We start from the raw sequence: 104,188 nt of genomic DNA on the forward strand, positions 1-104,188 counted from the left end.
CCGATTTCAACGCGGTGCGCGTGGAGCAGTTGCTGCTCGATACCGAGAACCGCTACCAGGCGCTCAAGGAGGCGCTGCTGCTGCAGGGCGCGCACGCGCGGCTGGACATCAACACCATGCAGGAGTGGCTGCGGCTGGCGAGCCTGCAGCGCCGGGCAGCGGAACAGGTCGCCAAGGGGGCACGCATGCTCGCAGTGCTCGATGGCGACCTGCTGCCGCACCAGGTCGAAGACGGTCCGGACACCGACAACGACGGTAACGGCGAGCCGGCACGCGTCCCCGCATAACGGCCGGCACCAGGGGAGCGGCTGCGCGCGCCTTCAGCTGTGCTGCGCGCGCCACTGCTGCAGCGCGGCCAGCGTACCGTCGAGATCGCCGACGACGCGGACGCCCGGCAGGCGCTTCTGTTTGTCGCGCACTGCGGCCCCGCCGGCCCAGATATCCACCGTCGTCGGCAGCATTTCGCGCAGCGCCAGCAAGCCCTCGATGGCCTGGCGCGCCGGGTAGGCAATGCTGAAGGACAGGCCGACGATGTCGAAGCCGCCCGCCACCGCCGCACTGCGGATGTCGGCAAGCGGCGTGCGCGTGCCGAGCGAGACACAGCAGGCGCCCTCGGGTACGAGCATGGCTTCGGCCATCAGCAGGCCGAGCACATGCTCCTCCTCGGGGAAGGTGGTGAGCAGCACACGCGGCCGGCCACCGCTTGCCGCCTGGGCACCAATCGCGCCGCGCAGCACGTTCTGCACCTGCTCGGTAAACAGGTGCTCCTCGGGGACGTCGACCTCGCCGCGCATCCAGGCCTCGCCCACTGCGGCCGCGAGCGGCGCGACCGTGTCGGCCACGAAACGCTGCAGGCCTTGCTTCATCAGCGCATGGCGCAAGGCCTGCGCAAGTTCGACGCTGCGATGCAGGCGCACGAGCTCGAGCAGGCTGCCGTCGCAGCCGGGCGCTGCCGCACTCGTGGCAAGGCACTCGTCGAGCATGCGCGAGAGTTCGTCCACGCTCGCCCCCACGATGCGCGCAGGCCGTCGTCCGTGGTCTAGCAAACGACGGATCAGGCGCAGCTTGTCGACCTGCTCGGGCGCGTACAGACGCTCGCCGTTGGCGTCACGCGCCGGCGTCGGAAAGCCGTAGCGTCGCTCCCACACCCGCAAGGTATCCTTCGCAATGCCGGTGTCGCGCTCGACGGCAGCGATGTTATGGACGGGTTCGAAACGGGCGATGTCGTTCATGGGCGGGCCGGACGTCCAGACTGGAACCTCGGGACGGGCTCCATCAGTGATGCGAATGTTAGGCAGCCCCCTCCGCTTTGTCCAGGACAAACTTAGATTTCGTCCACCCAACTCCCCTTCTCCCACCCCCCGTAGGAGCGACGCCAGTCGCGAGGGGTTGAAGGCGACAGGGCTCATCGCAAGCCCCGCAAAGCTCGCGGCTGGCACCGCTCCTACGGCGGACTGACGTGCGCGGCGCTTCTCCTGTGGGAGCGACGCCAGTCGCGAGGGGTTGAAAGTGACAGGGCTCGTCGCAAGCCCCGCAAAGCTCGCGGCTGGCGCCGCTCCTACGGCGGACTGACGTGCGCGGCGCTTCTCCTGTAGGAGCGACGCCAGTCGCAAGGGGTTGAAGGCGACAGGCCTCATCGCAAGCCCCGCAAAGCTCGCGGCTGGCACCGCTCCTACGGCGGACTGATGTGCGCGGCGCTTCTCCTGTAGGAGCGACGCCAGTCGCGAGGGGTTGAAGGCGACAGGGCTCATCGCAAGCCCCGCAAAGCTCGCGGCTGGCACCGCTCCTACGGCGGACTGATGTGCGCGGCGCTTCTCCTGTAGGAGCGACGCCAGTCGCGAGGGGTTGAAGGCAATCGCGCCCAACCGTCTGCCCGGTCAGCGGCGCGGAGGCTAAAATGGCAGGATGCTCGAAGACCTCCCCTCCCAGCCGGCACGGACGCAGGCCCCAGCGCTGACGGCATCCGCCCCCGGTCATGATGACCCGTCACCCGCGCACCGCATCCTCGAGCACGTCTTCGGCTACCCCGCTTTCCGCGGCGAGCAGCAGGCCATCGTCGAGCATGTCGCCGCAGGCGGCGATGCGCTGGTGCTGATGCCCACCGGTGGCGGCAAGTCGCTGTGCTACCAGATCCCGGCACTGCTGCGCACCGGCACGGCAATCGTGGTGTCGCCGCTGATAGCGCTCATGCAGGACCAGGTCAGCGCGCTGGTCGAAGCCGGCGTCAACGCCGCCTTCCTCAATTCCAGCCTGGATATGGAGCGCGCCCGCGCAGTTGAGCGCGCGCTGTGGGACGGCACGCTCGAGCTGCTCTATGTCGCCCCCGAGCGGCTGATGACGCCGCGCTTCCTCGACCAGCTCGACCACCTGCGCGACACCGGCCGGCTGGCGCTGTTCGCCATCGACGAAGCGCACTGCGTGTCGCAGTGGGGCCACGACTTCCGCCCCGAGTACCTGCAGCTCTCGATCCTGCCCGAGCGCTACCCGTCGATCCCGCGCATCGCGCTCACCGCCACCGCCGACCGCCAGACCCGCGAGGAGATCGCCGAGCGCCTCAACCTGCGGCATGCGCGCCGCTTCGTCTCCAGCTTCGACCGCCCCAACATCCGCTACACCATCGTCGACAAGGACGACGCGCGCCGCCAGCTGCTCGCCTTCATCCGCGAGGAATGCCCGTCTGAAGCCGGCATCGTGTACTGCCTGTCGCGCCGCAAGGTCGAGGAAACAGCCGCCTGGCTGCAGGAACAGGGACTCAACGCCCTGCCCTACCACGCCGGCATGACCCAGGAGACGCGTGCCGAACACCAGACCCGCTTCCTGCGCGAGGACGGCCTGATCATGGTGGCGACGATCGCCTTCGGCATGGGCATCGACAAGCCCGACGTGCGCTTCGTGGCGCATCTGGATCTGCCGCGCTCGATCGAGGGCTACTACCAGGAAACCGGCCGCGCGGGGCGCGATGGCCTGCCCGCGCAGGCGTGGATGGCGTGGGGCGCACAGGACGTGGTGCAGCAACGGCGCATGATCGACGAGTCGGAGGCAAACGAGGAATTCAAGCGCCTGGCGCGCAACCGCCTCGACGTGCTGGTCGGCCTCGTCGAGGCCACCACCTGCCGCCGCCAGCACCTGCTCGCCTACTTCGGCGAGGAGTCGGGTCCCTGCGGCAACTGCGACAACTGCCTCAATCCACCGCAGACCTGGGACGCCACCGAGGCTGCGCGCAAGGCGCTGTCCTGCGTATACCGCACCGGCCAGCGTTACGGCGCCGGCCACCTGATCGACGTGCTGCGCGGCGAACTCACCGACAAGGTGATCGAACGCGGCCACCAGGACATCACCACCTTCGGCATCGGCAGCGAGCTCGACGAGAAGCGCTGGCGCACACTCTTCCGCCAGCTGGTGGCGCGCGAGTTCGTCGCCGTCGACCACGAGCGCTACAACGCCCTGCGCCTCACCGACGCCGCCCGCCCGCTGCTGCGCGGCGAGGCCGAGTTCCACCTGCGCCTCGAGCGCGAACGCAGCCGCAGCCGCGCCAAGCGGCGCAGTGCCGCCCACCTCGAGATTCCCGACGGCATCCCCACCACCCTCTTCGATCGCCTGCGCGCCTGGCGCTTCGCCACCGCGAAGGAGCGCAACGTGCCCGCCTACGTGGTGTTCCAGGACGCCACCCTGCGCGAGATCGCCATCACCCGCCCACGCACCCTGACCGAACTCGGTCGCATCAGCGGCGTCGGCGATCGCAAGCTGGAGCACTACGGCGCGGCGATCCTCGAGCTCGTCACCGAGGCGGGCTGAGGCGGATCACGCCCCCGATCGGCCGGACCAAGCGGTCGGACCGGCGATTACAGGTAGTGGTCGGCCAGCAGCACCAGAAACAGCAACATCAGGTGGGTTATCGAGAAGCGGAAGGTTCGGATCGCGGTGTCGGCGTGCGGCGCGAACTTGAGCCGCCAGGCGTGGCGCAGGAACTGCAGGTTCAGCACCAGACTGCCCACCAGGTAGAACAGCCCGCTCATGCCGACCAGGTAAGGCAACAGGCACACCGCCAGCAGCAGTACGGTATAGAGCAGTACCAGCGTGCGGGTGAAGGCGATGCCATGGGTCACCGGCAACATCGGCAGGCCGGCGCGACGGTAATCCTCCACGCGGTGGATGGCCAGCGCCCAGAAGTGCGGCGGCGTCCAGGTGAAGATGATCATCATCAGCAGCAGGGCTTCGGCGCCCACACTGCCGGTCATCGCCGTCCACCCCAGCACCGGGGGCAGCGCCCCTGCCACACCGCCGATGACGATGTTCTGCGGCGTCGCGCGCTTGAGGAACACGGTGTAGACCACCGCATAGCCGAACAGGCCGGCGAGCGTCAGCCACGCGGTCAGTGCATTGACCGCCACCAGCAACAGGGCAAAGCCCGCGCCGGCAAGCGCAAATGCAAAGCTCACCGCCTGCACGCTGCTCAAACGCCCGGCCGGTAGAGGACGCATCCGCGTGCGCGCCATGCGGGCATCGATCTTCTGGTCGAGCACGTGGTTGAAGGCCGCCGCCGCACCCGACACCATGGCGATGCCCAGGCTCGCCAGCGCCATCAAGGCAAGATCGGGCAGCCCGGCGCTGGCAAGCATCATGCCCACCCAGGCCGTGAGCACCAGCAGCGCCACCACCCGCGGCTTGGTGAGCTGCCAGAACGCACGCCCGAGCGTGAGCGCCTCGCCCACGCTGGCTGCCACCGTCGGAATCCGCTTGTAGCCGTCCATGTCCGTACCCCCTGGCTCTGACACCCTGTATCTGACACCCTGTATCTGACACCGATAGGCCGCCCCGTGCGCAACACCCGGCTCGGTGGCTAGCGCAGCTTCATCGGGCCTTGAACCGCCACCCCATAGGCCGCCCCCGGTCTTGCACGCCCTCGCGCATGCAAGGCCTGGCCCGACTGCACATGCAACTGGCGGACCAGCAGCACGAGCGCGGCAAGCAGGCATGCCGCGGTCACATTGTGGGCAACCGCATTGAAGAGCGGCACCTGCCCGACCACGTTGATCAAGCCAAGCGTCACCTGCAACACCAGCAATACCCCCACTGCCGCGGCAAGCCCGCGAAGGCGCGCACTCAGGGCTCGGCGCATGCACAACAGCACCAGGCCGGCCAGCACGGCAGTGGCGACCAGAGCCCCCAAGCGATGCAACACATGAATGCTCATTCGCGCCTCGTAGGGCAGCACGCCATACTCATAGGTCTCATGTCCCAGCGGCAGGCTGAAAGCTGCGCGCAACGAGAACTGCGCATGCCAGCCGCCTTCGCAGAAGGGCAGCTGGTAGCACACAGCCGCGGCGTAGTTGGCCGAGGTCCAACCGCCAAGCGCAATCTGCGCCAGCAGCACGGCAAGGCCCAGCCAGGCGAGCGGCAGCAGACGGGTCAGCCGGGGCTCGACAGGGTCGGCAGGTCCGGCAGGGTCGCGGCCAAGCTCGACGCGCAGCAGCACCAGCATCGACAGCAGCGCGAAGCCGCCGAACAGGTGCGCCACCACCACCACTGGCATCAGGTTCATGGTGACCGTCCACATGCCGAGCGCGGCCTGAAACATCACCAGCGCCAGCAGCGCCGCACTCAGGCCTCGGGCGCGACGCAGGCGCTGGGCGAGGATGAAGACCGCCAGCACGCACAGCCCGAGCAGGCCCGCGATGTAGCGGTGCATCATCTCATTGCGGGCCTTGAAGGGGTCTATCTGGGCGTCTGGAAAACGTGCCTGCGCGGCCTCGATGTGAACGTCCTTCACCGGAGGGGTGAGGCGGCCGTAGCAGCCCGGCCAGTCCGGACAGCCCAGGCCGGCATCGGTGAGTCGGGTGTAGGCGCCGAGCGCGATCACCATCAGGGTCAGCGCGAGAGTGAGATTGACCAGCCAGGTGAAGCGCCTCATACCCCGCTCCTGTCGTAGTTGAGCAGACGCAGCAGGTCGCTACGAATGTCGGCGGCGACCTGGACCGCATGCGCCGGGTCACCGTCCACTGCATAGCGCAGCAAGGCCAGGCCCGCTCGATTGACGATCACGATGTGGCGCATGAGCGCGGCATCGGCGAGCGCTGCGGCCTCCCAGCGTACGCTCGGGAAGCGCTCGAGCACGGCCGGACTGGCGGCGGCGACAACAACCGGACGCACCTGTTCCTGCTTGCGGCCGAGCCCCGCATGCAGTTGCTGCAGGATGTGCAGGGCCGCTTCGACGGCGGCCTCGCAGGCGGCGTCACAGTCGCTTGGCTGCACGTAGGCCAGGCGCCAGTGGGCATCGCCCCCCGCCGATGCCGGCAGCACCTGCACCTCGTGGTCCAGCCATTGGCCGCGATTGCTGGCGTGGCCGGCAAACCAGCCCTGCGTCAGCGCCAGCCAGGCTGCGGCGAGCGGCAACAGCGCACAGAGCAGGAACAGGGCCAGGAACTTACGGCTGCTCATGCGGGCGCTCCTTGCACTGGCCCGCCGCCAGCGCGACAACGATCACCGCCAATGCCAGCAGCGCCCACTGCAGGGCATAGGCGCGATGGCGCTCGGCGGGCAGCACCACCGGCCGGTAGTGGATGTGAAAGGGCGAGCCCTGCTGCTGATGCACCAGACCTCTCACGAGCGCTACCGGCACCAGGGGAGAGAGCGCGTCCACATCGACCTGCTGTATGCGCATCGGCCAGCTGCCGCGGTCCTCGAGGTTGGTGCCGAGCAGCAGTCCCCCCACATCGGTGCGGAAGATGCCCTGCACGCGCAGTTGCGTGGGGATGGCCGGCAATGGCAGGACATCGCGTGCGGCCGGCGCCTCGATCCAGCCGAGGTTGAGCAGCACGGCCAGCCCCGCAGCGCGCGGGTCGCTGCGATCGGCGACCGCAATCAGCACGTCGTAGCCGGCGCGGCCGTCGACGATGCGGTTGTCGATCAGCCACACGGCGGGCGCCAGCCAGCGCGCCTCGAAGTCTACCTGCAGGCCGTCGACCGCGCCCTCGCCCGCCCCAACGCCGGCCTGCACCAGATGCGCCAGCCGCGTCAGCCCGACCGCGCCCTGCGCCTGCCACGCCGCGATGCGCGCCAGCGTCTGCGTCTTCTCGGTAGCGCGCTGGAACTGCCACATGGACAGGCTCGCCAGCAGCGCGCTTGCCGCCAGACTGACCAGGGCCCACTGCCAGCGAATGGTCCAGCAGCGCCCGAAGGCTGTTATCTTCATCGCCATCCCGCCTGCGGAGCCTCGCCATGTTCATCAAGATCCTGCTCGTCATCCTGCTCGCCGTGGTGATCGTCAGCCTGTTCCAGGCGCTCTACGTGATGCTGAAGAACGATGGCTCGCACACCCGCATGTCGCGCTATCTCGCCCGTCGCGTGTACTTCTCGGTGGCGGTGATGGCACTGCTGGTGGTGTTGCTCGCCACCGGGGTGCTGACCACCAATCCACGCCCCTACTGAACGCCGCCCCGCCATCCGGCGCCCGTTCAGAGCACGTACACGAAGATGAACAGGTTCAGCCACACCACATCCACGAAGTGCCAGTACCAGGCCGCGGCCTGAAACCCGAAGTGCTTGTCGGCGGTAAAGTGGTCCTTGATCACGATGCGCAGCCAGATCACCAGCAGCAGGATGGCGCCGATGGTGACGTGCAGGCCGTGAAAGCCGGTGAGCAGAAAGAAGGTGTTGCCGTAGATGCCCGAGTCCAGGCGCAGGCCAAGGTCGCGGTAGGCGAGCACGTACTCGTAGACCTGGAAGCCGAGGAACACCGCACCGAGCACGATGGTGAGCCCGAGAAAGATCTTCAGGCGCGCTCGGTTGCCGAGCTCGATGGCGGTGTGCGCGACCTGCAGCGTCACCGAGGAAGCGAGCAGTATCAGCGTGTTGATGAGCGGGATGCCCGACCAGGGCATAGGCTGCGTCTCGGTGCCACCCGGCGTCTTCAGCACCGGCCACACCGCGTCGAACTGCGGCCACAGCAGTTCGCCGGTCATCGCATTGTTGCCTGCTCCGCCCAGCCAGGGGACCGCGATCACGCGTGCGTAGAAGAGCGCGCCGAAGAAGGCGAGGAAGAACATCACCTCGGAAAAGATGAACCACGCCATGCACTGGCGGAAGGAACGGTCGAGCTGGTCGCTGTACAGGCCGCTGGTCGATTCGCGGATGACGGTGCCGAACCAGCCGAACAGCATGACCACCAGCAGCGCGATGCCCGCCCAGAAGATATAGACGCCATTGCCACCCTCGGGCTTGCCCGCCTGCGTCACCCACGATGCGGCCCCGTAGCCCACCAGCAACAGCGCGACCGCGCCGAAGATCGGCCAGCCGCTGTCGTGCGGCACGTAATACCTCTGATGCGTGGTACTCATGCTCATGCCTCCATTTGTGCGTGGGCCGCGGTGCGTGCGAGCCCGCCCGGATACGGACGCTCAGCGGCTGGCGGTGTGGGCGCTCTTGTACAGGCGATAAGACAAAGTCATGTTCCGAAAACGCTCGGGCAGTGCAGGATCGATGTAGAACTGCACCGGCATGGATCGCGTCTCGCCGGCGGCCAGTGCCTGCTCCTCGAAGCAGAAGCATTCGATCTTCTTGAAGTAGCGCGCAGCCTCGCCGGGTGATACCGAGGGCACGGCGGTCGCGACCAGGGCTTCGCCGCTGCGGTTCGCGACCTCGAACTCGACGATCTGCAGGTCACCCGGGTGGATCCTTACGCGCTCGGTCAGCGGCACGAAGGTCCACGGCATGTCGGCATCGCTGCGTGCAAGGAACTCGACGCTGACCTCGCGCGACAGATCTACACCGGCGGGCTGCGCCGCGGCCACGCCCTCGGTCTTGCCATTGATGCCGGTGATGCGACAGAACACGTCGTACAGCGGCACCATCGCAAAGCCGAAGCCGAACATCGCGACGCACACCAGCAGCAGACGCCGTACCAGGCTTGCGTTGCTCGTCATGATCCTTGCTCCTTGCTACTGGCGCCACACGCTCACTTGACGACCGGCGGCGTTTCGAAGGTGTGGTATGGCGCCGGCGAGGGGATCTCCCACTCCAGCCCCTGGGCACCCTCCCAAACCCGGTCGCTGGCCTTGTCGCCGACACCGCGCATGCAGCGCACCACGCCCCATACGAAGAGCAGCTGCGACAGGCCGAACAGCAGGCCACCGATGCTCATCAGGGCGTTGAGGTCGGCAAACTGCAGGGCGTAGTCGGGAATCCGGCGTGGCATGCCGGCCAGGCCGACGAAGTGCATCGGGAAGAACAGGATGTTGACCGACACCAGCGAGCACCAGAAGTGGGTCTGTGCCAGGCGCTCGCTGTACATCACGCCGGTCCATTTCGGCAGCCAGTAATAGACGCCGGCGATGATTCCGAACACCGCGCCGGTCACCAGCACGTAGTGGAAGTGGGCGACGACGAAATAGGTGTCCTGGTACTGGAAGTCGGCCGGCGTGATGGCCAGCATCAGGCCGGACAGGCCGCCGATGGTGAACAGCACGATGAAGGCGAGCGCAAACATCATCGGCACTTCGAAGGTCATCGAGCCGCGCCACATGGTCGCCACCCAGTTGAACACCTTCACCCCGGTGGGCACGGCGATCAGCATGGTGGCATACATGAAGAACAGCTCGGCCGCCACCGGCATGCCCACCGTGAACATGTGGTGGCCCCACACCAGGAAGGACAGGATGGCGATGCTGGCGGTCGCCACCACCATCGACTCGTAGCCGAACAGCGGCTTGCGTGCGAAGGTGGGGATGATTGCCGAGATGATGCCGAAAGCCGGCAGGATCATGATGTACACCTCGGGGTGGCCGAAGAACCAGAAGATGTGCTGGAACATCACCGGATCGCCGCCGCCTGCCGCATCGAAGAAGCTGGTGCCGAAATACTTGTCGGTCAGCACCATCGTCACCACGCCGGCCAGCACCGGCATCACCGCGATGAGCAGGAAGGCGGTGATGAGCCAGGTCCACACGAATAGCGGCAGTTTCATCCAGGTCATGCCCGGTGCGCGCATGTTGAAGATGGTGACGATGATGTTGATCGCGCCCATGATCGAGGACACGCCCATCAGATGCACCGCCAGCACGAAGAAGGCGGTGGAGTCGCTGCTGTAGGTGGTCGACAGCGGCGCGTAGAAGGTCCATCCGGCCGCCGGGGCACCCCCCTCCATGAACAGCGTGGACAGCAGGATGGCGAAGGCGCAGGGCAGGATCCAGAAGCTCCAGTTGTTGACCCGCGGCAGCGCCATGTCGGGCGCGCCGATCATCAGCGGCACCATCCAGTTGGCCAGCCCGACGAAGGCCGGCATCACCGCACCGAACACCATCACCAGCCCATGCACGGTGGTCATCTGGTTGAAAAAGTGCGGATCGACGAACTGCAGCCCGGGCTGGAACAGCTCGGCGCGGATCACCATCGCCAGGCTGCCGCCGATGAACAGCATCGCCAGCGAGAACAGCAGGTAGAGCGTACCGATGTCCTTGTGGTTGGTGCTGTAGAGCCAGCGCGTGATGCCGCGCGGCTTGTGCTCGTGGTCCAGATGCTCGCCGGGGTGCAGGGCACCGGTCTGTTCTGTGCTCATCGCTCACTCCCCTCCCTGGATCGCGGCGGCCACGTCGGCCGGCTGCACCATGTCTCCGGTGTCGTTGCCCCAGGCGTTGCGCTCGTAGGTGATCACGGCCGCCAACTCGCTGGTGCTCAACTGGCGGGCGAAGGCCTGCATCGCCGTACCCGCCTTGCCAAATACGACAATGCGGACGTGACCGGGAATGTCGGCGGTAACCATGGCGCTGCCCTTGAGGCCCGGGAACACGCCAGGCAGGCCCTCGCCGGAAGCCTGATGGCAGACGGCGCAGGCCGTGCCGTAGACCTTCTCGCCGAGCGTCATCAACTCGTCCATGCTCATCGGCGTCGCTGCCGCATCGGCCATGCGCGCCGCCTCCTGCAGCGCGACCTGCTCGGCCGCCCAGGCTTCGAAGTCGGCCTCGCTCTTGACCTCGACCGCCACCGGCATGAAACCGTGGTCACGCCCGCACAGCTCAGCACACTTGCCGTAGTAGAGGCCGGGCTTGTCGACCCGCGTCCAGGTCTCGTTGATGAAGCCGGGGATCGCGTCCTTCTTGATCGCGAAATCGGGCACCCACCAGGAGTGGATCACGTCGTCGGCGGTGAGCAGGAAGCGCACCTTCTTGCCGGTGGGGATGACCAGCGGCTTGTCGACCTCGAGCAGGTAGAGCGCGTCCTTTTCCGCCTCGTTGGAGATCTGCGCCCGCGGGGTGGCGAGGACCGAGAAATACTCGATCGGGTAATCGAGATACTTGTAGTGCCACTTCCATTGCGAGCCGGTGACCAGCACGGTCAGATCGGACTCGGAAGCATCCTCCATCGCGATCAGGGCCTGCGTGGCCGGAATGGCCATGACGACGAGGATCACCACCGGAATCGCGGTCCACAGCAATTCGATCTTCATGCTGCCGTGGAACTGCGCAGGGACAGCGCCGGCCGACTTGCGATGGCGCACGATGGACCAGAACATCAGCCCGAACACGATGATGGCGATCACCACGCAAATGTAGAAGATCGTCATGTGCAGGCCATACACGCGCTGGCTGATCTCGGTCACGCCACGCGTCATGTTGTATCTGCTTTCCTGGGCAATTGCCGCCTGGCACAAGAACATGAACAAACCGCCAAGGCACAGCCGCGAATACCTTGCCGAATACAACGCGCTCAGGATGTGGTGTCTCACTGCACGACTCCTAATTATCGTTTGGGGGCTTGGCAACCCTGTAGGCGGAGGTCTGATGCAAAGGCCTTGGCGGACGCGTCGTGCACGCGGCCTGACGATTCACTATATGCAGGGAATCGGGAAACGCAAGAATCAGCGAGAACCTTAAGGAGAATTAGTCCAAGTTGAGAAAAAGCACAAAATCAATGGGCTACGGTCAATTGGGGATTACCTGCATGAGGCTGGTGCTCCGATGCTGCGACATCGCACCGCCCGGCTCGACTGATGGCATCAAAAATGGCGTGTGTCGGCTTTTTTTACACCCCGCACATGGCTGGATCATGGCGTTTGGCGATGAATGCGCGCGCACCCGCAAGAAGGGCGCGACCGTCAAGTTCCAGATCCGGCAGTCGGCGAATCATCCGTGACACACATCACAAATGAATGAGGGAACTGGGCGCTGTGTGAGCGCAAGAACACCCTGAAGAACGTCTCGCCGCGACGGAATCCTGCCTGGCACGGCTATTGCTTAGAGTCCTGCACTTAAAAACCGCTGCCTCGAAATCAGCAAAAAGCACAGCAGCCTTCTCCGCTGCTGGTCTGAACAGCCTCTGACGGAACGAAAGAAATGCCCAAGAAACTCGCGATTGCCCTTACCGCATCCATTGCCCTCGCCAGCAGCGCCAATGCTGCAGTGATCAACACCTTCAGCAATCTCGCAGCCTTCAGCGCAGCGGCAGGCACGACCGCGCTGGAAGACTTCAACGATAGCGCACTCGGGCGCTTCAGCTATGGCGTCGCCTACGACTTCGACGGTTTCACGCTGACTGCGGCAGCGAACCCGCGCGGCACGGGCCCCGGCGTCGGGATCGGGAACACGGCACGAAGCACGATCGACAACACGGCAAGACTGATCTGGGGCTCTCAGACCTTCGGCGCCAATGGCAGCGGCTGGGGTCCCCAGATCGAATTCATCTTCGACGCCCCGACCTACGCCTTCGGCTTCGACTGGCGCGACACGGACTCGACGGACTCCTACAAGCTGACCGTACTCGGCGTCGATTTCGGTGGCGCTACCACCGGTGGGCTCTTCCCGCGCAATGGCACGAGCACCTCCGGCTTCTTCGGCCTCGTAAGCGACACCGCATTCAGCTCGGTGCTGTTGCAGCAGGTTGCTCGAGGCGGCGTCCTCGACGATATGTCCATCGACAACGTGCGCTTCACCCCAGCGCCTGCCAGCGCGGTGCCCGAACCCACGGTACTCGCCCTGCTCAGCCTGGGCCTGCTCGGTCTTGGCGCGGTCCGCCGCAAGCAGCGCACCGCCTGAAGCTGAGTGCAAGCCACGAAAACGGCGACCCGCGGGTCGCCGTTTTCGTGCCAGCGCAGGCCCGGCTCAGCGCTTGAAGCGCTCCTCGGCAATTGCGTCAGCCACCTCGCCGGTCGGACGCTCCTCCTTGCGCGCGCGCTCGAAGACTTCCATGAGGTTGTCATGAATACCCTCAATGTGCTTGAGCAATGCGGCGCGATCGAAGCCGATGCGCTCGTGATAGACGTCGATGATGCCGCCGGCGTTGATGACGTAATCTGGCGCGTACAGGATGCCACGCTTCATCAGTTCGACGCCGTGGCGCGGCTCGGCGAGCTGGTTGTTCGAGGCGCCCGCGACGACCTTCGCCTTCAACTGCGGAATGGTGCTGTCGTTGAGGATGGCGCCTAGCGCGCACGGTGCGAACACGTCGACGTCGAGGCCGAAGATCTCATCCGGCGCAACCACGGTCGCGCCCAGTTCCTTGCCCGCCTGCAGCAGCGGCTCGCGGTGGATGTCGGTTACCCACAGCTGGACACCGGCCGCCTTGAGCTGGCGAGCGAGGTCGAAACCGACATTGCCGACACCCTGCACGGCGACGCGCAGGCCCTCGAGCGAATCGCGCCCGAGCTTCTCCTTCACCGCCGCCTTGATGCCGATGAAGGTCCCGTAGGCGGTGGCGGGCGAAGGATCCCCGCTGCGCGTGCCTTCGTCGGAGGGCTTGTCGTGAATGCCGGCCACATGCTGGGTGAATTGCGTCATGTACTTCATGTCGGCGACGCTGGTGCCGGAGTCCTCGGCGGCGATGTAGCGCCCGTTCAGCTGTTCGAGCGCGCGGGCGAAGGCGGCAAGCAGCTCGGGCGTCTTCTGCGTGCGCGGGTTGCCGATGATCACGGACTTGCCGCCACCGAGCTTCAGGTTGGCCATCGCCGACTTGTAGGTCATGCCGCGCGACAAGCGCAGCACGTCGCGGACCGCCTCCTCCTCGGAGGCGTAGGGCCACATGCGGCAACCTCCGAGCGCAGGGCCGAGGTTGGAATTGTGAACGGCGATGATCGCCTTCAGTCCGCTCTTGTCGTCGCTGACGAACACCACCTGCTCGTGGTCGGCGAAGTCGCTCAGGGAAAATACGGCCATGTTGTGTCTCCTTCCTTTTGGGAACGTGGGGATGAGCCGTCCCGCCGGCACCGCTCGTGGCGGGCCGGTGAGGCGGCGGGGGTAAGAAACGGGAGCGGGCTCAGCCCGGGATGATTGCGATCGTCTTGCGCACCTTGGTCGCCACCGGCGCGCTCACCGGGCGGCGGTGGCGGAAGTCCTCGAGCAGCGCTGCCTGGCGCTTGCGGGCGCTGGCGACATAGCGCTCGCGGACATGACCAAAGCCGCGGATCTGGTCTGGAATGGCCGCCAGCTCGATGGCAGCCTCGACGTTGGCCTGGTCGAGATTGACCAGGATCTCCTCGACGATGCGCTCGTAGTCGGCGATCAGCTCGCGATCGAGCTTGCGGTCGTGGCTGCGCGCGAAGGGATCGAGCATCGAGCCGCGCAGATGGCGGAACTTTGCCAGCACACGCATCGCCTTGAGCATCCACGGGCCGTAGGCCTTTTTCTTGAGCTCGCCGGTCTGGGCATCCTTGTCTGCCATGGTCGGCGGAGCAAGGTGGAAGACGAGCTTGTAGTCGCCCTCGAACTGCTCGTCGACACGCTTGAGGAAGTCGCTGTCGGTGTAGAGGCGCGCCACCTCGTACTCGTCCTTGTAGGCAAGCAGCTTGTGATAGCCGCGTGCCACCGCCTCGGTGAGCAGGCTGATGCCGGGAGCAACCCTCGCCTCGGCAGCACGCACGCGCTCGACCAGCCTGGTGTAGCGCGTGGCGTAGGCCGCATCCTGGTAGTCGTTCAGATGCGCCTTGCGGCGGGCGATGACCTCATCGACGCTGGTCGACAGGCGGTGGTGCTCCGGCGTCCCAAGCTGCGGCTTGGCGGCCTCGACCACTGCCTTGAGATCCACCGCGGCACGGCGCCCCCACAGGAAGGCAGCCTTGTTGGCGTCGACCGCGGCGCCGTTGATCTCGATCGCGCGCTCGATCGCCTGCCGCGACAGCGGCACCAGGCCGCGCTGCCAGGCAAAGCCAAGCATGAACAGGTTGGTCGCGATCGAGTCGCCCAGCAGGTCGGTCGCGAGCTTGGTGGCGTCGAGGAACTCGGCCTTGTCCGCACCCACCGCATCGACGATCTGCGCTTCCATAGGCTGCGCAGGGAACTGCGGATCCGGGTTGGCACCGACGTCGCCACTGCGCGCCTGGGCGGCAAAACCACGCACGAACTCGCTGGTGTTGGTCTGGTCGCGGTTGATGACGACGCGCGTGAGCCCCTTCTGCATCTTGGCCAGCGACTCATCGCTGGCCGCCACCACCAGGTCGCAGCCAATCACTGCGTTGGCCTCGCCGGCGGCGACGCGCGCGGCGTGGAGCTGGTCCTGGCGGTCGGCGATGCGCACATGCGACCACACCGCGCCGCCCTTCTGCGCCAGGCCCGCCATGTCGAGTACGGAGATGCCCTTGCCCTCCAGGTGGGCGGCCATGCCGAGCAGGGCGCCGATGGTGACCACGCCGGTGCCGCCCACGCCGGTGATGAGGATGCCCCAGGGCGCGGCGGTGTCGGGCAACTGCGGCTCGGGCAGATCGGCTGCCAGTCGACCGGGCGCGCTCGCGCCACTCGCCTTGCCACGCCTGAGCGCGCCGCCTTCGACGGTGACGAAGCTGGGGCAGAAGCCCTTCACGCAGGAATAGTCCTTGTTGCACGACGACTGGTCGATGAAGCGCTTGCGGCCGAACTCGGTCTCCACCGCCCCCACCGACATGCAGTTCGACTTGTCGCTGCAATCGCCACAGCCCTCGCACACGAGGTCGTTGATGACCACCCGCTTGGCCGGGTCGGGGAACTTGCCGCGCTTGCGGCGACGGCGCTTTTCGGCTGCGCAGGTCTGGTCATAGATGATCGCTGTCACGGCCGGCACCGTGCGCAGCTCACGCTGCACGGCGTCGAGCTCGTCGCGGTGACGCACGCCGACGCCGTGCGGCAGGTCGGCCGGACCATAGGCACGCGGCGTGCCGTCATTGACCACCACCACCGTGCCCACACCTTCGGCCAGCAGCTGGCGGGCGATGATCGGCACCGACAGCGTGCCGTCGTGCGGCTGGCCGCCGGTCATCGCGACTGCATCGTTGTAGAGGATCTTGTAGGTGATGTTCACCTTGGCCGCCACCGCCGCACGGATGGCGAGGATGCCCGAGTGCATGTAAGTGCCATCACCCAGGTTGGCGAACACGTGCGGTGTGGCGGTGAAAGGCGCCTGGCCGATCCAGGGCACGCCCTCGCCGCCCATCTGGCAGAAGGTCTGGGTGTGCTCGGGCGACAGCCAGGTCGCCATGTAGTGGCAGCCGATACCGGCGATGGCGCGCGAACCTTCCGGCACCTTGGTCGAGCTGTTGTGCGGACAGCCCGAGCAGTAGTGCGGCACGCGCTGGATGGACAGCCGCGGCTTGGCAAGCGCCGCCTCCTTGGCCTCGATGAAGGCGAGCCGCGCCTTGATACGGTCGGAGGTGTAGAAGCGCGCGATGCGGCCGGCGATGGCACGGGCGATCATCGCCGGGGTGAGCTCGCCGGCAGCGGGCAACAGCCATTCGCTGTGCGGCAGGGCCCACTCGCCCTTGTCGTCGAACTTGCCGATCACGCGCGGGCGCACCTCGTCCTTCCAGTTGTAGAGCTCCTCCTTGAGTTGGTACTCGAGGAACTGGCGCTTTTCCTCGATCACCAGGATCTCATCCAGCCCTTCGGCGAACTTGCGCACGCCTTCGGCCTCCAGCGGCCACACCATGCCGACCTTGTACAGGCGCAGGCCGATGGCGGCCGCCTTCGCCTCGTCGATGCCGAGGTCGTCCAGCGCCTGGCGCACATCGAGGTAGCTCTTGCCGCTGGTGATGATGCCGAGCTTCGCGTTCGGGCTGTCGATGATGGTACGGTTGAGCTGGTTGAGCCTGCAGTAGGCGAGCGCAGCATAGAGCTTGTGATGCAGCAGGCGCTTCTCCTGCACCAGCGGCGGGTCGGGCCAGCGCAGGTTCAGCCCGTCCTCGGGCAGCGGAAAGTCCGCGGCAGTCGGGATCAGCGTCTGCACCTGGAACGGATCGACATTGACCGACGAGGACGTTTCCACCGTGTCGGTCAACGCCTTGAACGCCACCCAGCAACCCGAATAGCGCGACAGCGCAAAGCCGTGCAGGCCGTACTCCAGGTACTCCTGGATACCGGCCGGCGCCAGCACCGGCATCATCAGGCCCTTGAACACATGCTCGGTCTGGTGCGGCAGCGTGGAAGACTTGGCGGCATGGTCGTCACCGGCGATCACCAGCACGCCGCCGTGCTTCGAGGTGCCGGCAGCATTGGCGTGGCGGAAGACATCGCCCGTGCGGTCGACGCCAGGGCCCTTGCCGTACCAGATCGAGAATACGCCGTCGAACTTGGCGTTCGGATCCAGGTTGACCTGCTGCGTGCCCCACACCGAGGTCGCCGCGAGATCCTCGTTGAGGCCGGCCTGGAAGCGGATCTGCATCGGCTCGAGATACTTCTTCGCCTTCCAGAACTCCTGGTCGACGTTGCCGAGCGGCGAGCCGCGGTAGCCGGTGACGAAGCCGGCGGTATTGAGGCCGGCGGCTTCGTCGCGCATCTTCTGCATCATCGGCAGGCGCACCAGAGCCTGGATGCCGGTCATCCAGGCGCGGCCGGTCTTGAGGGTGTATTTGTCGTCGAGGCTGACGGGGGGCATGGTGTTCGACATGGTGGTGTGAACTGCCGCCTGGCGGTGAGCGGCGCGCGGTTGGCGCGGGCTTCCGGCGGGCCGGCGTTGTCTCCTCTGCATTAGGGGTTGTGGGCGCGTCACTCTGGCCACCGCAGGACGAATCGCTCCCCGTCCGACAGCGGCTTACGAACCGAATGCTAGAACGAAGTCGAGAAAAGAAATTCCGCATTCGGCCCGGATTCGGTCGATATAAGAAATATTTTTCCACTCATCAGCACTTACGATCCGCGTCATCCTGACCGCACACCACGGCCACGGATACGACATGGCACGGTGCCGGGTCGAGCCGCCTGCGTGCCAGCACTGGCCGCAGCCCGCCAACAAGCCTAGAATCCGCGGCTTTGCCCGGGCCAGAGGCCCACCGCGCCACAAGCGCAGAAAACTCGAGGAGACCAAAATGAACCATCACGCCGCCAGCGGCGGGCAGCCCATCCGGCAGCCGCGCCCCTGCATCGCCGCACGCCCCGCCGCACCCGATCACGCTTTGCAGGGGGCGTACTGACATGCAGAAGACGCACACCCACGGCCAGTGGACCTCGCGCATGGGCTTCGTGCTCGCGGCCACCGGTTCGGCAGTCGGCCTCGGCAACATCTGGAAGTTCCCCTACATGATCGGCCAGAGCGGCGGCGCAGCCTTCGTGCTGGTCTACCTGCTCTGCATCGCACTGATCGGCCTGCCGATCCTGGTCGCCGAATGGATGATCGGCCGCCGCGGCCAGAAGAATCCGATCAGCACAATGGGTGAGCTGGCGAAGAAGAACGGCCGCAGCGGCGCCTGGGCGCTGATCGGCTTCACCGGCGTGCTCGGTGCCTTCCTCATCCTGTCCTTCTACAGCGTCATCGGCGGCTGGGCGCTGTCCTATACCGGCGATGCGATCACCGGCGGCTTCACCGGCATGGACAAGGATGCCGTGGGCAATGCCTTCACCGGCTTCCTGGCCAATGCCGGCAGCCTGCTGACCTGGCACACCGTGTTCATGGCGCTGACCGTGGGGGTGGTGGCCATGGGCGTCGCAGGCGGCCTCGAGCGTGCCTCCAAGCTGCTGATGCCCTCGCTGGGCGTGCTGCTCTTCATCCTCGTCGGCTACGGCATGACCACCGGCGGCTTCGGCCAGGCCATGGCCTACCTGTTCAACCCGGACTGGAGCAAGCTCACCGGCGACGTCGTGCTGGCTGCGCTCGGCCACGCCTTCTTCACCCTGTCGCTGGGCATGGGCATCATGATGGCGTACGGCTCCTACCTCGGCGAGGACGTCGACCTGCTGCGTACCGCGCGCACCGTGGTGATCATGGACACGGTGATCGCGATCGCCGCCGGCCTGGCCATCTTCCCGATCGTCTTTGCCAACGGTCTCGACCCTGCTGCCGGCCCCGGCCTGATCTTCGTCACCCTGCCGATCGCCTTCGGCAACATCACCGGGGGCGTCATTCTCGGCACCCTGTTCTTCGTGCTGCTGACCTTCGCCGCGCTGACCTCGGCGATCTCACTGCTGGAGCCGGTGGTGGAACTGGTCGAGGAGCGCACGCCGCTGTCGCGTGCAGGCGCGACCTTCGTCGCCGGTATCGCCACCTGGGCGCTGGGCATCGCCGCGCTGCTGTCCTTCAACCACTGGAGCGACGTGACGATCATCGGCCTCAACATCTTCGACCTGCTCGATCAGCTCACCAGCAAGTTCATGCTGCCGCTGACCGGACTGGGCGCCATCCTGTTCGCGGCCTGGTGCCTGGACCGCGACAGCGTGCGCAAGGAGCTTGGCCTCGGCGAGCTGGGTTTCAGTGTGTGGAACGTGGTGGCGCGCTTCGTGGCACCGGTGGGCGTGCTGATCGTCTTCGTCAGCAACCTCTGATCATCGCGTGCGCCGCACAGGCGCGATGAAGGCGAAAACGGCCCTGACCGCTTACAGCGGCAGGGCCGTTTCGTTCTTGATCTCGCGCAACGCCACCGCGGAGTGGGTGACGTCGATCTCCGGAATCTTGAGCAGGAAATCGTGCATGAAGGAGGACAGCGCCTCCAGATTGGGCAGGTAGAGCTTGAGCAGACAGTCGGTCTCGCCGAGCAGTTCGTAGCATTCGACCACCTGCTGGCAGCCCTTCACCACGCGCTCGAAGCGCTCGAGCACGTCTGCGCTGTGCTGCTTGAGCTTGACCCGCACCCAGACACAAGTGCCCAGACCGACCTTGTGGCGGTCGACGAGCGCCACGTAGCCGCTGATCACCCCCGCCTCCTCCAGCTCCTTCACCCGCCGCCAGCAGGGCGTGGGCGACATGCCGACGCGCTCTGCAAGCACCTGGGTGCTGAGCGTGGAGTCCCGCTGCAGCAGGCTCAGGATATGACGCTGGGCCGGATCGAGTTTCATCGCGCGCCCGGCTCAGATCACCTTGAGCAGTTCAACCTCGAACACCAGCGTCGCATTGGGCGGGATCACACCGCCGGCGCCGCGCGCACCATAGCCAAGCGCCGGCGGAATGGTGAGCTTGCGCTTGCCGCCTTCCTGCATGCCTTCGACGCCTTCGTCCCAGCCGCGGATGACATGGCCGGCGCCGAGCGGGAAATTGAACGGGTCGTTGCGATCCTTGGACGAGTCGAACTTGCGACCGTCGGTCAGCCAGCCGGTGTAATGCACCGACACCATCTTGCCCTTGACGGCGGTCTCGCCGGTACCGACCTCGAGTTCATCGATGACGAGGCCGCTGGCTGTGGTGGTCTGGGTCATGCGTTTCTCCTGTGTGCGTGCAAAGGCGGCATTCTACCTGCCACTTCCGCGCCGGCGCTCGGCGAGTTTGGCGCGGTACTTGGCAATCTTGGGCGCCACCACGTACTGGCAGTAGGGCTGATCGCTGTTGTTCATATAGTAGTCGTGATGCTCGGCCTCGGCCGGCCAGAATACCGGCGCCCGCTCCACCCGCGTCACGATCGCCTTCGGGTAGATGCGCTGCTCGCCGATGTCCTCGATCAGCGCGAGCGCATCGTGCAGTTGCGCATCGCTGGTGACGAAGATCACCGAGCGGTACTGCGGGCCGACATCATTGCCCTGACGGTCGACCGTGGTCGGATCATGGATCAGGAAGAAGATCTCGAGCAGTTCGCGATAGCTCACCCGCGCCGGATCGAAATCGACCTTCACCACCTCCGCATGGCCCGTGCCGCCGGTGCACACCTGACGATAGCCCGGGTTATCGACGTGCCCGCCGCAGTATCCCGGCACCACCGACTCGACCCCATCGACGAGGTCGAACACGGCCTCCAGGCACCAGAAACAGCCTCCTCCGAGGATGGCGGTCTCGAGCACGGGGCCCTTCGCTTCTTCAGTCATTCATCCACTCCCTACAAGGAAATGCAGCACTTGCTGCAGACCACGGACAGCCTCATTCATTCCCCATGCGACCGGCTCGGCATCACTGCAGCTCAGCGGAAGGAGAAGCCGTAATGCAGATCGACCGAGGTGTCGGTTCCGCCACGCGCCACGAGCGACAGCCGGCGCGAGAGCTGGTAGCTCAGCTTGACCAGTGTGGCCGCCCCGCCCAGGCTCTGCTCGAAGGACAGGAACAGGTCGGGTCCAAGGCGCTTGCCCAGGCTGAGCACCTGGCCGGACACGGTGGGGCCGCTGGCAACCGTCGAGCCACTGCCGAGCACCCGGCTGCTTTGCGTGCGCGAGGTGCTGGTGAGCTCGCCCTGGCCAATGGAGAATGCGTCGAAGCCGAGGCTGCGCGAGAGCTCCTCGGTCATGCCGCCCCCCGGGCCGCCGAGCAACGCCGCGGCCGCCGGCAGCAACAGGCCCAGATCGGCCCCCGAAGCAGCGTCCGGGGCACGGCCAAGGACGATCCACGACAGCTTGGCGGGGTCGGGCACGTTGGGCTCGGACACCAGGCGCACCTGAGGGCGCTTGGCGCTGCCGGTGACGGCGACCCCAGCCTCCACCTCGAGCCCCTTGCGCAGTGCGACGATATTGAGCCCGGGCGCATCGAGCGGCCCCTGGAAGTTGACGACCCCGCGCTCGATCACCAGGTTCTGGCCATAGCCGCGGTAGCTGCCCCCTACGGTCGATACGGTACCGACGGCCGACAGCGCACGTCCGGGCTGCAGGCGGATACGCAGATCGCCAGCAAGGCGGGTCTCCAAACCCATCGCGGACAGGTATAGCGCATCGCCCAGTCCGACGCGGACATCGGCAGTGACGGCAAAGGCGCCGGCCTCGGCCACCTCGTCACGGCCGAGCACCACCACGTCATCCGACAGGCTGGGGGGCATTGCCTCGGCGAACTCGATGTAGCCGGCATCGGCACGGAACTCGGCGTCGAGCGCCAGCGACGACCAGGTGCTGCGCGCACTCCCCTGGCCCGACAACAGCATCCAGCGGTCGTCACGCTGGAGTAGCGGCAGCCGATCGGCGGCAAAACGGAAGCGGCCGGCACCGTTGTCGAGCGCCACCTCGCCGCTGGCCTCGAAACGCCCCGGACTGGCCGTCAACGCGGCCACCGGGATGCGTCCATCGCGTGGCTGCACCCGGTTCGGCGATACGAACTCGAGGCGCAGAAGGCGCACGCGCTCTTGATCGAAGGCGAGATCGAGCTCGCCACCGGACAGCACCAGGCCCTGATCGACCAGCGTGAAGCCCAGCTCGCGTCCATTGATCGTGCCGCTCGCACGCGGCGCAGCCAGTGTCCCGGACACGGCGACCGCCCCCCCGATGCGTCCGGCGGTTTCCACATTCTCGCGCACGAGCCGGCCGAGCCAGGTGATCGACGGCATGTCCAGCCTGGCCGACCCACTGAGGGCCGTATCCGGTGGCAGGCTCCAGATGCCTTCGGCACTGCGCCGCGCACGCACGCTCGCTTCACCGGCGAGACTGCCGAATTCGCTGCCGCGCACGTCGAGCGCAAGCTCGAGACGGTCTCCGCGTGCCCGCAGGACGGCGTCGAGACGCTCCAGCCCCAGCCGGGTGCGCAACTCCCCTTCCAGGCGCACATCGCCCGCCTCGCGAAACACCCGCGCTTCGCCGTCGAGCGTGCGGCCGACGCTCAGATCCCAGCGCGCGCCCAGCACCAGCGGGTCGGCGCCACGCCGGCGCTGGCCATCGGCACGCCGCGGCTCGAGTTCGAGCACGAGCCCGCTGAGCTCGCCACGCAGCACGCTGCGGGTCGGCGACCATGCCGTCTCGAGCAAGCGGATGCGGCCCTTGTCTCCGGCATTGAATTCGGCCGCACCCAGGCGTACCGCATCGGGCGCGAGCTCGAGGGCCACCGGGGCCAGCAGGCGCGCCGCCACGCGCCCCGTCGTCTGCAGCGCCGACAGCTCGCCGCGCCAGCGCAGCGCAGTCCCTGCTGCCAGTCCGCCCTTCAACCCGAGCTCGAGGGCATCGGCTTCAACACCGGCCGGCGCCACGTTCCCACCGGCAATTGCAGCAAGCTCGATACGGTGGCTGGCGCGCGTACCCTCGGCCGCCAGGCGCAGGCTGGACACCCAGTCGGACTGCGGCCGGCCGTCCTCATCCGGCGCGCTGCTGCCAAGCCCGCTCACGCCGAGTGCGAGCGCGAACGGCCCGTCGGTGCCAGCATCGAGCTGTACGACACCGTTGACGCCGCCGATGCGCACCTCGCCCGGCAGGCGCAGGCCCTCGCCGAAGAACTGCACGCGCCCCACGGGCGCTGCAAGCGCGCCACCGATCGAGCCCTCTGCCGAGGCCCGCCCGCCGAGGCCCAGGCCAAGCGCATCGAGCGCCGGCGCATCGAGACGCAGCGCGAGACGATCCTGTGGTGCGCCCAGCGCCCCCTCGGCAACCAGGCTGTTGCCCGCCAGCTGCACATCCAGTACGAGTTCGGGCAGGCGCTCACCCTCGACCCTGAGCTGGCCCTTACCGCGCAGCGGCAGACCTTCGAGCAGGCTGTCGAGGATGTCGAAACGCAGCGCGACGGACAGCGGCTCGTCGGCCACCGGCAGCGCGCCTTCGGCATGCAGGTCGAGATCGAGGCGCGCCGACGGCGCCTCGGCCACGAACGCACGCGGGTCGGCCCCGCGCAGACGGGCACTCAGTTCGAACACCTGGCGGCCGGCCGCAGCGGGTCCTGCCGATGTACTGCCGCCGGACTCGGTCTCCGCCACGGCAGCGGCGGCAGTCACTGCCATGCCTTGCAAGAGCGCCTGGATGTCGATGCGGGCGCTCCCCGCCTCGAGCGCAACACGCGCCTGCTGCCGGGCCTCGTCGCCCTCGGCGTCGATGCGCCCCGCCAGCCGTTGCCGCGGCAGGCGACTGTCGAGCAAGCCCGGGTCTATGGCATCGAGCTCGAGCGCGGCATGGATGCGACCGAGCCCCCCCTCGCGGCGCGCATCGTCATCAGCCTGACCGCCGCGCTGCCAGGCCACGCGACCGCCGATGCGCCCCGCTCCGGGCAGGCGCAGGGCGAGCGCATCGACGGCGAGGCCATCGTCCCGCCAGTCCAGGCGGCCGTCGAGACTGAGCAGCGGAATACCCCCCTGGTCCACCGCCTGCGGCAGGCGATTGGTGACACGAATCGGCCCGCCAAGCAGGCTCGCCGCATCGGGCATCGCCGCGAGTTCGGCCTCGATGCTGAGCGCGGCGCGCGGCGCCCCGTCCACGAACGCGGCCGGGTCGATCTCGCCCGCCTTGACCGCAAGCCGACGCAGCGGCATCGCCGCCAGGCTCTCCGCCTCGACCTCGACCCGGGCGGTCAGCCCCTCGCCCTGGGCGTCGATGCTCAGATGGGGCTCGAGCAGGGTGTTGGTGGCGCCAAAGCGGGCGACCACGGCACGCCCGTCGATGACACCATCGAAGCGGCCCTCGCCATCGAGCGCGTACGGTGCGGCGCCATCGACACCCAGTGCGAGCTGCAGCCGTCCCTGGGGCAAGCTGAGCGCGAGCGTGCGCAACCGATGCCGACGGCCATCGCTGTCGAGCACGGCCTCGAGTTCGGTAAACAGCGGTTGCGCGGCGTGATGTCCGGCACCGGTGCGGGTGCCGAGATCGGCAGGGCCGCCATCCCCGGCCGGCTCGCCAGCACGCTCGTCGGCTTGGCCATGCGCCTCCTCTTCACCCAGCGTACGCATGACGAAAGCGCCCAGCACGAGGCTGCGCAGCTCGATGGCCAGCGGCACGGCGAGGGAGTCCGGCAGGGTGGTGGGGGCCGCGGGCGCAGTGTCGTCCGTGCTTGCCCTGGCGAGCTCGACGTGCGCCGCCGCGAGACGCTCGACCAGAAGGCGGCGCTCGAACAGCGCAGCAGGCTTCCATTCGAGTTCGAAGTCACGTACCTCGAGTTGCAGCCCGGGGGTTTCATAGCGCAGCACATCGAGCTCGAAACCGCCGAGCACACGGCCGCGCGGACGCTCCGCATGCAGCGCGCCATCGGTGAGGCGGGTGCCGAGTGCCAGCGCGGTCTCAAGTCCGGACTGGGTGCCGAGCAGCCAGGCCCCCAGTCCGGCCGCGCCCACGAGCGGCAGCAGCAGCGCGGCAGCCAGGCCTCGCAGCCAGCGGCGCCCACGTAGCTCGGGCGGGCGTGTTGCGGGAGTGGCCGGATGCGCCGTCATTGCGCTCGATCAGCCGCCGAACAGGGCCTTGAGCTCCAGGCCCGGATCCGGCGCACGCATGAAGGCCTCGCCAACGAGGAAGGTATGCACACCCTCACCCTGCATCAGCGCAACATCCTCGGCACGCAGGATGCCCGATTCGGTGACGACGATGCGACCGGCGGCGCCACTGGCGATGCGCGGCAGCAGGTCGAGCGTGGTCTGCAGCGAGACCTCGAAGGTGCGCAGGTTGCGGTTGTTGATGCCGATCAGCGGTGTCTGCAGCTGCAGTGCCTGCTCGAGCTCGGCGCCGTCGTGGACCTCGACCAGCACCGCCATGCCCAGCGCCTGGGCGATCGCCTCCATGTCGCGCATCTGCGCAAGGTCGAGACAGGCCGCGATGAGCAGGATGGCGTCTGCCCCCATCGCGCGCGCCTCGAAGACCTGGTAGGGATCGACCAGGAAGTCCTTGCGCAGCACCGGCAGCGCGCAGGCCGCACGTGCCGCCTGCAGGTATTCGGGGGCGCCCTGGAAGAAGCCGCGATCGGTCAGCACGGACAGGCAGGCGGCGCCGGCCGCCTCGTAGCTGGCGGCGATGGCGGCCGGGTCGAAGTCGGCACGGATCACGCCCTTGGAAGGGCTGGCCTTCTTGATCTCGGCGATCACCGCGGGCAGTCCACCCGCATGGCGGTTACGAATGGCGGCAACGAAACCACGTGCAGGGGGCTCGGCCTCGGCCAGCGCGCGCACGACGACGAGCGGTGCCGCAGCCGACGCGGCCGCGACCTCCTCGACCTTGACTGCACAGATCTTCTGCAGGATGTCGCTCATGCTGCGACTCCGAACTGGCGGGTGAAACGTACGAAGGCATCGAGCTTGGCACGTGCCGCGCCGCTCTCGATCATCTCGCGCGCGCGCGCCACGCCAGCGCCGATCGACTCGACCAGGTTGGCGGTGTAGAGCGCGACCCCCGCGTTCAGGACGACGATCTCGCGCGCCGGCCCGGCACGGTTTTCCAGCGTAGCGAGCAGCACGGCGCGCGATTCGTCGGCATCGGCGACACGCAGGTTGCGCGTACCGGCCATCTGCAGGCCGAAGTCCTCCGGGTGGATCTCGTACTCGCGCACCACGCCGTCCTTGAGCTCGCCGACCAGGGTCGAGGCACCGAGGCTGACCTCGTCCATGCCGTCCAGGCCATGCACGACCAGCACATGGTTGGCGCCCAGACGCTCCATGACGCGCGCCTGGATGCCGACGAGGTCGGGATGGAACACCCCCATCAGGGTGTTGGGCGCGCCCGCTGGATTGGTGAGCGGACCGAGGATGTTGAAGATGGTGCGCACGCCCATCTCGCGCCGCACCGGCGCGACGTTCTTCATCGCACTGTGATGGTTGGGCGCGAACATGAAGCCGATGCCGGTCTCCTCCACGCAGGCGGCAACCTGCTCGGGGGTGAGGTCGAGCCTGACGCCGAGCGCCTCGAGGACGTCGGCCGCACCGGACTTGGACGACACGCCGCGCCCGCCGTGCTTGGCCACGCGCGCACCGGCCGCGGCAGCGACGAAGATGGTGGCGGTCGAGATGTTGAAGGTGTGCGTGCCGTCGCCGCCGGTACCGACCACATCGAGGAAGTGGTCGTGCGGTGGTTTGACCACCACCTTGGTGGACATCTCGCGCATCACAGTGGCAGCGGCGGTGATCTCGCCGATGGTTTCCTTCTTGACGCGCAGTCCGGTGAGGATGGCCGCGGTCATCAGCGGCGAAACCTCGCCCGCCATGATCTGGCGCATCAACGACAGCATCTCGTCGAAGAAGATCTCGCGGTGCTCGATCGTGCGTTGCAGGGCTTGCTGGGCGGTAATCGTCATGTCGTGTTCTCCGACCGGTACTCAGGCGGCAGCCGGCAGTCGCGCGTCGCGGTCGAGGAAGTTCCTCAACAGCTCGTGGCCGCATTCGGTGAGGATGGACTCGGGGTGGAACTGCACGCCCTCGACGTCGAGCGTGCGGTGGCGCACACCCATGATCTCGCCGTCGTCCGTCCATGCGGTCACTTCCAGACAGTCGGGCAGGCTTGCGCGTTCAATGGCCAGCGAGTGGTAGCGCGTGCAGGTGAGCGGATTGGGCAGGCCGCGGAACACCCCTGCGTCGAGGTGGTGCACCGGCGAGGTCTTGCCGTGCATGAGCTTTCGCGCATGCACGATGCGCCCGCCGAAGGCCGCGCCGATGCTCTGGTGGCCAAGGCAGACGCCGAGGATGGGCAGCTTGCCGGCAAAGGCCTTGATTGCCGCCACCGAGATCCCGGCCTCGGCCGGCGAGCACGGCCCCGGGGAGATGACGAGCTGGTCCGGCTGCATGGCCGCGATCTGTTCGAGCGTGATCTCGTCGTTGCGGAACACCTTCACCTGCGCCCCGAGCTCGCCGAAGTACTGCACGAGGTTGTAGGTGAAGCTGTCGTAGTTGTCGATCATCAGCAGCATGGTCTTCCCTTCGCGAAGGCCGGCCGCGGCCGGCTTCGTCAATATGAACGGCGCCGAGGCGCTCAGACGCGGGTGTCGAGGCCGCCCTCGGCCATTTCGGCAGCGCGCAGCATGGCGCGCGCCTTGCTCTGGGTTTCCTGCCATTCCGACTCGGGGTCGGAATCGGCGACGATGCCGGCACCGGCCTGGACGTGGATCTGACCATCCTTGACCACCGCGGTGCGGATCGCGATGGCGAGGTCCATGTCACCATGAAAGCCCAGGTAGCCCGCCGCCCCGGCATAGATGCCGCGCTTGACCGGCTCAAGCTCGTCGATGATCTCCATCGCGCGCACCTTTGGGGCCCCCGACACGGTGCCTGCCGGGAAGGTGGCGCGCAGCACGGCGAGCGCGTTGAGACCTTCCTTGAGCCTGCCCTCGACGTTGGAGACGATGTGCATCACGTGCGAATAGCGCTCGATGGTGAAGCGCTCGGTGACCTTGACGGTACCGGTCTCGGAGACGCGACCGGCGTCGTTGCGGCCAAGGTCGAGCAGTTGCAGATGCTCGGCACGCTCCTTCTCGTCGGCGAGGAGCTCCTGCTCGAGCGCGAGGTCCTCGGCCACCGTGGCGCCGCGCTTGCGCGTGCCGGCGATCGGGCGCACGGTAACGACCTCGTCCTCGAGCCGGGTGAGGATCTCGGGCGAGGCGCCGACGACGTGGAAGTCCTCGAAGTTGAAGTAGAACATGTAGGGCGAGGGGTTGAGCGAGCGGATCGCTCGGTACAGCGCCATCGGGCTGGCGGCGTAGGGCTTGCTCATGCGCTGCGACAGCACGACCTGCATGACGTCGCCATCGACAATGTACTGCTTGGCGCGCCGCACCGCGTCCTTGAAGGCGTCCTCGCCAAAGCTCGACACCGCCGCGGCCGGTTCGGCACGCACCTCGTCAGGGATCTGCACCGGCGCACGCAGACGGGCGAGGAGTTCACGCAGGCGCTTCTGCGCACGCTTGTAGGCGCCGGGCACCTCAGGTTCGGCATACACCACGAGGGTGAGCTTGCCGCTGAGGTTGTCGACGATGGCGACCTCCTCCGAGAGCAGGAGCAGGATGTCGGGCGTGCCGACCGGATCGGGCTTGTCGGCCTTGGCGAGCTTGGGCTCGATATAGCGCACCGTGTCATAGCCGAAGCAGCCCACCAGGCCGCCCGCAAAACGCGGCAGGTGCTCGCGCGGCGGCACCTTGATACGGTTCATGAACTCGGCGACGAAGTTGAGCGGGTCACCATAGTCGCGACGCTCGACCAGGCGATTGCCGGTGAGCAGCAGCGCAGAGCGCTCATAGACCTCGATACGGGTAGGCGAGGACAGGCCGATGAAGGAGTAGCGCCCGAAGCGCTCGCCGCCCTGCACGGATTCGAGCAGATAGGTGTAGGGCTCGTTGGCGAGCTTCAGGTAGATGGACAGCGGGGTGTCGAGATCGGCAAAGGTCTCGAGCGTCAGCGGGATACGGTTGTAGCCCTCGGCGGCGAGGGCATTGAACTCTTGTTCGAGCATGGCGGCTCCACGTGCAGCAGATTGTTCTTCGGACGGTGCAGCGAATGCGGGGACAGGTTGGCGACAGGGTGCAGGCTGGCCTGCAGCGTGCGCCGCCCCGCGACAGGGTTGGCGTTCAGTGGCCCAAAGGCCAACGCCAAGCGCCGCGCCAGCAGGACTGGACGGTGAGGCAGGTGGCGGATGCGGAGCTGACCCTGTGTGCGAGCGTCACGATGGCGATCTGTCGTGGAGGTGAATGGTGAGGGGGCGCAGCCCCTGTATTCATGCCGTAGCGATGTACTGCAGCGCCTCGGTGGCGATCGATAGTAGCCCATCGCATTCGATGGTGTCCACCGGCACGCCCTCGCTATAGCCATAGGTCACCAGCAGCACCGGCATGCCCGCAGCCTGTGCGGCAAGCGCATCGTTGGCCGAGTCGCCGATCATCAGTGCATCGGCCGTTGCAACACCGAGCCGCTCGCAGGCCAGCCTGACCACCGCGGGGTCCGGCTTCTTCACGTCAAGCGTGTCGCCACTGATGACGGTGTCGAAATGGTGCGCGATACCCATGCGCTCGAGCAGCGGCAGGGAGAAGGCCTCGGCCTTGTTGGTGACCACTGCCAGCTTGAGTCCAAGTGCACGCATCGCATCGAGGGTATCCGTTATACCCGGGTAGATGCGCGTCCGCGCACCATTGACCACCGCGTAGTGGCGGCGAAACACGCCGATGGCGACGTCGATCTCGGCATCGCTGGCCTGCGTGCCCTCGGTCATGCAGCGCCGCACCAGGTTCGGGATGCCCTTGCCGACGAAGCTGTGGATCTCGTCCTGGCTGCGCAACGGGCGCCCGAGCTCGGCGAGGGTGAGGTTGGCGGCATCCGCGAGATCGGTAATGGTGTCTAGCAGGGTGCCGTCGAGATCGAAGAGCACTGCGCGGGCGGCAAAGCGCGGCCGCGCGCTCATGCCGCCACCCCCGCGAGCTCGCTGCGCAGCGCACCGATGATCGAGTCGTAGCGATGCGGGTCACTGTCCTTGCCGGCACCGAACACGGCCGATCCGGCAACGAAGGTGTCGGCGCCGGCACGGGCGATCTCGGCAATGTTGTCGGCCTTCACCCCGCCATCGATCTCGAGCAGGATGCGCCGCCCGCTGCGCGCCGCGTAGGCGTCGATCTTCTCACGCGCTGCACGCAGCTTGACGAGCGTCTCAGGGATGAACTTCTGCCCGCCGAAGCCTGGGTTGACGCTCATCAGCAGCACCACATCGAGCTTGTCCATGACGTGGTCCATGTGGTGAAGCGGCGTGGCCGGGTTGAACACCAGCCCGGCCTGACAGCCGGCATCGCGGATCAGGCCCAGGCTGCGGTCGATGTGTTCGGAGGCCTCGGGATGGAAGGTGATGACATTGGCGCCGGCCTTGGCGAAGTCGGGGATGATGCGATCGACCGGTTTCACCATCAGGTGAACGTCGATCGGCGCCGTTGTATGCGGGCGGATGGCCTCGCACACCAGCGGTCCGATGGTGAGATTGGGGACGTAGTGGTTGTCCATCACGTCGAAGTGAATCCAGTCGGCGCCAGCGGCGATGACGTTGCGGACCTCTTCGCCGAGGCGGGCAAAGTCGGCGGACAGCAGGCTGGGGGCGATACGGTACATGGCGAACTCCGGGAGGGCTGAGGGCAGCCCCGATTCTACCCGCCTCGCTGCCCCCGGCGCCCGCCGCGCGTCAGCGCACGCAGACCTTGCGCACCTGGCGAATGTCGGTGATGCCGGCCAGGATTTTCTCGATGCCATCCTGGCGCAGCGTGCGCATGCCCTCGGCAAGCGCCTGACCAAGCACCTGCTCGACGCGACCACGCTCCTGGATCAGGCGCTTGATCGCATCCGAGCCAAGCATCAGCTCATGCAGACCAACGCGCCCTTTATAGCCCTCGGTGCAATGCTCGCAGCCAACCGCCCGGTAGAACGTGAAGCGCCCCTCCTTGTCCGCGAACTCCGCCCGCCAGCGCTCGAGGACCTGCTCACGAGCGCGTTCCGGGTCTGCGCTGAACGCGGGCGTCAGGTGCATGTCCTCGCAGTACTCGTCGAGCAGATGCCCGATCTCCGCCGCATCCGGCTCGTAGCGCTCACGGCATTTGCCACAAAGGCGCTTTGCCAGGCGCTGGGCGAGCACGCCAAGGAGCGCATCGGAGAAATTGAACGGATCCATGCCCATGTCGAGCAGACGCACCACCGACTCGGGCGCACTGTTCGTATGCAGGGTGGAGAACACCAGGTGGCCGGTGAGCGAGGCTTCGATACCGACCGATACCGTCTCGTGATCGCGCATCTCGCCGACCATGATCACATCGGGATCGGCGCGCAGGAAGGCGCGCATCATGGTCGCGAAGTCGATCCCTGCCTTGCGGTTGACCTGCACCTGGCGCAGTCCCTTCTGGGTGATCTCCACCGGATCCTCGACCGTCCAGATCTTGGTGTCCGGCGTGTTGATGTGGCGCAGGATCGAATGCAGCGTGGTGGTCTTGCCCGAGCCGGTGGGGCCGCACACGAAGAAGATGCCATAGGGCTTGGCGATCGCAGCCTTGAGGCGCTCGAGATTGAACGGTAGCAGGCCAAGCTGATCGAGCGGAATGGGCTCGTTGCTCGCCAGCAGGCGCATCACCACGTCCTCCATGCCGCCCTGGGTGGGCAGGGTGGCGACCCGCAGCTCGATATCGAGCGGCGCGAACTTGCGGAACTTGATCTTGCCGTCCTGCGGGCGGCGGCGCTCGGCGATGTCCAGGTCGCACATGATCTTGATGCGGGTGATCAAGGGGTTGCGATAGCTGGCCGGAACCTCGATGTAGGGCACCAGCGAGCCGTCCTTGCGGAAACGGACCAGGGTCTTCTCGCGCCCCGGGCGAGGCTCGACATGGATGTCCGAGGCGCCCTGCCGGTATGCGTCTATGATGATCTTGTTGACCAGCTTGACCAGTTCATTGTCGGCCGCTGCCGTGACATCGTCCTTGAGCGACGGACCATCGTCATCGTGTTCCCCGAGGTCGGACAGCAGGTCGGTGACCGAGGCGTCATCGAGGGTGGCCCCGAAATACTGCTCGACCGTACGCTCGAAGTCATGCGTCGTCGTCACCCGGAAACTCAGGCGCTTCTTGAGCAACACGTTCTGCGCCACCCCGGAACTGCGCACCTGCTCGGGGTCGACGCACAGCACCACCACGCCCTCGTTGCTCTCCTCGTAAGGCAACCACAGCATCTGCTCGACGTACTCGCGCTTGATGTTGCGCAGCAGGTCCATCGGCTTGACATGATTGGCCACGAAGGGCTGGTAGGGCACGCCGAAGAAGCGCGCCGCAGCGGCACCGAGCTCGGCGTAGGACAGGCCGAACTGCTCGACGAGCAAGGTCTCCACCGACGTGCCGCTCGCCCGCCCCTCGCGCGTCGCATCGGCGAACTCCTCGGCGGTGATGCGGCCGTCGGCAACCAGCGCATCGAAGCGCGAACGCAAGCGTGCGGGCTGGCGCGTATGCCTGAGAAACGCGACGCCGAGCGTCTGCGCCAGTCCGAGCACGCCCTCCTCGGCCACCTTGGAAAAAGGCTGGCCGTTTCGCGTGTTGATCAACTGCACCACGCCAAGGAGGCTGCCTGTGTCGGGATCACGTATCGGCGCCACCAACATCTGCCGCGAGTGAAAACCAGTGCTTGCGTCGACTTCGCGCCGCAACTTCAGCCCGGGCGAAATCGCACGCAGCTCGGAGTCGTCGTACACATCGCGCACGTTGACGAGCTCGCCGCTCAGCGCGACGTAGCCCGCGATGCTGTTCTCCCCGATCGGCAAGCGGATGCTCTGCACCCCGCTCAACCCGGTCTTGACCCGGGTCACGATCGAGCCCCCACCCTCCTCCACCGCGTAGATGGTGAAGCGCTCGGCCTCGAACAGCTCGCACAACTGCGGCGCCAGCTCGAGCATGATCTCCTCGACATCCTTGCTGGCATGGATGCGGTTGGTCAGCGCCTGCAGGCCCTTGAAAAAGGAGAGACGGCCGGACACGGCACGGCCCTGCGTCGTTGCAGCAGAGGATTCACTCATGGTGCTCAGCTCATTCAGCGATTGGTCGGCGACTGCACGCCCGCACGACGAAGACGGGCAGCAAGAAGCTAGAACTCCAGCACGTCGCCCTGCTCGAGGCGGCGAAGCGCCAGTACTGGAAGGCCAGCGCGCAATTCTTCCATGATGCGCGAACTGCCGCCAGGCTTCAAATGGCTGATATGAACGACCGGTGCGACGTTCAGTTCCGCAAGCACAGTCAGCGACATGCTCGGGCACAGGTGGCGCGACGCCAGCGCAAGCCCGTGCTGCTCGTCGGCAAACGCCGTCTCCAGGATCAAGTGGCGGAGCTGCGGCTGGGCGTTGATCGCGTCGATCAACTCGGGACAGTAGGCGGTATCGCCGGAAAACACCAGCTGCCCGCTACCGCTGTCGAGGCAGAAGGCGACCGCCGGTACCGTATGCCGCGCTGGCAGCGCAGTGATCCGACGTCCCCTGAGGTCGACATGCTCACCCACCATCATGGGCTGGAAACGCATGAAGGGTTGGTGTTGGTCCGGGATGGCCGAGAAGTCCGGCCAGACGAGCCAGTTGAAGATATGAGAATGCAGGATCCGGATCGTCTCTGGTGTCGCGTGCACCAGCAGTGGCTTGCTGCGCAGCTCACCGACCGAATCAATGAGCAGCGGCAAGGCCGCGATGTGATCCAGATGGGCATGCGTCAGGAAGACGTGGTCGATACGGGACAGGACCTCGAGCGGCAGATCGCCCACGCCCGTGCCACAATCGACGAGGATGTCATCGTCGACAAGGAAGGAGGTGGTCCGCGACTGCGACCCCCCGATTCCACCACTGCAGCCGAGTACTCTGAGCTTCATCACCCCATCCACCCGAATCGCCGGCCGCCTCCGCGCGCTGCAAGTCGATTCCTCATGACTGCAAAACGTAACACCGCGCACGGCCCCTGCGCGCGGAATAAAATCACGTCAGTAGACCGACTCAGGTGCGCAGGAAGAACTCCATCTTCACCCCGGCCAGTTCGATGATGTCATGATCATCGAGATGGCGCGCCTGCGCATCGATCGCCTTGCCATTGACGAGCGGAAAACTCGCACCCTCGACATGGGTGATGAAATAGCCATGCGGCCGACGGGTGATGACGGCGACCTGGCGACCTGGCTTGCCGAGTGTGGTCATCGACTTGGTCAGTTCCAGTTCGCGGCCGGCATTCGCACCACTGAGCACCTGAATCACGCCGACGAGATCGGTCGCGGCGGCTTGGGGCGTGCCTGGCTGCTGCCGCGCAGCGGCAGCCACAACCTGGGTTTCCGTCGGCGCAGGTCCGGCTGGCGCGGCCGTCACATCGGTGCTCACGCCCGGCATCTCGAAGGCCTTGAGCGCCGCGGTATCGACCATCTCCGACTGCGATGTGCCCGGCTTGGCATCGTCGGCGATGAACTTGATCCTGTACTTGCCTAGCTCGATGACGTCGTTGGCGCGCAGCACGTTCTTCTTGACTGGCTGACCATTGAGGTAAGTACCGTTGGTGCTGTTCTGGTCCTCGAGAAAGGCATCGCCGGTGATGCAGGTGATCACCGCGTGATGACCGCTGATGGCCAGGTTGTCGATCTGGATGTCGTTGTCGGGCTTGCGCCCGATGGTGGTGCGCTCCTTGTTGAGCGTCATCTCCTTGAGCACCAGACCATCCATGCTGAGGACCAGTTTCGGCATGCACCTACCCGTTCAATGATTGCTTCGACGACACCCGCGCGGCCTTGTGCCGGCGCGTGATCAACCTGCTCATTCTAACGCTGTCCCAAGGCGGGTTAACAAAAAAGGCGCCGGACCAGCCGGCGCCTTCGTGCAGGGACCCTGCAATGGATCAGAGCATGGCCTTGAGCAGCTTGGCCATCTCGGACGGGTTGCGCGTGACCTTGAAGCCGCACTCTTCCATGATGGCGAGCTTGGCGTCTGCGGTGTCAGCGCCGCCGGAGATCAGCGCACCGGCGTGGCCCATGCGCTTGCCAGCCGGGGCGGTGACGCCAGCGATGAAGCCGACGATCGGCTTCTTCATGTTTTCCTTGCACCACAGCGCGGCTTCCGCCTCGTCCGGGCCACCGATCTCGCCGATCATGATGACCGCGTCGGTATCAGGATCGTCGTTGAACATGCGCATCACGTCGATGTGCTTGAGACCGTTGATCGGGTCGCCGCCGATGCCGACCGCCGAGGACTGGCCCAGGCCAATTTCGGTGAGCTGGGCAACGGCTTCATAGGTCAGCGTGCCGGAACGCGACACGACGCCGATGCGGCCCTTGCGGTGGATGTGGCCGGGCATGATGCCGATCTTGATCTCGTCGGGCGTGATCAGGCCGGGGCAGTTGGGGCCGAGCAGCAGGGTTTCCTTGCCGCCGGCGGCGACCTTCTGCTTCATCTTGTTGCGCACGACCAGCATGTCGCGGACCGGGATGCCTTCGGTGATGCAGATCGCCAGGTCGAGGTCAGCCTCGCAGGCTTCCCAGATGGCGTCGGCAGCACCCGCGGGCGGCACGTAGATGACCGACACGGTGGCACCGGTCTCGGCAGCGGCTTCCTTCACCGAGGCGTAGATGGGGATGTCGAAGATCTTCTCGCCGGCCTTCTTCGGGTTAACGCCGGCAACGAAGCAGTTCTTGCCGTTGGCGTACTCCTGGCACTTCTCGGTGTGGAACTGACCGGTCTTGCCAGTGATGCCCTGAGTGATGACCTTGGTGTCTTTGTTGATCAGGATGGACATTCGAAGCTCTCCTTACTTGACCGCAGCGACGATCTTGGTCGCAGCTTCCGCCATCGTGTCGGCGGTGATGATCGGCAGACCCGACTCGGCGAGGATCTTCTTGCCGAGGTCTTCGTTGGTGCCCTTCATGCGCACCACGAGCGGGACGGAGAGATGAACTTCCTTGGCTGCAGCGACCACGCCGGTGGCAATGGTGTCGCAGCGCATGATGCCACCGAAGATGTTGACCAGGATGCCCTTGACCTTGGGGTTCTTGAGCATGATCTTGAAGGCTTCGGTGACCTTCTCGGTGGTCGCGCCGCCGCCGACGTCCAGGAAGTTGGCCGGCTCTGCGCCGAACAGCTTGATGGTGTCCATGGTGGCCATGGCCAGGCCGGCACCGTTGACCAGGCAGCCGATGTTGCCATCGAGGCTGATGTAGGCCAGGTCGAACTTGGAGGCTTCGATCTCGTCGGCATCCTCTTCGTCGAGGTCGCGGTAGGCGACGATCTCGGGGTGACGATAGAGCGCGTTGGAGTCGAAGTTGAACTTGGCGTCGAGCGCCTTCACCGTACCGTCACCCTCGTGGATCAGCGGGTTGATCTCGGCCAGCGAGGCGTCGGTTTCCATGTAGCAGGTGTAGAGCTTCTTGAGCGCATCCACGGCCTGGGCAGCCGAAGCGTCCGGCATGCCGATGCCCTTGACCAGCAGCAGCGCCTGCTCGTCGGTGAGGCCGACCAGCGGATCGACGAAGACCTTGATGATCTTCTCGGGCGTGTTGTGAGCGACTTCCTCGATGTCCATGCCGCCTTCGGACGAGGCCATGATGGCGACCTTCTGCGTGGCACGGTCAGTCAGGGCAGCGACGTAGTATTCGTGCTGGATGTCGGCGCCTTCCTCGATGAGGAGGTTGCGCACCTTCTGGCCTTCGGGGCCGGTCTGGTGGGTGATCAGTTGCATGCCGAGGATCTGGGACGCGTACTGGCGCACTTCGTCCAGCGACTTGGCGACCTTGACACCACCGCCCTTGCCGCGACCGCCAGCGTGGATCTGGGCCTTGACCACCCAGATCTTGCCGCCGAGTTCCTGTGCTGCCTTGACCGCGTCATCGACGCTGGTGCAATGGATGCCTCGCGGCGTGACGACACCGTACTTTCTCAGTACTTCTTTTGCCTGATACTCATGAATCTTCATGGTTGCCCTTCGTTCTAAGTCGCGACGGCCGACCCGCCGCAAACAGGTTGATGGCATGCTTCGGAGCGCGCGCTCCACGACCGGCGCCGTCTCCCTCGACCGTCGCCCGCCGCCAAGAATCGGGACCCCCCGACCCGACCCGCGGCACGCACGCAACACACGCGCCACGCCCGCAAGACTCCATAATTATAACCAGTTTTGCGCAGTGCACAGGGCCGGCCGGCGTACGGCCGCTCAGCCCCCTGCCCGCTCCTTGCCGGGCTGCGCACGGTACCACCTGGGATAGTATGCGCGGACCGCTGCCGCCGAGGTCTCGAGCGCATGACAACGATCGAGCTGGAAGGGCTTCACACCGTCATCCTCGTTGTCGCGCCGGAAGGTTGCAAAGGTCTGGATTGCCGCGGTCGGCAAGGACAGAAGCATTTCGGTCAGATGAGTACAGCCGCGCACGTCGGCGAACATCTCGCCCACCGTGCGACGAAAGCCGCGCACCAGGTTCAGGCCGATCAAGCCGCGATAGACAGGCCCGATCGTGTCGCACATCCCCGGGTAGGGCACGCCGTCCGAACAGGCCTCGGCATCGACGATGTCGAAGTTGTGGTCGATGGTGATGCGCACACGCATCAGATGCACCGGCTCGCCAGCCGGGCGCAGACCGGACGCAATCGGGTAATCGACATCCTTGACGTCGGTCAGCGAGGCCTCGAGTTCGTACAGGCCGTCGTCTCGCAAGAAGCCTTCGACTTCGATGCGCCGGGTGTGAAGGCGCCTGCGCGGCACCGCGGGGGCATTAAGGGGCATTGCGGTCCTCAGCGTACGCTAGCGTATGGATTGCTGCATCTTAAACCATTTCGCCGCACACCCGGAGCCAGGCCGCGGGCGACCTCGCAGCGGTCGAATCAAGCGCGCGACCCCCCAAAACATCACGCCTTGGCACATTTCTTCATACCCTGCGTGACGGCGACGCTGGAACACATACCAAGAGTCTGTTACAACCCCGGAATCGATCTCCCGCCGGATGCGCGGAACATGAAGACCCAACGTACGACTCTCGCTCTCGTCATCGCCCTCGCCCTGACCGGCATTGCACCAGCACATGCCTTTGTCCTCGGCGAACCCCAGGCACTCTCCGCAATCGGGGAACCCTTCAGGGTGGAGATCCCGCTCAGCGGCCAAGGGCGCGATGCCGCAGGCTGTTTTCAGGTCGCTGCAGCGACGGGGGCCTCATCCGAGTTGCCGCAGTTGACCGGGGCACGGACCGCAGTCGCAGGCACGGGCGCAAGCGCACGACTGGTCGTGACGCGCAACCGCCCCGTCAACGACCCCATCGTCACCCTGGTAATCGAGAACGTGTGCGAAGCGCGCCTGCGCCGCGAGTACACCCTGCTCCTGCCGTATCCTTCCAGCGCGATCAGCCCTGCACAGATCACGCCCGCGGCGCCCCCGCCCTCCGTGCAGACAGCCCGCCCGGCCCGGCCCGCAGCCGTCGCGCCCGCCAACGTGCGCACCTGGAACACGGCGCCTGGAGAGTCGCTCGAGTCACTTGCCCACGCACTCTATCCGGACGACACCGGAGCGCGCAGCCGTTTCATCCGCGCTACTGCGGGCGCAAACCCCGACCTGTTCCCCGACGACGCCTCGCGACGACGCCCCCTGCCGACAGGGACGGCTGTCCTGGTTCCGGACCTTCGCCGACTCTCGGGCTCCGCCCCCTCCAGCCCCCCCAAGGCAGCAGCAGCCCGCGCACCTCGGCCCGCCGCCGCGAGCAGTGCTGCACGCGTGGCGCAGGATCGCGTCGAAGTCGACAAGGCGGTGTCCCCCGGGGCTCAGCGCGAGACCGCCCCGGGCGGGACCGCACTCCCTCTCGACGTGCAGGCGCGCGAGCGCGAACTGGCCGCGGCGATCGACCGCAGCATCATCGTCGAGATGGAGTTGCTGGCGCGGATCAAGGAGCTTGAAGAGCTGCAGGCGCGGCTGGAGGCACGCATCCGCGCGCTCGACACCGCTCCCGTGGCGGCACCACAGCCCCCGGCGCCGCTGGTGGCACCGCCGGCAGTGGCCGCGACGCCGGCCGTAGCGGCCACTGCCCCTGCAGCGCCGCCTTCACCCCCCTTGGCGCCCGTTGCCGACCCGAACCAAGACCGTTACCTCATCGGCGGACTCGCGCTCGCGGCCCTGCTGCTGACCCTGATCCTGCTGCGCCGCCGACGCACGCCCGCGTCGACCGTCGGCTCGCCGCATACAGCCATCCACACCCAGGCGCCCGCGGCCGACGCCGCACTCGCGCGCCTGCAGGCCAGAACCGCGGACAGCCCACCGCCAACGGTGGCCCCGTCCGTACCAGAAGGCCCCATGAGCCTGGTCGATTGGAACCCGCACGCAGTCGTCGAACAGTCGATCGGCACGAAAGTGGACTCCAACCTGGACCTGAACGACGAGCACAAGTCGGCCGTCGAACTCGCCGACATCATGATGAGCTTCGGCCGCCTTCACGGCGCTGCCGAAACCCTGGCCGAGTTCATCCGCGGCAACCCGAAGCAGGCCATCACGCCCTGGCTCAAGCTGCTCGAGGTCTATCGCGCGGCCGGTCTGCGCGCCGAGTTCGACGCGATCGCGAACGAGCTGCACCGCACCTTCAACGTCAATACGGTGTATTGGCAGAACTACGACGCCTTGCGCGCCGTTGAAGCGAGCCTAGAAGATTACCCGCACATCGCCACCAAGCTCGAGAAGTCATGGCGCACGCCTGAATGCCAGCAGTTCCTCGAGGTGCTGCTGCGCGACAACCGGGATGGCAGCCGTAACGGCTTCCCGTTCCCGGTCATCGACGAGATCCTGCTGCTGTCGGCGATCCTCGAAGACGAACTCGGCCCGTTCCGCCCGCCTCCTCCCTCAGCCGAATGACACTTGCGACGCCGAGCGCCACGGACTGAGCGCTCAGACGGGATTGTCGAGATCGACAAAATCCGCCGTCAGCCCCGGCAGGGCGCTCAGGTGCGCGGCAATCGCACGCGCACCATAACGCTCGGTGGCATGGTGTCCTGCGGCGATGTAGGGCACGCCCGACTCGCGCGCAAGATGCACGGTCTGCTCGGAAATCTCGCCGGATACAAAAACATCTGCCCCCGCGAGGATCGCCTGCTCGAAATAGCCTTGCGCCCCTCCGGTGCACCAGGCGACACGGCGCACGACACGCTCGCCATCCCCCACCAGCAGCGGCAAACGCCCCAGCCTGTGCGCGATCTCGCGCGCCAGCACAGATGCACCGACCGCCCCCTGGGGGGGCGCGACACGGCCGATCCACCCCAGATCCTGGTCGGCAAACCGACCTTCGGCCTGCCACCCCATGACCTGCGCCAACTGGGCGTTGTTGCCCAGCTCCGGATGAACATCAAGCGGCAGGTGATAGGCAAAGAGGCTGACATCGTTTGCCAGCAGGGTACGCAGGCGCTGACGGCGGATCCCGCAGATCCGGCCGTCCTCGCCCTTCCAGAAGTATCCATGATGGACGAACACCGCGTCATATCCACCCGCCACCGCGTGGTCCAGCAGCGCCTGGCTGGCGGTGACGCCGCACAGCACGCGTGCGACCTCGGCGCGTCCTTCCACTTGCAGACCGTTTGGGCAATAATCCTTCAGCCGCGGCGCATCGAGCAGGGTATCGAGGTAATCCCTGAGCTCCGACAGTTGCATGCAATCTCCTTTGGTGGAAGGGGCTGGTCAGCGCCCCCATCACAACCGTCCCGGCCTCCTGGAGGCCGTCGTTCCAAGAGTCTCAATTATGCGCCGCTTGTGGCTCATTTTCGCCCAGGCCGTGACCATCAGCGTCGCGGTCCTGTTCGTCCTCAACACGCTCAAGCCCGAATGGCTGCGCGGCGCGACGCCTGCTTCCGTGATCGCGATCCTCGAGGCACCGAGCACAGGCGAGCGCACACCAGCGACCGGCTCGTATGCCCAGGCCGCACAGCAATCGATGCCTGCGGTGGTCCACATCTTCACCAGCAAGGCCGGGCGCAGCCAACGCCATCCCCTGTTCGACGACCCCCTGTTCCGTCATTTCTTCGGCGAGCGCCCGGGCAACAGCCCAAACCAGCGCGAGTCAGGCCTTGGCTCGGGGGTGATCGTCAGCCCTGACGGCTACGTGCTGACCAACAACCACGTTATCGAAACCGCCGATGCGATCGAGGTCGCGCTCAACGATGGCCGCAAGTATCCGGCCCAGTTGATCGGCCGTGACCCCGAAACCGACCTCGCCGTGTTGCGCGTCGACACCGGCGGGCAGCTACCCGCCATCACCCTGTCGGCCAGCGACAGCCTCAGCGTGGGTGACGTCGTACTGGCGATTGGCAACCCCTTCGGCGTCGGCCAGACCGTAACCATGGGCATCGTCTCGGCGCTCGGCCGCAGCCAGCTCGGCATCAACACCTTCGAGAACTACATCCAGACCGACGCGGCCATCAACCCGGGCAACTCGGGCGGCGCACTGGTCGACAGCGCCGGCCACCTGGTCGGCATCAACACGGCCATATACTCGCGTTCGGGAGGCTCGCTCGGCATCGGCTTCGCCATCCCGGTATCGATCGCACGCAACGTATTGACGCAGATTGTTTCCACGGGGGAGGTCATCCGCGGCTGGGTCGGCGTGGAAATCCAGGACCTTACCCCCGAGCTGGCCGAATCCTTCGGCTTTGCGGACGCGCGTGGCACGCTGATTGCCGGTGTACTGCGGGGCAGCCCGGCCGAGCGCGCAGGCATACGCCCGGGTGACGTGCTGATCGAGCTGGACGGTGCCGCAGTGCGCGATCCGAAGACCATGCTCGACATGGTTGCCGCACTGCCGCCGGGACGTGAGGCCACGTTCCGCATCCGCAGAGGCGGCCAGGAGATCGAGCTTGGCGTGGAGATCGGCCGCCGGCCGACACCACAGCCCAGTCGCTGAGGACTTTCAGCATCCTGGCTGGGTGGGGTGTGCAGCCTGGGATCAACCCTTGTCGCGCTCGCCGTCTTTGGCCTCGATTCGGCCCACCTCGCCGTCCCCGCCCGTAATCGACGGCGGCACGTAATCCGCTGCGGCTGCGGCCTGCGGCGAAGACTTGCTCATCCAGCCGGCGAGGATGATCCCGAGTTCGTAGAGCAGGCACATCGGCACTGCCAGCATGAACTGCGAAATCACATCGGGCGGCGTGACGATCGCTGCGATCACGAACGCGCCCACGATGACATAGGGGCGGGCCTCCTTGAGCTTGGCGACGTCCACAATGCCGGCCTTCACCATCAGGATCACCGCCACCGGCACCTCAAAGGTGATGCCGAAAGCGAGGAACATCGACATCACGAAGGACAGGTACTGTTCGATGTCCGGCGCGGGCACGATGCTCTTCGGCGCAAACTCGGCGATGAACTTGAACACCATGCCGAACACGAAGAAGTAGCAGAACGCCATGCCGATGAGAAACAGCAGCGTGCTACCCAGCACCAGAGGCAGCGCCATGCGCTTTTCATGCGCATACAGGCCCGGGGCGATGAAGGCCCACGCCTGATAGAGCACCCATGGCAGTGCAAACACGAAAGCGACCATCATCGTCACTTTCACCGGCACGAAGAACGGCGTGACCACGCCGGTGGCGATCATGTTGGTCCCCTCAGGGAGGGTATTCATCATCGGTCGCGCGAGGATGTCGTAGATGTCTCCCGCCCAGGGCATCAGGCAAACGAAGACGACGATCACCGCAAGCAGCGCGCGGATCAGCCGGTCGCGCAGCTCGATGAGGTGGGCGATGAAAGTTTCCTGTTGTGCGCTCATGCCTTTGTCTTGTCTGCGTTGGCTGACTCACGCGCTGCGGCATCCAGGCCAAGCTCGAGTTGCGGTCCGGCCTCTGCACCCGCGACAGGCGACGTGTCACCGCCGGCCACCGACGGCGGCGCTGTCGCGCTGTCCGCAGGCGCCACCGGATTGCCGTCGGGCAGCATCGTGCGCAACTCCTCCGCGGTACGCCCGACCTCGGACTCGACACCCGCGACCCCGGAGCGCACCGAGGACTCGAGCTCCTGCGCCTGCTGCTTGACCTGCTCCTGCAGCTTCTTGAGCTCCTCGAGCTGCATTTCGCGCTGTATGTCGGATTTCACGTCCGACACGTAGCGCTGCACCCGTCCGAGCACATGACCCGCCGTGCGCGCCACCTTGGGCAGGCGCTCAGGCCCGACCACGACCAGCAGCACGACGCCGATCACCATGAGTTCAGTAAAACCGAAATCGAACATGTCCGCCCGCTCGATACGCGGCGCACCGGATGCGCACCGCAGTAAAACGAAGGGGCGCTCCCGTCAGGGCGCCCCTCCTGCTTCGAGTCGCGAAGCTCAGGACTGGGTCTTGTCGACCTTCTCCCGCGCTTCGCCTTCGATCGTCCTGCCATCGCCAGCAATCTTCTGCTGCGAAGCTGCGTCGGCATCGCCTTCCTTCATGCCGTCCTTGAAGCCCTTGACTGCCCCACCGAGATCAGAGCCGATGTTGCGCAGCTTCTTGGTGCCGAACACCAGCAGGACGATGACCAGCACGATCAGCCAGTGCCAGATGCTGAAAGAACCCATACCGCTCTCCTTAACGCGTCAACATGGGCGGCAGGGGATCCGCGCCGCCCAGAATATGAAGGTGCAGATGATACACCTCCTGCAAACCAACCCTTCCGGTGTTGATGATGGTCCGGAAGCCGTCGGTGCATCCTTGATCACGGGCAATCTGCCCGGCCGCAACCATCAGACGCCCCATTGCCGCCTCATGTTCCGCCGTCAGGTGGGCCATGGAGTCGACATGCTGCTTCGGGACGACCAGAACATGCACGGGAGCAACCGGATTGATGTCGTGAAAGGCGTAGACGTGCTCGTCTTCATACACCTTCTTCGACGGAATCTCGCCGCGGACGATACGGCAGAAGATGCACTCGCTCATCGCGCCCCCTCAAGCCGTCCGCGACTTCTTCTCGTCGATGCCGGACACGCCCTCGCGACGACGGAACTCGGCGAGCACGTCGTCCACCGACAGGCCGTTGTGGGCAAGCAGGACCATGGAGTGGAACCACAGGTCGGTCACTTCCCAAACAAGGTGCAGCATGTCCTTGTCCTTGGCCGCCATGATGGTCTCTGCAGCCTCCTCGGCAACTTTCTTGCAGATCGCATCCGTACCTTTCTGATACAGGCTGGAGACGTAGGAGGAGTCAGGATCGGCCTTCTTGCGCGCGGCCAGGGTGTCGGACACACGATGCAGCACTTCGATATCGATCATTTGTAGATCTCCTGCGGGTCTTTCAAAACCGGTTCGACAGCCTCCCAGCGGCCATCTGCGAAATACTTCTGGAAGAAGCAGCTGTGCCGGCCGGTATGGCAAGCGATCCCGCCAACCTGCTCGATCTTCAACAACACGACGTCGTTGTCGCAATCGATGCGGATGTCGAGCACCTTCTGCACATGCCCGGACTCTTCCCCCTTGTGCCACAGCTTACGGCGCGAACGTGACCAGTAGATGGCTTCGCCGGTCTCCGCGGTACGCTGCAGCGCTTCGCGGTTCATCCAGGCGAACATCAGCACGTCGCCCGTTGCGGCCTCCTGGGCGATCACCGGCACCAGGCCATGCTCATCCCACTGCACCTCGTTCAACCAGCGCGTGTGCTCACTCACAGTCTCACCTCGATACCTCGCGCACGCATCAATTCCTTGGCCTCGCGCACGGTGTGCTGTCCGAAATGGAAGATGCTCGCCGCCAGCACCGCATCCGCACGCCCCTCGGAAACGCCCTCGGCAAGGTGCTCGAGGCTGCCGACGCCTCCGCTGGCGATCACCGGAATGCGGACCGCGTCGGACACTGCCCGTGTCAAGGCCAGATCGAAGCCGCTCTTGGTGCCATCGCGGTCCATGCTGGTGAGCAGGATCTCACCCGCCCCCAGGGCCTCGACCTTGCGCGCCCATTCGATGGCGTCCAGCCCGGTGTTGTTGCGCCCGCCATGGGTGAACACTTCCCATCTGCCCGGCGCCGTCTGCTTGGCGTCGATTGCGACCACGATGCACTGGCTGCCCACCTTGCTCGAAGCGTCGTGCACGAGCTGGGGGTTGTTGACGGCCGCAGTGTTCATGCTCACCTTGTCGGCACCGGCATTGAGCAAGCGACGCACGTCCTCGACCACACGTACACCGCCGCCGACGGTGAGCGGAATGAACACCTGCTCTGCGACCTGCTCGACGACGTGGAGAATGATGTCGCGATCGTCGGAGCTGGCCGTGATGTCGAGGAAGGTGATCTCGTCCGCGCCCTGCTCGTCGTAGCGGCGGGCGATCTCGACAGGGTCGCCTGCATCGCGCAGCTCAACGAAATTTACGCCCTTGACCACACGCCCGGACTTCACGTCCAGGCAGGGAATGATGCGCTTGGCCAACATCAGCTGCGCTCGCTCGGAAGAATCATTCGGTCACACCGTTGAGCTCGTCTGCACGCGCCTGGGCGGCAGCGAAGTCGAGCGTGCCTTCGTAGATCGCCCGCCCGGTAATGGCGCCGAGGATGCCTTCCTCCTCGACCGCACACAGCGCATCGATGTCGCGCATGTCGGTGATGCCGCCGCTGGCGATGACCGGTATGCGCAGCGCACGTGCCAGCCGCACGGTGGCCTCGATATTGACGCCCGACAGCATGCCGTCGCGGCCGATGTCGGTGTAGATCACCGACTCGACACCGTAGTCCTCGAACTTCTTCGCCAGATCGACGACGTCGTGCCCCGTGAGCTTGGACCAGCCGTCGACCGCCACCTTGCCGTCCTTGGCATCCAGACCGACGATGATGTGCCCTGGGAAGGCACTGCAGGCGTCGTGCAGGAAGCCGGGATTCTTGACCGCGGCAGTGCCGATGATGACGTAGCTGATGCCGTTGTCGAGGTAGTGCTCGATGGTATCGAGATCACGAATCCCACCCCCGAGCTGCACGGGAATGTCTTCGCCGACCACGTCGGTGATCGCACGAATCGCAGCGCCGTTCTTGGGCTTGCCGGCAAAGGCGCCGTTGAGGTCCACCAGGTGCAGACGACGGGCACCGGCGTCGAGCCAGTGGCGCGCCATGGCGCCCGGATCTTCGGAGAAGACCGTGGCGTCGTCCATTTCGCCTTGCTTCAGGCGCACGCAGTGACCGTCCTTGAGGTCGATGGCGGGAATGAGCAGCATACCGGGAGATATAGTGTGACTGAAAGTGGGTCGGATCCGGCGCTCAGGGCTGCCAGCGGATGAAATTGGCGAGCAGGCGCAAGCCCGCTGCGGCGCTCTTTTCCGGGTGGAACTGGGCGGCGAAGATATTAGCCCGCGCTACCGCACTGGTAAAGCGAAGGCCGTAATCGGTCTGGGCAGCAACGATGTCGTCATCGGCCGGCGCAACGAAATAGCTGTGCACGAAATAGAAGCGCTCACCATCGGGAATGCCGTCCCACATCGGGTGCGGCTGGCGCTGCCAGACCTCGTTCCAGCCCATGTGCGGAACCTTCAGGCGCAAGCCGTCCGCCCCCTGCATGGCCGCATCGGGAAAGCGGACGACCTCGCCGCGCAGAATGCCGAGCCCGGGGACGTCGCCTTCCGCGCTGTGATCGAACAACATCTGCTGGCCGATGCAGATCCCCAGGAAGGGCTTGCTGGCAGCAGCCTGCATCACCGCGGGACGCAAACCGCGGGCATCCAATTCACGCATGCAATCGGGCATGGCTCCCTGACCGGGAAAGACGACGCGCTCTGCAGCAGCGACGCGCGCGGGATCGGACGTAACGAAGACTTCATGGCCGGGCGCCACATGCTCGATCGCCTTGGCGACGGAGCGCAGATTACCCATGCCGTAATCGAGGATGGCCACGGTGGTCATCGGTTTGACTCGCAGTTGAACGGGTGGGCGGCCGCTGCCGTGGGCCGCGAAGCGATGCGAAAGCGACTCAGAGCGCGCCCTTGGTCGAGGGAATGGTGCCGGCGGCACGCTCGTCGTGCTCGGCTGCCATGCGCAGGGCACGCGCAAAGGCCTTGAACACGGTCTCGCACTGATGGTGGGCGTTGTCGCCACGCAGGTTGTCGATGTGCACCGTGACCCCGGCATGATTGACGAAGCCCTGGAAGAACTCGCGCGCCAGATCCACATCGAAGTTGCCGATGCGGGCACGGGTGTACTCGACGAAGTAGTGCAGCCCCGGGCGCCCGGAGAAATCCACCACCACGCGCGACAAGGCCTCATCCAACGGCACGTAGGCGTGCCCGTAACGACGCAACCCCTTCTTGTCACCCAGCGCCTTGGCAAAGGCCTGGCCGAGCGTGATACCGACATCCTCGACGGTGTGGTGGTCGTCGATATGGGTATCGCCTTCGCAATGGATGTCGAGATCGATCAGGCCATGGCGCACGATCTGGTCGAGCATGTGATCGAAGAAGGGCACGCCGGTGTCGAGCTTACCCTTGCCGCTGCCATCGAGGTCGATGCGCACGGTGATCTTCGTTTCGAGTGTATTGCGAGTGACTTCGGCTTGCCGCATGACTGACTGGAGGCTGGAGAATGTAAGGTTCGGAGCATGATAACATCGCCCGACAACTTGGCTGCAACGCACAATCCATCGCCGTGATGGCGCCTGGCTATGGCAGACGCAGCCAGACGCAGCCCAATCCGCCCGCAGATCCAACAGGCTTGCCGCCTGCACCGAGCCCAATCCGCATGAGCCGCTTCTGGAGCGCCGTCGTCCACGGCCTGACCCCCTACGTTCCGGGCGAACAGCCCAAGCTCGACAACCTGGTCAAGCTCAACACCAATGAGCATCCCTACGGCCCCTCGCCCAGGGCGCTGGAGGCGATCCGCGCGGCGACCAGCGACGGCCTGCGCCTCTACCCCGACCCCAACAGCGATGCGCTCAAGTCGGCACTCGCCCGTCGTCATGGCGTGCAGCCGCAACAGATCTTCGTCGGCAACGGCTCGGACGAAGTGCTGGCACACGCCTTCATGGCGCTGCTCAAGCACGAGCGCGCGCTGTGGTTCCCGGATATCACCTACAGCTTCTATCCGGTGTATTGCGGGCTGTATGGCATCGCACAACGCACCATCCCGCTTGCTGACGATTTCTCGATCCGAGTCGAGGACTACCTGCCCCAGGGCGACGAGCGTCCGGGGGCAATCATATTCCCCAACCCCAATGCACCCACCGGCATGCCGCTCGCACTCGTCGACGTCGAGCGCATCGTCGCCGGCAACCCGGACGTCGTGGTGGTCGTGGACGAAGCCTATGTGGACTTCGGCGGCGAGAGCGCGATCACGCTGATCGACCGCCACCCCAACCTGCTCGTCACCCACACTTTCTCCAAGAGCCGTTCTCTGGCAGGGCTGCGCGTCGGCTACGCCGTAGGCCATGTCGACCTGATCGAGGGCCTGGAGCGGGTCAAGGACAGTTTCAACTCCTACCCGCTCGACCGCCTGGCGACGGCGGGCGCAGTGGCATCGGTAGCGGACGAGGCTCACTTCCAGGACAGTTGCGCCAAGGTGATCGCAACCCGCGAGAAGCTGGTGGCCAGCATGCAGGCACTGGGCTTCGAGGTGCTGCCATCAGCGGCGAACTTCATCTTCGCCCGCCATCCCGGTCGCGACGGCGCCGAGCTGACCGCGGAGCTGCGCAAGCGCGCAATCATCGTGCGCCACTTCAAGGCTGCGCGCATCGATCAGTTCATGCGCATCACGATCGGCACGGACGAACAGTGCGGCATTCTGGTCGACGCGCTGAGGGACATTCTCGGCCGCTGAAGCGGCCCTGAACCTGGCCGGCGGCCTGGCGCCGCCGCCGGGGTCAAACCTTCAGCCGCATCTCCGCCGAGCGCGCATGCGCCTGCAGGCCTTCGCCATGAGCAAGAATGGACGCGACCTTGCCCAGGTGCTGCGCCCCGGCCTGCGAGATATTCACGATGCTGGTGCGCTTCTGGAAGTCGTAGGTGCCGAGCGGCGACGAGAAGCGCGCACTCCGCATGGTCGGCAGCACATGATTGGGGCCGGCGCAGTAGTCACCCAGCGCCTCAACCGCCCAATGGCCGACGAAAATCGCGCCAGCATGACGGATGCGGTCGATCCAGACCTCGGCGTTATCCATCGACAGCTCGAGATGCTCGGGTGCGATCCGGTTGGCGATGGCGCAGGCCTGCTCCAGGCTATCAACGTGAATGAGTGCTCCACGATTGGCCAGCGACTTGGCAATCGTATCGCGGCGCGGCATGGTCGGCAGCAGCCGATCGATCGCTTCATGCACCGCGTCAATGAAGGCCACATCGGTGCACAGCAAGATGGACTGCGCAAGCTCATCATGTTCAGCCTGGGCGAAGAGATCCATCGCCACCCAGTCCGCATGCCCCGAACCATCCGAGATGATCAGCACTTCCGAGGGCCCTGCGACCATGTCGATGCCGACGGTACCGAACACCCGACGCTTGGCCTCGGCCACATAGGCGTTTCCCGGACCGACGATCTTGTCCACCTGCGGGATGGTCTGCGTGCCATAGGCCAACGCCGCCACAGCCTGCGCGCCGCCGATGGTGAAGACACGATCCACGCCGGTAATGGCCGCAGCAGCCAGCACCAGCGGGTTCTTCTCGCCACGCGGCGTGGGCACCACCATGATCAGCTCGCCGACGCCAGCCACCTTGGCCGGGATCGCGTTCATCAGCACCGAGCTCGGGTAGGACGCACGCCCACCCGGCACATAAAGACCGACGCGATCGAGCGGTGTCACCTTCTGTCCCAGGCGAGTGCCATCGGCTTCGGCAAACTCCCAGGATTCGCCCTTCTGGCGCTCGTGGTAGATGCGCACGCGATCGGCGGCGATGGTGAGCGCCTCGCGCTGCGCGGACGACAGACTGTCCAGGGCCGCATGCAACTCCGTCCGCGGCAACTCCAGCGCCCCCATCGAATGCACATCCAGGCCATCGAAGCGTCGGGTGTACTCGACCACCGCAGCGTCGCCGGTAGCGCGCACCGCGCGCAGGATCTCGGTCACCGCGGCATCGATGCGCTCGTCGGCCTCGGACTCGAAAGCGAGCAGGGCATCGAGCGTGGACAGGAATTCGGGCTCGCGCGCATCGAGGCGGCGGATGGGCGTCTGGCTCATGAAACAGTCCTTACGGTTTGATCGCGCCGGAAAACGCTTCGAGTACCGGCTGCAGCAGATCGCGCTTGAGTTTCAGCGAGGCCTGATTGACGATCAGGCGCGAACTGATCGGCATGATGTCCTCGACCTCTTCCAGATTGTTGGCACGCAGCGTGCCGCCAGTCGACACCAGATCGACGATGGCATCGGCCAGCCCGACCAGGGGCGCAAGCTCCATCGAACCGTAGAGCTTGATCAGGTCAACATGCATGCCCTTGCCGGCAAAGTGCGCCTTGGCGGCATTGATGTACTTGGTGGCAACGCGGATGCGCCCGCCTGGACGCGTGGCCGCCGCATAGTCGAAGCCCTTTTGTACCGCAACGCACAGGCGGCACTTGGCGATATTGAGATCCAGCGGCTGGTAGAGTCCTGCACCGCCATGCTCGATGAGCACGTCCTTGCCCGCGATACCGAGGTCGGCAGCACCATACTGGACGTAGGTCGGCGTGTCGGTCGCGCGCACGATGACCAGGCGCACGTCGGGCCGGTTGGTACCGATGATGAGCTTGCGCGAAGACTCCGGATTGTCGGTTGGTACGATGCCGGCTGCAGCGAGCAGCGGCAGGGTTTCTTCGAAGATGCGCCCCTTGGACAGGGCGAGCGTGATGCTGGACACGTGAAAAGCCTTGGTCTGGTCGAGTGCGCATTGTAACCCGGCGCCGCATCTGTTAACCTCCGTCTCGACTGGCTGAACCGCAAGTGGCGGTTCGGCCTTTTCTTTTGCTTCGCCTCCATTACAGCCGTATGGCCGGCGAACCCCGCTTGCAGGAAGCCCGTACCATGAAACCGTCGATCATCGTCTCCAGCAACGACCTCGAACGCCTCGAGGGCCTGCTTACCCTCCCCGCCTTCCGCAGCCGCAGCGACCTGGACGGCCTGCGCGCGGAGCTCGAGCGTGCCGACGTGCGCGAACCGCAGGACATGCCGGCCGACGTCATCACCATGAACAGCCGCGCCCGTTTCCGCGAGGAAGGCACGGGCCGTGAGTACGAGCTGACGCTCGCCTACCCCAAGGACGCCAACGCCGAGGCACAGCGCGTATCGATCTTCTCGCCCGCGGGCAGCGCACTCCTCGGTCTGTCCGCCGGGCAGTCGATCGACTGGATCACACCCGACGGCAAGGCGCTGCACCTCAAGGTACTCGAGGTTACGTGGCAGCCCGAGGCGAACGGCGAATACGAACTTTGACCGCGTGCGAACTGTGACCGTGCGAGCTTCGACCGCAGCGCCCACAGACCATTGATCCAGGTCCAAGGGCGCGCAAGCAGAGCTGCCTTGGCGCGCGGATCAGCCCAAGCGCCTGACCTTCGCCCCTAGCGCAGCGAGCTTCTCCTCAAGGCGCTCGTAGCCGCGGTCGAGATGGTAGATGCGCTCGATCGTGGTTTCGCCTTCCGCCACCAGGCCGGCCACGACCAACGAGGCCGAGGCACGCAGGTCGGTCGCCATCACCGTCGCCCCCTCGAGCTTCGCCACCCCTTGCACCACCGCGGTATTGCCGTCGATACGGATATCGGCCCCCAGGCGCTGCAACTCGACCGCATGCATGAAGCGGTTCTCGAAGATGGTCTCGCGGATCATCGCCACACCATTGGCCACGCAGTTGATGGCCATGAACTGCGCCTGCATGTCGGTCGGAAAGGCCGGATAGGGTGCAGTACGCAGACTCACCGCGTTGAGCCTTGACGGCGCCGACAGGCGGATCGCGTCACGCTCGGACACAACCTCGCAGCCGGCATCCATGAGCTTGTCGATGACCGCGTCGAGGTAGCACGACGAGGTACCGGTGAGCCGCACCGAACCACCGGTGGCCGCGGCCGCGCACAGATAGGTGCCGGTCTCGATACGGTCGGGCATGATGCGGTGGGTCGCACCATGCAGGCGCTCGACGCCGCGAATGCGGATGACGTCGCTGCCCGCGCCGGAGATCTGCGCACCCATCGCCACCAGGCAGTTGGCCAGGTCGAGAACCTCGGGTTCGCGCGCGGCATTCTCGATGACGGTGACGCCATCGGCGAGCACGGCCGCCATCATGAGGTTCTCCGTCCCGGTCACCGTCACCATGTCGGTGAACAGACGCGCGCCCTTGAGGCGCGGCACGGTCGCATGCACATACCCATGCTCGACCCGGACCTCGGCACCCATCGCCTGCAGGCCCTTGATATGCTGGTCAACCGGACGGGCGCCGATCGCACAACCACCCGGCAGCGACACCCGCGCCTCGCCGCAGCGTGCCACCAGGGGCCCCAGCACGAGGATGGATGCGCGCATGGTCTTGACCATGTCATAAGGCGCAACCGGGTTGTCGAGCCCCGAGGCGTCGAGCGTGACGGTGTCACCCGCGCGCTCGACCTTCACCCCCATCTGCGCAAGCAGTGCGAGCAAGGTGCCGATATCCTTGAGCTGCGGCACATTGGTATAGGTCACTGGCTCCGCAGTCAGCAGCGCGGTGCACAAGATGGGCAGCGCGGCGTTCTTGGCGCCGGAAACAGCGATCTCGCCCGACAGGCGGGCGCCGCCTTCGATCAACAGCTTGTCCATGAAGCGATCACATCCCCAGTTCGCCGCGACCCTCTTCCCACTGCGCGGGCGTGAAGGTCTGCAGTTGCAGGGCGTGGATCTCGTTGCCCATCAATCGGCCCAGGGTTGCATAGACGGCCTGGTGCTGGCGCACCTTGGGCTTGCCCTCGAAGGCCGCGCTCACCACGATGCCGCGGAAATGCACGCCATCCTCACCCTCGATGACGACCAACTCGCAGGGCAACCCCTGCTCGATCAGGCGCTTGACTTCGCTTGCTTCAAACATGTCTTGAATCCTTTACGAACGCAGCTTGTATCCCCTGGCCAGCATCGCCAGGGTGAGCGCCGCAAGTACGACGAAACAGGTGCTCACCACGCCGAGCGAAAGCCAGGGCGAAGTGTCCGATTGACCGAAAAACCCATAGCGGAACCCGTCGATCATGAAGAAGAACGGGTTGAAATGCGACACGTCCTGCCAGAACTGCGGCAGCGAATGAATGGAGTAGAACACGCCCGACAGCATCGTCAGCGGCATGATCAGGAAGTTCTGGAATGCGGCGAGCTGGTCGAACTTGTCGGCCCAGATGCCGGCGATCACGCCGAACGATCCGAGGATCGCGCCACCCAGCACGGCAAAGCCGAGCACCCACAAAGGGTGAGCCATCGGCAGTTCGACGAAGGGCGTTGCCACCAGCAAGACCCCGGCGCCGACCATCAGCCCGCGCAGGATGGAGGCGATCACGTAAGCGGCAAAGAACTCGCGATAGGACAGCGGCGGCAGCAGTACGAAGATGATGTTGCCGGTGATCTTGCTCTGGATCAGCGACGACGAGCTGTTGGCGAAGGCGTTCTGCAGCACCGACATCATCACCAGCCCGGGCACCAGGAAGCTGGTGTAGGCGACGTCGCCATACACGGTCACATGGCGGTCGAGCACATGCGAGAAGATGAGCAGGAACAGCAGCGCATTGAGCACCGGTGCGGCCACGGTCTGGAAGCTGACTTTCCAGAAGCGCAGCGTTTCCTTGTACAGCAGGGTGCGGAAACCGGTAAGCGGCGACTCGGCCACCATCGGCTCGATGCGCGCACGCACGGCGCGAGGCTCGACATCAGGCACGATTCATTACCTCAACGAAGACGCGCTCGAGATCAGGCTCGCCGAGCTGCAGCTCGCGCACGCCGGCGCCCGCCTCGCGCAGGCGTGCAAGCAGCCCCTCGACCTCGGCATAGGCGTCGAACTCGAACACGATCCAGCCCTCTGCGTCCGTTCGCCCCCCGGCAGCAAGTGCCGCACCGGGCTGATCGACCCGCACACGCAGGCTATGCGTGGCAAAACGCCGCAACAGATTTCCGGTGGTATCGAGTGCCACCACCTTGCCCGCCTTGAGCATCGCAATGCGCCCGCACAGGGTCTCTGCCTCTTCGAGGTAGTGCGTGGTGAGGACAATGGTGTGGCCGTCGCGGTTGAGCTTGCGGATGAACTGCCACAACCCCTGGCGCAGCTCGACGTCGACGCCCGCGGTCGGTTCATCGAGCACGATCACCGGCGGCCGGTGCACCAGGGCCTGCGCCACCAGCACACGTCGCTTCATGCCGCCTGACAGCGCGCGCATGTTGGCCTGCGCCTTATGGCTGAGGTCCAGACTGGCGAGAATCTCGTCGATCCAGTCGTCGTTGTTGCGGATGCCGAAATAGCCCGACTGCATGCGCAGCAGCTCGCGCACCGAAAAGAATGGATCGAAGACCAGTTCCTGCGGCACCACACCCAGGTTGCGGCGAGCATTGCGGTAATCGGCCACCACATCGTGCCCCATGATCTCCAGGCTACCCGCATCGGGGCGCACCAGGCCGGACAGCGCGGAGATCAGCGTCGTCTTCCCGGCACCGTTGGGCCCGAGCAGGCCGAAAAACTCGCCCTGCCCGATCTCGAGGTCAACGCCACCCAAGGCCTGAAGCGTGCCGTAGCGCTTGGCAACGCCGCTGATGCGAATCGCAGGCAGGCTCAAGCGCCACCCTCTACAGGCAGCAATGCATCGATGTCGTACAACCGTGACAGGCTGGCCAGCCCGGCGGGCAGACCACGAACCGAGAGCGCATACCCCTCCGCCCGCGCGAAGCGCATCCACTCGAGCAGCAAGGCGAGCGCCGACGAATCGGCCGCGGTGACGGCAGAGAAATCGACGACGAGGTCGCCCGCTGCCGCCAGCCGCCGCCCCTCCTCGAGCTGCGCGGGCGCGGACTGCATGGTCAGCTCACCGACGGGTGCGAACACGCGCACCGCCGCCTCTCCACTCACGAGGCAGCTCCCGCGCCCGCGGGCGCCAGGCCCTGCTCGGTGGCGAGCGCGTTGTTGCGAGATTCGAGCGCGCGGATCAGGCCGTCGATGCCACCGCTTCGAACCTCCTGGCTGAAGCTGCTGCGGTAGTTGGTCACCAGGCTGACGCCGGCGACGACGACGTCGAACACCTTCCAGCCCTGCTCGCCCTTCTCGAGCATGTAATCGATACCGATCGGCTGCGCACCCGGACGCACGACCTCGGTGCGGATCTGCACGCGGGTATCGGCCGCTGCAAAGCGCGACGGCGGGAACACCACACGCTCGTCACGGTACTGGGTGAAGGCATTGGCATAGGTACGCACGAGCAGGGTACGGAAGCCCTCGATCAGGCGCGCCTGCTGCTCGGGCGAAGCGTCACGCCAATCGCGCCCCACGGCGAGCATGGTCATGCGACGGAAATCGAAGTGCGGCAGCACGAGCGCCTCGGCCAGCTCAACCACGCGCCGGATGTCACCCGAGCGCAGCGCGACATCGGTGCGCACGATCTCGAGGACTTCGTTGGTGACGTCGCGGATGAGTACATCGGGGGCCTTGGGCTCCGCCGCCGCGGCCACGCCCGGCAGCAATCCAGCGAAGAGGAAACAGACGAGGGTGATGAGCTTGTTCATGTGCTTGCTTTATCGGATGTCAGTTGGGGACAAGGCCGGCGCATCGAGCTCGGCGAACTCGAGGCGCTCGACCGCAGCCGCTGCGGCGGTGTCGACCTCATCGCCAAGCGGCACCGCCGACTGCTCGTCGAAATCTTCGTACACCCGCTCCACCTGTCCATCACTGACTTTGTAACGGCGTTGCTGGAGATAGAAGTCGCGCACGAAGGCATAGCGGTCGACCGCCTTTTCATCCAGGGTGCGCTCGGTGCCGAGCAGGGTGGAGCGCTGATGCACTATCTGCGTGGCGCGCACCGTGTTGCGCGTCGGCACGTGATCCATGCGCAGCGGCATGTTGCCCATCATGTCAGCCGGCATGGCCACAGTGTCACGCACGGTGCGCGGCCCGAAGAAGGGCAGCACGACGTAAGCGCCCTCGCCCACCCCCCAGCGGCCAAGCGTCTGGCCCAGATCCTCATCGTGCTTGGCGAGGCCGGCCTCGCTGGCGATATCGAGCAGACCGAACAGACCCCAGGTAGAGTTGAAGGCGAACCGCATGAAGTCGCTCATCGCCTCTGCCACCTTGCCCTGCAGCAGGTTGTTGAGCCCGATCCAGGGGTCGGCGAGGTTACCCAGCACGTTGCCGACGCCGGTGCGCACCGGACGCGGCAAGACCGCCTGATAGACCTCGGCCGCGGGCTTGACCACGACCTTGTCGACCTGCTCGTTGAAGGCGAACATCGCGCGGTTGTAACCCTCGAGCGGATCGTCGGGATTGGCGGTGGTCGCACAGCCGGTCGTCAGCACGATGGACGCGGCAAGCACGGCAAGGCCACGATGGCCGGGAACGGGTCTGGAACGCATTGTTGTTTTCTCCCGAACGATGTTCGCTTACTGCGCCGGCGCATCGGCCGCGCGGTCGAAGAGGAACTGACCGATGAGCTTCTCGAGCACGACGGCCGACTGGGTGATCAGGACGCGATCGCCGTCCTTGAGCATGTCGACGTCCGCCCCAGCCTCCAGGCCCACATACTGCTCGCCAAGCAGGCCGGAGGTCAGGATCGAGGCCGTGGTGTCGGCAGGAAAAGGGTAGCGCGCATCGAGTTCGAGCACCACGACGGCGCGATAGATCTCGGTATCGAAGCGGATACTTGCAACCCGCCCGACGAGCACGCCCGAACTCTTGACCGGCGCGCGCACCTTGAGCCCGCCGATGTTGTCGAAGGGCGCCTCTACGCGATAGGCCGTGGAGGCATCGAAACCGGAAAAATTCGCCACCCGCATCGCCAGAAAGATCAGCGCTGCAAAGCCCAGCGCCACGAAAATGCCGACCCACAAGTCGAGCGTCGTACGGCTCATCATAGCCCCCGGAACATGAAGGAAGTGAGGACAAAGTCCAGCGCCAGGATGGCGAGCGCGGAGGTCACCACGGTACGGGTGATCGCCCGCGAGACGCCCTCGGCCGTGGGCTGGCAGTCGTACCCCTCGAACACCGCGATCAAAGACACCACCGCGCCGAACACGAAGGACTTGATCACACCATTGACCACGTCATAGCGAAACTCGACGGTCGCCTGCATCTGCGACCAGAAGGCGCCGTCGTCGACGCCGATCACCACGACGGTGATCAACCAGCCGCCGAAGATGCCCATTGCCGAGAACAGGGCCGCGAGCAGCGGCATCGACAGCACGCCGCCCCAGAACCGTGGCGCCACCACACGGGCGATCGGGTCTACCGCCATCATGTCCATCGCCTTGAGCTGCTCGGTGGTCTTCATCAGGCCGATCTCGGCGGCGATTGCCGAACCTGCCCGGCTCGCGAACAGCAGGCCGGCGATGACCGGCCCCAGCTCGCGCAACAGCGACAGCGCCACCATCACCCCGACCGCATCGGCCGAGCCGAAGCGCTGCAGGATGTCGTAGCCCTGCAGCCCCAGCACCAGGCCAACGAAAAATCCCGACACCGCGATGATCAGCAGCGACAGTACACCGCTGAAGTAGAGCTCGCGGATCGTGAGATGGAGGCGCCGGATCGACTGTCCGGAGGCGAGCAAGACGGCGAGCAGGAAGCGGGCCGCAAAACCGAGCCGCCAGATACCGCCGATGGTGAGCGCGCCGATGTGGCGCAGGCCGCTTGCCAGCGCAGCGAACATGCCGTTCATACGCCCCTCCCGCCGAGCAGGCTGTCGATCGGTGGCGCCGGGTAATGGAAAGGCACCGGACCGTCGGCCTCGGCATTGACGAACTGGTGCACGAAGGGGTCGCCGGAAGCACGAATCTCATCCGGCGTTCCGCGCGCGACGATGCGGCCGTCGGAGACGAAGTAGATGTAGTCCACGATCTCGAGCGACTCATGCACGTCGTGGGTGACCATCACGGAGCTTGCTCCGAGCGCATCATTGAGCCGCCGTATCAGCTGGCCGATGATGCCCAGCGAGATCGGGTCGAGGCCGGCGAAGGGCTCGTCATACAGAATCAGCATCGGATCGAGCGCCACCGCCCGCGCCAGCGCCACGCGACGTGCCATGCCGCCCGAAAGCTCGCCCGGGCTGAGTGTCGCCGCGCCGCGCAGCCCAACGGCCTGCAGCTTCATCATCACCAGGTCGCGGATCATGCCTGCGGGCAGGCTGGTGTGCTCGCGCATCGGAAAAGCGACGTTGTCGAACACGCTCATGTCGGTGAACAACGCACCGAACTGGAACAGCATGCCCATGCGCCGGCGCAGCGCATAAAGCTCCCCACCCGAGAGGCTCGCCATGTTGCGCCCTTCGACCTCGACCGTACCCGACGAAGCGCGCAACTGCCCGCCGATCAGTCGCAGCAGCGTGGTCTTGCCACAGCCGCTGCCCCCCATGATGGCCACCACCTGGCCGCGGTGCACGCTCAGATCGATGCCGCGCAGGACCTCACGCTCGCCATAGGCGAAACGCACGTCGCGCAGCGAAACCAGCGGGGCGGAGGGCTCGGGGGGAAGGGACACGAGAGGTAGACGGGACTGAAAAAAGCTTCGCATTGTATCAGAGCGGTCCGCGACTGAGCGGCGATGGTGCTGCAACGCAACACCATCGCCTGGCCCCGCACCGAGAGCGTGACCAGACAAAGAGCGCTTCTGCCGCAGGCACTTGCAACAGACCACCCAAGGCTGCAGGCGTTCCCGAATTATCCCAATATCGTATTCCAATTGGCATCGAATGCATTTAGCATTGCGGCATGACCCGATGCACCTTCGCCCCTGCACGTCTCGCTGGCATGGCCATGGTCTCCGCGCTGATCGCCGGATGCACCCCACTCGCCCCCGCCCGGCTGCCACCGGGGCACCTCCACGCCACGGGTACGGCTGCGCTCGCCACCTCCCCTGCAGCAACGCAGACCGCCGAAGAAACAGCGCCAACGCATGAGCCGACGCCCGCCACGGGCTGGACGGGCACCTCCACCCCCGGCATCGACGCGGCAGCACCCGAGCCCGTCGAAACCTACTCCCTGTCGGTCAACGACCTGCCCGTACACCAACTGCTGTTCGCGATCGGCCGCGACGCCGGGCTCGAACTCGACCTCCACCCGGGCATCGAGGGCCGGGTCACCATCCATGCGGCCGGCCAGCCACTCGGTCTGCTGCTCGAACGCATCGCGGCACAGGCAGAGATCCGCTACGAACTGCGCGGTCGCCACCTCTCGGTCCGTCCCGACACCCCATTCATCCGCAGCTACGCCCTCGACTACGTAAACCTCAGCCGCGAGATGCGCGGCTCGGTCGCCACCAGCACACAGATCGCCACCACGGGCGCCCACCAGCAGGGCGCTGCCAACACCGCCGGGAACACCTCGGTGACCCAGATCGAGACCCGCGCCAGCAATGACTTCTGGAACTCGCTCGAGATCAGCCTGGGGGCAATCCTCGAGGAGGCTGGCGGCACGCCCCGTCCTTGCCGCACCAACAGCGCCGGTCCGTGCAGCGCCGACGTCATGGTCAACCGCGAGAGCGGCGTCGTCACCGCACGTGCAAGTGCACGCCAGCACGCACACCTGAAGGCCTTCCTGGACCAGGTCCAGCAAGCAGCGCGCCGACAGGTCATGATCGAAGCCACCATCGTCGAGGTCACGCTTGCCGACGGCTACCGCCAAGGCATCGACTGGACGCGTATCGGCGTGCCGGGCTGGAACGTGCGCCCGCGCGGCACGGGCGATGCCGCAAGCGGACTGCCCACGCTCAGCTACCTGTCATCGAGTGCAGACGTGCAGATCGAGCTGCTCGAGACCTTCGGCACGGTGAAGGTCCTGTCCAGCCCGCGCCTTTCTGTGCTCAACAACCAGACGGCCATGCTCAAGGTGGTCGAGGAAGTGGTGTATTTCCTGGTCGACAGCACGACCACCGAGTATGACGACCGCCAACAATCGCGCATCACCGCAACCACCACCCCGCAGTCGGTCTCGGTCGGCATGGTGATGTCGGTCACGCCACAGATCAGTGCCAACGGCGAGATCACCCTCAACGTGCGCCCCACCATCTCCGGCATTTCGGGCTTCAAGGACGACCCCAACCCCTCGCTGCGCAGCATTCCAAATCGCGTGCCGCAGATCCGCACGCGCGAGATCGAGTCCATGCTGCGCCTGCGCAGCGGCGAAACCGCCGTGCTCGGCGGCCTCATGGAAGACCGCGTCGACCTCGATACCGGCCGTATCCCCTTGCTCGGCGACCTACCCGTGGTCGGCGAACTATTCACTCGCCGCGCCAACGCAGTGCGCCGCACCGAGTTGCTCATCTTCCTGCGTCCGCTGTTGATCTCCGAGCCCGGAATTCAGGGCGACTACGCCGGCTACGCCACACACCTCCCCGCCGACGACTTCTTCACCCGCGCCCCCTCGCCCGATCAGCGCAACTTTCCCACCATGCCGCTGCGCCCCACGGTGCTGCCGGCAGCTTCCCCTGCCGCCACGGCGATGCCAATCACCACGCCATGAACGCCCCCCAATCCATTGGCCAGACCCTGCTCGCCGCCGGCCTCATCGGCGAGGATCAGCTGCGCATCGCCCTGCGCGAACAGCCCGCGCGCCGCCAGCCGCTCGGTCGGGTGCTCGTAGACATGGGCTTCGTCAGCGAGGCAGCCCTGCGTGAGACCCTCGCCACACGCAGCGGGCTGCCCTTCGTGGATCTCTCGGTTGCACTCGCCGACCCCGACGCCGTCGCTCGCGTACCGCAGGCACTTGCCCGCCGCCACCGCCTGCTTCCACTGCAATACGATGCCGCTCGCCACCGCCTGATCGTCGCCATGGCCGATGCGCATGACATCGTCGCCCTCGACCGCCTGCGTGGCGAGCTGGGCCCCGACGTGCACATCGAACTCCGGCTGGCCGGCGACACCGAGCTGGGCCGCGCAATCGACCACCACTACGGTGAAGCAGGCTCGATCGAGGATCTTGTGCGGGCGCTCGAATCGCGCACACCGTCCGAGGTGCGCGACGGACAGCTGGTCGTGCGCCTCGTCGATGCGCTCCTCGCCGACGCTGCCGCGCGCGGCGCATCCGACCTCCACTTCGAGCCCGAACCCGCCTTTCTGCGCATCCGCCACCGCATCGACGGCACACTGCGCCAGGTACGGGCAATCCACAAGGCATGCTGGCCGGAGCTCGCGGTGCGCCTGAAGGTCATGGCCGGCCTGGACATCGCCGAATCGCGCAGCCCCCAGGACGGCCGCATCAGCGTGGCCGTCGGCGGCCGCGCCATCGACTTCCGCGTCGCCACCCAGCCCACCTTGCATGGCGAGAACATCGTGCTGCGCATTCTCGACCGCGACAAGGGCATCGTCCCCCTTCCCGCGCTCGGCCTGGACGAGGACCAGGCGGCCACGCTCGCGCGCATCCTCGGCCGCCCCGACGGACTCACCCTCGTTGTCGGGCCAACCGGGAGCGGCAAGACCACTACGCTGTACTCCATCCTCAACCACCTCAACACCGAGGCGGTCAACATCATGACCCTGGAGGATCCGGTCGAGTATCCGCTCGCCATGATCCGCCAGACGCAGATCGGCGATGCCGCCCGCCTGGGCTTTGCCGACGGCGTGCGCGCCCTGCTGCGTCAGGACCCCGACGTGATCCTGGTCGGCGAGATCCGCGACGCCGACACCGCCGCGATGGCCCTGCGCGCGGCACTCACCGGCCACCAGGTGTTTGCCACCCTGCATGCGAACTCGGTATTCGGCGCCCTGCCGCGCTTGCTGGACATCGGACTCAACGCCGAACTGCTCGCAGGCAACCTCGCCGGCATCCTCTCCCAGCGCCTGGTGCGCTGCCTGTGCCCCCACTGCCGCACAGCCCATGTCGCGGACGGGGCCGAGCGCGCACTGCTCGGCCTCGCCACCGACACCGCCACCCCCGTTCTGTACCACGCCGCAGGCTGCCCGGCCTGCGACTTCCGCGGCTATCGCGGGCGGCGCGCCATCTTCGAGATCCTGCATCTCACGCCCGAGCTCGACGAGCTCATTGCGCGCAAGGCCAGCCCCGGCATGCTCCAGGCCGCAGCGCGCGAAGCAGGGCATCGCAGCCTGCTCGAAGACGGTCTGCGCCGCGTGGCCGACGGCACCACCTCCCTTCACGAACTGGCGCGCGTGGTCGATCTGGGCCAGGCAGGCAAGGCGGCCGCGCGCGGGGCGTGCGCATGACCCTCTTCAGATACCGTGCGCTCACCCTCGCCGGCACGCGTCAACGCGGCCGCATGGAGGCCACGGACCTGCGCGACCTCGAGCAGCGCCTGCACGCAAGCGGGCTCCAACTCATCAACGGCGAGCCCTGCCGCATGATGCTGCCACGGCGGCGCCTGCCGCGGCGCGAGCTGATCCCCTTCTGCTACCAGCTCGAACAGCTCCTTGGTGCCGGTGTCCCCCCGTTCGAGAGCCTCGCCGTGCTGCGCGATTCACATCCCGACAGCCGGGTCAGGAATATGGTGTCGGGGCTGCTCGACGACATCGAGAACGGCTGCCCCCTGTCACAAGCGGCGGCCCGCCAGCCGGGCGCGTTCTCGGCCGTCGCCGTGAGCCTGCTGCGCGCGGGCGAAGAAGCCGGGCGCCTGCCCGAGGCCGTGCGCGACATCGGCAGCGCCCTGGCGCGCGACGAGGCGCTCGCCGCGCACGCACGCAGGATCGCGATCTACCCGGCGATCGTCGCCAGCGTGCTGCTGCTGGCCGTGGTCGTCGCCCTCACCCAGGTCGTACCCGAACTGGAGAAGCTGCTGCGCAGCAGTGGGCAGGTACTGCCGCTGCAGACACGGCTGCTCGTCGGCCTGTCGCAGGCAGTGCGCGACTGGGGCGGCTACGCGCTGCTGGCGCTATGTGCCGGCATGGGTGCGTCATGGCAGGCGCTGGCCCGCTCGGCAAGGCTGCGCACTCACGCCGACGCACTCATCCTGCGCCTGCCCGTAGTCGGCGACATCCTGCGCAAACTCGCGCTTGCACGCTTTGCCGGCCTCTTCGCAACCCTCTACGCCGCCGGGATCAACGTCATTGACGCACTGCGCGCGAGTGAGGGCGCCACCGGCAACCTGGCCCTGCGCGAGGGCCTGCGCAGCGCGCGGGACGCCATCGAGCGCGGCCGCCCCATTTCCACCGCCTTCGAGGCCGCAGGCATCTTCCCGCCTCTGGTCACCCGCATGCTGGCTCTCGGCGAACAGACAGGCAGCCTCGACAACGCCCTCCACAAGCTCGGCGAGCTTTACCAGCGCGACGTCAGCGAGGGCACGGCCCGCCTGCAGGCGGTAGCCGAACCCGCACTCACCCTGTTGATGGGTGGCCTGCTGCTCTGGATCGCCAGCGCGGTGCTGGGGCCGATCTACGACATCATCACCCGCCTGCCGGTCTGATCCGCGATGCGCACACCACTGCTGCTCCGCATCGATGCACTCGGCCTCGACGCATGGCAAGTGCATGAAAACGAAGTCATCCGGGTCGCCGTCTTCGACAGCACTGCACAGCCCGCATTCCGAGCCTGGCTGGAAGAGCGCCCCACCCGCGCCCCATGCAGGCTTCTGGTCGACCTGGCCGATGAGGCCTACGAGAGCGAGGACATCCCGCGCGTTCGCGGTGCCGATCGACGCGCACTGATCACGCGCAGGCTGGCCGCCTGGTTCCCAGACCCCGCCTACGCACGTGCCATCAGGCTCGACGACACGAGCGGCCAGACAACGCCCGGTCGCGAACGCATGCTGTTCTCCGGCCTCAACCAACCCGCAACGCTGCAGGCCTGGATAGACCCCCTGCGCGCAACCGGCCGTCGCGTCGAACGCATCGTACCCGCGGCGGAGTTGCTGGCCCATCTCCACGCCCGGGCCGTCGGCACGCGAGCACAGGTGATGGTGCTCGGCCGCACGCGCGCCGGCCTGCGCATCAGCCTCCTCATGCACGGCCAGGCGCTGTTCTCGCGCATCGTAGGCCATTCGGCAGCGTGGCAGGACGAACTCGCACGCACACGCAACTACCTGCGCGCCCAGCATCGTGTGGCCAGCAAAGACGCACTCGACGCACTCGTCATCGGCACCCCCGAGCAGCTCCACACCACGGCCGCCGTCACCGAAGATGACCCGTCAATCACCTTCATTCCATCCGAGCGCCTCGGTCCCAACCAGATGCGCGACGACACGGATGCACCGGCCACAGCCGACGAACTGGCGCCGCTACTGCTGCACGCCCTGCGCCGGGCACCCGCCCGCCTGGGCTGGGCCGCAGCGTCGGCGCCACGCCGCCCAGGCGGGCTTCTGCTCGGTGGCGGGCTGCTCGCAGCCTGCCTGGCGTTGGGCGCCGGATACTGGCTGCACGCCCAGGCCGCAGCGCGTGCCGGTGCCGAGCACAGGGCACGCCCGTCCCCCCTCGAAGCCGTGCCCGCGCAGCCGACACACGACGCCGCGCCTGCGCCTCCCGACGACCTCGCCCCGTCACCCGAGCCGGTCGCACCCGCCGCGCCGCAGCCCCCCCTGCCAGCCGCGCCCACGCCAGCCCCCGCCGCACGCGTGCAAGTGCCCGAGCCGAAACGCATCGACGGCGTCCTCAGGCGCCCCGACGGCCGTCACACCATATGGCTCGACGGCAAACCCATCGAGCCTGCGCAGGCCGGCCTGAGGATGGTGCCGGGCAACGAACCCGCGCTTGCTCCCAGCGGCCTCAGCGCCCCCCGGCTGCGCGTCGGCGACCTCTGGCCTGCCCCCGCCACGACCGCACACGACACCTCCGACGAGGACGCACGACAATGAGCGCACATCCATCACCACCTCGAGCGCACGGTGGGCAGGCCCTGCTCGCAGCACTCGTGCTCCTGCTGGTACTGGGAGCGGGCGCCCTGCTCGGCGCTGGTGAGTTGCGCACGCGTGCCACCATGCTCACCCACGCCCGCAGCGTCATCGCTCTCGCCCAGGCGCGCGCAGCGCTCATCGGCTACGCCATCAGCTATGAGGAGAGCCACCCGGGCGAGGGCTACGGATTCCTGCCCTGCCCGGACAGCGGCAACACCGGCTCGACACCGATCGGCGCCTGCGGCGCCCGCGGCCAGGGCGCGATCGGCCGCCTGCCCTGGCGGACGCTCGGCCTCCCGGACCTGCGCGACGGCTGGGGGGAGTGCCTGTGGTACGCCGTCGCCGGCAGCGTCAAGCACAACCCCAAGGCGCTCATGCTGAACTGGGACAGTCCGGGCCAGTTCGTCGTGCACGGCGCGGACGGCCACCGAATCGCCGCCGCCGGACCGGACGGGCGCGCCGTCGCGATCGTCTTCGCCCCAGGGCCCGCACTGCCCGGCCAAGTGCGCGCACCTGCGAGCGGTCGCACCTGCCCCGGCGGCGACTCGGCCGTCGCCGATCTCGCGCACTACCTCGATGGCGACTATCCGGCCACGGTGGATGGCACGCTCGACGTGTTCTCGGGGGGTAATCTGCCGGGCGCCGACCTGATCGCCTGGATCGGCATCGACGACATCTTCGACGCCCTGCGCCGACGCGCCGACCACGCGGCACGGATCGACGCGCTCATCTCGGACATCGCCTCCGCGCTCGATGCTCGCCTCGCCGAACCTGACTTCACTCACCGCCATTTCGACACGGAGGTCGGCGCACTGCGCTCCGGCGTCCTGCCCAACGCCGCCGACCTGGGACTGCCCGCGGCCGAGCGGGCGCGCATCGACCATTGGCGCGACCAGATCCGCGTCGCCATCTGCACCGACAGCGACGCCTGCATCGAGATCACCTCCTCAGACACTGCCACCACCCGGCACTGCCGCGCGGCGCTGCTGTTCGCCGGCGAACGCATCCGTCACGGCGCTGGCCGCCAACTGCGCGCAACCGCCGCCCAGCGCGCCGATCCCGCACAGTACTTCGAGGGCACGAACGCGCTCCACCTCAAGGCCGGCGTTCCTCGCTTCGAGGGCGCCGAGCGCTTCGCGGCCCACGAGCACGGACAACCGGCAGTGCAAGACATCGTCCGCTGCCTGTCATGAAACAGACGCCCCCGCTCCGCGCTATCGAGAGGCCGAAGCAGGCCCTTGCGCGGCACCCCCGAGGCCGCGGCTTCACCCTCGTGGAGCTGGCCATGGTCCTCGTCATCCTCGCCGTACTCGGTGCAGGCCTGCTGGTGCCACTGGGCAGCCGGATGGAGGCCCGCGACCGCCAGGCCAGCCTCGAACGCCTCGGCGACATCCAGCACGCCCTCATCGGCTTCGCACTCATCCACGGCCGTCTGCCCTGCCCGAGTACCACCACCGACCCCGCCAGTCCGCTCTATGGCATCGAGGACCCGGCGCCGTGCAGCTTCGCAAGCGAAGGCCGCCTGCCCTGGCGCAGCCTGGCCGTGCCCGCCACCGACGCGTGGGGCTCACCACGCACTGCGGTAGGCGACGACTGGGGCGGGCACTGGCACTACCGCGTCGACCCGCGCTTCGCCGAGGCCCCGATCACCGCCGCCACCCTGCCATCGGCCAACCTTCAGATCCGCGGCCACGACGGCAGCCGCATCACGACCTCCGATTCGCAGGCCGTCGCCATCGTCTACTCCACCGGCCCCAACCGGCATGCCGACGGCCTCAACGCCAGCTACACCGTAACCGCCCCTCTTTACCAGGCAGGCCCGCCCACACCCGACTACGACGACCTGCTCGCCTGGCTCGGCCGGCCGTTGCTGATTGCCCGCCTGGCACAGGGCGGACGACTGTAGGGCAAGGACATCCGTGTTTTTCATCCACCATCGAAGGAGACCACCATGAACACCAAACAGGACGGATTCACCCTCGTCGAGATCGCCATCGTGCTGCTCGTCGTCAGCCTGCTGCTCGGCGGCGTCATGAAGGGGCAGGAACTGATCGACAGTGCCAAGGTGAAGAACCTCGGCCAGGATTTCCGCAGCATCCCCGCGATGGTCCATGCCTACCAGGACAAGTACCGCGCCCTGCCCGGCGACGACCGCAATGCACGCATGCATCTGTGCCCAGGCAGCAGCGAGTGCACAGCCCTCGGCAACGGCAACGGCGTCATCGATGGCAACTGGGACGACAGCAGCGGCAGCGAGAGCGTGCGCTTCTGGCAGCACTTGCGCCTCGCCAACGTCGCCAGCGGCAGCACCGACCCAGACGATGCCGGCTTCCTGCCGCGCAATGCGGTCGGCGGCAGGGTCGGCGTCCAGCGCGGCGGCACCGTGCTGGGCATCCCCGGCGCGATGGTCGTGTGCTCGGACGCAATCGTCGGCAAGCTGGTGCGCCAACTCGACATCGCGCTCGACGATGGCAACCCGGCAACTGGATCAATGCGCGCCGGTACGGCTGGCGAAGGCGCACTGGTGCCGATCTCGGCAACCAATCCGCTCGACGACAGCGCCAGCCACACCGTCTGCGCCAGTCTCTGAGCACGGGTAGCGCTTGATATACAATCGGGGGCTCGCACACGGTGCTGCGCGCAGCGATACATTCCATGCGCGTCGCACCGCGCCCCCGCCAGTCTCAAGCATGGACCGCATGGACTCAACTCCAGAAACGGGTGACAGCCGCGCCGTCGCCCTCGCCCGCCGGGTATTGCGCATCGAGGCCGATGCAGTCGCCGCCCTTGCCGACCGCATCGGCGCAGACTTCGAGCGTGCCGTCGACATCATCCGCCAGCGCCACGGGCGCGTGATCGTCACCGGTATCGGCAAGTCCGGGCACATCGCACGCAAGCTCGCGGCTACGCTCGCGAGCACCGGCACGCCCGCCTACTTCGTGCATGCCGCCGAAGCCGCACACGGCGACCTCGGCATGATCACCCCCGAAGACGTCGTCATCGCCCTGTCGAACTCGGGGACGAGCGAGGAAGTGCTCACCATCGTGCCGCTGGTCAAGCGCCAGGGCGCACGCCTGATCTCGATGACGGGACGCCCGGAGTCGCCGCTCGCGGTACAGGCCGACGTCCACCTCGACGCCGCCGTCGCCGAGGAAGCCTGCCCGCTCAACCTCGCCCCCACCGCCAGCACGACCGCCGCACTCGCCCTTGGCGATGCACTCGCGGTTGCCCTGCTCGACGCGCGCGGTTTCGCCGCGGAGGACTTCGCACGCTCGCACCCGGGCGGTGCACTCGGCCGTCGCCTGCTCACCCACGTCGCCGACGTGATGCGCCCCGCCGACGCCGTACCGCGCGTGCGCCCCGACGCCCTGCTCAGCAGCGCCCTGCTGGCGATGACAGCCGGTGGCATGGGCATGACCGCCATCGTTGACAGCGACGATCGGCCGCAGGGCATCTTCACCGATGGCGACCTGCGCCGCGCGCTCGAGAAAGGCTGCGACGTGCGCAGCGCGCACGTGACCGCGGTGATGAGCCACAATCCGCGCAACATCGGCCCCCAGGCCCTGGCGGCCGAAGCCGCCGAGGTCATGGAGCGCCTGCGCATCAGCCAGCTGCTGGTGGTCGACGGCGACAACCGTCTCGTCGGCGCGCTCACGACTCACGACCTGATGCGCGCCAAGGTGATCTGAGTGATCGACACCTGGCGCCTCTACCCGGTTCTCGCCCTCGCCGCACTGGCAGGCGCCTCGCTGTGGCTCGAGCGCATCACCCGCATCGAAGAGCCGGTTGCCGCGGTCGAGCATGGCGGTCCGGACTTCGTCGCCGAACACACCCGCCTGGTGGGGTTCGGTGAAGACGGCCGGCAGCGCTACGAACTGCTCGCCGAGCGCCTCGAGCACTTCCCTGCCAGCGACATCACCCGACTCCACGAACCGCGCCTGCACATGCAGGACGCACAACGCGACACCCACATCAGCGCCACGCGCGGCGACGTCTCCCCAGGGGGCGAACGCGTCGATCTCGAAGGCAAGGTGCAGGTCCGCCGTCCTGGCTCTGCGGACGCCCTGCCACTCGCACTCGACTCCGAAACGCTGACGGTGTGGCCCGACGCCCACCGCGCCCAGACCGACTCCCCGGTGGTCCTGATGCGCGGCGACAGCCGGGCCACCGCCCAGGGCATGCGCGCCGACAACCTGTTCGGCACGCTCGAACTGACCGGCGAGGTCCGCACCCACATGCCTCGCCGCCAAGGACCCTCCTCATGAAGCACACTCATCGCATCTCCCTCACCCGTTGCCTGGCCACCCTGGGGGTGGCAGCGCTCGCCGCATTTTCCGCCCCTGCCATCGCCGAGAAGGCCGACCGCGAGCAGCCGGTCAATATCGAGGCCGACCGCCTGACGGTGGACGACCGCAACAAGGTGCACGTGTTCGAGGGCAACGTGATCCTGTCGCAGGGCTCACTGACGATCCGTGGCGACAAGCTGGTCGTGACCCAGGACGCCGCGGGCTTCCAGAACGGCGTCGCCACCGCCACCGGCAACCGCCTGGCCACCTTCCGTCAGCGCCGCGAAGGCACTACGGATCAGTACGTCGAAGGCGAAGCCGAGCGCATCGAATACGACAGCCGCAGCGAGAAAGCGCGCCTGTTCAACCGCGCCCGCGTCACCAGCGGCGGCGACCAGGTCAGCGGCCACTACATCGAATACGACGCCATCACCGAGAACTACCTGGTCACCAATGCCCCCGGCAGCCAGCCGGGCGCCCCATCCAGCCGCGTACGTGCCGTGATCCAGCCCAAGTCGGACGGCCAACAGTAAGCGCACTCAACCTTCTTCCACCGACACGCAGCACCCCGACAACAGGAGAACCCATGAGCTTTGAACTGATCATCGCCGAGAAGCGCGGCCGCGTCGGCCTCATCACCCTGAATCGCCCCAAGGCACTCAACGCCCTCAACGATCAGGTCGTCGACGAGATCACCGCCGCGCTGAACGACTTCGAGTCCGACGAAGGCATCGGCGCCATCGTCATCACCGGCTCCGAAAAGGCGTTCGCCGCTGGTGCCGACATCGGCGCGATGGCTACCTTCTCCTACATGGACGCCTACAAGAGCGAATACATCACCCGCAACTGGGAGCGCGTGAAGACCTGCCGCAAGCCGGTCATCGCCGCAGTGGCGGGCTTCGCCCTGGGCGGCGGCTGCGAGCTGGCGATGATGTGCGACATCATCATTGCCGCCGACAGCGCGAAGTTCGGCCAACCCGAAGTCAAGCTCGGCATCCTGCCGGGTGCAGGCGGCACGCAACGCCTGCCGCGCGCGGTCGGCAAGGCCAAGGCCATGGACCTGTGCCTGTCCGCCCGCTTCATGGATGCCACCGAAGCCGAGCGCGCCGGTCTGGTGTCGCGCGTGGTGCCGGCCGACAAACTCCTCGACGAGGCCCTGGCCGCCGCCGAGACCATCGCAAGCTTCTCGCTGCCGGTGGTGATGATGATCAAAGAATCGGTCAACCGCGCCTTCGAAAGCAGCCTCAACGAAGGCCTGCTGTTCGAGCGCCGCGTCTTCCACGCCGCTTTCGCCCTCAACGACCAGAAGGAAGGCATGGCCGCCTTTGTCGAAAAGCGCAAGGCCAACTTCACCCACGACTGATCGCTCCCCCCTCCTGCACTGCGGCAAGGCCATGCCACGCCGCAGTGCCTTGGTCATCGGCCCGCAACAAGGGTGTTGCACACTGCATGCGGATCGCTCGGCAGACCAAGCGTTTGCTGGGCCGGACAGCGGCGCACATGATTGGATAAAGCAATCGAATAGCGATTGTGCGATGCACAAATTTTCGCTTGACAGCTTGAGGCGCCTCCGTATAATTCGAACCATGCTGCAACGCAACATGTGGCATGAAACCACGATGTGCATGCAATCCGGGCTTGATTACAGGAGATTCAAATGAGCAACTTCACCACCCCCGAGCAGTTCGCCGCCGCCAACAAGGCCAACATCGAGACCCTGCTGACCCTGGCCAACACCGCCTTCGCCAGCGCCGAGCGCCTCGCTGCCCTGAACCTGAACACCGCCCGCTCGATCCTCGAGGACGGCGTTGCCAACACCAAGACCCTGCTCGCCGCCAAGGACGTCCAGGAACTGGTGAGCCTGCAGGCTTCGCTGGCCCAGCCGATCGTCGAGAAGGCCGTCGCCTACGCTCGCAGCGTCTATGAGATCGCCTCGCAGAGCCAGGAAGAAATGTCCAAGGTCTTCGAAGGCCAGGTCGCCGAGCTGAACAAGGGCGTCGCTACCGCCCTCGACAAGGCTGCCAAGTCGGCGCCCGCCGGTTCGGACGTCGCCGTCGCCGCCGTCAAGTCGGCCATCGCCGCCGCCAACAGCGCCTACGACAGCATGAGCAAGGCTGCCAAGCAAGTCGCCGAGATCGCCGAAGCCAACGTGGCTGCCGCGACCAACGCCACCGTCAAGGCCGTCAGCACCACCGCCAAGACCACCTCCAAGAAGGCTGCCTAAGCTTCCTCGGTAAAGGTCTGACGAAGCGGCCCCTCATCGAGGGGCCGTTTTGCGTTTACCGCCCGCCGACGCATCAGTCGTATTTGATGTAGCGGAAGCGCTGGTCATCATTGGGAGTGCCTTCAAGCACACCCCCCTCGCGGGCGGGTTGCCACTGGATCAGCGCCTCGATCCTGCTGGCGAGCGCGAAGTCGCGCTCGGTCACCCCTTTCGCGGAATGGGTGCACAGTTTCACGATCACGAAGGCATAGGACACAGCAAGGTCCGGGTGATGCCAGGCCGCTTCGGCAAGGTGGCCGACGGCATTGACGACCATCAGCGTGCCCTTCCAGCCTTCCGTGCGGTACTTGCGCCGGATCCAGCCATTTTCGTAATACCAATGCGGCAGTTCGCGCGCCAGGCGCTGGCGAATCTCATCCTCGCCCAGCGCGGGCAGTGTGTCGCTCATATCGACCTCCTGCGGGTTCGGGCTTTCAATGTAGCCCGCGGTGCAGCGCACGTCCAAGGCGTAGACGAGAGGCCGTCGAAGCCCCCCCCGTGACGACGAAAAGCTCGCGGCTGGCGCCGCTCCCACCGGGGGAGAGACCCGCGGCGGCGGGCTTTGCTGAAGGAGCGGCGCGAGCCGCGAGCTCTTCGGGCACGCCACAAAAGACTATCGCCTTCAAACCCTCGCGGCTGACGTGTAACCAGATCAGGCTTCGGGCGCGCCCGTGCCACCGTCCTGGTCATGCACAGCCGACGCCTCGCCGGCATAGTGATGAGGGAAAAGCCTCTGCATCTCGCTCTCGACCCAGGCCTCGGCGCGCGCATTGATCTGCTCTGCCTTCACGCCCTTGACGTCGATCACCGGACCAATGCTGACGATGATCTCACCAGGGCGCTTGACGAAGGCATTGCGCCGCCAGAACTCGCCCGCATTGTGCGCCACCGGCACCACCGGCACGCCCGCACGCTTGGCGAGGATGGCGCCGCCCGGCTTGTAGCGCTTCACCGTCCCCGGGGCAACACGCGTACCCTCGGGGAAGACGACAACCCATAGACCCTCCTTCAGGCGCTCGCGGCCCTGCTCGACAACCTGGGCGAGCGCATCCTTGCCCGCATTGCGATCGATCGCAATGCCCGGAATGCTTGCCAAACCCCAGCCAAAGAATGGCACGCGCAACAGCTCGCGCTTGAGCACGAAGCACAGCGGCGGAAAGATCTGCTGCAGCGCGATCGTCTCCCATGCGGACTGATGCTTGGACAGCACCACGGCCGGGCCGGCAGGCATGTTCTCGGCACCGATCACCCTGTAGCGGATACCGAGAACATGGCGGATCACCCACATCATCACCGGCACCCAGGACGTGATCAGGCGATGGCGGGTCATCGGCGGTAGCCAGAAGATCAGCGTGGCAAAGATCGCATAGGGCACGGTGATCAGTGTGAGCAGTATTGCGAACAGGAATGAGCGGATGAGATGCACGGTGTGGTCCAGGCGTCATTGGGCGCAGATCGCACCGCCCTGACGGTGCGCCTGCCATGAGTTTCAGGCCGTGAGCGTAGCGGCCACGGCGTCGAGATCGGGGAAGATCCGGGTCGAGGGCGGCAGTTCGGGACTGTCCTTGGTGTGCAGCCCCTTGCCCGTCAACACGAGGAAGGGCTGGCAACCTGCGGCCACCCCCGCCTGCAGGTCGCGCAGGCTGTCGCCCACGCAGGGTACGTCCTGCAGCGCGACATTGAAGCGCTCGGCAATCTGCAGGAACAGGCCGGGCTTGGGCTTGCGGCAGTCGCAGGTGGAGTCCGCCGCATGCGGACAGAAAAAAACCGCATCCAGGCGACCGCCGACCTGCGCCAGGCTGCGCACCATGCGGTCATTGATGGCGTTTAGCGTATCCATGCCGAACAGGCCGCGCCCCACGCCGGACTGGTTGGACGCCACCACCACGCGCCAGCCCCACTGGTTGAGGCGCGCGATCGCCTCGAGCGAGCCGGGGATCGGCTTCCATTCTTCGGGCGACTTGATGAACTGCTCGGAGTCGACGTTGATGACGCCGTCGCGGTCGAGAATGATGAGCTTCATCTGCAGACTCCCTGGGATGCATACATACCCGCGACGGCGCGCGCCGCGGGTCTCGTGACGCTCAGGCCGACAGGCGCGAGATATCAGCGACCTGGTTCATCAGGCCAGCCAGTTGCGCCAACAGCGCAAGGCGGTTGGCACGGGTCAGCGGTTCTTCTGCCATCACCATGACGTCCTCGAAGAACTGGTCGACCGCCGCACGCAGGCCGGCGAGCGCACACAGCGCCGCAGTGTAGTCCTCGTTGGCGACATGTGAGCGCACCAGCGGCGCGACTTCGACCACCTGACGGAAGAGCGCCTTCTCGGCCTCCTCCTGCAGCAGTGCGAGATCGGGCTCGCCCGGCGCACCCTCGGCCTTCTTCAGGATGTTGACGATGCGCTTGTTGGCGGCCGCCAGAGCCTCGGCCTCGGGCAGCGCGCGGAAAGCCTCCACCGCGGCGAGCTTGGCGGGCACCAGATCGATGCGTACCGGCTTGAGCGCGAGCACGGCGTCGATCACCGCACCGTCGCGCCCTGTCTCTCGCAGCAGGTTCTTCAGGCGCTCGAACATGAAGTCCTGCAACTGCGCGGCGAAACCCTCGGCGGTCAGCAGGCCGGGCTTGAAGCCGGCGGCAGCGGTGTCGATGAGCTTGGGCAACTCGAGCGGCAGCGGCGCTTCGATGAGGATGCGCAGCACGCCGAGGGCTGCGCGGCGCAGCGCAAACGGGTCCTTGTCGCCCGTCGGCACCATGCCTATGCCGAAGAAGCCGGCCAGGGCGTCGAGCTTGTCGGCCAGTGCCACCGCAGCGGCGACATTGCCCGCGGGCAACTCATCGCCGGCAAAGCGCGGCTGGTAATGGGCCTGGATGGCATCGGCCACCACCTGCCCCTCGCCGTCGGCGAGCGCGTAGTAGCGGCCCATGATGCCCTGCAGCTCGGGGAATTCGCCCACCATGTCGGTGACGAGGTCGGCCTTGGCCAGGCGTGCGGCGCGCTTGGCCGCGGCGACGTCGCCGTGCAGTTGGGCGACGATCGCGCCGGCCAGGGCTTCGAGGCGCTCGACACGCTCGAGCTGACTGCCGAGCTTGTTGTGATACACCACCGGCGCCAGGCGCGGCAGGCGAGCCTCGAGCTTCTGTTTCTTGTCCTGCTCGAAGAAGAAGCGCGCGTCCGAGAGCCGCGGGCGCACCACGCGGGCGTTGCCGGCGACGATGTTGCTCGGGTCGGCCACCTGCATATTGGAGACGATCAGAAAACGGTTGAGCAGTTTGCCGGCGCCGTCGAAGAGCGGAAAATACTTCTGGTTGGCGCGCATCGTCAGGATCAGGCACTCCTGCGGCACGGCAAGGAACTCGGCCTCGAACTCGCCCACATACACCGTCGGATGCTCGACCAGCGCCGCGACCTCGTCGAGCAGGTCGGCATATTCGTTGAGCAGCGCGCCCTGCTTCGCGGCCTCGGCGAGCAGTTGGCGCTCGATGTTGGCGCGGCGCTCGGCGAAGTTGGGAATGACCTTGCCCTCGGCGAGCAGCGTGGGCTCATAGGCATCCGCAGTCGCGATGTCGATGTCGCCGCGACTCATGAAGCGGTGGCCACGCGTGGTGCGCCCCGAGTCCAGGTCGAGCACGCGACCCGGCACCACATCGGCGCCGTGCAGGAAGGTGAGCTTATGCACCGGGCGCACGAAGGTCGCGTCGCCGTCGCCCCAGCGCATGACCTTGGGAATCGGCAGCGCCTTGATCGCGTCCTGCACGATCGCCGACAGGACGTCGGCGAGCTTGGCGCCCGGCACCATGGCGGTGTGGAACAGCGCCTCGGCCTTGCCGTCCATGCGGCGCTCGAAGCCGGCGACGGCCCCCACCGGGATGCCCTTGGCTTCCATCTTCTTGAGCAGCGCCGGCGTCGGCTTGCCCTCGGCGTCGAGTGCCACGGACACGGGCATCAGCTTCTCGGTGACCTCCTTGGCAGCGGCCTCTGAGGCCACCTTCGCAACCGTCACCGCCAGCCGGCGCGGGCTGGCGAAGGTGCGGAAGGCGGCGTCGGCAGGCGCCAGCCCCTTGGCCTTGAGGCCATCGGCGATCCGGGTAGCGAAAGTCTCGCCCAGGCGCGGCAGGGCCTTGGGCGGCAGTTCTTCGGTGAGCAGTTCAACGAGCAGGGTCGCGCTGGTCATCACGCGGCCTCCTTGGTGGTATTCAGCATCGGGAAGCCAAGGGCTTCGCGGGATTCGAAATAGGCCTGGGCGACGGCGCGCGACAGGTTGCGGATGCGGCCGATATAGGCGGCGCGCTCGGTCACCGAGATAGCGCCGCGGGCGTCGAGCAGGTTGAAGGTGTGCGCGGCCTTCAGCACCATCTCGTAAGCCGGCAGCGCGAGGCCGACTTCCATCACGCGCCTGGCCTCGGATTCGTAGTTGTTGAACAGCGAGAACAGGAAGTCGACGTTGCTGTGCTCGAAGTTGAAGGTCGACTGCTCGACCTCGTTCTGGTGATAGACGTCGCCGTAGGTCACCTTGCGCCCGTCCGGCGCGATCGACCACACCAGGTCATAGACGTTTTCAACGCCCTGCAGGTACATCGCCAGGCGCTCGATACCGTAGGTGATCTCGCCCAGCACCGGCTTGCAATCGAGGCCGCCGACCTGCTGGAAATAGGTGAACTGGGTGACTTCCATACCATCCAGCCACACTTCCCAGCCCAGGCCCCAGGCGCCGAGGGTGGGATTCTCCCAGTCGTCCTCGACGAAGCGGATGTCGTGCACCATCGGGTCGATGCCGAGCGCGCGCAGGCTGTCGAGGTAGAGCTCCTGGATGTTCAGCGGCGAGGGCTTCAACACCACCTGAAACTGATAGTAGTGCTGCAGGCGGTTGGGGTTCTCGCCATAGCGGCCGTCCTTGGGGCGGCGCGAGGGCTGAACGTAGGCAGCGTTCCAGGGCTCGGGGCCGATGGCGCGCAGGAAGGTGGCGGTATGGCTGGTGCCGGCGCCCACCTCGAGGTCGTAGGGCTGCAGCAGCACGCAGCCGCGCTCGCCCCAAAAGTGCTGGAGCGTGAGGATGACTTGCTGGAAGGTCGGTTTCACGAGTCGGGATTCGGTGGTCATGGTCTCGGGCAGCCTCCGGGCTGCGCAGCGCACGCAAAGACCGTGATTTTACCGGGCTTCGGCAAGTGCGGGGGCTTCGGCTCGGCGCAATCGCGCCGAAGCCCTCACCCGCTCGACCCGGCGCGGGCGCGATCGCCTTCAACCCCTCGCGGCTGGCGCCGCTCCCACGGGGGAATCGAGCGCGCGACGCCCTGCTGTAGGAGCGGCGCGAGCCGCGAGCTTTTCGTCACAGCCGACCACGCCCATCACCTTCAACCCCTCGCGGCTGGCGCCGCTCCCACGGGGGAATCGAGCGCGCGACGCCCTGCTGTAGGAGCGGCGCGAGCCGCGAGCTTTTCGTCACAGCCGACCACGCCCGTCACCTTCAACCCCTCGCGGCTGGCGCCGCTGCTACCGAGGGTCGCGGCGGGGGGTTATGCGCTCAAACCCTCCGGCGGGAAAGAGGGAGCGCGGCAATGACGAGGAGCGCGACAATCAGGGCAAGGCCATCGCCCCAGCGGGCGTAGGGGGTCATACCGTTGAAGCCCTGAACCTGCACGCGCAGCACGCCACGCTCGAACTCGGGCAGCACGCCGGCGACCCGGCCGTCGGGCTGGACCAACGCGGTCATGCCGGTGTTGGTCGCGCGCAGCATCGGCCGCCCGGTCTCGAGCGCGCGCACGCGCGCGATCTGCAGGTGCTGCGGCTGGGCAAGCGAATCGCCGTACCAGGCCAGATTGGAGAGGTTCAGCATCAGCGTGGCCTGTGGCAGGGCGCGGATCAGCTCCGCGCCGAACAGGTCCTCGTAGCAAATATTGATCGCCACCCGCTGCCCATCGATCAGCATGGGCGGCTGATCGGGCGCGCCACGAGTCTGGTCCGCCATGGGGATGTCGACCAGGCGGTAGAACCAGCCGAACAAGGGCGGCGAGTACTCACCGAACGGCACCAGGTGCTGCTTGGCGTAGTGCTGCTCCGGCGCGCGCCCCAGGCTCATCGCGGCGTTGTAGATCCGTCCCGCCTCGTCACGCCGGAATACGCCGAGCACAAGGTCTCCACCGGCCTCGCGTGCAAGCTGTGCGAGCACCGCCAGGTAGCCCGCAGGCAGGCGTTCGAGCAAGGTGGGCAAGGTGGTCTCAGGCAACACCGTGATCGCGGGAGGCGCCGGTCGGCCAAACTGCTCGCGTACGAGATCAAGGTTGACCTGCAGCACATCAGCGAAATGATCGGGATCCCACTTCAGGCTTTGGGCAAAGTTGGTCTGCACCAGCGCGACCTCGAGCGGCTCGCCAACGGGCTGCGTCCACGGCCGCCCCTGCAGGCCAGCCCCGGCGGCGAGCACCACGACCGCAGCCAACACGGCCCGCCAGGCACGCACAGCGCTGGCCGCGCTGGCGACAAGCGCCGCCAGGAAGGCAACGAGCCCGCCCACACCGTACACGCCGACCACCGCCAGCCAGCCGCCGAGCGGACTGGGCGGCGTCTGCGAATAGCCGATGGCCAGCCACGGGAAGCCGGTGAATACGACGCCGCGCAACCATTCCGCAAGCAGCCACAAGGCGCCGAACAACACGGCCTGGACCAGCCCGTGCGCCAAGCCCAGCCGCCGACGCAGGGCGACGAAGACGCCACCTGCCAGTGCGGGATAAAGCGCGAGGTAGGCACAGAACAGCGCAATGGCGAGCGCAGCGAGCGGGATCGGCATGCCGCCATAGCGCTCGAGCGCGACATACAGCCACGACACGCCACCGATGAATGCACCGAAACCCCAGGCAAAGCCGAGCGCGAAGCCCTGGCGCCAGCACCCGGCACGCCCGAGCAGCCAGGCCAGCACGGCCAGGCTCGCGAAGGCAAGCGGGAACAGCCCGAAGGGCGCAAACGCGAATACCGACGCGCCGCCCGCGAGCAACGCGGCAAGCAGGGCGACACGCATCACTCGGCGGCGGGCTCGGGCTGCGGCAGATGCTCGACGACCAGGGTGTAGACCCGCCGGCTGTCGGCGCGCAGTACCTGGATCTTCAGACCCTCGAGCTCCACGGCTTCACCGCGCTTGGGCAGACGCCCGAAGTGGCGTATGACGAGACCGCCAACGGTGTCGTATTCCTCGTCGCTGAAGTGGGTGGCGAACGCTTCGTTGAAGTCCTCGATCTCGGTCGTGGCCTTCACACGGTAGCGACCGCTGTGATCGAGGCGGATGCTGTCGCCGACCTCGTCGAAGTCGTACTCGTCCTCGATATCGCCGACGATCTGTTCGAGCACATCCTCGATGGTGACCAGCCCGGCCACGCCGCCGTACTCGTCGACCACGATCGCCATGTGGTTGCGCGACACGCGGAACTCGCGCAACAGCACGTTGAGGCGCTTGGACTCGGGCACGAACACGGCAGGACGCAACATGTCGCGCAGGTCGAATTCGCGCCCGGCGAAGTAGCGCAGCAGGTCCTTGGCAAGCAGAATGCCGGCGACATCATCCTTGCCATCACCAATGGCGGGGAAGCGCGAATGCGCGGTGTCGATGGCGAAATTGACGATCGCGTCGATCGGATCGTCCAGGTGCACGCAGTCCATCTGCGCGCGCGGAATCATCACGTCACGCACCTGCATGTCGGACATCTGCAGGGCGCCTTCGATGATGGAAAGGGCATCGGCGTCGATCAGGTTGCGATCGAAGGCCGCGTGCAATTGCGCGAGGAGTTCTTCGCGATCTTCCGGCTCGCGCGAGAGAAAGGCCGAAAGTCGCTCAAGTAACGACGGTTTAGGGGAACTGTCCATTTTTTGGGTCGGGGTCTCCACTCAAGCCCAGGGGTCGTGCAAGTCAGCCTCGCGCACACCGCGCTCAGGCATAGGGGTCTGCATAGCCCAGCCCGCGCAGGACGTCGGTTTCGAGCCGCTCCATCACCGCTGCCTCAGCCTCATTCTCGTGGTCATGGCCCTGCAGGTGGAGCATGCCATGCACGACCAAGTGCGCGAAGTGAGCTTCGGGCGTCTTGCCCTGCACCGCTGCCTCGCGCATCACCACCGGTACGCACAGCACGAGATCGCCCGCGAGCACGGCGCTGTTGTCCTGCGCCGGCAGCGACAGATCCTCACCGTCAGCATAGGCGAAGGTGAGCACATTGGTAGCGTAGTCCCTGCCGCGGTAGGCACGGTTGAGCTCGCGCCCCTCCTCTTCGCCGACCAGGCGCACGGTAACCTCGGCATCCCGCTGCAGCGCGGCCTGCGCCCAGCGCCGGATGTGGTTCTTCTTGGGGGCGTTGGCCTTGTCCTCGCCCTCCACCGCCTTCTGCACGGACAGCCGGAGCGCCGGCGGGCGGGCGTGCTCGGGCAACCCGGGCACATCGACGAAGCTCATGTCATGATGCACGTCGACACGCAAGGTGAGCAGATTGCAGGCGCCGGGCTGCAGCGACAGCATCGGCACCGCGGCCGCGTCGTCGGCATCGGCCTCGATCTCGAGATCGCCCCAGGCGCGCTCGGGGAAAGCGAGCACCAGCTTGCGGCCATCGCCAAAGTCGATCTCGAGCCGCTCCGCCTTCAAGCGCGTGGCCTTGCCTTCGGCGTCGATGGCGACGAGCTTCGGCTTGCCTGCTGTCGCCGCGATCCCCTTGTCCTGCCCTGCGTCCTGCTTACTCCCCGTCTTCGGCATCCTGTGATTCCTTGTCCTGCTGTTGTTGGGCGCGTGCCGCCACCCTGGCCTGCTCGATACGCGCACTTTCGCGGTCGTAAGCATCCACGATGCGTGCGACAAGCGGATGACGCACCACGTCTTCCTTGGCGAACTCGGTGAATGCGATGCCGCGCACGTCCGCCAGCACCTTGCGCGCCTCCTTGAGGCCGCTGCGCTGGCCGCGCGCCAGGTCGACCTGGGTGAGGTCGCCGGTCACCACCGCCTTGGCACCGAAGCCGATGCGGGTAAGGAACATCTTCATCTGCTCGGGCGTGGTGTTCTGCGCCTCATCGAGGATGATGAAGGCGTTGTTGAGCGTGCGCCCGCGCATGAAGGCGAGCGGCGCGATCTCGATCAGGCTGCGCTCGAAGAGCTTGCCGACGCGGTCGAATCCCATCAGGTCGTAGAGCGCGTCGTAGAGCGGGCGCAGGTAGGGGTCGACCTTCTGCGCCAGATCGCCGGGCAGGAAACCCAGGCGCTCGCCGGCTTCGACCGCCGGGCGGGTGAGGATGATGCGCTCGACCAGGTCGCGCTCGAAGGCGTCCACCGCACTCGCTACCGCAAGATAGGTCTTGCCGGTACCGGCCGGGCCGATACCGAAGGTGATGTCGAACTCCTGGATGTTCTTCAGGTATTCCACCTGGCGCGGGGTGCGGCCGTGCAGTTCGGTGCGCCGCGTCATCAGCACGGGGGCGGGCTGCAGCGGATCGGCGCCGGCGCCACGGCTGCCGATCTCGATCAGGCCGAGCTGCACATCGTCGAGCGACAGGTCCTTGTCGGCGCGCTCGTAGAACTGCTTGAGCGCCATCTCGCCGCGCAGCACCTGGCTGGGGTGGCCGTTGAGGGTGAAGTGCTCGCCGCGCCGGCTGACCGTGATGTCGAAGGCGTTCTCGATCTGGCGCAGGTTCTCGTCCAGCACGCCGCACAAGCGGGCCAGCCGGGGGTTGTCCACCGGCTCGAAGAAGACTTCCAGGGTTTTCGCCATTCAGGATTCCCGAACGATGATCTCGCCGCGCAGGCTATGCGGCAGCGCAGCAGTGATGCGCACATCAATGAACTGGCCGATCAGGCGGTCACGATTGGGCGAATCGGAAGGGAAGTTGACCACGCGGTTATTGTCGCTGCGGCCCATCATCTCGACCTCGGCGTTCTTCTTCGCCGCACCCTCGACCAGAATGCGCTGCACCGTGCCGACCATGGCCTCGCTGTTGGCCTGGTACTGCTCGTCGATGCGCTTCTGCAGGCGGGCCAGCCAGGCGAGCTTGGACTCCTGCGGCACGGGGTCTTCGAGGTCGGCCGCCGGCGTGCCGGGACGGGCGCTGTAGACGAAGCTGAAGGAGCCGTCGAAGCCGATATCGTCGATCAGCTTCATGGTCTTGTCGAAGTCCTCTTCGGTTTCGCCCGGAAAGCCGACGATGAAGTCCGAGGTCAGCGACAGGTCCGGCCGTGCCGCGCGCAGCTTGCGCACGACGGACTTGAACTCGATCACCGAGTAGCCACGCTTCATTGCCGCCAGCACGCGGTCCGAGCCCGACTGCACCGGCAGATGAAGCTGCGACACCAGCTTGGGGATCTTCGCGTAGCAGTCGATCAGGCGCTGCGTCATCTCGCGCGGATGCGAGGTGGTATAGCGGATGCGCTCGATGCCGGGGATCTCGGCCACGCATTCGAGCAGGAAGGCGAAATCACCAACGTCGGCGCCGTCCTCGCCATCCTCGCGCGTCAGCACGCCGCGCCAGGCGTTGACGTTCTGGCCGAGCAGGGTCACCTCCTTGACGCCCTGAGCGGCCAGGCCGGCGATCTCGGCCAGCACATCCTCGAGCGGGCGCGACACCTCGTCGCCTCGGGTGTAGGGCACGACGCAGAAGGTGCAGTACTTGGAACAGCCCTCCATGATCGACACGAAGGCGCTCGCGCCCTCGACACGTGCCGGCGGCATGGCGTCGAACTTCTCGATCTCGGGGAAGGAGATATCCACCTGCGAGCGCCCGGTCTGCTTGCGCGCCTCGATGAGCTTGGGCAGACGGTGCAGGGTCTGCGGCCCGAACACCACGTCCACATAAGGCGCGCGCTTGACGATGGCCTCGCCTTCCTGGCTGGCCACGCAGCCGCCCACGCCGATGATCAGCCCCGGCTTCTGCTGCTTGAGCAAGCGCACGCGGCCGAGGTCGTGGAACACCCGCTCCTGCGCCTTCTCGCGCACCGAACAGGTGTTGAAGAGGATCACATCGGCCTCTTCCGGGTTATCGGTCTTGACCAGTTCTTCGTGGGCGCCGAGCACGTCCGCCATCTTGTCGGAGTCGTACTCGTTCATCTGGCACCCGAAGGTGCGGATGTAGAGCTTTTTCATGATGAGAGGGAAATCACTGCGGGGCGGGATGCGAGCGGCGCGAACATCGCGGGCCGCTCAGCGTGTGGGCGCGGACGCCGCGACCTCTTGCGGGGTGAGGACCCACACCCGGTGCACCTGGCCGTTGTTGTCGAGCAGCATCCGCACGATGTATTCCCCACCGATGTGCGAGGGGAGCACGATTCGGTTGTGAATGTCGCGGATCTGCGCACCGGGACTCAGCAGCAGCACCGCCTCAACGTCCTTGCCATTGACCTTGCCCTTCACCTGGACCTTGCCAGGCTGGGCGAACGCCATCTTCACCAGGAACGCAGCCTCGGGAATGTTGCGCGGTAGCGCCGCAGACACCAGGCCGGGCAATACACCGAGCACCAGGAACAGCAGGGCAGGAAGAGATAACGGGCGCAAGGACAGACCGGAACGAGCCGGAACCGAAAAGGACAGGCGTCGAATGATCCCCGATCCCCCCTGCCCTGTCAATGCAAAAGCCTTATAAATCAAGACTTCGATGAGACCCTGACGCCACCGCCCCGACAACACCCCCGGACACGCCAAGCCATCAAACCTGTTGACGCCTACTCACCTGAACCGCTATATTCGCGAGCTCGGTTGGTGATGTAGCTCAGACGGTTAGAGCGACGGATTCATAACCCGTAGGTCGGCGGTTCGATTCCGCCCATCACCACCAAAAAATTCAGGGGCTTGCAGCGATGCAAGCCCCTTTGCTTTTCTGCCGGGTCTTGTCGAAACCGGCTGGTGTGAGTGTGGTCTGTGCGCCGTTCGGCCCGAACCCACCAGCCCAGCCGCCGCGGCTCAAACCTTGAAGCGCTCGACCTGACGCCGCATCTGCGCCGCAACGCCTTCCATTTCCTGTGCGGCCACCACGATGCTGCTTGTGGCGCTGCTGCTCTGCTCTGCCCGCAGCGCGATGTCCTCGACCCGCCGCGCCACCTCGGACGAGGCCGTTGCCTGCTCACGCAAAGCCAGGTCGAGTTCGGAGACGATGCCCGCCACCTCGCCCGAGAGTTCATGCAGGCGGCCGATCGTGCCGCCGGTCTCGACTGCCTCCGCGCTGCTGCGCCTGACGACCTGGACTCCGCGCTCGATCCCGGCAACGGCCTCCTTCGTCCCTGCCTGGACGGATGCCACCATGCCGGTGATCTCCTCGGTGGACGTGGCGGTACGTTCGGCGAGCTTGCGCACCTCATCGGCCACCACCGCAAAGCCCCGCCCCTGCTCGCCGGCCCGCGCCGCCTCGATCGCAGCATTGAGCGCCAGCAGGTTGGTCTGCTCGGCGATCTCGCGGATCACGGCGACGATATGGGAAATCTTCGCGGATTGCGCCTCCAGACCGGTGATGCGAGTCGCCGCATCACCCACCACCTGCTCGACTTCGCGCATGCCCGCAACCAACCGCTCCATCGACTGCTTGCCGGCCGTCGCGCCTGCGCCTGACTCCGCTGCTACGCGGCTCGCATCGCTGGTGCGATCGGACACATGCGAGATCGAAACAGTCAGCTCCTCGACATTGGCTGCGATGCTGCTGGCCGCCTGGCTCTGCGCCGAGGCGCCTTCGCTGACCTGACGTGAGGCCTCGAGCAGGCTCGTTGCCGAGTCACCCACCTGCCCCGCACCGTCACGGCTGAGCGCGATGGTCTCGCGTAGCGAGGACTGCATGTCGCGCATCGCGCGTACCAGGTCGCCGATCTCGTCGGCGCTCGGCTCGGGCAGGGCTGCGCGCAGGTCGCCCGCAGCGATCTGCTGAGTGCCGCTGACCGCCGCGCGCAAGCGACCACTCATACGCCCGGCAAACACCAGGGTGAGGGTGATGGCGACCGCCAGACCAATCGCGGCGGCGGAAAGCCCGCCAATGAATGCCGCCCGCACCTCGGTCGCCACCTCGCCCACATTGCCTTCGGCCGCAGCGCGGTTGTAAGCGACCAGTTCGGCGACGGCATCGCGCGCCGCATCCGCACGCTGCACCCACACCGTTCGGCGCAGCGTGTCAGCCCCATTGCGATCACCGCGCGCGAGCAGGTCCCGGGCCTGCTGCACCACCTCGTGGTAGCCCAGCACACTGCGCTCAACCGCATCGAGCAGCGCACGCTCACGCTCTGAAATCTGGCGCGTCCGATAGCCGGCAATCTCCTTCATGAAACCCTGGTGCAGTTGGTCGAGCGAGGCCGTCATGCGCTCCGTCTCCGCTGCACCGGTCGCCATCATGAACTCGAGGCTGCGCACGCGGTAGCGCAGACGCCACTCGCCCATTGCCCCCGCAGCCTGCAAGCCCGGCAGGTCGTGCTGCCCGATGGTATCCACCTCGCGCTCGATCAGACGTACTTCGTAGAGCGCGAAGGCGATTGCAAACAACAGGACACCACAGGAAAGACCGGAAAGCAGGAACAGCTTGCCACGCAGGCTGAGGTTGTCGAGGGCATTCATCATGTATGTCTCCGGGGATGCGACCTCACATGAGCAAGGCCTTGTTCATGTATTCATCGGTCCCGGCAAGCATAACTTTAGTCGTATCCAAACGCTGACTGCACAGCCATCGGAACGCAGCGGGTCAGCACGAGCCCTCAGGACGTCACCGGGCCCTGCGCAGGCTCCGCACATGCGAGAATTCGGCCCCGCCCTACCGCGAGCCCCACCCGCATGCGCCCCCTCGAGCACACCGTCACCCACCTGATCATCCACACCCTGGAAAAGGCCCCCGGCTCGCCGGCTCGCCTGATCCTGCGCGAAGGACCATGCACGCTCGACGCTGCCGCGCTGCGGCTTGCAGAACGCCTGTGCAGCCAGTACGACAGCCGCTCGGCCAAGGGCTTCGGCCGCTTCGAGGAGGATGAGGAAAGCTACCCGCTGGCACGCTGGCTGCGCGAACACCTCGTCGATGAGACGCTCGACTTCGCAGGCCTGTCTCGCGCCTTCGCCGAGCGCGTGCAGGCGCTCACCGACGCGGAGGAGCTTGAAGAAGGCGGCCAGCTGGTCATGGCACGCATCCGCGAAGGGGGCGCCAACGGAGGCGGCACGGACTGCCTGTGGCTGGCGCTGATTGGTGAGGCCGAAGGCGTACGCATCGGCGGTGCGCTCGAAGCGCTCGACTGCTGCCACCTCGACTTCACCGCCCTGCATGCGGCCGGGCGCATCGACCTGTCGGGCTGGCGACGCGGTGACGAGCGCTATATCGGCTTCCTGCGCGGGCGCGGCAAAGGCGGCATGTGGTTCAAGAACGCACTCGGATGCAGCGACGTCATGGTCGCACTGCAGGAGACCAAGAAGCTGGTCGCCACGCTCGACCGCTTCGTCGACACCGAGGGCCTTGCCCCCGCCACCCGCGATGCCGTGCTCGAGCGCGCCCACGACTACCTCGACACCCTGGGCGAGGCAGGCGCCCCGGTGGTGTTCGAAGAGCTCGCGCGCGAGGTCTTTCCCGAACAGCCCGCTCGGCTCGACGCCCTGCTGCGTGCCGAGGAGACCAGGATCGCCCCCGGCTTCGTTCCCAACCGCCGCGCCATCCGCCCGCTGGTGCGCTTCAGCGCCAGCGGCGACAACTGGAAGCTCGAGTTCGAGCGCAGCGGCCTGCACTCGGGCGCAGTACATTACGACCGCGCCACCGACACCCTGGTCCTGTCGGGCCTGCCCGACTACCTCAAGCGCATGCTCGACGAGGCGCCCGAGGACTGACGCGCCCGGACTGCCCCGCGATCAACGCATGCGTTCGTATGCGTGCTCACCCGGCTGCACCTTGAACCAGCCTACGGTCTCGCGCAACTTGCCGGCGAGCGCGTCGAGATGTCGCGCAGTCTCGGCCGCATTGCTCGCGGCAGCCGTGTTCTCCTCGGTCATCTGCGCGATGTGCTCGATGCGCCGGGCGATCTCCTGAACTGCGGCATCCTGTTCGCGCACCGCGTCGGCGATGTTGCGCACCGACGTCGTGACCCGCCCGGTATCGGCGCTGGCGGCATCGAGCGCACCGGTGGAAGCCACCACGCGGGTGCGCGTCGACCCGGCTTTGTCGTTTGCCTTCTGCATGTGCGCCACTGCGGCATCGACCTGGCCCTGGATGCCACCGATGAGGCCGGATATGACGTTGGTTGCCGCGGAGGTGTTCTCCGCCAGCTTGCGCACCTCGTCGGCGACAACGGCGAAACCGCGCCCCTGCTCGCCCGCTCGCGCCGCCTCGATCGCGGCATTGAGCGCCAGCAGGTTGGTCTGGTCGGCAATATCCTTGATGGTGCGCACGATGCCGTCGATCTGGCGCGAACTCTCGGCCAGTCGCACGATGTCGCCGCTGGCGGCGTCGATCATGCCGGCCAGGCTATCGACGTTGTCCGCAGTCTCGCGCACCGCAGCCAGCGTGGCTTCGATATCGGCACGCGCCTGCACTGCAGTCGCGTCCGCCACGCGGGCATTGCTGGCCGTCTCGGAAATGCTCACCGCAGTCTGCTGCACGCTGGCGACGACAGCTGACGCCGCCTCCGACTGCGCATCCGAGCCCTTCTCCACCTGAGCCCCTGCAGCCGACATGGACTGTGCGGCCGCAGCAATGGCATCGGCCGACTGCCGGGTCTCGCCGATCAGGGCGGCAATACGCGCCATCATGCGGTCGAACGCGGCCGCGGTACGCCCCACTTCATCCCGCCCGGAGAGGCCCGCGCGCAGGCTGCAGTCGCCGCTCGTCTCGACCCGCACGAGAACATCCTGCAAGGTGGCGAGCGGGCGGGTGATGGAGCGGATGATCACCATGCCGAACACCAGCGTCAGTGCGATCGCGAGCGTACCGAGCAGCGCCGCCACGAACATGGCCCTTTGCGCCTCTTCCGCCTGCTCACCGGCCCAGGCCAGCAGATCGCCGCTGACCCGCTGCTCGACGGTGAGCATGGCGTCGATCCGGGCGGTGGTGGTCGAGAACCATGTCTCCGGCGTCACGCCGAAACCCTCCGCAGAATCATGCAATCTGGCACGCAAGGCCTCCACCGCGGTCTCGGGCTGGCCGCTGACCGCCTGGAGGTAGGCCTGCCAGTGAATGGGCTCCGCCAGCGATGACAGGGCCGAAACGAACGCAAGCTGCTTGCCGATGCGCTCGTTCAAGCCGCGGTACTGTGCGCGTTCGATTCGGTCGGCGGTAAACACCGGCACCATCGTCGCGCGCTCCTGGCCCGCATACTCCTTGGCGTGCAACAGCATCTCCAGGGCAGCCAGGCGCTTTGCCGCGCCGCCATCGGCAACCGCTGAGCTGGCCACATTCACCGTCTTGAGCAGGGTGGCGATGGTGCTGGTATAGAACGCGCTCGACTCCGCCGCCGCGATCCCGAGACGATCGGCGCCGGCGCGCGTATCGCGCAACTGCGCCAGGCTCTGCCGGGCCGCCTGCGCCGCCACGCTCAGCGCCTGGGCGGCACCCGCTTCGGCCGCGAGTTCGGCAAAGGCCTGCTCCACCCCCTGGACGGCCTGGTCCGTGTTGGCGCGATAGCCTGGCAGCACATCTGCAAAGCGCTTGCCGCCGCTTTGCAGATAGCCTGCCGTCGCGCCGCGCTCGATCTGCAGGTAATGCGCAGCAGCCCCCGCCTTCACCGCAAGCGCCACGGTGCGCTCGGTATCGAGCGCCGTACGCCACAGCGCATGGTTCGCCAGCATGCTGGAGACGACAAAGCCAGCCACGATGAGCAAAGGCAGAATCAGTACCGCCAAAAGCCGTTCACGAATGCCGATGTTCATGGCCCCTCCCGGGCATGCGTCACGCGAAAGAAAAAAGCTCGCGATTGTCGCCACCGGCAGTACGGGCAATCTATACGGAATGTCAAATCCAGACGCTGCAGCGCAAAAATCACACACCGCATGCGGCGCTACAGACTCACCGGCTTCAGGCATGTCGCCGCCTTCAACCCCTCGCGGCTGGCGCCGCTCCTACGACGACCCCACGCACAGCTGTTCGCTGTAGGAGCGGCGCGAGCCGCGAGCTTTTCGTCGGAGGCCCCCTTTACTGCAGCAGGTTGCGCGGCGAGCCGGCGACGAAGTGCTCGATGTTGTCGATGAGCTGGTCAGCCAAGGCCTGCTGGGCCTCGTCCGAGGCCCAGGCCACATGCGGCGTCAGGATGACGTTGGGGCGCGCGGCAATGCGCATCATCGGGCTGTCGGCCGCCGGCGGCTCGCCGTCGGCGACGTCGAAGCCCGCGCCGGCGATCAGGCCTTCGTCGAGCGCCTGTACCAGCGCGGCCTCGTCCACCAGGCCGCCGCGCCCGGTGTTGATGATGAGCGGACGCCGCACCATGGCGCGGAACTCGGGCATCGCGATCATGCCGCGCGTCTGCGGCGTGAGCGGGCAATGCAGGGTAATGATGTCGCTGGTCGCCAGCATTTCATCCCAGGGCGTGTACAGGCTGCCGGCACCGGTCCTGCCCTTGCGTGCTGCGAACAGCGGCACCATGCCGAAGGCGCGCGCGATGTCGGCCACGCGCTGGCCCAGCACGCCTTCACCGATGATGCCCAGGCGGGCGCCGCGCAGGTCGTGGATGGCATGGTTGAAGAAGCAGAACTGGCCCGAGCGCTGCCACTCGCCCGCGAGCACGTCGTCGCGGTAGGCGACCAGGTTGCGGCGCAGCGCCAGCATCAGCGCGAAGGTGTGCTCGGGGACGGTATTGACCGCATAGCCGCGGATGTTCGCCACCGCAATGCCACGCTGCTGGCAGTAGGCCTTGTCGACACAATCGGTGCCGGTGGCGGCGACCGCAATCAGTCGCAGCGCAGGCAGTTGCGCCAGCACTGCGGCGGACAGCGGCACCTTGTTGGTAATCGCGATGCTGGCGCCGGCCAGGCGCTCGACGATCTGATCGGGCGCGGTCCTGTCGTAGACGACCAGCTCGTGCGCGAACGCGGGGCTGCGCAGGCGGATCTGCGGCGCGATGGTCTCGCGGTCGAGGAAGACGATCTTGTGCATGTGGACTCTTGTCTCCAGGGGGTCAGAGGTAGCGCTTTGCTTCGGCAACGATGTTAGCCGGGGTGATGCCGAAGTGTGCGTAGAGCTGCTCGTAAGGGCCGGACGCACCGAAGCCAGCCATGCCGACAAAGCCGCCGCGCGGCCCCAGCCAGGCGTCCCAGCCGAAGCGCATCGCCGCCTCGACGCCGACGCGTACGCAGCCCTCGCCCAGCACGGCACTGCGGTAGCCTGCATCCTGGGCCTCGAAGAGCTCCCAGCACGGCATCGACACCACCGCGGTAGGGATACCCTCGGCCTGCAGCAGCCGGCGCGCCTCGACCGCCAACTGCACCTCGGATCCGGTTGCGAGCAGGGTCACGGCACGCGCGCCGCCTTCGGCTTCGGCCAGCACATAGGCGCCGCGGCGCGACCGGTTGTCCGCGCTGTGCGTGGTGCGCAGCGTGGGCAAGGCCTGGCGGGCGAAGATCAGGCTGGCCGGCGTGCGCCGGAGTTCCAGCGCGACCTCCCAGCATTCGGCCGCCTCCACGGCGTCGGCCGGGCGCATCACCAGCATGTTGGGCATGGCACGCAGCGAGGCGAGGATTTCCACTGGCTGGTGGGTGGGGCCGTTCTTGCCGACGCCGATCGAGTCGTGGCTGAACACGAACTTGACCGGCAGGCCCATCAGCGCCGCCATGCGCATGGCCGGGCGTTCGTAGTCGGAGAAGGCAAGATAGGTGACTGCAAGCGGGATGGCGCCGCCATGCGCGGCGATACCGTTGGCCATCGCACCCATCAGGTGCTCGCGCACGCCGCAGTGCACGTACGCGCCGCCGCGGTCCTCGGCGGTGAAGGCGGCAAGGCCGCGCTTGTGGGAGGTGGGGGCCTCCAGGTCGGCGCAGCCGACGATGCGCTCGGGCAGCACGCCCACCAGCAGGTCGTTGATCTCGGCCGAGGCGAAGATGCCGGGCTTGGGCTCGGTATCGGCAGCGGCCTTGCGACGGTAGTCGGTCAGTACCTCGCGCCAGCCGGTGGGCAGTTCGCCGGCCTGCACGCGCTCGAACTCGGCGCGCTCGGCAGCCGGCAGTGCGGCCAGGCGCGTCTGCCAGGCACTGTAGTCGGCAGCGCTGCGGCGGCCTGCGGCACGCCAGGCACCAAGGATGTCGGCCGGGATCTCGAACGGCGCGTGCGGCCAGCCCAGCAGCTCACGCGTGGCCTGTGCGTCCTCGGGGTACAGGCGCGCGCTGTGGCCGGCACGCTGGCCCTGCACGCGCGGGATGCCGCGGCCGATCACGGTGCGGCAGGCGATCAGCGAGGGGCGCGGATCCTGCCTGGCCAGCGTGATCGCGGCCGACACGGCATCGATGTCGTGGCCATCGACTTCGACCACGTGCCAGTCGGCGACGCGGAAGCGCGCCGCCACATCCTCGCTGATCGACAAGTCGGTGCTGCCATCGTCGGTAATCTTGTTGTCGTCCCAGAACAGGATCAGCTTGCCGAGCTTCAGATGGCCGGCGAGCGAGATCATCTCCTGACCGAGGCCTTCCTGAAGGCAACCGTCGCCAACGAAGGCCCAGGTGCAGTGGTCGACCAGGCCGGCGCCGAAGCGCGCATTCAGATAGGCCTCGGCTACCGCCATGCCGAAGGCGTTGGCGATGCCCTGGCCGAGCGGACCCGTGGTGACCTCGATGCCGCAGGCGGGCTCGAACTCAGGGTGACCGGCACAATGCGAGCCCAGCTCGCGGAAGGACTTGACCTGTTCGAGGCTGATCTTGTCGTAGCCGGTGAGGTGCAGCAGCGAGTACAACAGCATCGATCCATGGCCGTTCGACAGCACGAAGCGGTCACGGTCGGGCCAGGTGGGGTCGGCCGGGTTGAACTTGAGGTGACGGGTGAACAGCGCGGTGGCGATCTCCGCCATGCCCAGCGGCACGCCCTGGTGGCCCTCGGCGGCGTGGACGATGGTATCGAGCGACAGAAAGCGGATGGCGTTGGCGAGTTGGCGAGGTTCTACGGCATGCATGGCAAGGGTTCTCCCTTGCCTCCCCCTGTGAGGGGGGAGGCAATAGCGGGGTGGTTACGGGGGCGGGGTGGGCTGGCGGGGCGCGACGCCACGCGCGGGATCAGTACAGCGTGAAGGCGGGCACGAAGGAGATCAGTAACAACACCGTGATCGCGACCAGGTAGAAGGGCCACAGCTCGCGCACCACGGCCCCCACCTTCTGACGCGAGATGGCGGCAGAGATGAACAGCGTGGTCCCGACCGGCGGGGTGAACAGGCCGATGCTCAGGTTCACCGCCATCATGATGCCGAGCTGCACCAGGTCGAGACCGATCGCATTGCCGATGGCGACGAAGGTCGGCCCCAGAAGCAGGATCGCAGCCGGCAGATCGAGGAACATGCCTACCGTGACCATGATGAGGTTGAGCATCAGGATCACCATCCACGGCGACTTCAGCGTCTCGACGGTCCATTCGGCCACGGCGGTCGGCACCGCCTCGACGGTCAGCACGAACCCCACCAGGTTGGACGCCGCGATCACCAGCATCACCACGCCGGTCGTGACGGCGGTGTGCACCAGCGCGTCGTAGAGCCGCTTGAAGCTCAGGTCGCGATACACCAGGGCGCTCACCATCAGGCCGTAGAACACCGCCAGCACGCTCACCTCGGTGGGTGTGGCGATCCCGGCCCGCAGCAGGATGACGATGAAAGCCGGCATCGCCAGCGCCGGTGCGGCAGACACCGTGGCACGCAGCACGCCCTTCCAGGTCACCCCCTCGGCCAGGCGCTTGAAGCCGCGCAGGCGTCCCGAGAAGTAGCACACCAGCATGAAACCGCCGCACAGCATCAGCCCGGGAAGAATGCCGGCAAGAAAGAGCGCGGCGATCGACTGGTTGGACACGGCTGCATACAGGATGAGCGGAATCGAAGGCGGGATGAGGCCGGCGATGACCGACGACGACGCCGTGGCCGCCGCGGCGAAGGCCGGGGGATAGCCTTCGCGCTTCTGCCACGGGATGAGCATCGAACCCAGCGCCGAGGCTTCGGCCACGGCCGAGCCCGACACCCCGCCGAACACCGTCGAACCCACCACCGTCACCTGCCCCAGCCCGCCATGGAAGCGGCCGACCAGCTTGGTGGCGAAGTCGATCAGGCGCTTGCCCAGCGTGCCGCCCATCATCAGGTTGCCCGACAGCATGAAGAAGGGAATGGCCAGCAGCGGGAAGCTCTGCGTGGGCTGGAAGATCTTCACCACCGCGGCCACGCTCGGCATGCCGCCGGCAGTCACCGCAGCCAGGCCGGAGCTGATCACCAGCGCGTAACCGACCGGCAGGGCCAGCACCAGCAGCGCGCTGAATACAAGAAGCATCACGACAGTCATACGTCCTCCTCGATGTGGTGGGCGCGGACGGAGAACGGATCGTTCGCGATCAGCAGCCGGACCAAGGTGCTCAGCGCCGTGATGCCGAGGCCGACGAAGCCGACGATCATCGCCATGTAGGCCCAGCGGGCCGAGATACCGGTCACCGGGTACACCTCGCTGCCGGTGATCTCGATGACATCGAGGCCGACCCAGGCAAGATAGAAGAAGGCCGCGGCGACAAGCACCTGATGGCCGACCATCAGCATGCGGTTGGCACCGCGCCCGAGCCAGCCGTGGATGGCGGTGACGGCAATGTGCTGGCCACGCTGGGCGGCGAGCACGATGCCGCCCATGACCAGCCAGGGGAACAGGATGTTGGGCATCTCGGTCGGCCAGCCCATGCCCTGGTTGGTGAAGTAGCGGACGATCACTTCGGCCATCAGGGATACGAACATGACGACCAGAGCACTGATCGCGACCGCCACACCGGCGGCCACGATCGCAGCGTCCACCCACTTCACCACCCGGGCCGGGACACTGCTCGAGGTCGCGGCGGGGGAAGTGGCGTGGGTCGACATCTTTACTTACCCGCTTCCGAGACGATCAGCTTGACCAGGTCGGGGAACTGCGCCGCCCACTTGTCGTAGACCGGCTGGGTCTTGGCGACGAAGGGAGCCTGGTCGACCTCGTTGATCTGCACGCCGGCTGCGGCCAGCTTCTCGCGCAACTCGGTATCGGCCGCCAGCGACAGCTCGCGGTTCAGCTTGCCGGCCTCGACGGCAGCCTCCTTGATCGCCTGCTGGTCGGCCTTGGACAGCCCGGCCCAGATCATCCGGCTGGCCAGCACCGGCGTGGTCTCGTACTTGTGGCCGGTGAGCGAGATGTACTTCTGCACCTCATGGAGCTTGGACGCGTAGACGTTCATCAACGGGTTCTCCTGGCCGTCGAATACGCCCTGCTGCAGCGCGATGTACAGCTCGGAGAAGGCCAGCGGGCCGGGGTTGGCGCCGAGCGCCCTGAAGATGTCCAGGGTCATCGTGTCGGGCGGCGTACGCAGCTTGATGCCCTGCAGGTCGTCCGGCGTGGTGATCGGGCGCTTGTTGTTGCTGGTGTGGCGGATACCGTTATCCCACAACGCGAGCAGCACCAGGCCCTTGCCGTTGGCAGCCTCGTCGAGCTTGGCGCCGACCGGGCCATCGACCACGCGGTAGGCGTGGTTGAGGTCGCGGAACAGGAAGGGCAGTCCGATCAGGTTGAATTCCGGCACCACGCCCGCAGTGGCCCCCTGCGAATTGGCGCTGAAAGCCAGTGTACCCAGACGCATGTTGGTGATCGACTCGACGTCGTCGCCGAACTGCGCGCTGCCGCCCACCTCGACCTTCACCCGGCCGGCGGTCTTGGTCTCGACCAGCTCGGCGAACTTGAGCGCTGCTTCGGAGCGCGGGTTGCCCGGCGCCGCGCCATGCGCCATACGCAGCACCTGTTGCGCCCAGCTGGTGGAAGCGCCCATGGCCAGGGTGGCGACGAGTGCGATCAGGGTCTTCTTCATCATGGTGGTCTCCTTCTCTTGCCTTGTGTGGACCGGGCTGCCGCGGCGGCGCCCGGCTACTGCAGCGATGCGAAAGCGGGCCCGGCCGGCGCCGGGCCGGGGGGTCAGCCGTGGATCAGCATGCCGCCGTTCACGTCCAGGGTGATGCCGGTGCAGTACTTGGACAGGTCGCTCGCCAGGAAGACGATGCAACCGCCCACATCGCTGGGTTCGCCGATACGGCCCAGCGGGATGCCGTCGAGAATCGCCGCGCGCTTGTCCTCGGGGATCTTGCCCTTGTTGATGTCGGTGGCGATCAGGCCCGGAGTGATGCAGTTGACGCGGATGTTGTCGGCGCCGAACTCGCGCGCCATGGCCTTGGCCAGGCCGAGCACGCCCGCCTTAGCGGCCGAGTAGTGCGGGCCGCCGAGGATACCGCCACCGCGCTGTGCCGACACCGACGAAATGCACACGATCGAGCCGCTCTTCTGCGCCTGCATGGTCGGGATGACCGCCTGCGACATGAACAGCGTGCCGCGCAGACTGACGTCGAGCACGGCATCGTAGTCGGCCGAGGTGATGTCGAGCGTCTTGCGCGGCTGGGTGATGCCGGCGTTGTTTACCAGCACGTCGATACGACCCAGGCGCTTGACGATTTCGGCGGCGGCCGCATCGCAAGCCGCCTTGTCGGTGACGTTGGCCACCAGGCCGATGTGCTGCGGACCGAGTTCGGCTGCAGCCGCCGCCGGGTTGGCCTGCTCCAGGTCGAGCAGGGCGATGCGCGCACCTTGCGCGGCCAGCATGCGGGCAGTGGCGAAGCCCAGGCCGTTGAGGCCGGCACCGCCGGTGATGACGGCAACCTTGCCGTCAAGAAGAAGGGATTGGGACATGGACGGATCCTGTTCAGAGCGGCGCCCTTGAGGGCGCCCGGTTTCGAGGGAGGGAGCGAAGGGGGGAAGAAAGGAAGCGACCGTTCAGCCGATCCAGCGCTTGATCGTGGCCGACATCGCCTCGGTGGAGATACCGTAGCGGTCGTGCAGCGTGGGCAGCGCGCCAGCATCGAGGAAGGCGTCGGGCAGCGCGATCTGGCGGAACTGCGGCGTCACGCCTGCGGTCAGCAGCGCTGTCGCGACCGCCTCACCCAGGCCGCCGACCGAGGTATGGTTCTCGGCCACCACCACCAGGCGGCCGGAGCGGCCGGCCTCGCGCAGGATGGTCGCGGTGTCGAGCGGCTTGATCGTCGGCACGTGCAGCACGCCGACGTCGACCTTGTCCGCCTCCAGCGCCTTGGCGACTTCCAGCGCACGCATGGTCAGGATGCCGGACGAGATCACCAGCACATCCCTGCCGTCGCGCAGCAGCTTGGCCTTGCCGAGCTCGAAGCTGTAGTCGTACTCGTCGAGCACCAATGGCACATTGCCGCGCAGCAGGCGCATATAGACCGGGCCGTTGTGGGCAGCGATCTGGGGCACGGCCTGCTCGATGTCGAGGGCGTCGCAAGGGTCGATGATGGTCATGCCGGGAATGCCGCGCATCAGCGCGATGTCCTCGGTCGCCTGGTGGCTGGGGCCGTAGCCGGTGGTGAGGCCGGGCAGCGCGCAGCACATCTTGACGTTGAGGTTCTCCTCGGCGATCACCTGGTGCACGAAGTCGAAGGCGCGACGGGTGCCGAATACCGCGTACGTGGTGGCGAAGGGCACGAAGCCCTCCTTGGCCATGCCGCCCGCCGAGGCCATCAGCAGCTGCTCGGCCATGCCCATCTGGAAGAAGCGCTCGGGGCAGGCCTGGGCGAACAGGTGGAGGTCGGTGTACTTGGCGAGGTCGGCGGTAAGGCCGACGATGTCCCGGCGCTGCATGGCCAGTTCGACGAGGGCCTTGCCGAACGGGGCAGCCTTGACGCGCTGGCCCTCGGAGGCGATCGAGGCAATCATCGCCGAGGTTGTCAGGCGCGGCTTCTTGGCGGTGGTGGTACTCATCGTGCAGCTCCCTGGGCTTGGTCGAGGATGTCGATGGCCTGCTGCCATTCGGGCGGATCGACACGGATGAAGTGGTTCTTCTCGCGAGTCTCGAGGAAGGGCACCCCCTTGCCCATCAGGGTGTCGAAGAGGATCACCCGCGGCCTGGCTTCGGTCAGCCTGCGTGCGGTGTCGAAGGCAGCGATCACGGCAGCCAGGTCGTTGCCATCGACACGCTGCACATGCCAGCCGAAGGATGCCCACTTGTCGGCGAGGGGCTCGAAGCCCATCACCTTGGTCGAGGGGCCGTCGGCCTGTTGGTTGTTGATGTCGACCAGGCAGATCAGGTTGGAGAGGCCGTGATGGGCTGCACCCATCGCTGCTTCCCAGGTCGAACCCTCGTCGAGCTCGCCGTCCGACATCGAGTTGTAAACAAAAGCGGGATTGCCCTTCAGGCGCAGGCCCAGCGCCATGCCCACAGCGATCGGCAGCCCCTGGCCAAGAGAGCCACCCGACATCTCCATGCCCGGCGTGTAGGTCGCCATGCCCGACATCGGCAGCCGGCTGTCATCGCTGCCATAGGTCTCGAGCTCGTCCTCGGGGATGATCCTGGCCTCGATCAGCGCGGCGTAGAAGGCGATGGCGTAGTGACCATGCGACAGCAGGAAGCGATCACGGCCCTCCCACTCCGGGTCGTCGGCACGGAAGTTCATCGCATGGCAGTAGGCCGTCGCCAGCACGTCGGCGTAACCCAGCGCCTGGCCGACATAGCCCTGGCCCTGCACCTCGCCCATCCGCAACGCAAAGCGGCGGATGCGGTAGGCGCTTTCGGCGACCCGGGCGTAGTCCTCGGTAAGACTTGTTTGCACGCAGTTCTCCTTGACTTGAACCCGGCAACGCAGGGGCGCCAGGCAGATTCGTTTCGCTCGGCCAGAGACCCATCGCCCCGGCCCTGCCGGCAGCCAATGAAGGGCGTCCAGCGAGTGAGGGAAAGCTTATTCGCTTGATTTATCGGCCTCAAACGAATATTTATGGGCCTATAGATGAATTGATCTCATGTGAATGCCGCGATGCACAATCGAATTTCCCTCAAGGCCATTCAGGCATTCGAGGCCGCCGCGCGGCTGTCCTCCTTCGCGCTTGCAGCAGACGAACTCTTCGTCACGCCGTCTGCAATAAGCCATCAGGTCAAGCAGCTGGAAGAGCAGTTCGGCGTTCAGCTCTTTCATCGCGTACATCGGGCGGTGGTGCTAACGGACGCCGGGCGGCGCTATGCCGAAGAGGTGTCGGCAGCTTTCTCGCGCATTGAGTTGGCAACTCGCGAACTGGGACGGACGGAAAAGATCGACATCCTGACGGTGCACTCCACCCCCAGCTTTGCCACCCAGTGGCTGATGCCGCGGCTGGCTCGCTTCAGCTCGCTGAACCCGGACGTCGACGTGCGGCTCAACGCATCGACCGACGCGGTCGACCTCGTCTCGGGAGCGGTCGACATCGACATCCGCTACGGCATGCGCCGCCTGCAGCCGGCAGGCACCATGGTGCTGAGCTTCCCCGCCGAGACCATCGTGCCGCTGTGTGCGCCCGCGCTGCTCGAGGGCGAACACCCCATCCGCAGCCCCGAGGACCTCGCCCTCCACACGCTGATCCATAGCGAGGTCTGCCTGGTGAGCTGGCGCGACTGGATGCGCCAGCACCGCAAAGTCAAGCTCGACATCTCACGCGGCCTGCGCTTTGACCGCTCGTTCATGGCCATCAGCGCTGCAGTGGACGGTTTGGGCGTGTGCCTGGAGAGCCTGCTGCTGGTGCAACGCGAACTGGAAACCGGCCGCCTCGTCGCACCCTTTGGCCTGGCTGGCCCCAAGGTGCAGGGCTACACCTTCAACCTGCTCAAGTCGCGCGCCGAGCTGCCCAAGATCCGCAGCTTCCAGGAATGGCTCTTCGATGAATTGGACGCCCCACGGCGCTGAAGCCAGCCAACGCCTTTCGGGGCTGCAGCGGAGACGCGCGGGCGAGCGCGCCCCCGCCGGCTAAGGCATCAGACGTTCAGGGGTGCCGGACGCCTGCGCATCGCACCCAATCCGAGCACGCCAATCGCAAGGCATGCGAGCGTGCCGGGCTCGGGCACAGTCGAAACGCCAACCGCCCGCGCAACCAAGGTGAAGTCGAACCTGCTGGGGAAGAAGTCGCCCACGTAGTCCGTACCTGTCATCGACAAGGTCGTACCATTGAATGTACCGGCATAGCTGCCGAAGGCCCCCATCGACCAGCAGCCCCCGGTAGACGGAAACCATGTGCACGGATTCTCGTTGGCCACGAAATCCTCGCCCGAGAGCACGGCGAAGTAAGTCGGGAAGTCAAACCCGAGTGCAGACGCACCACCACTCTCGATCACCGGCGTCTCAAAGCGGATCTGCTGCCGCTCATAGCCGTCGGGCGGAAAGAGGGATGTGGTCACGAACACGGTCTCCTGCTGGAGCTTGAAGCTGCCGGAGAGCGCGAAGGTCTGCGGCGGCGGCAAGACACCGCAGTTGCCGTCCGGGTCGCAGAGCGGAAAGCCCCCCGGACTGTAAGTGACCGAACTCTGACTCGCGTCGATCTCGAGCACGAGGGCGTGCGCCAGGGTGGGCATCGCCCCGAGCGTGACCGTGGTGAGCACGGACGCAACGGCGACCCGTGCGGTGCTGGGCAGGAGGTTCATGTGTGCAAGGCCTCTCATGAAATTAGCATCGAATGACACCGAATCCACCCCCTCGGGTGAAGCACGGCGCGACGACACATAATGCAAATTTCATTCCCGGCGCATCTGCACGACACATGCCTTTGTATTAAATGAATTATGGATAAGCTGAAACCATAACCATGGCATGGGATGTAAATAAATCCGACACCCACCCCTCCAGCCGTTAAGGCCCCGGTGCCGCATGCCCGGCGCGCCGGACGGTCGCCAGCAGCAGTGCCGCCGCCACGAACAGGCCGCCGAAACTGCGGTTGAGCAGACGCTGCTGATGCGGCTCGCGCAGCAGGCGCAGCACGCGCGCGGCGAGGCCGGTATAGCCTGCCATGACGACCAGGTCGACCGTGATCATGGTGGCTGCGAGGATCAGGTATTGCGCCAGCAGCGGACGCGCCGGGTCGAGGAACTGCGGCAACACCGCGAGGATGAACACGATCGCCTTCGGATTGCTGGCATTGACGATGAAGCCTCTCATCACCAGCGGCCATGGCCGCCCATGAGCGGCATCGCCCGACTCGACCGCCACCGCCGCGGGCGGTGCCACCCACTGCTTCCAGCCCAGGTACACCAGATAGGCGACGCCGAACCACTTGATGACCGAGAAGGCAAGCTCGGACGCAGCCAGCACCGCCCCCAAGCCAGTGGCGACAATGCCGATCTGGAGCACCAGCGCAAGCTGCAGCCCAAGGGCATTCCAGTAACCGCGGCGGAAGCCGTAGTTCAGGCCGGAAGACATTGACGCCACGGCGCCCGCGCCAGGGCTGAGGCTGATGACCCAGCAGGCAACGAGGAAGGAGATCCAGGTATCGAGCAGCATCGGGAAGGTATCCAGGCAGTTGCAGCGCACACAAGCCGCCATGTTAATCCGCCTCTGCGCCGATGCATGGCCCTGTGTGCGTTACAGGCAGATGAATCGCCACAGCCATGCGGCAACCAGGCCACGGCGCATGCGCCTGCCTGCCCCGGCGCCCACCGCAAGCCCCACAATGGCGCCTCGTGGAGAAAACGATGGAAACAGACTGGACAGAGGAGTTCTCCCGCTGCGCGGACCTGATCGCGCAGGCAGACGGCCTGCTGATCACCGCTGGCGCGGGGCTGGGGGTCGACTCAGGCCTACCGGATTTTCGCGGCAGCGGCGGATTGTGGCGCGCCTACCCGGCGCTTGGCCGCGCTCGCCTGCAGTTCGCCGAGATCGCAAACCCGGCCGCCTTCCGCACCCACCCACGGCTGGCCTGGGGCTTCTACGGCCACCGCTTGCGGCTATACCGACAAACCACACCGGGGCCCGCCTTCGGCATCCTGAAGTCGATCGCAAGCCAACTGCCTGCTGGCGCCCGCATCTTCACCAGCAACGTCGACGGCCACTTCCAGAAGGCGGGTTTCGACCCACGGCACATCGTCGAGTGCCACGGCTCGATTCATCACCTGCAATGCATGACAGGCTGCCGGGGCAAGGTGTGGCCGGCCGACGACTTCGAGCCCGAGGTTGACGAGGCAGCCTGCCTGCTCCTCAACGCGGCTCCCGTCTGCCCCTGGTGCAAGGGCCTTGCGCGACCGAACATCCTGATGTTCGGCGACGCCGACTGGATCGACACCCGGACGCAGCACCAATACGCTCGCTACGCCAGCTGGCGCAGCTCACTCGACCGGCTGCTGGTGATCGAGATCGGCGCAGGCACGGCCGTGCCATCCGTACGCCTGTTCGGCGAACAACAGGGAACACCCCTCATCCGCATCAACCCCGACGATGCTTCGACCGCCGCCGACCGCGGCGTATCCCTGCCGATGAGCGGGATCGCCGCCCTGCGCGGAATCGAGGCCGCGCTGCGGACGCGGGGTTTCCTGGCGGACTGACCGCAACGCACCAGCCCCCCGCCACAGCGTCACCGCGCCATCCGAGTGCCGAAGACCCGCACCGCGCGGCGTGTCAGAACACCTTGGATTTCTTGAACAACGGCACGAGCTGCATGTCGGATTTCATCACATGGTCCACCAACCAGTGGCGCAGGAAGTTGGTGAGCTCCTGGCTTCGGTCGCGCAGTCCTTCCGGACCGACGGCTGGATCGTCGAGCAAAACCTCGATGCTGTTGACCAGCACATCAAGCTCGCGCAGCAGTTGGCGATGCGCCTGCCTGTGCTCGTCGAACTGGATGTAGCCCCAGGCGATCTGGATGCGCTCCTCGCGCTCGAAGTGCCCCGCCGCATACCGCCTGAGCTCCTCGAGCGCCATCTCGATATGCGGCCGGTTCTCTGGAAAGCGCAATACGAGCTCGACGGTGTTGATCAGCAGGATCAGATAACGATGGTCGGCGTCGATCTCGTCGTGGCCGATGGCCATTTGTGGACGCCAGAAGATGGGCATGATGCGTTGCCTTTGGATCACATGAAGGAGCGCAGCAGCGGATGCAGGGATCCGAGTGCAGGGGCCGCATGATGACAGCCTCGCGCCCAACCCGAAAGCGGCGAACAGGCAGCGCCCCCGCGGCTCGTGGCCCCCGCCCCCTCAACCACGGCGAAACACAAGGCTGAAATTGTTGGCTGGCATGTCGACCACCTCGGCCAACCGAAACCCGCAGCGCAGGGCCTCGGACTCAACCGCCTCGAGGTCGCGCACGGCAAAGCGTGGATCGACGCTGCGCAGCCATCCGTCGAAGTCGGCGTTGCTCGGCGCGGTGTGGGCGCCGCCGCGGCGATAGGGACCATAGCAGTACACGACCCCGCCCGCAGGCAAGACCGCGGCAGCCGCGGCAAACAATGCGGGCGTGCTTTCCCAGGGCGAGTAATGCAGGACGTTGATCGCCACGACGGCGTCCGCGGCGTCGACTGGCCAGGGCATGGTGGCCAGGTCGAAGCACAGGGGTGGCAACAGGTTGGCCAGCGCACTGTGGCCTCGCCAGTCCGCGATCGACGCCAGGGCTGCAGGATCGGCCTCGCTCGGCTGCCAGCGCAGCGCGGGCAGATGGCGGGCGAAATGCACGGCGTGCTCGCCCGTGCCGCTGCCGAGTTCGAGCACCAGCCCCTCGGCCGGCAACACGCGTTGCAGCACGGCGAGGATGGGGTTGGCGTTGCGGGCGACTGAGGGTGAATACTGACGGCGGTCGAAGGTCGGCATGGGGCGCGGCGGGTCATGATGAGGGGAGCGCCGATTATCGCCCGCCGGGCACCTGCTGACAGATTCACTGACGCTGGCGCCAAGGCGGGGATAATGACGCACTTGCCTCCACTGTCCAGCTCCGCCATGACCACCCCCACCAGACCCCTCGCCGGCCTCAAGGTCGTCGAACTCGGCTCCCTCATCGCCGGCCCCTTCGCCGCCCGCATCATGGGAGAGTTCGGCGCCGAGGTGATCAAGATCGAATCGCCCGACGGTGGCGACCCGCTGCGCAAATGGCGCAAGCTCTACGAGGGCACCTCGCTGTGGTGGTACCTGCAGTCGCGCAACAAGAAGTCGGTGACCGCCAACCTCAAGCACCCGGACGGGCTCGAAGTGGTGCGCCGACTGGTGGCCGAGGCCGACATCGTGGTCGAGAACTTCCGCCCTGGCGTACTCGAGAAGCTGGGCCTGGGCTGGGAGACGCTCTCGGCACTCAACCCCGGGCTGGTCATGCTGCGCCTGTCGGGCTTCGGCCAGAGCGGGCCGATGGCTCAGCAGCCGGGCTTCGGCGCGATCGGCGAGTCGATGGGCGGGCTGCGCTACGTCACCGGCTTCCCCGACCGCCCCCCGGTGAAGACGGGGATCTCGATCGGCGATTCGATCGCCGCGCTGTGGGGCGTGATCGGCACGCTGATGGCGCTGCGCCACAAGGAGATGAATGGTGGCAAGGGCCAGGTGGTGGACGTGGCGCTCTACGAGGCCGTGTTCGCGATGATGGAATCGCTGGTGCCCGAGTTCGACGTGTTCGGCTTCGTGCGCGAGCGCACCGGTAACATCATGCCGGGCATCACTCCGTCCAACACCCACACCACGCGCGACGGCCGCCACATCACCATCGGCGCCAATGGCGACGCCATCTTCCGCCGTCTGATGCTGGCCATGGGCCGCAGCGACCTCGCCGACGACCCAACGCTTGCCGACAACGCCGGGCGCGACGCCCGCCGCGACGAGCTCTATGCGCTCATCGACGCCTGGGTGGCAGGCCACGACGAAGCCGACGCCCTCGCCGCCCTGGCCGCGGCCGAGGTGCCTGCTTCGCGCATCTTCTCGGTGACCGACATGTTCGCCGATCCGCAATTCCTCGCCCGCGAGATGCTGCAGAGCGTCAAGCTGCCCGACGGCCGCGACTGCCGCATGCCCGGCGTGGTGCCCAAGCTGTCGGCGACACCCGGTCGCTGCGAATGGGTCGGCCCTGCCCTCGGCGAGCACACCGACGCCGTGCTGCAGACCATCGGTTACGATGCGGCTGCGATCGCTGCGCTGCGGCGCGACGGCGCGATCTGAACGGCACCCGGAGTGCTGCACCACCGGGCCTCACTACAACCAAGGAGTATCGATGCAATACGCGAACATCCTGTTCTCGGTCGAGCAAGGCGTCGCCCGCCTGACACTCAACCGCCCCGACAAGCTCAACAGCTTCACCGGCGACATGCATGCCGAACTGCGTGACGCACTGGACCGCGTGCACGCCGACCATGCCGCGCGCGTGCTGGTGCTGAGCGGCGCCGGGCGGGCCTTCTGCGCCGGCCAGGACCTCGCCGACCCCGACATGGCCACGCAGCCCGACGGCCGCCTACCCGACATCGGCGACGTCGTCGACAAGAACTACAAGCCGCTGGTGCTGCGCCTGCAGAACCTGC

General features: G+C 66.5%; 102 protein-coding genes and 1 tRNA gene (1 of these 103 running past the window's edge). 28 read left to right on the forward strand and 75 right to left on the reverse strand.

The features are described 5' to 3' along the window. Window positions 1-287, forward strand: partial view of a Na/Pi cotransporter family protein gene (locus P7F68_RS12335; protein ID WP_386040587.1) — the final stretch only. Its footprint begins 1,333 nt before the window's first position; only the last 287 of its 1,620 coding nucleotides appear in the window; its start codon lies off the left edge, out of view; it ends in the stop codon at window positions 285-287. Between the two features lie 33 nt (window positions 288-320). Here the strand turns inward: P7F68_RS12335 and P7F68_RS12340 are convergent, their stop codons facing one another. Further along, window positions 321-1,232, reverse strand: a complete 912-nt coding sequence (locus P7F68_RS12340) for a MerR family transcriptional regulator (RefSeq protein ID WP_277833502.1) — start codon at window positions 1,230-1,232, stop codon at window positions 321-323. Window positions 1,233-1,905: 673 nt separating this feature from the next. On the opposite strand from P7F68_RS12340, the gene recQ reads away from it, so the two are divergent. Beyond that, a complete protein-coding gene (gene recQ / locus P7F68_RS12345; RefSeq protein WP_277833504.1) occupies window positions 1,906-3,795 on the forward strand; it encodes a DNA helicase RecQ in 1,890 nt (629 codons plus the stop codon). A gap of 47 nt (window positions 3,796-3,842) precedes the next feature. Here the strand turns inward: recQ and cyoE are convergent, their stop codons facing one another. The 4 genes from cyoE to P7F68_RS12365 form a co-directional block, all read right to left on the reverse strand. Then, window positions 3,843-4,751, reverse strand: coding sequence for a heme o synthase (gene cyoE / locus P7F68_RS12350; protein WP_277833506.1), 909 nt, complete (start codon window positions 4,749-4,751; stop codon window positions 3,843-3,845). An 89-nt stretch (window positions 4,752-4,840) separates the two neighbouring features. Continuing rightward, window positions 4,841-5,911, reverse strand: coding sequence for a COX15/CtaA family protein (locus P7F68_RS12355; RefSeq protein ID WP_277833508.1), 1,071 nt, complete (start codon window positions 5,909-5,911; stop codon window positions 4,841-4,843). Then, window positions 5,908-6,438, reverse strand: a complete 531-nt coding sequence (locus P7F68_RS12360) for a hypothetical protein (protein WP_002940840.1) — start codon at window positions 6,436-6,438, stop codon at window positions 5,908-5,910. Before P7F68_RS12360 ends, P7F68_RS12355 begins: the two co-directional genes overlap by 4 nt. Next, complete coding sequence (locus P7F68_RS12365; RefSeq protein WP_277833510.1) at window positions 6,425-7,192, reverse strand: SURF1 family protein; 768 nt, start codon at window positions 7,190-7,192, stop codon at window positions 6,425-6,427. Before P7F68_RS12365 ends, P7F68_RS12360 begins: the two co-directional genes overlap by 14 nt. A gap of 26 nt (window positions 7,193-7,218) precedes the next feature. On the opposite strand from P7F68_RS12365, the gene P7F68_RS12370 reads away from it, so the two are divergent. Then, window positions 7,219-7,428 carry a DUF2909 domain-containing protein gene (locus tag P7F68_RS12370; RefSeq protein WP_002928648.1) on the forward strand — a complete coding sequence of 70 codons (210 nt, stop codon included), beginning with the start codon at window positions 7,219-7,221 and terminating at the stop codon, window positions 7,426-7,428. Window positions 7,429-7,454: 26 nt separating this feature from the next. Here the strand turns inward: P7F68_RS12370 and P7F68_RS12375 are convergent, their stop codons facing one another. The 4 genes from P7F68_RS12375 to coxB are packed head-to-tail and all read right to left on the reverse strand — an operon-like array spanning window position 7,455 to window position 11,719. Next, window positions 7,455-8,336 carry a cytochrome c oxidase subunit 3 gene (locus tag P7F68_RS12375; protein WP_277833512.1) on the reverse strand — a complete coding sequence of 294 codons (882 nt, stop codon included), beginning with the start codon at window positions 8,334-8,336 and terminating at the stop codon, window positions 7,455-7,457. Window positions 8,337-8,396: 60 nt separating this feature from the next. Then, window positions 8,397-8,921, reverse strand: coding sequence for a cytochrome c oxidase assembly protein (locus tag P7F68_RS12380; protein ID WP_002928643.1), 525 nt, complete (start codon window positions 8,919-8,921; stop codon window positions 8,397-8,399). Between the two features lie 32 nt (window positions 8,922-8,953). Continuing rightward, entirely contained in the window at window positions 8,954-10,552 is a 1,599-nt protein-coding gene (gene ctaD, locus P7F68_RS12385; protein WP_002928641.1) for a cytochrome c oxidase subunit I, read from the reverse strand. Window positions 10,553-10,555: 3 nt separating this feature from the next. Continuing rightward, window positions 10,556-11,719 (reverse strand): cytochrome c oxidase subunit II, encoded by a 1,164-nt coding sequence (coxB, locus tag P7F68_RS12390; RefSeq protein ID WP_277833516.1) that lies wholly within the window; start codon window positions 11,717-11,719, stop codon window positions 10,556-10,558. Between the two features lie 215 nt (window positions 11,720-11,934). Between coxB and P7F68_RS12395 the strand changes: the two genes are divergently transcribed. Then, on the forward strand, window positions 11,935-12,126 hold the full coding sequence (locus P7F68_RS12395) for a hypothetical protein (RefSeq protein ID WP_002928634.1): 192 nt from the start codon (window positions 11,935-11,937) through the stop codon (window positions 12,124-12,126). A gap of 200 nt (window positions 12,127-12,326) precedes the next feature. Next, on the forward strand, window positions 12,327-13,025 hold the full coding sequence (locus P7F68_RS12400) for a PEP-CTERM sorting domain-containing protein (protein WP_277833518.1): 699 nt from the start codon (window positions 12,327-12,329) through the stop codon (window positions 13,023-13,025). Window positions 13,026-13,091: 66 nt separating this feature from the next. Here the strand turns inward: P7F68_RS12400 and P7F68_RS12405 are convergent, their stop codons facing one another. Next, window positions 13,092-14,141 carry a Glu/Leu/Phe/Val dehydrogenase dimerization domain-containing protein gene (locus tag P7F68_RS12405; protein ID WP_277833521.1) on the reverse strand — a complete coding sequence of 350 codons (1,050 nt, stop codon included), beginning with the start codon at window positions 14,139-14,141 and terminating at the stop codon, window positions 13,092-13,094. A 100-nt stretch (window positions 14,142-14,241) separates the two neighbouring features. Next, window positions 14,242-17,835 (reverse strand): indolepyruvate ferredoxin oxidoreductase family protein, encoded by a 3,594-nt coding sequence (locus P7F68_RS12410; protein WP_386040468.1) that lies wholly within the window; start codon window positions 17,833-17,835, stop codon window positions 14,242-14,244. 524 nt (window positions 17,836-18,359) lie between these two features. On the opposite strand from P7F68_RS12410, the gene P7F68_RS12415 reads away from it, so the two are divergent. Then, window positions 18,360-19,703, forward strand: coding sequence for a sodium-dependent transporter (locus tag P7F68_RS12415; RefSeq protein WP_002940808.1), 1,344 nt, complete (start codon window positions 18,360-18,362; stop codon window positions 19,701-19,703). 51 nt (window positions 19,704-19,754) lie between these two features. On the opposite strand, the gene P7F68_RS12420 is transcribed toward P7F68_RS12415, so the two are convergent. The 16 genes from P7F68_RS12420 to P7F68_RS12495 all read right to left on the reverse strand — a co-directional run bounded on the left by P7F68_RS12420 (window position 19,755) and on the right by P7F68_RS12495 (window position 38,160). After that, the gene (locus P7F68_RS12420) at window positions 19,755-20,213 is read right to left on the reverse strand and encodes an Lrp/AsnC family transcriptional regulator (RefSeq protein ID WP_002928610.1); all 459 of its coding nucleotides are present in this window, start codon (window positions 20,211-20,213) and stop codon (window positions 19,755-19,757) included. 12 nt (window positions 20,214-20,225) lie between these two features. Next, window positions 20,226-20,570 carry an FKBP-type peptidyl-prolyl cis-trans isomerase gene (locus P7F68_RS12425; RefSeq protein WP_002928608.1) on the reverse strand — a complete coding sequence of 115 codons (345 nt, stop codon included), beginning with the start codon at window positions 20,568-20,570 and terminating at the stop codon, window positions 20,226-20,228. A gap of 33 nt (window positions 20,571-20,603) precedes the next feature. Beyond that, window positions 20,604-21,170: a peptide-methionine (S)-S-oxide reductase MsrA gene (msrA, locus tag P7F68_RS12430; RefSeq protein ID WP_277833530.1), complete on the reverse strand. Its 567-nt coding sequence runs from the start codon at window positions 21,168-21,170 to the stop codon at window positions 20,604-20,606. A 92-nt stretch (window positions 21,171-21,262) separates the two neighbouring features. After that, window positions 21,263-25,396, reverse strand: coding sequence for a translocation/assembly module TamB domain-containing protein (locus P7F68_RS12435; protein ID WP_277833532.1), 4,134 nt, complete (start codon window positions 25,394-25,396; stop codon window positions 21,263-21,265). 9 nt (window positions 25,397-25,405) lie between these two features. Further along, a complete protein-coding gene (gene trpC / locus P7F68_RS12440; protein ID WP_002928602.1) occupies window positions 25,406-26,206 on the reverse strand; it encodes an indole-3-glycerol phosphate synthase TrpC in 801 nt (266 codons plus the stop codon). Beyond that, entirely contained in the window at window positions 26,203-27,243 is a 1,041-nt protein-coding gene (trpD, locus tag P7F68_RS12445) for an anthranilate phosphoribosyltransferase (RefSeq protein WP_277833535.1), read from the reverse strand. The genes trpC and trpD overlap by 4 nt, the downstream gene beginning before the upstream one ends. A 21-nt stretch (window positions 27,244-27,264) precedes the next feature. Next, complete coding sequence (locus P7F68_RS12450) at window positions 27,265-27,852, reverse strand: aminodeoxychorismate/anthranilate synthase component II (protein WP_277833540.1); 588 nt, start codon at window positions 27,850-27,852, stop codon at window positions 27,265-27,267. Window positions 27,853-27,914: 62 nt separating this feature from the next. Next, entirely contained in the window at window positions 27,915-29,387 is a 1,473-nt protein-coding gene (trpE, locus tag P7F68_RS12455) for an anthranilate synthase component I (protein ID WP_002928589.1), read from the reverse strand. Between the two features lie 261 nt (window positions 29,388-29,648). Beyond that, window positions 29,649-30,329: a phosphoglycolate phosphatase gene (locus P7F68_RS12460; protein ID WP_002928588.1), complete on the reverse strand. Its 681-nt coding sequence runs from the start codon at window positions 30,327-30,329 to the stop codon at window positions 29,649-29,651. Beyond that, complete coding sequence (rpe, locus tag P7F68_RS12465; RefSeq protein WP_270069283.1) at window positions 30,326-31,021, reverse strand: ribulose-phosphate 3-epimerase; 696 nt, start codon at window positions 31,019-31,021, stop codon at window positions 30,326-30,328. Before rpe ends, P7F68_RS12460 begins: the two co-directional genes overlap by 4 nt. Window positions 31,022-31,091: 70 nt before the next feature. Continuing rightward, window positions 31,092-33,452 (reverse strand): GspE/PulE family protein, encoded by a 2,361-nt coding sequence (locus tag P7F68_RS12470; protein ID WP_277833544.1) that lies wholly within the window; start codon window positions 33,450-33,452, stop codon window positions 31,092-31,094. 68 nt (window positions 33,453-33,520) lie between these two features. Beyond that, on the reverse strand, window positions 33,521-34,288 hold the full coding sequence (locus tag P7F68_RS12475; protein ID WP_277833552.1) for an MBL fold metallo-hydrolase: 768 nt from the start codon (window positions 34,286-34,288) through the stop codon (window positions 33,521-33,523). A gap of 121 nt (window positions 34,289-34,409) precedes the next feature. Beyond that, on the reverse strand, window positions 34,410-35,141 hold the full coding sequence (locus tag P7F68_RS12480; RefSeq protein WP_002928571.1) for an FHA domain-containing protein: 732 nt from the start codon (window positions 35,139-35,141) through the stop codon (window positions 34,410-34,412). 151 nt (window positions 35,142-35,292) lie between these two features. Further along, entirely contained in the window at window positions 35,293-36,186 is an 894-nt protein-coding gene (gene sucD, locus P7F68_RS12485) for a succinate--CoA ligase subunit alpha (protein WP_002928570.1), read from the reverse strand. Window positions 36,187-36,198: 12 nt separating this feature from the next. Further along, a complete protein-coding gene (gene sucC / locus P7F68_RS12490) occupies window positions 36,199-37,359 on the reverse strand; it encodes an ADP-forming succinate--CoA ligase subunit beta (protein ID WP_277833555.1) in 1,161 nt (386 codons plus the stop codon). Window positions 37,360-37,593: 234 nt separating this feature from the next. Continuing rightward, window positions 37,594-38,160, reverse strand: coding sequence for a DUF2889 domain-containing protein (locus P7F68_RS12495; protein WP_277833557.1), 567 nt, complete (start codon window positions 38,158-38,160; stop codon window positions 37,594-37,596). 228 nt (window positions 38,161-38,388) lie between these two features. On the opposite strand from P7F68_RS12495, the gene P7F68_RS12500 reads away from it, so the two are divergent. Next, window positions 38,389-40,263 carry a type IV pilus assembly protein FimV gene (locus P7F68_RS12500; RefSeq protein ID WP_277833560.1) on the forward strand — a complete coding sequence of 625 codons (1,875 nt, stop codon included), beginning with the start codon at window positions 38,389-38,391 and terminating at the stop codon, window positions 40,261-40,263. A 33-nt stretch (window positions 40,264-40,296) separates the two neighbouring features. Here P7F68_RS12500 and P7F68_RS12505 read toward each other — a convergent pair whose 3' ends face one another. Continuing rightward, window positions 40,297-41,052 carry a Nif3-like dinuclear metal center hexameric protein gene (locus tag P7F68_RS12505; protein ID WP_277833563.1) on the reverse strand — a complete coding sequence of 252 codons (756 nt, stop codon included), beginning with the start codon at window positions 41,050-41,052 and terminating at the stop codon, window positions 40,297-40,299. 88 nt (window positions 41,053-41,140) lie between these two features. On the opposite strand from P7F68_RS12505, the gene P7F68_RS12510 reads away from it, so the two are divergent. Beyond that, window positions 41,141-42,298 (forward strand): Do family serine endopeptidase, encoded by a 1,158-nt coding sequence (locus P7F68_RS12510; protein WP_002928564.1) that lies wholly within the window; start codon window positions 41,141-41,143, stop codon window positions 42,296-42,298. Window positions 42,299-42,340: 42 nt separating this feature from the next. Here the strand turns inward: P7F68_RS12510 and tatC are convergent, their stop codons facing one another. The 10 genes from tatC to hisB form a co-directional block, all read right to left on the reverse strand. Further along, window positions 42,341-43,162: a twin-arginine translocase subunit TatC gene (gene tatC / locus P7F68_RS12515; protein ID WP_277833568.1), complete on the reverse strand. Its 822-nt coding sequence runs from the start codon at window positions 43,160-43,162 to the stop codon at window positions 42,341-42,343. After that, the gene (gene tatB, locus P7F68_RS12520; protein WP_002928560.1) at window positions 43,159-43,620 is read right to left on the reverse strand and encodes a Sec-independent protein translocase protein TatB; all 462 of its coding nucleotides are present in this window, start codon (window positions 43,618-43,620) and stop codon (window positions 43,159-43,161) included. Before tatB ends, tatC begins: the two co-directional genes overlap by 4 nt. Before the next feature lie 96 nt (window positions 43,621-43,716). After that, on the reverse strand, window positions 43,717-43,947 hold the full coding sequence (tatA, locus tag P7F68_RS12525; protein ID WP_002928559.1) for a Sec-independent protein translocase subunit TatA: 231 nt from the start codon (window positions 43,945-43,947) through the stop codon (window positions 43,717-43,719). Between the two features lie 10 nt (window positions 43,948-43,957). Further along, window positions 43,958-44,305, reverse strand: coding sequence for a histidine triad nucleotide-binding protein (locus P7F68_RS12530; protein WP_277833572.1), 348 nt, complete (start codon window positions 44,303-44,305; stop codon window positions 43,958-43,960). Window positions 44,306-44,314: 9 nt separating this feature from the next. Further along, window positions 44,315-44,638: a phosphoribosyl-ATP diphosphatase gene (locus P7F68_RS12535; protein WP_002928557.1), complete on the reverse strand. Its 324-nt coding sequence runs from the start codon at window positions 44,636-44,638 to the stop codon at window positions 44,315-44,317. Beyond that, window positions 44,635-45,030 carry a phosphoribosyl-AMP cyclohydrolase gene (gene hisI, locus P7F68_RS12540; RefSeq protein ID WP_002928556.1) on the reverse strand — a complete coding sequence of 132 codons (396 nt, stop codon included), beginning with the start codon at window positions 45,028-45,030 and terminating at the stop codon, window positions 44,635-44,637. The genes P7F68_RS12535 and hisI overlap by 4 nt, the downstream gene beginning before the upstream one ends. Then, window positions 45,027-45,785 carry an imidazole glycerol phosphate synthase subunit HisF gene (gene hisF, locus P7F68_RS12545; protein ID WP_002928554.1) on the reverse strand — a complete coding sequence of 253 codons (759 nt, stop codon included), beginning with the start codon at window positions 45,783-45,785 and terminating at the stop codon, window positions 45,027-45,029. Before hisF ends, hisI begins: the two co-directional genes overlap by 4 nt. A 22-nt stretch (window positions 45,786-45,807) precedes the next feature. Further along, on the reverse strand, window positions 45,808-46,557 hold the full coding sequence (gene hisA, locus P7F68_RS12550) for a 1-(5-phosphoribosyl)-5-[(5-phosphoribosylamino)methylideneamino]imidazole-4-carboxamide isomerase (RefSeq protein WP_002928550.1): 750 nt from the start codon (window positions 46,555-46,557) through the stop codon (window positions 45,808-45,810). Between the two features lie 43 nt (window positions 46,558-46,600). Continuing rightward, complete coding sequence (gene hisH / locus P7F68_RS12555) at window positions 46,601-47,239, reverse strand: imidazole glycerol phosphate synthase subunit HisH (RefSeq protein WP_277833576.1); 639 nt, start codon at window positions 47,237-47,239, stop codon at window positions 46,601-46,603. A 67-nt stretch (window positions 47,240-47,306) separates the two neighbouring features. Continuing rightward, complete coding sequence (gene hisB / locus P7F68_RS12560) at window positions 47,307-47,894, reverse strand: imidazoleglycerol-phosphate dehydratase HisB (protein WP_002928543.1); 588 nt, start codon at window positions 47,892-47,894, stop codon at window positions 47,307-47,309. Window positions 47,895-48,070: 176 nt separating this feature from the next. On the opposite strand from hisB, the gene hisC reads away from it, so the two are divergent. Further along, window positions 48,071-49,144, forward strand: a complete 1,074-nt coding sequence (hisC, locus tag P7F68_RS12565; RefSeq protein WP_277833579.1) for a histidinol-phosphate transaminase — start codon at window positions 48,071-48,073, stop codon at window positions 49,142-49,144. Window positions 49,145-49,187: 43 nt separating this feature from the next. Here hisC and hisD read toward each other — a convergent pair whose 3' ends face one another. Next, window positions 49,188-50,495 (reverse strand): histidinol dehydrogenase, encoded by a 1,308-nt coding sequence (gene hisD, locus P7F68_RS12570; RefSeq protein WP_277833581.1) that lies wholly within the window; start codon window positions 50,493-50,495, stop codon window positions 49,188-49,190. 10 nt (window positions 50,496-50,505) lie between these two features. Beyond that, window positions 50,506-51,150 carry an ATP phosphoribosyltransferase gene (gene hisG, locus P7F68_RS12575; protein WP_002940767.1) on the reverse strand — a complete coding sequence of 215 codons (645 nt, stop codon included), beginning with the start codon at window positions 51,148-51,150 and terminating at the stop codon, window positions 50,506-50,508. A 164-nt stretch (window positions 51,151-51,314) separates the two neighbouring features. Between hisG and rnk the strand changes: the two genes are divergently transcribed. Then, window positions 51,315-51,722, forward strand: a complete 408-nt coding sequence (gene rnk / locus P7F68_RS12580) for a nucleoside diphosphate kinase regulator (RefSeq protein ID WP_002928531.1) — start codon at window positions 51,315-51,317, stop codon at window positions 51,720-51,722. 99 nt (window positions 51,723-51,821) lie between these two features. Here rnk and murA read toward each other — a convergent pair whose 3' ends face one another. Genes murA through P7F68_RS12630 form a run of 10 tightly spaced genes read right to left on the reverse strand, consistent with a single transcriptional unit; the run spans window position 51,822 to window position 58,956 of the window. Further along, window positions 51,822-53,072: a UDP-N-acetylglucosamine 1-carboxyvinyltransferase gene (gene murA / locus P7F68_RS12585; protein ID WP_002928528.1), complete on the reverse strand. Its 1,251-nt coding sequence runs from the start codon at window positions 53,070-53,072 to the stop codon at window positions 51,822-51,824. A 7-nt stretch (window positions 53,073-53,079) separates the two neighbouring features. After that, window positions 53,080-53,337 carry a BolA family protein gene (locus P7F68_RS12590; protein WP_002928523.1) on the reverse strand — a complete coding sequence of 86 codons (258 nt, stop codon included), beginning with the start codon at window positions 53,335-53,337 and terminating at the stop codon, window positions 53,080-53,082. Window positions 53,338-53,349: 12 nt separating this feature from the next. Then, a complete protein-coding gene (locus P7F68_RS12595; RefSeq protein ID WP_198291802.1) occupies window positions 53,350-54,123 on the reverse strand; it encodes an ABC transporter permease in 774 nt (257 codons plus the stop codon). A 37-nt stretch (window positions 54,124-54,160) separates the two neighbouring features. Further along, complete coding sequence (locus P7F68_RS12600) at window positions 54,161-55,057, reverse strand: ABC transporter ATP-binding protein (RefSeq protein ID WP_277833588.1); 897 nt, start codon at window positions 55,055-55,057, stop codon at window positions 54,161-54,163. Further along, complete coding sequence (locus P7F68_RS12605; RefSeq protein ID WP_277833649.1) at window positions 55,054-55,329, reverse strand: STAS domain-containing protein; 276 nt, start codon at window positions 55,327-55,329, stop codon at window positions 55,054-55,056. Before P7F68_RS12605 ends, P7F68_RS12600 begins: the two co-directional genes overlap by 4 nt. Window positions 55,330-55,343: 14 nt before the next feature. Next, entirely contained in the window at window positions 55,344-55,997 is a 654-nt protein-coding gene (locus tag P7F68_RS12610; RefSeq protein ID WP_277833590.1) for an MlaC/ttg2D family ABC transporter substrate-binding protein, read from the reverse strand. Between the two features lie 9 nt (window positions 55,998-56,006). Then, a complete protein-coding gene (locus P7F68_RS12615) occupies window positions 56,007-56,840 on the reverse strand; it encodes an MlaA family lipoprotein (protein WP_277833593.1) in 834 nt (277 codons plus the stop codon). A 27-nt stretch (window positions 56,841-56,867) separates the two neighbouring features. Continuing rightward, the gene (gene mlaD, locus P7F68_RS12620; RefSeq protein ID WP_002940762.1) at window positions 56,868-57,335 is read right to left on the reverse strand and encodes an outer membrane lipid asymmetry maintenance protein MlaD; all 468 of its coding nucleotides are present in this window, start codon (window positions 57,333-57,335) and stop codon (window positions 56,868-56,870) included. Continuing rightward, complete coding sequence (gene mlaE, locus P7F68_RS12625) at window positions 57,335-58,129, reverse strand: lipid asymmetry maintenance ABC transporter permease subunit MlaE (RefSeq protein WP_386040592.1); 795 nt, start codon at window positions 58,127-58,129, stop codon at window positions 57,335-57,337. Before mlaE ends, mlaD begins: the two co-directional genes overlap by 1 nt. Before the next feature lie 5 nt (window positions 58,130-58,134). Further along, the gene (locus P7F68_RS12630) at window positions 58,135-58,956 is read right to left on the reverse strand and encodes an ABC transporter ATP-binding protein (protein ID WP_277833596.1); all 822 of its coding nucleotides are present in this window, start codon (window positions 58,954-58,956) and stop codon (window positions 58,135-58,137) included. Between the two features lie 230 nt (window positions 58,957-59,186). On the opposite strand from P7F68_RS12630, the gene P7F68_RS12635 reads away from it, so the two are divergent. The 12 genes from P7F68_RS12635 (at window position 59,187) to P7F68_RS12690 (ending at window position 71,757) form a co-directional block, all read left to right on the forward strand. Further along, window positions 59,187-60,935 (forward strand): type II secretion system protein GspD, encoded by a 1,749-nt coding sequence (locus tag P7F68_RS12635; RefSeq protein WP_277833598.1) that lies wholly within the window; start codon window positions 59,187-59,189, stop codon window positions 60,933-60,935. Then, the gene (locus tag P7F68_RS12640) at window positions 60,932-62,632 is read left to right on the forward strand and encodes a GspE/PulE family protein (protein ID WP_277833599.1); all 1,701 of its coding nucleotides are present in this window, start codon (window positions 60,932-60,934) and stop codon (window positions 62,630-62,632) included. The genes P7F68_RS12635 and P7F68_RS12640 overlap by 4 nt, the downstream gene beginning before the upstream one ends. Beyond that, on the forward strand, window positions 62,629-63,825 hold the full coding sequence (locus P7F68_RS12645) for a type II secretion system F family protein (protein WP_277833601.1): 1,197 nt from the start codon (window positions 62,629-62,631) through the stop codon (window positions 63,823-63,825). The genes P7F68_RS12640 and P7F68_RS12645 overlap by 4 nt, the downstream gene beginning before the upstream one ends. A 6-nt stretch (window positions 63,826-63,831) precedes the next feature. After that, window positions 63,832-65,208, forward strand: a complete 1,377-nt coding sequence (locus tag P7F68_RS12650) for a hypothetical protein (RefSeq protein ID WP_277833604.1) — start codon at window positions 63,832-63,834, stop codon at window positions 65,206-65,208. Then, window positions 65,205-66,440 (forward strand): hypothetical protein, encoded by a 1,236-nt coding sequence (locus P7F68_RS12655; RefSeq protein ID WP_277833606.1) that lies wholly within the window; start codon window positions 65,205-65,207, stop codon window positions 66,438-66,440. Before P7F68_RS12650 ends, P7F68_RS12655 begins: the two co-directional genes overlap by 4 nt. Further along, window positions 66,437-67,153 carry a type II secretion system protein gene (locus tag P7F68_RS12660; RefSeq protein WP_277833608.1) on the forward strand — a complete coding sequence of 239 codons (717 nt, stop codon included), beginning with the start codon at window positions 66,437-66,439 and terminating at the stop codon, window positions 67,151-67,153. Before P7F68_RS12655 ends, P7F68_RS12660 begins: the two co-directional genes overlap by 4 nt. Before the next feature lie 45 nt (window positions 67,154-67,198). Then, entirely contained in the window at window positions 67,199-67,837 is a 639-nt protein-coding gene (locus P7F68_RS12665; protein ID WP_002938583.1) for a prepilin-type N-terminal cleavage/methylation domain-containing protein, read from the forward strand. Between the two features lie 109 nt (window positions 67,838-67,946). Then, window positions 67,947-68,936, forward strand: a complete 990-nt coding sequence (locus P7F68_RS12670; protein ID WP_002928486.1) for a KpsF/GutQ family sugar-phosphate isomerase — start codon at window positions 67,947-67,949, stop codon at window positions 68,934-68,936. Beyond that, entirely contained in the window at window positions 68,937-69,512 is a 576-nt protein-coding gene (lptC, locus tag P7F68_RS12675; RefSeq protein ID WP_277833612.1) for an LPS export ABC transporter periplasmic protein LptC, read from the forward strand. Further along, a complete protein-coding gene (lptA, locus tag P7F68_RS12680) occupies window positions 69,509-70,066 on the forward strand; it encodes a lipopolysaccharide transport periplasmic protein LptA (protein WP_002928481.1) in 558 nt (185 codons plus the stop codon). Before lptC ends, lptA begins: the two co-directional genes overlap by 4 nt. A 53-nt stretch (window positions 70,067-70,119) precedes the next feature. Further along, a complete protein-coding gene (locus tag P7F68_RS12685; protein ID WP_277833614.1) occupies window positions 70,120-70,896 on the forward strand; it encodes an enoyl-CoA hydratase in 777 nt (258 codons plus the stop codon). A gap of 294 nt (window positions 70,897-71,190) precedes the next feature. Continuing rightward, complete coding sequence (locus P7F68_RS12690; RefSeq protein ID WP_002928474.1) at window positions 71,191-71,757, forward strand: phasin family protein; 567 nt, start codon at window positions 71,191-71,193, stop codon at window positions 71,755-71,757. Window positions 71,758-71,830: 73 nt separating this feature from the next. Here P7F68_RS12690 and P7F68_RS12695 read toward each other — a convergent pair whose 3' ends face one another. From P7F68_RS12695 to P7F68_RS12745, 11 genes are all read right to left on the reverse strand, one after another. Next, window positions 71,831-72,205 carry a 4a-hydroxytetrahydrobiopterin dehydratase gene (locus P7F68_RS12695; RefSeq protein WP_277833617.1) on the reverse strand — a complete coding sequence of 125 codons (375 nt, stop codon included), beginning with the start codon at window positions 72,203-72,205 and terminating at the stop codon, window positions 71,831-71,833. A 243-nt stretch (window positions 72,206-72,448) separates the two neighbouring features. Then, window positions 72,449-73,222, reverse strand: coding sequence for a lysophospholipid acyltransferase family protein (locus tag P7F68_RS12700; protein ID WP_002928469.1), 774 nt, complete (start codon window positions 73,220-73,222; stop codon window positions 72,449-72,451). Between the two features lie 63 nt (window positions 73,223-73,285). After that, window positions 73,286-73,819 (reverse strand): D-glycero-beta-D-manno-heptose 1,7-bisphosphate 7-phosphatase, encoded by a 534-nt coding sequence (gmhB, locus tag P7F68_RS12705; protein WP_002928467.1) that lies wholly within the window; start codon window positions 73,817-73,819, stop codon window positions 73,286-73,288. Window positions 73,820-73,880: 61 nt separating this feature from the next. Beyond that, the gene (glyS, locus tag P7F68_RS12710; protein WP_277833620.1) at window positions 73,881-75,968 is read right to left on the reverse strand and encodes a glycine--tRNA ligase subunit beta; all 2,088 of its coding nucleotides are present in this window, start codon (window positions 75,966-75,968) and stop codon (window positions 73,881-73,883) included. Beyond that, window positions 75,968-76,894 (reverse strand): glycine--tRNA ligase subunit alpha, encoded by a 927-nt coding sequence (glyQ, locus tag P7F68_RS12715; protein WP_002928462.1) that lies wholly within the window; start codon window positions 76,892-76,894, stop codon window positions 75,968-75,970. The genes glyS and glyQ overlap by 1 nt, the downstream gene beginning before the upstream one ends. A 421-nt stretch (window positions 76,895-77,315) precedes the next feature. After that, the gene (gene lnt / locus P7F68_RS12720) at window positions 77,316-78,806 is read right to left on the reverse strand and encodes an apolipoprotein N-acyltransferase (protein ID WP_277833651.1); all 1,491 of its coding nucleotides are present in this window, start codon (window positions 78,804-78,806) and stop codon (window positions 77,316-77,318) included. Continuing rightward, on the reverse strand, window positions 78,806-79,645 hold the full coding sequence (locus P7F68_RS12725) for an HlyC/CorC family transporter (RefSeq protein ID WP_051018563.1): 840 nt from the start codon (window positions 79,643-79,645) through the stop codon (window positions 78,806-78,808). The genes lnt and P7F68_RS12725 overlap by 1 nt, the downstream gene beginning before the upstream one ends. A gap of 64 nt (window positions 79,646-79,709) precedes the next feature. Beyond that, window positions 79,710-80,519, reverse strand: coding sequence for an rRNA maturation RNase YbeY (ybeY, locus tag P7F68_RS12730; RefSeq protein ID WP_277833623.1), 810 nt, complete (start codon window positions 80,517-80,519; stop codon window positions 79,710-79,712). Next, window positions 80,500-81,525, reverse strand: a complete 1,026-nt coding sequence (locus P7F68_RS12735; protein ID WP_277833625.1) for a PhoH family protein — start codon at window positions 81,523-81,525, stop codon at window positions 80,500-80,502. Before P7F68_RS12735 ends, ybeY begins: the two co-directional genes overlap by 20 nt. Next, window positions 81,526-82,890, reverse strand: coding sequence for a tRNA (N6-isopentenyl adenosine(37)-C2)-methylthiotransferase MiaB (gene miaB / locus P7F68_RS12740; protein WP_002928454.1), 1,365 nt, complete (start codon window positions 82,888-82,890; stop codon window positions 81,526-81,528). It lies immediately after the preceding gene. Between the two features lie 57 nt (window positions 82,891-82,947). Beyond that, window positions 82,948-83,298, reverse strand: a complete 351-nt coding sequence (locus P7F68_RS12745) for a hypothetical protein (protein ID WP_277833628.1) — start codon at window positions 83,296-83,298, stop codon at window positions 82,948-82,950. A gap of 203 nt (window positions 83,299-83,501) precedes the next feature. Here P7F68_RS12745 and P7F68_RS12750 point away from each other — a divergent pair. Then, window positions 83,502-83,578 (forward strand) — tRNA-Met (locus tag P7F68_RS12750). A 125-nt stretch (window positions 83,579-83,703) separates the two neighbouring features. Here P7F68_RS12750 and P7F68_RS12755 read toward each other — a convergent pair. Then, a complete protein-coding gene (locus tag P7F68_RS12755) occupies window positions 83,704-85,335 on the reverse strand; it encodes a methyl-accepting chemotaxis protein (RefSeq protein WP_277833630.1) in 1,632 nt (543 codons plus the stop codon). Between the two features lie 210 nt (window positions 85,336-85,545). Between P7F68_RS12755 and P7F68_RS12760 the strand changes: the two genes are divergently transcribed. Continuing rightward, the gene (locus P7F68_RS12760; RefSeq protein WP_002938554.1) at window positions 85,546-86,577 is read left to right on the forward strand and encodes a nucleoid-associated protein; all 1,032 of its coding nucleotides are present in this window, start codon (window positions 85,546-85,548) and stop codon (window positions 86,575-86,577) included. Between the two features lie 21 nt (window positions 86,578-86,598). On the opposite strand, the gene P7F68_RS12765 is transcribed toward P7F68_RS12760, so the two are convergent. The 9 genes from P7F68_RS12765 to P7F68_RS12805 all read right to left on the reverse strand — a co-directional run bounded on the left by P7F68_RS12765 (window position 86,599) and on the right by P7F68_RS12805 (window position 97,526). Continuing rightward, window positions 86,599-88,611, reverse strand: coding sequence for a methyl-accepting chemotaxis protein (locus P7F68_RS12765; protein ID WP_277833632.1), 2,013 nt, complete (start codon window positions 88,609-88,611; stop codon window positions 86,599-86,601). Window positions 88,612-88,873: 262 nt separating this feature from the next. Next, on the reverse strand, window positions 88,874-89,830 hold the full coding sequence (locus tag P7F68_RS12770; protein WP_002930512.1) for a D-2-hydroxyacid dehydrogenase: 957 nt from the start codon (window positions 89,828-89,830) through the stop codon (window positions 88,874-88,876). Between the two features lie 22 nt (window positions 89,831-89,852). Next, the gene (gene tkt / locus P7F68_RS12775) at window positions 89,853-91,832 is read right to left on the reverse strand and encodes a transketolase (protein ID WP_277833635.1); all 1,980 of its coding nucleotides are present in this window, start codon (window positions 91,830-91,832) and stop codon (window positions 89,853-89,855) included. Window positions 91,833-91,932: 100 nt separating this feature from the next. Continuing rightward, window positions 91,933-93,180 (reverse strand): TRAP transporter large permease, encoded by a 1,248-nt coding sequence (locus P7F68_RS12780; RefSeq protein ID WP_270069253.1) that lies wholly within the window; start codon window positions 93,178-93,180, stop codon window positions 91,933-91,935. An 8-nt stretch (window positions 93,181-93,188) separates the two neighbouring features. Then, window positions 93,189-93,752 carry a TRAP transporter small permease gene (locus P7F68_RS12785; protein WP_277833638.1) on the reverse strand — a complete coding sequence of 188 codons (564 nt, stop codon included), beginning with the start codon at window positions 93,750-93,752 and terminating at the stop codon, window positions 93,189-93,191. Between the two features lie 2 nt (window positions 93,753-93,754). Next, complete coding sequence (locus P7F68_RS12790) at window positions 93,755-94,726, reverse strand: TRAP transporter substrate-binding protein (RefSeq protein ID WP_002930504.1); 972 nt, start codon at window positions 94,724-94,726, stop codon at window positions 93,755-93,757. Window positions 94,727-94,827: 101 nt separating this feature from the next. Beyond that, the gene (locus tag P7F68_RS12795) at window positions 94,828-95,592 is read right to left on the reverse strand and encodes an SDR family NAD(P)-dependent oxidoreductase (RefSeq protein ID WP_002930501.1); all 765 of its coding nucleotides are present in this window, start codon (window positions 95,590-95,592) and stop codon (window positions 94,828-94,830) included. A gap of 84 nt (window positions 95,593-95,676) precedes the next feature. Beyond that, on the reverse strand, window positions 95,677-96,678 hold the full coding sequence (locus P7F68_RS12800) for a transketolase family protein (protein ID WP_002930499.1): 1,002 nt from the start codon (window positions 96,676-96,678) through the stop codon (window positions 95,677-95,679). Then, a complete protein-coding gene (locus P7F68_RS12805) occupies window positions 96,675-97,526 on the reverse strand; it encodes a transketolase (RefSeq protein ID WP_002930497.1) in 852 nt (283 codons plus the stop codon). The genes P7F68_RS12800 and P7F68_RS12805 overlap by 4 nt, the downstream gene beginning before the upstream one ends. 201 nt (window positions 97,527-97,727) lie before the next feature. On the opposite strand from P7F68_RS12805, the gene gcvA reads away from it, so the two are divergent. After that, a complete protein-coding gene (gene gcvA / locus P7F68_RS12810; RefSeq protein WP_232431584.1) occupies window positions 97,728-98,627 on the forward strand; it encodes a transcriptional regulator GcvA in 900 nt (299 codons plus the stop codon). A 68-nt stretch (window positions 98,628-98,695) separates the two neighbouring features. Here gcvA and P7F68_RS12815 read toward each other — a convergent pair whose 3' ends face one another. Both P7F68_RS12815 and P7F68_RS12820 read right to left on the reverse strand, forming a co-directional pair. Continuing rightward, entirely contained in the window at window positions 98,696-99,358 is a 663-nt protein-coding gene (locus P7F68_RS12815; RefSeq protein WP_002938533.1) for a PEP-CTERM sorting domain-containing protein, read from the reverse strand. Between the two features lie 205 nt (window positions 99,359-99,563). Further along, complete coding sequence (locus P7F68_RS12820) at window positions 99,564-100,253, reverse strand: LysE family transporter (RefSeq protein WP_277833642.1); 690 nt, start codon at window positions 100,251-100,253, stop codon at window positions 99,564-99,566. A gap of 149 nt (window positions 100,254-100,402) precedes the next feature. On the opposite strand from P7F68_RS12820, the gene P7F68_RS12825 reads away from it, so the two are divergent. Next, window positions 100,403-101,248, forward strand: coding sequence for an SIR2 family NAD-dependent protein deacylase (locus tag P7F68_RS12825; protein WP_002938531.1), 846 nt, complete (start codon window positions 100,403-100,405; stop codon window positions 101,246-101,248). 73 nt (window positions 101,249-101,321) lie between these two features. Here P7F68_RS12825 and P7F68_RS12830 read toward each other — a convergent pair whose 3' ends face one another. Next, a complete protein-coding gene (locus P7F68_RS12830; RefSeq protein ID WP_232433277.1) occupies window positions 101,322-101,756 on the reverse strand; it encodes a bacteriohemerythrin in 435 nt (144 codons plus the stop codon). Window positions 101,757-101,897: 141 nt separating this feature from the next. Next, window positions 101,898-102,506 (reverse strand): DUF938 domain-containing protein, encoded by a 609-nt coding sequence (locus P7F68_RS12835; RefSeq protein ID WP_277833643.1) that lies wholly within the window; start codon window positions 102,504-102,506, stop codon window positions 101,898-101,900. 126 nt (window positions 102,507-102,632) lie between these two features. On the opposite strand from P7F68_RS12835, the gene P7F68_RS12840 reads away from it, so the two are divergent. Both P7F68_RS12840 and P7F68_RS12845 read left to right on the forward strand, forming a co-directional pair. Then, on the forward strand, window positions 102,633-103,832 hold the full coding sequence (locus P7F68_RS12840; protein ID WP_002938497.1) for a CaiB/BaiF CoA transferase family protein: 1,200 nt from the start codon (window positions 102,633-102,635) through the stop codon (window positions 103,830-103,832). A gap of 52 nt (window positions 103,833-103,884) precedes the next feature. Then, window positions 103,885-104,188, forward strand: a 304-nt coding sequence (locus P7F68_RS12845) for an enoyl-CoA hydratase-related protein (RefSeq protein ID WP_277833645.1), incomplete at its 3' end; no start/stop codon positions are given.

Origin of the sequence: Thauera mechernichensis (genome assembly GCF_029588855.1) — a bacterium.
GTDB classification, from domain to species: Bacteria; Pseudomonadota; Gammaproteobacteria; order Burkholderiales; family Rhodocyclaceae; genus Thauera; species Thauera mechernichensis.

Excerpts from the sequence above, each read along its gene's own strand:
- P7F68_RS12340 (WP_277833502.1), bottom strand. The coding sequence starts at position 1,232 with ATGAACGACATCGCCCGTTTCGAACCCGTCCATAACATCGCTGCCGTC.
- recQ (WP_277833504.1), top strand. The coding sequence starts at position 1,906 with ATGCTCGAAGACCTCCCCTCCCAGCCGGCACGGACGCAGGCCCCAGCG.
- cyoE (WP_277833506.1), bottom strand. The coding sequence starts at position 4,751 with ATGGACGGCTACAAGCGGATTCCGACGGTGGCAGCCAGCGTGGGCGAG.
- P7F68_RS12355 (WP_277833508.1), bottom strand. The coding sequence starts at position 5,911 with ATGAGGCGCTTCACCTGGCTGGTCAATCTCACTCTCGCGCTGACCCTG.
- P7F68_RS12360 (WP_002940840.1), bottom strand. The coding sequence starts at position 6,438 with ATGAGCAGCCGTAAGTTCCTGGCCCTGTTCCTGCTCTGTGCGCTGTTG.
- P7F68_RS12365 (WP_277833510.1), bottom strand. The coding sequence starts at position 7,192 with ATGAAGATAACAGCCTTCGGGCGCTGCTGGACCATTCGCTGGCAGTGG.
- P7F68_RS12370 (WP_002928648.1), top strand. The coding sequence starts at position 7,219 with ATGTTCATCAAGATCCTGCTCGTCATCCTGCTCGCCGTGGTGATCGTC.
- P7F68_RS12375 (WP_277833512.1), bottom strand. The coding sequence starts at position 8,336 with ATGAGTACCACGCATCAGAGGTATTACGTGCCGCACGACAGCGGCTGG.
- P7F68_RS12380 (WP_002928643.1), bottom strand. The coding sequence starts at position 8,921 with ATGACGAGCAACGCAAGCCTGGTACGGCGTCTGCTGCTGGTGTGCGTC.
- ctaD (WP_002928641.1), bottom strand. The coding sequence starts at position 10,552 with ATGAGCACAGAACAGACCGGTGCCCTGCACCCCGGCGAGCATCTGGAC.
- P7F68_RS12395 (WP_002928634.1), top strand. The coding sequence starts at position 11,935 with ATGAGGCTGGTGCTCCGATGCTGCGACATCGCACCGCCCGGCTCGACT.
- P7F68_RS12400 (WP_277833518.1), top strand. The coding sequence starts at position 12,327 with ATGCCCAAGAAACTCGCGATTGCCCTTACCGCATCCATTGCCCTCGCC.
- P7F68_RS12405 (WP_277833521.1), bottom strand. The coding sequence starts at position 14,141 with ATGGCCGTATTTTCCCTGAGCGACTTCGCCGACCACGAGCAGGTGGTG.
- P7F68_RS12410 (WP_386040468.1), bottom strand. The coding sequence starts at position 17,835 with ATGTCGAACACCATGCCCCCCGTCAGCCTCGACGACAAATACACCCTC.
- P7F68_RS12415 (WP_002940808.1), top strand. The coding sequence starts at position 18,360 with ATGCAGAAGACGCACACCCACGGCCAGTGGACCTCGCGCATGGGCTTC.
- P7F68_RS12420 (WP_002928610.1), bottom strand. The coding sequence starts at position 20,213 with ATGAAACTCGATCCGGCCCAGCGTCATATCCTGAGCCTGCTGCAGCGG.
- P7F68_RS12425 (WP_002928608.1), bottom strand. The coding sequence starts at position 20,570 with ATGACCCAGACCACCACAGCCAGCGGCCTCGTCATCGATGAACTCGAG.
- msrA (WP_277833530.1), bottom strand. The coding sequence starts at position 21,170 with ATGACTGAAGAAGCGAAGGGCCCCGTGCTCGAGACCGCCATCCTCGGA.
- P7F68_RS12435 (WP_277833532.1), bottom strand. The coding sequence starts at position 25,396 with ATGACGGCGCATCCGGCCACTCCCGCAACACGCCCGCCCGAGCTACGT.
- trpC (WP_002928602.1), bottom strand. The coding sequence starts at position 26,206 with ATGAGCGACATCCTGCAGAAGATCTGTGCAGTCAAGGTCGAGGAGGTC.
- trpD (WP_277833535.1), bottom strand. The coding sequence starts at position 27,243 with ATGACGATTACCGCCCAGCAAGCCCTGCAACGCACGATCGAGCACCGC.
- P7F68_RS12450 (WP_277833540.1), bottom strand. The coding sequence starts at position 27,852 with ATGCTGCTGATGATCGACAACTACGACAGCTTCACCTACAACCTCGTG.
- trpE (WP_002928589.1), bottom strand. The coding sequence starts at position 29,387 with ATGCTCGAACAAGAGTTCAATGCCCTCGCCGCCGAGGGCTACAACCGT.
- P7F68_RS12460 (WP_002928588.1), bottom strand. The coding sequence starts at position 30,329 with ATGAGCGCGCGGCCGCGCTTTGCCGCCCGCGCAGTGCTCTTCGATCTC.
- rpe (WP_270069283.1), bottom strand. The coding sequence starts at position 31,021 with ATGTACCGTATCGCCCCCAGCCTGCTGTCCGCCGACTTTGCCCGCCTC.
- P7F68_RS12470 (WP_277833544.1), bottom strand. The coding sequence starts at position 33,452 with ATGAGTGAATCCTCTGCTGCAACGACGCAGGGCCGTGCCGTGTCCGGC.
- P7F68_RS12475 (WP_277833552.1), bottom strand. The coding sequence starts at position 34,288 with ATGAAGCTCAGAGTACTCGGCTGCAGTGGTGGAATCGGGGGGTCGCAG.
- P7F68_RS12480 (WP_002928571.1), bottom strand. The coding sequence starts at position 35,141 with ATGCCGAAACTGGTCCTCAGCATGGATGGTCTGGTGCTCAAGGAGATG.
- sucD (WP_002928570.1), bottom strand. The coding sequence starts at position 36,186 with ATGTCCATCCTGATCAACAAAGACACCAAGGTCATCACTCAGGGCATC.
- sucC (WP_277833555.1), bottom strand. The coding sequence starts at position 37,359 with ATGAAGATTCATGAGTATCAGGCAAAAGAAGTACTGAGAAAGTACGGT.
- P7F68_RS12495 (WP_277833557.1), bottom strand. The coding sequence starts at position 38,160 with ATGCCCCTTAATGCCCCCGCGGTGCCGCGCAGGCGCCTTCACACCCGG.
- P7F68_RS12500 (WP_277833560.1), top strand. The coding sequence starts at position 38,389 with ATGAAGACCCAACGTACGACTCTCGCTCTCGTCATCGCCCTCGCCCTG.
- P7F68_RS12505 (WP_277833563.1), bottom strand. The coding sequence starts at position 41,052 with ATGCAACTGTCGGAGCTCAGGGATTACCTCGATACCCTGCTCGATGCG.
- P7F68_RS12510 (WP_002928564.1), top strand. The coding sequence starts at position 41,141 with ATGCGCCGCTTGTGGCTCATTTTCGCCCAGGCCGTGACCATCAGCGTC.
- tatC (WP_277833568.1), bottom strand. The coding sequence starts at position 43,162 with ATGAGCGCACAACAGGAAACTTTCATCGCCCACCTCATCGAGCTGCGC.
- tatB (WP_002928560.1), bottom strand. The coding sequence starts at position 43,620 with ATGTTCGATTTCGGTTTTACTGAACTCATGGTGATCGGCGTCGTGCTG.
- tatA (WP_002928559.1), bottom strand. The coding sequence starts at position 43,947 with ATGGGTTCTTTCAGCATCTGGCACTGGCTGATCGTGCTGGTCATCGTC.
- P7F68_RS12530 (WP_277833572.1), bottom strand. The coding sequence starts at position 44,305 with ATGAGCGAGTGCATCTTCTGCCGTATCGTCCGCGGCGAGATTCCGTCG.
- P7F68_RS12535 (WP_002928557.1), bottom strand. The coding sequence starts at position 44,638 with ATGATCGATATCGAAGTGCTGCATCGTGTGTCCGACACCCTGGCCGCG.
- hisF (WP_002928554.1), bottom strand. The coding sequence starts at position 45,785 with ATGTTGGCCAAGCGCATCATTCCCTGCCTGGACGTGAAGTCCGGGCGT.
- hisA (WP_002928550.1), bottom strand. The coding sequence starts at position 46,557 with ATGCTGCTCATTCCCGCCATCGACCTCAAGGACGGTCACTGCGTGCGC.
- hisH (WP_277833576.1), bottom strand. The coding sequence starts at position 47,239 with ATGACCACCGTGGCCATCCTCGATTACGGCATGGGTAATCTGCGCTCC.
- hisB (WP_002928543.1), bottom strand. The coding sequence starts at position 47,894 with ATGCGGCAAGCCGAAGTCACTCGCAATACACTCGAAACGAAGATCACC.
- hisC (WP_277833579.1), top strand. The coding sequence starts at position 48,071 with ATGAGCCGCTTCTGGAGCGCCGTCGTCCACGGCCTGACCCCCTACGTT.
- hisD (WP_277833581.1), bottom strand. The coding sequence starts at position 50,495 with ATGAGCCAGACGCCCATCCGCCGCCTCGATGCGCGCGAGCCCGAATTC.
- rnk (WP_002928531.1), top strand. The coding sequence starts at position 51,315 with ATGAAACCGTCGATCATCGTCTCCAGCAACGACCTCGAACGCCTCGAG.
- murA (WP_002928528.1), bottom strand. The coding sequence starts at position 53,072 with ATGGACAAGCTGTTGATCGAAGGCGGCGCCCGCCTGTCGGGCGAGATC.
- P7F68_RS12590 (WP_002928523.1), bottom strand. The coding sequence starts at position 53,337 with ATGTTTGAAGCAAGCGAAGTCAAGCGCCTGATCGAGCAGGGGTTGCCC.
- P7F68_RS12595 (WP_198291802.1), bottom strand. The coding sequence starts at position 54,123 with ATGGTGGCCGAGTCGCCGCTTACCGGTTTCCGCACCCTGCTGTACAAG.
- P7F68_RS12610 (WP_277833590.1), bottom strand. The coding sequence starts at position 55,997 with ATGAACAAGCTCATCACCCTCGTCTGTTTCCTCTTCGCTGGATTGCTG.
- P7F68_RS12615 (WP_277833593.1), bottom strand. The coding sequence starts at position 56,840 with ATGCGTTCCAGACCCGTTCCCGGCCATCGTGGCCTTGCCGTGCTTGCC.
- mlaD (WP_002940762.1), bottom strand. The coding sequence starts at position 57,335 with ATGAGCCGTACGACGCTCGACTTGTGGGTCGGCATTTTCGTGGCGCTG.
- mlaE (WP_386040592.1), bottom strand. The coding sequence starts at position 58,129 with ATGTTCGCTGCGCTGGCAAGCGGCCTGCGCCACATCGGCGCGCTCACC.
- P7F68_RS12635 (WP_277833598.1), top strand. The coding sequence starts at position 59,187 with ATGACCCGATGCACCTTCGCCCCTGCACGTCTCGCTGGCATGGCCATG.
- P7F68_RS12640 (WP_277833599.1), top strand. The coding sequence starts at position 60,932 with ATGAACGCCCCCCAATCCATTGGCCAGACCCTGCTCGCCGCCGGCCTC.
- P7F68_RS12645 (WP_277833601.1), top strand. The coding sequence starts at position 62,629 with ATGACCCTCTTCAGATACCGTGCGCTCACCCTCGCCGGCACGCGTCAA.
- P7F68_RS12650 (WP_277833604.1), top strand. The coding sequence starts at position 63,832 with ATGCGCACACCACTGCTGCTCCGCATCGATGCACTCGGCCTCGACGCA.
- P7F68_RS12655 (WP_277833606.1), top strand. The coding sequence starts at position 65,205 with ATGAGCGCACATCCATCACCACCTCGAGCGCACGGTGGGCAGGCCCTG.
- P7F68_RS12660 (WP_277833608.1), top strand. The coding sequence starts at position 66,437 with ATGAAACAGACGCCCCCGCTCCGCGCTATCGAGAGGCCGAAGCAGGCC.
- P7F68_RS12665 (WP_002938583.1), top strand. The coding sequence starts at position 67,199 with ATGAACACCAAACAGGACGGATTCACCCTCGTCGAGATCGCCATCGTG.
- P7F68_RS12670 (WP_002928486.1), top strand. The coding sequence starts at position 67,947 with ATGGACTCAACTCCAGAAACGGGTGACAGCCGCGCCGTCGCCCTCGCC.
- lptA (WP_002928481.1), top strand. The coding sequence starts at position 69,509 with ATGAAGCACACTCATCGCATCTCCCTCACCCGTTGCCTGGCCACCCTG.
- P7F68_RS12685 (WP_277833614.1), top strand. The coding sequence starts at position 70,120 with ATGAGCTTTGAACTGATCATCGCCGAGAAGCGCGGCCGCGTCGGCCTC.
- P7F68_RS12690 (WP_002928474.1), top strand. The coding sequence starts at position 71,191 with ATGAGCAACTTCACCACCCCCGAGCAGTTCGCCGCCGCCAACAAGGCC.
- P7F68_RS12695 (WP_277833617.1), bottom strand. The coding sequence starts at position 72,205 with ATGAGCGACACACTGCCCGCGCTGGGCGAGGATGAGATTCGCCAGCGC.
- gmhB (WP_002928467.1), bottom strand. The coding sequence starts at position 73,819 with ATGAAGCTCATCATTCTCGACCGCGACGGCGTCATCAACGTCGACTCC.
- glyS (WP_277833620.1), bottom strand. The coding sequence starts at position 75,968 with ATGACCAGCGCGACCCTGCTCGTTGAACTGCTCACCGAAGAACTGCCG.
- glyQ (WP_002928462.1), bottom strand. The coding sequence starts at position 76,894 with ATGACCACCGAATCCCGACTCGTGAAACCGACCTTCCAGCAAGTCATC.
- lnt (WP_277833651.1), bottom strand. The coding sequence starts at position 78,806 with ATGCGTGTCGCCCTGCTTGCCGCGTTGCTCGCGGGCGGCGCGTCGGTA.
- P7F68_RS12725 (WP_051018563.1), bottom strand. The coding sequence starts at position 79,645 with ATGGACAGTTCCCCTAAACCGTCGTTACTTGAGCGACTTTCGGCCTTT.
- ybeY (WP_277833623.1), bottom strand. The coding sequence starts at position 80,519 with ATGCCGAAGACGGGGAGTAAGCAGGACGCAGGGCAGGACAAGGGGATC.
- P7F68_RS12735 (WP_277833625.1), bottom strand. The coding sequence starts at position 81,525 with ATGGCGAAAACCCTGGAAGTCTTCTTCGAGCCGGTGGACAACCCCCGG.
- miaB (WP_002928454.1), bottom strand. The coding sequence starts at position 82,890 with ATGAAAAAGCTCTACATCCGCACCTTCGGGTGCCAGATGAACGAGTAC.
- P7F68_RS12755 (WP_277833630.1), bottom strand. The coding sequence starts at position 85,335 with ATGATGAATGCCCTCGACAACCTCAGCCTGCGTGGCAAGCTGTTCCTG.
- P7F68_RS12760 (WP_002938554.1), top strand. The coding sequence starts at position 85,546 with ATGCGCCCCCTCGAGCACACCGTCACCCACCTGATCATCCACACCCTG.
- P7F68_RS12765 (WP_277833632.1), bottom strand. The coding sequence starts at position 88,611 with ATGAACATCGGCATTCGTGAACGGCTTTTGGCGGTACTGATTCTGCCT.
- P7F68_RS12770 (WP_002930512.1), bottom strand. The coding sequence starts at position 89,830 with ATGCACAAGATCGTCTTCCTCGACCGCGAGACCATCGCGCCGCAGATC.
- tkt (WP_277833635.1), bottom strand. The coding sequence starts at position 91,832 with ATGCATGCCGTAGAACCTCGCCAACTCGCCAACGCCATCCGCTTTCTG.
- P7F68_RS12780 (WP_270069253.1), bottom strand. The coding sequence starts at position 93,180 with ATGCTTCTTGTATTCAGCGCGCTGCTGGTGCTGGCCCTGCCGGTCGGT.
- P7F68_RS12785 (WP_277833638.1), bottom strand. The coding sequence starts at position 93,752 with ATGTCGACCCACGCCACTTCCCCCGCCGCGACCTCGAGCAGTGTCCCG.
- P7F68_RS12790 (WP_002930504.1), bottom strand. The coding sequence starts at position 94,726 with ATGATGAAGAAGACCCTGATCGCACTCGTCGCCACCCTGGCCATGGGC.
- P7F68_RS12795 (WP_002930501.1), bottom strand. The coding sequence starts at position 95,592 with ATGTCCCAATCCCTTCTTCTTGACGGCAAGGTTGCCGTCATCACCGGC.
- P7F68_RS12800 (WP_002930499.1), bottom strand. The coding sequence starts at position 96,678 with ATGAGTACCACCACCGCCAAGAAGCCGCGCCTGACAACCTCGGCGATG.
- gcvA (WP_232431584.1), top strand. The coding sequence starts at position 97,728 with ATGCACAATCGAATTTCCCTCAAGGCCATTCAGGCATTCGAGGCCGCC.
- P7F68_RS12815 (WP_002938533.1), bottom strand. The coding sequence starts at position 99,358 with ATGAACCTCCTGCCCAGCACCGCACGGGTCGCCGTTGCGTCCGTGCTC.
- P7F68_RS12820 (WP_277833642.1), bottom strand. The coding sequence starts at position 100,253 with ATGGCGGCTTGTGTGCGCTGCAACTGCCTGGATACCTTCCCGATGCTG.
- P7F68_RS12825 (WP_002938531.1), top strand. The coding sequence starts at position 100,403 with ATGGAAACAGACTGGACAGAGGAGTTCTCCCGCTGCGCGGACCTGATC.
- P7F68_RS12830 (WP_232433277.1), bottom strand. The coding sequence starts at position 101,756 with ATGCCCATCTTCTGGCGTCCACAAATGGCCATCGGCCACGACGAGATC.
- P7F68_RS12835 (WP_277833643.1), bottom strand. The coding sequence starts at position 102,506 with ATGCCGACCTTCGACCGCCGTCAGTATTCACCCTCAGTCGCCCGCAAC.
- P7F68_RS12840 (WP_002938497.1), top strand. The coding sequence starts at position 102,633 with ATGACCACCCCCACCAGACCCCTCGCCGGCCTCAAGGTCGTCGAACTC.